Here is a 111,026-nt window from a genome sequence, read left to right on the forward strand (position 1 = left end):
CGCTGCGACGGCACCGACGACGCACACTGCCATGTGCTCGACGCACTGCACGCCCAAGCCGATGCACAAGCCGATACAGGGCTGGCAGCGGCGCTGCCGAAGCGGCATGTGTAAGACCTGTTCGGGCTCTAGGCATTTGGCTACCCGCGCTGTCACCCCCGAAACTTCCTGCAAGGTCACACCCGCCGAAAATCAAGGACACTCGTGCGTTAGTGCACGCAGCGCCTCCTCCATGACACCCCTCTCCCGCCGCCAACTCATTGGCCTCGTTCTGCTCACCCTGATGTGGGGGTTGAACTGGCCAGTGATGAAGCTCGCGCTGCGCGAGATCAGTCCGCTCTATTTTCGGGGGCTGACCATGGGAGTCGGCGCGCTGGTGCTGGCGGGGTATTTCGGGAGGCAAGGCATTCGCCTGCTCCCCAGGGGGCGTTCGGAATGGCGAACCGTAGTGGTGCTGGGGCTGCCCAACATCCTGGGCTGGCACGCGTTGTCCATTATCGGCGTCGCGCACCTGCCGGCCGGGCGCGCCGCCATCCTCGGTTTCACCATGCCCGTGTGGACGGTGCTGCTGGGCGTGCTGCTGTACCGCGACAAGCTGACCCCGCGCCTGGTGCTCGCCGTGGTGGCGGTGCTTACGGGCATTGCGCTTTTGCTCTGGAACGAGTGGGCCCACCTGGCGGGCCGACCGGTGGGTATTGCCTGGATGCAGGGGGCGGCGCTCTGCTGGGCGCTGGGCACAATCTGGATGCGCCGCGCGCACCTGACGCTGCCCGCAGAGACGCTGGTGGTGTGGATGATGGCTTTGTCGGCGGTGGTGATCGTGCTGCTCGCGGTGGCGCTGGAGCCGCCCCAGCACTGGCATTTCAGCACGTCGGTGTGGGTGAGTCTGGTATGGAGCGTGCTGATCAACTATGGCGCGGCGCAGGTGATCTGGTTTGCGCTGGCGCGGGAGCTGCCGGCGGCCACCAGCGCCATGAGCGTGATGGCCGTGCCCCTCATCGGCATCTTGAGCGCGCCACTCATCGTGGGCGAATGGCCCCATTGGCAGGACATGGCGGCCATGGTGTGCGTGGTGGTGGCGATTGGCGCCGTGTTGCTGCGGCGGCCGGAGCAAGCGACCAAAGAAAAAAGCCTAAGTGAATCGATCACTTAGGCTTTATCTTGGCGGAAACGGAGGGATTCGAACCCTCGATGAGGCTCTACACCCCATACTCCCTTAGCAGGGGAGCACCTTCGGCCACTCGGTCACGTTTCCAATCCCGCTATTATGCCCGAAGACAAGAGGCCTTCCAGCAAGCAGCGGGGTAGTGTCAGGCGGTTTCCTGGTCCAGGCCAAAGGCGGTGTGCAGGGCGCGCACGGCCAGTTCCAGGTACTTTTCGTCGATGACGACCGATGTCTTGATCTCGGACGTAGAAATCATCTGGATGTTGATGCCCTCTTCGCTCAACACGCGGAACATCTTGCTTGCCACGCCCACATGGCTGCGCATGCCGATGCCGACGATGCTGACCTTGCAGATGTTGGGGTCGCCGACCACTTCCTTGGCGCCAAGTTCAGGCAGCACGGTCTCGCGCAGCAGGTCTAGCGTGCGGGCAAAGTCGGACTGGCTCACCGTGAAGCTGAAGTCGGCCTTGCCGTCCTTGCTGATGTTCTGAATGATGACGTCCACCTCAATGTTGGCGTCGGCCACCGGGCCCAGGATGCGAAAGGCCATGCCGGGAGAGTCGGGCACGCCCAGCACCGAAACTTTGGCTTCGCCGCGGTTGAATGCGATGCCGGATACGACGGCTTGTTCCATTTTTTCGTCTTCCTCAAAAGTGATCAATGTGCCCGACTGCGCCTCTTCAGCCAAGTCGATGTCCCAGGGAGTAAAGCTCGAAAGCACCCGCATGGGCACTTTGTATTTGCCGGCAAACTCCACCGAGCGGATCTGCAGCACCTTGCTGCCCAGGCTGGCCATTTCAAGCATCTCTTCGAAGCTCACGGTGGTCAGGCGCCGGGCGGCGGGCACCACGCGCGGATCGGTGGTGTACACGCCATCGACATCGGTATAAATGAGGCATTCGTCAGCACCCATGGCGGCGGCAATGGCCACCGCTGAGGTGTCCGACCCACCGCGCCCGAGGGTGGTGATGTTGCCCAGTTCGTCAATACCCTGAAAGCCGGTGACGATGACCACACGGCCTGCGTCCAGGTCGGCGCGCACGCGCTGGTCGTCAATCGATTCGATGCGTGCCTTGGTATGGCTGCTGTCGGTGCGCACGGGTACTTGCCAGCCGGCGTAGCTGACCGAGGGCATGCCCTCGGCTTGCAGCGCAATGGCCAGCAAAGCGGAGGACGCCTGCTCGCCGGTGGCGGCCAGCATGTCGAGTTCGCGGTGGTACTCGGTCGTTGCGCGCGCCGGGGCGAGCTCGGCCGCCAAGCCCAGCAGGCGGTTGGTCTCGCCGCTCATGGCGCTGGGCACCACCACGATCTGGTGGCCAGCGCGCGCCCATTTGGTGACGCGCCGCGCCACGTTGCGAATGCGCTCGGGCGAGCCCATGGACGTGCCGCCGTATTTGTGAACTATCAAGGACATTGGGAAGTCGTTGCGACGGGAACCGGAATGTGCGGCGCAGATTGCAAGGCGTTTTGGGGGGCGCCGCCGGCTCTCTTGCTTAGGGGGCCAAAACCGGCGAATTGTACCAATCAAGCCGGTCGTTGCTGCGCCGCACAAAACCCAGGCCCACTTTGATCTCGATGCGGTGCCCGCGCGTGGTGCAGGCGGCAATCTGGCGCTGCAGTTCGGCAAGCTGCGCCGCACTGGGTGTGCAGCGGTGGCAGCTCGCCAGCCAATGGCGCAGCACATTGGCCTGGCGCGCGGTGCTGAGCTGCTGCAGCAAGCGAATCCGTGGCGGGGTGCCCACGGTGGCCAAGTCCTGCCGGGCGACTTCAAGCAGCAACTGCTGTGCCTGCGCGGCGTGCGCACTGCTGCGGGCGAACGTTTCGCGAAAGGCGGGAAAGCAGGCTTCGAGCGCGGGCAGAAGCTCAGCGCGAATGCGGTTGCGGGTAAAGCGCAGGTCGGTGTTGGTCGGATCTTCCACCCAGCCCTCGCCGCGCGCGCGCAGCCACTCACGCACCGCCCTGCCCGGCACGCCCAGCAAAGGGCGGTGCCAGGCGATGCCGGCGCGCTGCCACTGCGCCGGCATGGCGGCGAGGCCCGGAAGACCCGCACCGCGCGAGAGGGCCAATAGCAAGGTTTCGACCTGGTCGTCAGCGTGGTGCGCCAATGCTATTGAAGCAATAGCTGCACCCGCAATACCAGTAAGCGCTATAGCCTCAAAAGCCTTGTATCTTGCAATGCGCGCCGCGTCTTCCGGGCTTTGGCCAGACGCTGCGCCGGCGCTCACGCGTGCCACCTGCAGCGGCACCGCCAGGCGCTCACACAGCGCTTGGCAATGCGCAGCGAAGTCGTCTGCCGCGGCCTGCAGGCCGTGGTGCACGTGGAGGGCGCAGACCTCTCCGGGCCAGCGCTCGGCGCAAGCGATCAGCAGGGCCGTCGAATCTGCGCCGCCGCTCAGGCCCACCGCCAAGGGCAGTGCCGGCTGGAAGCTGGCAAGCGCTTGCGCAAAGGATGGCGGCATATCGCACCACAAGGACCACGCGGCATTGGTGCCGCGTCGCGCTCAGCGGCTGTCGGCCTTGGTGTCCGTAAAGCGCCCGTAGCTTTGCAAACGGGCGTAGCGCCGGTCGATCAGTTCTTTGACCTTGAGGTCGGCGAGCTGGCGGAAAGCGTCGCCCAGCGCACGTTTGAGGAAGGCGGACATCTGCTTGGGGTCGCGGTGTGCGCCGCCTACGGGCTCGTTGACGATCTTGTCCACCAGGCCCAGCGCCTTGAGCCGGTGCGCAGTGATGCCCAGCGCCTCGGCCGCATCCTGGGCCTTGTCGCTGGTCTTCCACAGGATGGAGGCGCAACCCTCGGGGCTGATGACGGAGTAGATGGCGTACTGCAGCATCAGCAACTGGTCACAGACGCTGAGCGCCAGCGCGCCGCCCGAGCCGCCCTCGCCGATGATGGTGGTGATGATGGGCACTTCGAGTTGTGCCATCTCGTAGATGTTGCGGCCAATGGCTTCCGACTGGCCACGCTCTTCGGCGTCGATGCCCGGGAACGCGCCCGGCGTATCGACAAAGGTGAACACTGGCAGACCGAATTTCTCCGCTGTTTTCATCAGGCGAAGTGCCTTGCGGTAGCCTTCAGGGCGCGTCATGCCGAAGTTGCGCAGCGCACGCTCTTTGGTGTCGCGCCCCTTCTGGTGGCCCAGCACCATGCAGGCATGGCCGTTGAAGCGCGCCAAGCCGCCCACAATGGATTTGTCGTCGGAAAAATGCCGGTCGCCGTGCATTTCGACGAAATCCGTGAAAAGGCTCTGCACATAATCGAGCGTGTAGGGTCGCTCGGGATGGCGGGCAATCTTGGTGATCTGCCACGGCGTCAGGTCGGAATAGATGTCCTTGGTGAGCTGCTGGCTTTTCTTGCTCAGTTGGTCGATTTCCTCCGAAATATCGACCGCGCTCTCGTTCTGCACGTAGCGCAGCTCTTCGATCTTGGATTCGAGCTCGGCAATGGGGTTTTCGAAATCCAGAAATGTCTTTTTCGCCATGTGTTGTTCCTTGCGCGCGGGGCGCGTGGCTGCGGGAAGCGGCTCAGTAAGCGACCGGCAGGGGGTCCAGCGAGCGCCAAATATACCAAGTGGCTACGCTGCACCAGGGCTTCCAGGCCTGTGCCACTTCGCGCGCATCGCTGCGGCTGACCGGGTCGCCCGAGAAGTAGTTGCGGCTGATGCCGTTGAGCAGGCCGACATCATCGAGCGGCAGCACGTTGGGGCGCATGAGGTGGAAGATGAGAAACATCTCGGCCGTCCAGCGGCCAATGCCGCGCACCGCCACCAGCTCGGCAATGATGGCCTCGTCGTCCATGGCCTGCCAGGCATCGACATGCAGCTTGTTGCCGTCGAAGTGCAGCGCCAAGTCTACGAGGTATTCCACCTTGCGCGCCGACAGGCCGGCAGCGCGCATGTCGTCGATTTTCAGGCGCAGTACGTCGGGCGGCGTGAGCGTGGGCGCCAGCAGCGCAAAGCGGTCCCACACGGTTTGCGCGGCCTTCACCGAAATCTGCTGGCCGACGATGCTGCGCGCCAGCGTGACGAAGGCATCGCCCCGCGTCTGCAGGCAGGTCTCGCCGAACTGCGGAATCAGGCGCTTCATCACCCGATCTTTTTTCATCAGATGCGTGCGCGCCTGGGACCAATACTCTGGCGTTGCCAGGTCGAGCGTTGCCGCAGTCGCTATTACTTTAGAAGCACTCACCGCTTGTCCTTATTGCGCTGCGTGCCATTTCTACTTATATTTTTTCTCATGAAGCGGCTTCCCAGGTGGTGCCGGTGGCGCTGTCCTTGAGGACGATGCCCTGGGCCAGCAAGGCCGCACGGATGCGGTCGGCCTCGGCGTAGTTTTTTTCGGCCTTGGCAGCGGCGCGCGCTGCGATCTGTTCCTGGATTTGTGGTTCAGACAAGGCGTTGCTTGCTGTGGGTTTCCCGGCAGCAAATACCGAGGCACCTTCAACTTGAACAATGCGCCCCTTCAAGAAGTCCGACGGCTTACCCTGCAGCAGCCCCAAGCAGCCGCCCAACGCCTTGAGCAGGCCGGCTGCCTGTGGCGAGCGGCTGCGATTCACGTCACCGGCCAGATCGAAGAGCACCGCGACAGCCTCGGGCGTACCGAAATCCTCGTCCATCGCTGCCTTGAAACGCGCAGCATGTGGATCTGCCCAGTCAATCCCGCCTCCATCTTCAGGCGGCACTGCATCGAGCGCTGTGTACAAACGCTTGAGCGCCTGGTGGGCGTCGTTCAAATGAACGTCGCTGTAGTTGAGCGCGCTGCGGTAGTGGCTGCGCACCAGGAAGAAGCGCAGGGTTTCGGGCCGGTAATCGTGCTTTTCCAGCACATCGCGGATGGTGAAGAAGTTGCCCAGGCTCTTGGACATCTTCTCGTTGTCCACGCGCACAAAACCGTTGTGGACCCAGAAGCGCGCCAGCGGCTTGCCGTGAGCCCCTTCGCTCTGCGCAATCTCGTTCTCGTGGTGCGGGAACTGCAGGTCGGCGCCGCCGCCGTGGATATCGAAGGTCTCGCCCAGCGTGGCGCAGCTCATGGCCGAGCATTCGATGTGCCAGCCGGGGCGCCCGGCGCCAAAGCGGCTGTCCCATTTCGCTTCAGGCGGCTCGTCCGCCTTGGCGGACTTCCAGAGCACGAAGTCGAGCGGATCGTTCTTGCCATCCTGAACCGCCACGCGTTCGCCTGCACGCAGCTCGTCCAGCGACTTGCCCGAGAGCTTGCCGTAGCCGGGGAACTTGCGCACTGCGTAGTTCACGTCGCCGCTCTCGGCCCGGTAGGCCAGGCCCTTGCCTTCGAGCGTACCGATGAGCGAGAGCATTTGCGGCACGTATTCGGTGGCGCGCGGCTCAATATCAGGCGGCTCAATGCCGAGCTTGGCGATGTCAGCATGCATGGCGCCGATCATCTCGTCGGTCAACGCGCGGATCGTGATGCCGCGATCCAGTGCGCGGCGGATGATCTTGTCGTCGATGTCGGTAATGTTGCGCACGTACGTGACGCGGTACCCGCTGGCGCGCAGCCAGCGCTGCACCACGTCAAACGCCATCATCATGCGGGCATGGCCGATGTGGCACAGGTCGTAGATGGTCATGCCGCAGACGTACATGCGCACATGGCCAGGCTCGATCGGGGAAAACTCTTCCAGGGCACGCGAGAGCGTGTTGTAGATGCGCAGACTCATGGAGATTAGGTTGGGGAAGACAGGGCGTGACGGGGGCGAAGCACGCAGGTGGACGGACCTGCTAGCGGGCAAGGCGCACGCCAGACCCGATCCGCGCATCACAAATGCCGTGCCGGCGCCTGCGTACCACACAGGCGCAAGGTTCCGCCATGACCACCCCCTCGGCTACAATTCGTCGCAGTATAAGCGCCCGTCCGGGCCTCGGCTGACCACCTCACGGACCTTCATGACATCCTCACGCCGCACCCTTTTCCCGCTCGTGCGCCTTGCGCGTCTCGTGGCTTTGTCGGCGCTGCTGTGCGCTGGCGCAGTCCATGCGGACGAATACTCCGATATCACGGCGCTGCTGAAAGCGGGCAAGGCGGCGGATGCGCTTGCCAAGGTCGACCAACGGCTTGCAAGCACGCCCAAAGATCCGCAATTGCGCTTCTTGCGCGGCGTGGCACAGGCAGATACGGGCAAGCAAAGCGACGCCATCGCCACCTTCACCCAGCTCACGCAGGACTACCCCGAACTGCCTGAGCCCTACAACAACCTGGCCGTGCTGTATGCCGGCCAGAACCAGCTCGACAAGGCGCGCACTGCCCTTGAAATGGCGATCCGCACCAACCCGAGCTACTCGACCGCGCACGAGAACCTGGGTGACATTTACGCCAAGCTCGCTGCCCAGGCCTACAACAAGGCCTTGCAGCTCGACGCCAACAGCAGCGCGGTCCTGACCCCGAAGCTGGCGCTGATTCGCAGCCTGTTCGCTGCGGGTCCAACGCCCGCCAACACGCGCACTTCGACCGTGGTGGCCGCTGCACCCACCCCTGCGCCTGCGCCAGTTGCGGCCAAGCCCGCACCGGTGCCAGCCCCCGTGGTCCCCGCTGCTCCGGCCCCAGAGCCCAAGGCACCCGCTGCCTCCCCGGCTCCGTCCGCAATACCCGTGACGCCGGTGGCCCGCCCCCCTGTCACCGAATCCGTAGAACCGCCTGCCGCGAAAGTGTCCGGCGCCGAAACCGCCGCAGAACAAGATGTGGAGGCCGCCGTAAAGGCCTGGGCGGCCGCCTGGTCGGCTCGCGACATGAAGAACTATTTGTCCTCCTACGGCAAGCAGTTTGATCCGCCGGGCAAGCAAAGCCGTGCGGCCTGGGAAAAAGAGCGTGAAGCGCGCATCGTGGGCAAGTCGCACATCCAGGTCACCATCAGCAAGCTCTCGGTCAACATCAAGGGCGACCGAGCCACCGCCCGCTTCCACCAAGCCTACAGCGCCGACACACTGAACGTGACCAGCCGCAAGACCCTTGAGCTGGCACGCAGCCAGGGCCGCTGGGTCATCGTGCGCGAATCCACTGGCGGCTGATGCGAGAGCGCGTTTTCCCGCGGTGCACTCGCTGCACCGCCGTCCTGCATTGAGCACGCCAGACGAGCGCCGACTGCGCGCTTGGCCAAGCGCTGGCGCTGCCTGGATGGCCACGGCGCTGCTCGTTGCCGGTGTGCTGACGGCACTGCCTGGCTGGGCGCGTGAGCCGCATCGCGCCGCGCCGAAAAAGGCCGTCCACGCCCAGCGAACAGCGGCCAAAACCACGCGGACTGCAGTCCACAGACGCGCACCCATGGCGGCCGCAGCACCTGTCGCGGCTATCCCAAAAGCGGCTGCTGCAGGCCTTGCCGATCCAGCCGAAACGCGGCTGATTCGCGTGTACCGGCTGACAGCCCAGGGCCGTGCCGACGAAGCCTTGGCTCAGGCACAGAGCCTGGCGCGTGATTTTCCAAACTTCCAACTCGCGCAACTGGCGCTGGGCGATCTGCTGGCCGCGCGCGCGCGCCCGCTGGCGCAGTTTGGCGATGTGGCGGCGCCCGCGCCCGAAGCAGCAACGGCCTTGGCCGAACTGCGCCAGGAATCACGCCAGCGCGTGGCCGCCGAGCGCCTGCGCCCAGCGGCTGGCGCCATCCCAGCAGCTTTTATCGAAATCTCTGAACACACGCGCCATGCCATCGCCGTGGATGCCTCGCGCTCGCGCCTGTATTTGTTTGAAAACGGCAAGCAAGGCCTGCGTCTGGTGGCCGATTACTACGCATCGGTGGGCAAGCTCGGCACCGAAAAGGAGTTCGAGGGCGATCAGCGCACACCGCTGGGCGTGTACTACATCACCAGCCGACTCGACGCCAAGCAGTTGGCCGACCTGTACGGCTCGGGCGCGCTGCCGCTGAACTACCCCAACGCACTGGACCAGCGCCGCGGCAAAACCGGCAGTGGCATCTGGCTGCACGGCACCCCCAGCGCCCAGTTTTCGCGCGCACCGCAAGCCACGGACGGCTGCGTGGCCATCGCCAACCCGGATCTGGAGCGCATCCTGAAAACCGTCGAGCCGCGTAGCACGCCGGTGGTGATCGCAAGGCAACTGCAATGGGTCACGCCACAGGGGGTTCTGGGCGAGCGCCAGGCATTCAACCAGGTGCTCGACGCTTGGAGCAAGGCCAAATCCGAAGGCGACCTACAGCGCCTGCTGGGCTTTTACACCTATGATTTTCAGGGGATGCGCAGCCAATCGATCACCGAATGGCGCGCCACGCTGCAGGAAGACCTCCAGGCGCTGCGCGGCCGTACCCTGGTACTCAAGGACAAATCAGCGCTGCACTGGCAAGACAGCAGCGAGACCATGGTGGTCACCTTTGCCGAAATCCCCGCAGGCGCCCGCAGCGGCCCGGTCAAGCGCCAGTACTGGCGCCGCCTAGGCCAGCGCTGGCAAATATTTTTTGAAGGAGTGATCGGATGATTTCTAGAAGAAATTTGGCTCTGGCGCTTAATGCGCTTGCGCTGACAGCTATGTTTTCCGTAGCGACACTGGCCTCTGCCGCAGAGGCCCCCAAGGTCAAGCTGACCACGTCCATGGGCGACATCGTGGTCCAACTCAGCCCCGACAAGGCGCCCAAGACGGTCGCCAACTTCCTGCAGTACGTACGCGAGAAGCATTACGACGGCACCATCTTCCACCGCGTGATCGACGGCTTCATGATCCAGGGGGGAGGCTTCACGCCCGACATGGTGCAAAAACCCATGCACGCCCCCATTCCCCTCGAAGCCTCGAATGGCCTCAAGAACGACAAATACACCATCGCCATGGCGCGCACCAGCGCGCCGGATTCAGCCACCGCGCAGTTCTTCATCAACGTGAACGACAACGCCATGCTCAACGCCCCCCAGCCCGACGGCCACGGCTATGCCGTGTTCGGCAAGGTCGTGGAAGGCCAAGAGGTGGTGGACAAAATCAAGGCCGTCGCCGTCAGCAACAAGGGACCGTACCAAAACGTCCCCAACACACCCGTCACCATCCATTCGGCCACCGTGGTCCAGTAAGAAAGCACTCCCATGAGCAACCCCCAAGTAGAACTCCACATTGCCGGCTACGGCGTCATCACCCTGGAGCTTGACCAGGACAAGGCGCCCAAATCGGTCGCCAACTTCCTCTCCTACGTGAACAAGGGCCACTACGACAACACCATATTCCACCGCGTCATCCCCGGCTTCATGGTCCAGGGCGGTGGTTTTGCGCCTGGCATGGCGCAGAAGGACACCGACGCGGCCATCGAGAACGAAGCGCAGAACGGCCTGAAAAACGACAACTACACAGTGGCCATGGCGCGCACCAGCGACCCACACTCTGCCAGCTCGCAGTTTTTCATCAACGTGGCCGACAACGGTTTTCTGAACCACACCGCGCCTTCCGCCCAAGGCTGGGGCTACGCGGTGTTTGGCAAAGTGGTGGGCGGCAAAGACGTGGTCGACAAGATCAAGGCCGTGAAAACCGGGCGCAAGGGCTTCCATGACGACGTGCCCAAGGAAGATGTCGTCATCGAAAAAGCGGTCGCCCTCTGATCCGATTCACGCAGCACGCACGTGAACACGGCCGTGCCCCAGGCAGTGGAGCTCATCGCTCCACCACACTGGCGCACGGTCGATTTTTTTTCCGACCTGCATTTGCAGGCCGCCGAACCTGCAACCCTCGCCTGCTTCGAGCGCTACCTGGCGGGCAGCCAGGCCGATGCGCTGTTCATCCTGGGCGATCTGTTCGAAGTCTGGGTGGGTGACGACGCTTGCGACGAAGCCGGCAGCTTCGAAGCGGCGCTGGCCGAGCGGCTCGCTGCTGCGGCGCAGCAACGCCCCGTGTACTTCATGCACGGCAACCGCGATTTTCTGGTCGGCACCTCTTTTTTCGAGCGCACCGGCGTCATCGGACTGGCCGACCCCGCTGTGCTCATCTTTGGCACGCAGCGCCTGCTGCTGAGCCATGGCGACCTGCTCTGCCTGGGCGATGTGGACTACCAGCGCTTTCGCCGCCTGGCACGCAGCAGCGCATGGCAGCAGGCTTTCCTGGCGCAGCCGCTCGCCGAGCGCCGCGCGCAGGCGCAGGCCATGCGCGCGCAGAGCGAGGCGCACAAGCAGGCCGGAGAAGCGTATGCCGACGTCGACGGCCCGGCCGCACTCGCCTGGCTGCAAGCCGCGGGTGCGCACACCCTGGTGCACGGCCACACGCACCGCCCGGCCGAGCATGTGCTGGCACCCGGCTATCGGCGCGTGGTGCTGAGCGACTGGGATGCCACCGCCCGTCCGCCGCGCGCCGATGTGCTGCGGTTGACAGCCCGAGGACTGGAACGCATCCGCATCGGCCCCATGTAGCGCGGATGCACCCTCTCTGGAACCGCCTGCGCAGCCGCCTGCGCGCCACGCTCGCCCCGGTCCCTGACATCTCTGCCGAGCTGTGGCTGCAGACCCTGGCCCGCTACCCCTTTCTTGCCGCGCTGCCGCTCGCGCAGCAGGCCAAGCTGCGCGCCCTGGCGGCGCAGTTTCTGGACGGCAAAGAATTTCACGGCGCGCACGGCCTGGAGGTGACCGACGCCATGGCCATCGACATTGCGGCGCAGGCCTGCCTGCCCCTGCTGCACTGGGGCGATCCGCATGAGGCGCTCGCCTGGTACGGCGACTTCGTCACCATCGTGGTGCACCCCGGCGAGGCCGTCGCGCGGCGCGAGAGCACGGACGCCGCGGGCGTGGTGCACCAATACACCGAAGTGCTGGCGGGCGAAGCGATGGAGCGCGGCCCGGTGATGCTCAGTTGGCGCCATGTGGCCGAAGCTGGTGCCAGCGCAAGCCATGGCAGCAACGTGGTGGTGCACGAATTCGTCCACAAGATCGACATGCAAAACGGCCACGCCAACGGCTGCCCGCCGCTGCCACGCGGCCTGCTGGGCACGCGTGGCCGGCGCGCGGCGCTGGCCGCCTGGCAGGCCATCTGGAAACCGGCCTACGCCGATTTCCGCGAAACGGTCATCAAGGCCGAGCGCTTCGGCACCGAGCGGCCCTGGCTCGATGCCTACGGCGCCACCGCGCCGGCAGAGTTCTTTGCCGTGGCCTGCGAGGCCTATTTCGTGAACCGCGAACGCTTTGCGCTGGAATTTCCGTCGCTCCTGCCGGCGCTGGACGGGTTCTTCAAACGCCCGACGTGATACCGGGCCTTGGCTGCCCACCTTCCGCCAGCAGGGTCAAGGCTTGGCCTTGGCCACCACCCCTGTCGCCACCAGCGCCCGCAGCGCCTTGAGCCGCGCCTTCAACCGGCGCTCGTTGACCAGCCCTACGCGCACCATGATCTTTTGCCCGCTCGACAAGGCCTGCAGTTGCGGGTCGGCAAACTCGTAGCGCACCCAGGGGCGGGTCGAACTCCATTCGCCCTTCACTTCGGTGAGTTGCACGCGTACCGGCTCTGCAGGCTCCGGCGCCGCAAGCAAATGGTCGATGACGGCCACCACCCGATCGTTGAAGTAGCGGCCCGGGTAGCCGAGCTCTTCGTAGGCCTGCTGGAACAGCGGGTACAGGCGGGCATACAGCGCCACGGCGCGCGGCAAGTCCACGCCCTCGATCCACTGCACCACCGCGCTGTAGCGGGCGGCGTTGTCAAGCGCGATGCGCGCGCCCTCCCCTTCACCCTGGACCGTGAAGCGCCCCGGCGCAGGCTGCACCGGCCACATGCCCGCCGGAGCATGCGCGCGCGCCAGGTTGTCCACCGTGGCGACGACGCGGCGCACCAGGCCGTCGACTTGCAGGAAGCTCGCCACCTGGCGCTGGCCCAGCAGTTCGGTGATGGCCTGCGCGACATAGTCATCGGCCCCCGCCAGGGCCGGCAGCGCGGCATCGGGCGGGGCCAGTGCCTCCACCAAATTTTGCGGACCCGAGGCCGGCGTGGCTGCGGGTGCCGCCACCGGTGCCGTGGTGGGCGGCGCCGCGCTGATGGCGGCGGGCGGCGGTGCGGGCTGCGCCCGGTTCTGCCACCACCACCAGCCACCTCCTGCCGCAAGCAGCACCAGCAGTGCGGCAACGACCAGACCCCACGGCGAACGCTCCTGGGGGGGATTCAAAGTGCTTCGTTCCTGACCGGGCATAGGGCACACTTCCTTTTCGCATAGCTTAGGGCAATGCCGAACAAGTCTCTTGGAAGGGTCACGCCGGTCGAAGTTCGCAAGCCGACCGCCGCCAAGATACCGCCATCCTGCAGCCCTAACCTTACCGCCTTCGCCACCGGTTGCGCACGCCGAAGACCCCGCGCAGCGCGCGCATAGCCGGTGGCGGCGATCACCGGGCCGTCGGTGGTGGCAAGCTGCTGCATCAGCCAGGGTACGCCGCGCACAGCCTCGCGCCCGGTTGGCCGCACAACAAAATTGTTCTATTCTGTTAGCATGATCCGCTTGTATTCGGGCGCACCTACGCCGAATATTGCAAACACATTGGCCCGCAAAGGAACCCGCATGAACTCACTCCCACGCACTTTGGCAGGGCTAACCTGCGCACTCGGACTGGCATGGAGCGCGGCCGCTGCGGCCGCGCCCGTGCAGGTGAACATCGGCATCGTCACCGCCCCGGCGTTCGTGCACACCCTGTCGGCGGAAAAGTTCAAGGAAGTGCTCGACAAGGCCTTGCCTGGCAAGTACGACGTGGTCATCCACAATTCCGGCGCACTGGGCAGCGAGACCCAGGTGCTGCAGCAACTGCAATTGGGTACCGTGCAGATGTGCGTGTGCACCACCGGCCCGGTCGAGGCCTTTGTGCCTGAGATCAAGGCCATCGAGATGCCGTTTCTTTTCAGCTCGTACGAGCAGACCGACAAGGTGCTCGACGGCCCCATCGGCCAGGATCTGCTCAAGCGCTTTGGCAAGGCCGGTCTGGTCGGCATGCACTTTGAAGACAACGGTTTCCGCAATCTCACCAATTCCAAGCACGCCATCCGCGAGCCCGCCGATGTCAAGGGCATGAAGATCCGCACCATGGAGTCACCGACGCACCTGGCGATCTGGCGCGACATCGGCGCCAACCCAACGCCCATGGCATGGCCGATCACGACCCAGTTGCAGCAGGGCGTGCTCGATGGACAAGAGAATCCGATCTCCGTCATTTCAGCGGCCAAGCTCAACGAAGTGGGGCAAAAGTACCTGACGCTGACCCGCCACGTGTATTCGGCGCTCGTCTTCGTCGGTAGCAAGCCCTTCTTCGACAAGCTGCCGCCCGCCGATCAGCAAGCCTTCATGACGGCAGCGGCGCAGGCCTCGGCGTTCGGCCGCAACCACGTGCGCAGCAACGAAGCCGCGCAACTCGCGGCGCTGGAGAAGGCGGGCGTGCAAGTCGTGACGAACCCGGATCTGGCAGCCTTCCGTGCCAAGACCGAGCCGGTCTACGCATCGCTCACCGGCGATACGAAAAAGATCGTCGAAGAGATCCGCAAGAGCGAAAAATAAAAATCCATTGACGGCTGGTCGGGGACCGCGGTGGCGACGCGCGGCCCCTGCTTCTGCCTTGCCGCGCCTGACCTCATCGATATGACCCTGCACCACCGTTTGCTGGCGTTCAGCGACCGCGTCAACGACCTGGTCGAGCAATTGCTTCTGGTCATAGGAGTGGCCTTTTCGCTGATCCTGTTTGTCCAGGTGCTGGCACGCTACCTGGACCACTCGCTGAGCTGGTCCGAAGAGATCGGGCGCTACCTGCTGGTCGCCACCACCTTCCTGGGCGCCACCGTCGCCTACAAGCGGGCGGACTTCATCGGCCTGGCCGGCTTCGGCGCCAGATTCGGCCGCCTGGTCGAGCGCATCATCGTGCGCGGGTTGCAGCTGCTGACGCTGGCGTGCTTCGGTTTCATCACCTGGTTCGGCGTGGGCTATACGCTCAAGGCCTGGGACCAGACCTCGAGCGCGGTGCAGATGCCCATGTCGCTGCCGATCGCCGTGCTGCCCTTGTCGGCGCTCATCTTCCTGCTGCACGTTCTCGTTGACCTGACCCGGCCTGTGGTCCCCGCAGCATGATCATCGTCCTGTTGTTCGCGCTGATGTTCGTGCTGATGGCACTGGGCTTGCCCATTGCGCTCGCCATCGGCCTGCCGGCCATTGGCCTGATCGTCTCGCCCGGCGTTTTCCCCGACACGGTCACCCTTTCCGCGCTGGGGCAGACGGTCGTGCAGCAGCTTTTCTCGGGGGTCGACTCGTTCGACTTGCTGGCCGTGCCGCTGTTCATGATTGCCGGCTCGATCATGGAGGTGGGCGGCATCTCGCGCCGCCTGATCGACTTCTGCGACAGCCTGGTCGGCTGGGCCCCAGGCGGGCTGGCGGCGGCAGCCATTGGCGCTTCGATGATCATCGCCGGCATCTCCGGCTCGGCCGCTGCCGACACGGCGGCGATCGGTGCGGTGGTGATCCCGACCATGATTCGCCAGGGCTATCCGCCCGCCTTCGCCGCTGCCGTGGTGGCGGCCGGTGGCGCCATCGGCATCATCATCCCGCCGTCGATCCCGATGATTTTGTTCGGCTTCATGACCAACATCTCGACCTCGCAACTGTTCGCCGGCGGCTTGCTGGTGGGCCTGCTGATGGGCCTGTCGTTCATGGCCGTGGCGATTTTCATTTCATGGCGCAGAGGCTATGGCGAGCGCGTAGCCTTCACCTGGAAGCGGGTGGCCAGCACAGGCCGTGCAGCCCTGTGGTCGATGGGTGCGCCGGTGATCGTTTTGGGCGGCATTCTGGGCGGCATCGTCACGGTGACCGAAGGCGCGGCGCTGGCCGTGTTCTACGCGCTGCTGGTCGGCACCGTCATCAACCGCGAACTGGCCTGGCGCGACCTGCCGCAGTTGATCGTGCGCTCACAGGTGGTGGCCGGCGGCATCTTGTTCATCATCGCGATGGCCAAGGTCTTTGGCTGGCTGTTGACCATGCAGCAGGGCGCGCAATTGCTCGACGTCTTCGTGAATTCGATGTCGCTGCCGCCGGTCGGCCTGCTGCTGCTGGTGCTGGGGCTGCTGCTGGTCGTCGGCTGCGTGATGGAGACCACCGCCGCGCTGCTGCTGGTGGTGCCGGTGCTGGCCCTGCTGACGCCGCAGATGCAGATCGACCCGGTGCAGTTCGGCGTGCTGGTGGTGACCAACCTTGCCATCGGCATGCTCACACCGCCGGTGGGTATCTGCCTGTTCGTGAGCTGCGGCATCGCCGACGTGACGCTGGGCCGGATCTCGCGGGCGGTGATGCCGCTGGTGGCCGTCGCCCTGCTGGACCTGCTGATCGCCGCACTGTGGTCGCCACTGACGATGTGGCTGCCAACCTTGTTGTACCGCTGACGCCGCCACTCACCCTTTTTTGATAGCAGCTTGCGCATACTGCGCAAGCGCTGGCGGCCAGTTTCGCTATGGGCTCGATGGCTACCGAGCCAAGCACCCCAAAGCAGCCCTCACGATGCTGGCCGCATCCACCCCAAAGTAGCTGCGAAGCGCAGCGCGGGTGTCGCTGCGGCCAAAGCCGTCTGTGCCCAGCGTGAGGTAGCGCCGCCCTGGTGGAACGATGCCGCGCACGCTCTCGGGCACCGCGCGCACGTAGTCGGTCGCAGCAATCACCGGGCCGCTGGTCGCGGCAAGTTGCTGGGTCAGCCAGGGTACGCCGGGTTCTGCTTCGCCTGCCAGAGCACGCCGCTCGCAGGCCTGGCCGTCGCGTGCCAGTTCGCTCCAGCTCGTGACGCTCAGCACCGTCACCTCGATGCCCTCAGCGGCCAGCAATTCGGCCGCCTTGACCACTTCGGTCAAGATCGCACCGGAGCCTAGCAGCGTTATTTCTTTAGATGAAATCGGCCTCTCGCGCTTATCTGATAAGCGCTTCCAGCTATTGAAGATGTAGCAACCACGCAGAACACCTTCGGCTGCGCCTTCGGGCAAATCCGGCTGGGCGTAGTTCTCGTTCATCAGCGTGACGTAGTAGAAAACATCGCGCTGCTCGGTCACCATCTCGCGCATGCCGGCGTCCACGATCACGGCCATCTCGCCCGCATACGCCGGGTCGTAGGCCTTGCAGTTGGGGATGGTGGCCGCCACCAGGTGGCTGGTCCCGTCCTGGTGCTGCAGGCCCTCGCCGCCCAGCGTGGTACGGCCCGAGGTGGCGCCCAGCAAGAAGCCGCGTGCGCGCTGGTCGGCAGCGGCCCAGATGGCGTCGCCCACGCGCTGGAAGCCAAACATCGAGTAGTAGATATAGAACGGCAGCATGGCCAGGCCGTGCACGCTGTAGCTCGTCGCCGCCGCCGTCCAACTGGCAATGGCGCCGGCTTCGCTGATGCCTTCTTCGAGGATTTGCCCGTCCAGCGCCTCGCGGTAGGCGAGTACCGAGCCGATGTCCTCGGGCGCATAGCGCTGGCCCACGCTGCTGTAGATGCCAATCTGTTTGAACAGGTTGGCCATGCCAAAGGTGCGCGCCTCGTCGGCCACGATGGGCACGATGCGCGGGCCGAGCGTTGCGTCTTTGAGCAGGCCCGTCAGCATGCGCACGAAGGCCATGGTGGTGCTCATCTCTTTGCCAGCAGCCTGCAGCGCGAACTGGGCGTAGCTGGCAATGGGCGGCACGGGCAGCGCCTCGCACGCGGTTTCGCGGCGCGGCAGGTAGCCGCCGAGCTGCTGGCGGTGGCTGCGCAGGTACTGCATCTCGGCACTGTCCTCGGCGGGCTTGTAGAAGGCCAGACTGGTGGCCTGTTCGTCACTCAAAGGCAGGTTGAAGCGGTTGCGAAACTCGATCAGATCCGCGCCGTCGAGCTTCTTCTGGCTGTGCGTGGTCATCTTGCCCTGGCCGGACGTGCCCATGCCGTAGCCCTTCTTGGTGTGGGCGAGGATGACGGTGGGCTGGCCCTTGTGTGCGCTGGCTGCGGCGTAGGCGGCGTGGATTTTTACCAGGTCGTGCCCGCCGCGCTTCAAGCGGTCGATCTGCTCGTCCGTCATGCCCTGGGCCAGCGCGGCCAGCTCGGGGTTCTGGCCAAAGAAGTTGTCGCGGTTGAAGCGCCCATCCTTGGCGGCAAAAGTCTGCATCTGGCCGTCCACCGTGCCCTCCAGCGCCCGCGCGAGGGCCCCGGTCAGGTCGCGGGCAAACAGGCCGTCCCAGTCGCTGCCCCAGACGAGTTTGATGACGTTCCAGCCGGCGCCGGCAAACAGGCGCTCCAGCTCGTCGATGATGCGGCCGTTGCCACGCACCGGGCCGTCGAGCCGCTGGAGGTTGCAGTTGACGACCCAGACCAGGTTGTCGAGGCCTTCGCGCGAAGCCAGCGTGAGCGCGCTGGTGCTCTCGGGCTCGTCCATCTCGCCGTCGCCAAACACGCCCCACACTTTCCGGCCGCCGCAATCGAGCAGGTTGCGGTGCGTGAGGTAGCGCATGAAGCGCGCGTGGTAGATGCTGCTGATCGGCCCTATGCCCATCGAGCCTGTGGGGAACTGCCAGAAATCGGGCATCAGCCAGGGGTGCGGGTAGCTCGACAGGCCGCGCGCGCCTGCGGCCGGTGCCGTCAGCTCCTGGCGAAAGTGCATCAGATCCTGCTCAGAGAGCTTGCCTTCGAGGAAGGCGCGCGCATACACCCCCGGCGCGCTGTGCGGCTGGAAGAACACCAGATCGCCCCGGTGCTGCCCTTCGCCCAGGCCTTCGCGGGCACGGAAGAAGTGGTTGAAGCCGCTCTCGAACAAATCTGCCGCGCTGGCGTAGCTGGCGATATGGCCGCCCAGTTCGCCATAGGCCTGGTTGGCGCGCACCACCATGGCGAGCGCGTTCCAGCGGATGATGGAGCCCAGCCGCTCTTCGATGGCCAGGTCGCCCGGGAACACGCCCTGCTCCGCCACACCCACCGTGTTCACGTACGGCGTGTTCCAACCCGGTTGCCAGCCTACGCGCTGCGAGCGCGCCAGGCGCGCGAGTTCTTGCAACATGTGGCGGGCGCGTTCTGGCCCCTGCGTGGCGACCAGGGCCAGAAAGGCCTCGCGCCACTCGGCGGTTTCTTCGGGGTCGGCATCAAGCGGGTCAGGGGCTTGCAGCATGGCGTGGGGCGTAAGGGCGTTCATGGCTTGGACTCTAGGCGGTTCACGGGAAAATGTGGTGCTGATTGCGCTGTAGCACGAAACATGAGCGGCACAATACGCTGCTAAAAGCTATTTTTGAAGCATATGAAGCTGGACACCGTCGATTTGCGCATCCTGCACGAGCTGCAAGCCGATGGCTCGCTCTCGAACGTGGAGCTGGCGCGGCGCGTGCACCTCTCGCCCTCGCCCTGTCTGGCGCGCGTCAAGGCGCTGGAGGCTGCTGGCGTCATCAGCCGCTACGTGGCGCTGGCCAATGCAGCGGCGCTGGGCCTGGGGCTCAACGTGTTCATCAGCATCAGCCTCAAGGCGCAGAACAAAGCGGCGCTGGCCGACTTCGAGCGCCGCATTGCCGAGCAGGACGAAGTCATGGAGTGCTACCTGATGACCGGCGACAGCGACTACCTGATCCGCGTCGCGGTGGCCGACATGGCGGCGCTGGAGCGCTTCATCCTGGAGCAGCTCTCGCCGATTCCAGGTATTGAAAAGATCCGCTCCAGCTTTGCCCTCAAGCAGGTTCGCTACAAGACGGCGCTGCCGCTGTCTGCGCTTTCGGCGCGCTCCTGAGCGCTTTCGCGTGGGCAAGGTCCAACGCCTGTCCGATGTCGTCCAGCAGGTCAGTCACATCCTCCAGCCCCACCGACATGCGCACCAGGCCTTCGGAGATGCCGTGTGCGGCGCGCTCCTCGGGCGTGTAAACGGAATGCGTCATGCTGGCCGGGTGCTGGGCCAGGGTCTCGGCATCGCCCAGGCTCACGGCGCGCGTGACGAGCTGCAGCGCGTCCATGAAGCACATGCCGGCCTCCAGGCCGCCTTGTAGTTCAAAAGCGATCATGCCGCCCATTTGCCGCATCTGCTGCTTGGCAAGCGCGTGCTGCGGGAAGCTGGGCAGACCGGGGTAATGCACCACAGCGGTGGCCGGGTGGGCGGCAATGAAGTCGGCCAGGGTCTGCGCGCTCTGGCAGTGGCGGTCCATGCGCAGCGCCAGGGTCTTGAGGCCGCGCATCACCAAGTGGGCGTCCTGCGCCGACATCACCGCACCGGTCATGTCTTTCAGGCCATAGAGGCGCACGCGCTGGGCCAGCTCGGCGTCGGCAAAGACGGCGGCGCCGGCCGTCAGGTCGCCGTGGCCGCCCAGGTATTTGGTCATGGAGTGCACGCTCACATCCGCGCCCAGCAGCAGCGGCTGCTGCAGGTAGGGTGTGCAGTAGGTGTTGTCCACCACCACTTTTGCACCACTCGCGTGGGCCAGCGCCGAGACGGCGGCGATGTTCACCAGGCGCATATTGGGGTTGGCGGGCGATTCGAGATAGACCACGCGCGTCTTGTCGCCGAGGGCCGCCGCGACATTGGCCGGGTTGGTCATGTCCACATGGCGCACGCTGACGCCAAAGCGCGCGAGCCCGTGGTTCAAGAACGAAAACGTGCAACCGTAGAGCGTCATGTCGGCCAGCACCTCGTCGCCCGGCTCCAGCATGGACCACAGCGTGGCCGTGATGGCGCCCATGCCAGAGCCAAACACCACCGCGCCCACGCCCTGCTCCAGGCTGGCCAACCGGCCTTCGAGCAGCGCCAGCGTGGGGTTGGCAATGCGGGTGTAGAAGTAGCCGTTTTCTTCGCCGGTAAAGCAGCGCCCGCCGTAGCCCACATCGGGAAAGGCAAAGGTGGCCGAGGTGTAGATGGGTGGCACCAGGGCGCCCTGGTGGTCGGCGGGGTTGTAGCCAAAGTGGATGGCGCGGGTGCTGAAGCCGCCGGTGTGCGTGTTGGCCTTGCCCATGGGGTGTCTCCTGAAATAGCGTGTTTGGTGACTGAATTCTTTGCCAAATCGCCGGGCAAAAATTCGCTATCTGGCCCACACAAAGACGCTACATTGGAAGTATTCACCTTTTTATATAGATTTAAAGGCAATTTATGCTTCACACTACCGCCACGCTGGACGCCGTGGACCGCAGCCTGCTCGACGCACTGCAAAAAGACGGCCGTGCCACCGTGGGCGAGCTGGCCGAGCGGGTTTCGCTCTCCACCTCACCCTGCTGGCGGCGCGTGCGGCAACTGGAGGAATCGGGTGTCATCAGCGGCTACCACGCGCACCTGGACCGCCACCGCGTGGGCTACGGCGTGTTGGGGTTTGTGCAACTGGGCCTGCACAACCACACGGCCGAGGTGACGGCGGCGTTCGAGCGCGAGGTGCTGGCGCTGCCGCAGGTGCTGTCGTGCCACAACCTCTCGGGCCGCTACGACTACCAGATCGAGCTGGTGGCGCCCGACCTGGAGATGTTTGCCGACTATGTGCGCACGCGCATTCGCAGCCTGCCCGGCGTGCGCGAAATATCCACCAGCTTTTCGCTCAAGGAAGTCAAGCGCACCGTGGCGCTGCCGGTGGGCGCGCTCTAAAACGCGTTCGGCGTCGTGCTCAAGGCTTCGAGCCAAGTCAGCGTGGCTGCCAGCTCGGAAGGGCGGATTTCGTGCTCGCTGGGGAATTCGCGGTAAGTCAAGGCCAGCGGCAACGGTGCCACATGGTGCGCAATGGCCTGGGCGTGCGCCAGCGGGATCACCCCGTCGTGCGTACCATGGCTGACCCACAGGGCCCGGCCATGGAATGCGTCGGCCGGGGCCAGTGCCGCCAGCGGTTGGTCCAACAGGCGCCCATGCCAGACGATGGCGGCACGCATCAGCGCGGGTTGCGTCAGCAGCAGGCCCAGCGCCATGGCGCCCCCCTGGCTAAAGCCCGCCACCACGGTGCGATCGGGTGGAATGCCCAACTGCTCCGAAGCGCCGGCCAAGGTCTGCGCCAACAGTGCGCGGCTGGCGGCCTCTTGCGCCTCATCAATGGTGCGCACACCGCCAGGCTCAATGGAATAGTCGAACCAGGCGAACGCACCCGGCCCCATGCGGTAGGGCGCTCGCAGGCTGAGCACGTAGTAGCGTTCGGGCAACTGCGCGCAGAGCGAATACAGGTCCTGCTCGTTGCTGCCTACCCCATGCAGCAAAACCAGCAGCCAGGGCTGCGGCACGCTGGGCAAGGCAGGTCGCTTCAAAAATGTGAGCGGTAAATCAAGCATGGATAAGCGCCAGTGGCAGTTTTAACCAAATATCTGCAGCATCCATAGCTCAAGCTTGCGGCTGCAGTTCGAATGCGTCCATCGCCAGCATGCTGTACATCACCTCGCGACTCAAGTAGTTGGCATGCAAATCTTTGCCGGCGGCACCCAGCGCAAAGAAGAGCGGCAGGAAATGGTCCTCCGTCGGGTGGGCGCGTGTGGCCTCTGGGGCTTGGCGGCGGTAGTCCAGCAGGGCGGCCATGTCGCCACGCGCCAGCGCCGCCTCGATCCAGCGGCTGAACGCGAGCACGTAGGGCGCCGGTTCGCGCGCGCCGCCAAAAAACTCACCCAGGTTGTGCGTCATGCTGCCCGAGCCGATGACGAGCACGCCCTGGCTGCGCAGGCTTTGCACGGCAGCGCCCAGCGCATAGACCTCGGCCGGGCCAGCGTGCTCTGGCAAAGCGATTTGCACCACGGGCACATCGGCCTGCGGAAACAGGTGCATGAGCGGCACCCAGGCGCCATGGTCGAACGGCCGCTTGGCATCGCCCTCGGCCTCGATGCCGGCCTGGTGCAGCAATGCAAGCACCTCGCCCGCCAGCGCGGGCGAACCAGGTGCCGGGTAGTGCAACTGGTACAACGCAGGCGGAAAACCGCCGAAATCGTGCCACGTGGTCGGTTGCGCACCGGTGCCGACGCGTACGCCCGGTGCCATCCAGTGCGGCGACATGATGAGCACGCCGCGCAGACCAGGGAACTGCGTGCGCAGCGCGGCGCCCCAGCGTGTCAGTGCCGGGCCGGTCTCGCCTGCATCCAGCGCAAACAGCGGCGCACCGTGGGACACAAACAGTGCGGGAATGTTGCTGCGGGACAGAGAAATGTCTTGGGAAGAAGTGGACATGGTGGGCTTTCAAAGCAGCCTCCCACTTTAGACCTCTGTTGCCGCCCGACAAGCCCCGCGCCAGCGGATACAGCGTTGCACAGGTGGTGCCAGTGCCGGCCGCCACGCCAGCCGATGGTGCATCAGTCGCGCACCGGGCCGCGCAGCGCTTTGGTGTCGCTGCGCTGGCTCTTGCCTTCCAGGCGGCGCATCTTGGAACCATAGCTGGGCCGCGTGGCGCGGCGGGCCTTGGGCGGCACGGCAATGCTGTTGACCAAGGCGTTCAGGCGCTCCAGCGCATCGGCGCGGTTTTGCAACTGGGTGCGAAACTGCTGCGCCTTGATGACCACCACGCCCTGGTCGGTAATGCGCGCATCGCGCAGCGAAAGCAGGCGCTCACGCACGTCTTCGGGCAGGGATGATGCATGAATGTCAAAGCGCAGATGCACAGCGCTCGACACCTTGTTCACATTCTGCCCGCCCGCCCCTTGCGCACGGATGGCGGTGATCTCCACCTCAGACTCGGGAACAGCGATCAGCGGCGCAGGGTCTGCCATGCAGCGATGGGCTCAGGTCGGCTCAGGCCTGCGCCTGCATGCGCGCCAGCGCGTCGATGGCCAGGGGATAGCCATCCACGCCCAGGCCGCACATCACGGCGCGCGCCACGGGCGAAATCGTCGAGTGGTGGCGAAAGGCTTCGCGCGCAAACACGTTGCTGATGTGCAGCTCGATGAGCGGCACGCCCGTGCCCTTGATGGCGTCGTGCAGCGCAATGCTGGTGTGGGTGTAGGCGCCGGCGTTCAGCACCACGCCGGCCAGTTCGCCCTGCTGGTGCAGACGCCCGGCCTCGTGCAGCCAGTCGAGCAGCGCGCCTTCGTGGTTGCTTTGGTGAAACCGCAGCGCGAAACCGGCCTTTTGGCAGGCCGCTGCGCACAGGGCCTCGACATCAGCAAGCGTGTGGTGCCCATAGACCGCCGGCTCGCGCGAACCGAGCAGGTTGAGGTTGGGGCCGTTGAGAACGAAAAGAGTGGACACAGAAGCGCTTTCAGACTGGGTGCGGCCGGCGCGGCTCAAGGCAAGCCGGCGCGCAAGCGGATGAAGCGCAAATTATGCGGCGCGCGCCGCCCCACCGAATGGCAGCGCACGGCAGCGCACGCGGCAGGCGACATCAGTCGCGATCGCGCCAGTGGCGGTGGCCATGGCCGCGGTAGTCGTCGTGGTCACGGTAGTAGCCACGGCCACGGTAGTAATACGGGGGCGGCGGCGAATACACCACCGGCGGGGCGTAGTACACCGGGCGCGGCGGGACATAGTACGTCGGGGGCGGTGCGTAATACACCGGGGCCGGGGCACTGTACCCATAGTAGCCATTGCTGGCCCCCACCACCACGCCTGGAACACCAATCCCTATCGACCAATTCACGTTGTCGCGCGCCTGCGCCACACCGGCCGAGGCCGCCAGCGCAACGCCAAAGCCCACAACGGCCAGCTTGCTGAAAACGGTCTTGAACATATGCATCTCCTGGTTAAACGGGTTGACCGCTTTGCCAACCCTTAGACGCTATAACGCGCCACATGCCTCAAAGGATGGCACAAATGCCCGTCTAAAGTGTGTCTGTGCGTACAACTGCTTGTTTCCATGCGTAAAACCGCACGAACGCGCCACCTAAAATGCCCGCTATGACCGCCACCGCCCCTGCCTTCACGCCCGCCGCCAATACTGCGGACGCCACCAAAACCAGCAATTTCCTGCGCCAGATTATCGAGAGCGATCTCGAAAAAGGCAGCTACGCCAGCCGCCGCTGGGCCGGCAGCCCCGGCGACGCCGCGCACCAGGCCGCAGGCGCGCCCGACCCAGCCAAAATCCGCACCCGCTTCCCGCCCGAGCCCAACGGCTACCTGCACGTGGGCCACGCCAAGAGCATCTGCATCAACTTCGGCTTGGCACGCGACTATGGCGGCGTGTGCCACCTGCGCTTTGACGACACCAACCCGGAAAAAGAAGACACCGAGTACGTCAACAGCATTGTCGAATCCGTGAAATGGCTGGGCTTTGACTGGAGCCAGCCGGGCAACGACAAACCGTACCAGGCCAGCGACTACTTCGACTTCATGTACCGCGCTGCCGAGTACTTGATCGAAGCCGGCTACGCCTATGTCGACGAACAAACGGCCGAGCAGATGCGCCTCAGCCGCGGCGACTTCGGCAAACCCGGCGTGGACAGCCCCTTTCGCAGCCGCACCCCCGCCGAGAACCTGACGCGCTTTCGTGAAATGCAGGGCGGCCAGCACGAAGACGGCAGCATGGTGCTGCGCGCCAAGATCGACATGGCCAGCGCCAACATCAACCTGCGCGACCCGGCCATCTACCGCATCCGCCGCGCCACGCACCACCACACGGGCGACAAATGGTGTATTTACCCCATGTACACCTTTGCGCACCCCATTGAGGACGCGCTGGAGCAGATCACCCACAGCCTGTGCACGCTCGAATTTGAAGACCAGCGCCCTTTCTACAACTGGCTGCTGGAGCGCTTGATCGAGGGGAAACTGCTCAGCGCCCCGCCCCCGCGCCAGTACGAGTTCGCCCGCTTGAACCTCACCTACGTCATCACCAGCAAACGCAAACTCGCGCAACTGGTGTACGACCACAAAGTCAACGGCTGGGACGACCCCCGCATGCCCACCATCGTCGGCCTGCGCCGCCGTGGCTACACGCCCGCCGCCATCCAGACCTTTGCCGAACGCATTGGCGTCACCAAGTCCGACAGCTGGATCGACTACAGCACCCTGGAAGGCTGCCTGCGCGAAGACCTGGAGCTCAAAGCTCACCGTGGCATGGCCGTGCTCAACCCGGTCAAGCTCGTGCTGACCAACTGGGACGACGTGATGGGCGCAGGCCACCTGGAGCCCTGCAGCCTGCCCGCTCTGCCACACGCGCCACATGGCGCGTCTTCTGGTGCAGCGCCCGAAGGTGTGGAAAGCCCCGTGCGCCACTTCACCATCGGCAAAGAAGTCTGGATCGAACGCGAAGACTTTGAAGAAGTGCCCCCCAAGGGCTACAAACGTTTGTTCCCCAGCAACAAGGTGCGCCTGAAGGGCGGCTACGTCATCGAATGCACCGGCTGCACCAAGGATGCCAACGGCCACATCACCGAAGTGCTGGCCACCGTGGTGCCCGGCACCAAGAGCGGCACCCCCGGCGCCGACAGTGTGAAGGTCAAAGCCGCCATCACTTGGGTGGGCGTGGCCGACGGTGTGGAGGCCGAAGTACGCATATACGACCGGCTGTTTCTGGATGCGCAGCCCGATGCGGGCGGCAAGGACTTCATCGAAAGCCTGAACCCGAACAGCCTGAAAGTGGTGACTGCCATCGTGGAGCCGTCATTGGCCAATGCGAAGCCGGACGACAAGTTTCAGTTTGAGCGGCATGGGTACTTTGTGGCGGACCGGGTGGATCATGTGCAGGGCAGCAAGCCGGTGTTTAACTTGGCGGTGGGGCTGAAAGATTCTTGGGGAAAATAATGAGCATTATTCATCTTAATCAAATAAAGAGACGAATTGAAACTGAAATTGCGCCTCACGTTGACATGTCAGATCAAAAACCTGGCAGCAAGACGTTTAATGACATGCTCCTCTCCAGAGGACTAGCCGCCTACTCCATTTATCACTTAGCTGGCTGCGAACCAAAAGACGCGGCAACATCCATCGTAGATGGCGGCGATGACAACGGTATCGATGCGGTTTATCTCGACGAGTCCGAGTCAAAATTATATCTTGTTCAATCAAAGTGGATTCATGACGGAAGAGGCGAGCCAGATAACTCCTCCGTAAAAAAATTTATCGCCGGCATCCATGATTTATTGAGCCTAAATTTCGACAGATTCAATAAGAAAATTATTGATCGCCAAGATGAAATATCCAATGCCCTAAGTAATGCCGGACTCCAGATTTTGGCAATCTTGGTTCACACAGGAAATTCAGAATTATCAAAACATTCCGAACGAGATTTCAAAGATCTCTTGTCGGAAGTGAATGACGCCAGTGAAATTCTTAGTTGGATGCCACTAAACCAAGGGCTGCTACACAAATCATTAACAGAAGATCTCAATAGCCCCATTTCTGCAGATATTGCAATTCGATATTGGGGCAAGGTCGAAGAACCACGATATGCAATTTATGGACAGGTAAGCGCCATTGACTTGGCAAAAATATGGCATGAACACAAAGATCGAGTGGTAGCAAAAAACCTGCGGGGCGCACTGGGAGATACAGATGTGAACACGGAGATTCGAGAGTCTCTTGAGAAGCGTCCTGAATTGTTCTGGTATTTCAATAACGGAGTAACCGCCACTGCGTCGGCAGTCGAAAAACTCGCAATTGGCGGCGGAAAACATGATCTGGGATATTTTCATTGCGAAGGAATGCATATTGTCAATGGCGCCCAAACGGTGAGCACGATTGGAAAATATTTGGAAAAAAATCCAACCGCCGATTTATCTGATTGCTTTGTTCAATTCAGAGTAGTTTCATTGCAAGACGGCGGTGAAGAGTTTGGCGATGAAGTTACAAAAACCAACAACCGCCAAAACAAGATAGAGTCACGCGATTTTGTATCGCAAGATCCAGAGCAAAAGCGAATCAGAAATGAACTACTTATTGATGATATTCACTATCAAATAATGCGATCAGATGATTTACCCCGAGGGGAAAACGTATTTGATTTACAAGACAGCACTACTGCGCTTGCATGTGCATCCGGAGAAATAGCGTTAGTCGTCACACTCAAGAGCCAAATAGGGAAGCTCTGGGAAGACATTACAAAGAGACCATACAAAGCGCTATTCAATCCATCAGTGTCCGGCCTCTATGTCTGGCGGTGCATTCAAACTCAACGGCTTATCGATGCTGCCATTGACAAGGAACGGCCACGATACAAAAAACCCCGCGAAGCCAAAATTCTTACATACGGAAACAGATTAATTGCCTCGATTGTTTTCGGCAAATTGCCTGTTGGAAAATTTAGCGACCCAGCTTTTGATTTCAGCAAAAACATTAGTACCGAAAAAATCGCGGAGTTAGCCAACTTTGCAATACCACTTACAGTAACTCATCTGGCAAGATTTTTCGGAAATGCGATGATCCCTACTTTTTTCAAGAATCAAACGAAGTGCCGTGGAGTTTACGATGCAGTATCTCGACAGCTAGATTAGCAAGACACAAGAACCCAGACTTGGATCGCTTTCATGATTTCAATGGAACAGCCATGACCACCACCGCCGAAGCCCTCAGCGCCCAAGCCGCCCAGTTGCCGCCCGCAGAGCGCATGGAAGTGGTAGAGCGCATCCTCGACAGCCTGGACCAGCCCGACGCTGCACTAGATGCGCTCTGGGCAACAGAGGCCAGCGACCGGCTCGCAGCCTACCGGCGCGGTGAGATCAAGGCGGTGGCCTTGTCCGATGTGATTGCCAAATACCAAGCTGCCGCCCAACGCACATGAGCATCCGGCTGCTGGAGCTAGCACAAACGGAGCTGGACGAAGCTATTGCCTGGTACGCAAAACAGGCGCCCGGGCTGGGCGATGCCTTTCTGATCGAGGCGCTCAAAACGCTGCGGCTTGTTGAGCAGTTTCCCCAGGCGTGGCACCCGCTGACCCCACAGGTTCGGCGCTGCCGGTTGCGGCGTTTTCCCTACAGTGTGGTCTACACCTAGGACGGCCCAGGCATTCTGGTGCTCGCCATAGCGCACCAGCACCGCAAGCCTGATTATTGGAAGAATCGGCGTGGTTGAGCGTGAGGCCACACCTCCACCTGAGAAACTCCTATATTGATAGCTGCTTGCGCTTATCCATCAAGCGCAAGAGGCAAATTTCGTTCAAAGAACTGCAGCATCACCAAGACCCATCCATGACGCCTCCGTTCACCCCCACCTTCACCCATGTGCCGCTTGGCCCGGTGGCAGGGCCATTGCAACTGGTGCCCGTCAACGCCGCCCTGGTGTCTGTGCACACCACCGATGGCGCACATGTGGGCTCGCTCAAGCTGGTCGGCGGGGTCTGGAAGTTCAAGGCCATGGGCCACGACGCTGCCGGGCGCATGGAGCCGGGCCATGCGCCGCTGACGGAGCAGCACAACATGGCGTTCGCCATGCCCGATGCAGCCGAGGTGAGCGCCCGGTTGCTGGGCGCCTTGGGAAGCCCCTGAGAGAAGAAAGCACCAAAGAAGCTGGCGGGCTTGGGCGGGCCGCCGCGCCGTGGGGGAAAAAAGCGATGGGCCTATTGCCCTGCGCGACGGTGCCGAATCCGCCGTGCATCGGCCCCGTGGCTGGGGTGTGTTTTAAAATGGCGCGTTAGCCGAAAGAACCGTCGTGGCCGCGTCCATGAAAGGCTTTCATACTTGAAACCCGATTGGGGTGAAGATGGACAAGCCTTTCATTTCCCTGTGCCCGGAGATCACGCGGGCCAACGCATTCACTTTGATGGACTGGCTCGAAGACGAGGGTGTCACGCAGTACCTGAGCGATTCGAGCAATGTCTCGCGGTTCATTGCGCAGGCCATCGGCCGCGTCCAGTTGCCGATCCTGACGCATCTCTTCAACCGGGGCGGCCGATTCTTCATGGCCTTCGACCGGCATGACGTTCCCGTCGGGTTCGTTCGTCTGGCCAAGAAGGGCACGGAATGCGAAATGGTCCTGGTCATCGGCAACCGCGACAACTGGGGCCGCAAGCTTGGCGCCAGCGCGATCCGCGAAGGCCTGAAGCTCGCCTTCTTCGACATGCGGGCCGAGAAGCTCATCGCCAAGATCCACCCGGACAACGCGCGCTCGCTCAAGGCGTTCCTGCGCAGCGGGTTCGTGCTGGAAAGCGAAACACCTGCGATGAAGTCCTTTGTCATGCACTCGGAGCGCTACCTCCGGCTCTTGCGCGAAAGCTCTGCGGCCGACACCACCGACATCTACATCACCGAATTCGACAAGACCCGGCTCAGGAGCCTGGTGGAGCAGGAACAGGGCTCGAGCATTTTTGAGCTCGAACATGAGATCGAGCGCGCCATCGTGGTCGACCCACGGCAGGTGGCCGAGGATGTCGTCACGATGAACTCCAAGGCCCTGCTGCAGGTGGACGATGCGGAGCTGGAAGTGGCCCTTGTGTACCCGGAAGAGGCCGACGACCGGGCCCGGAAGCTCTCGGTGTGCTCGGACATCGGCACGGCTATCCTGGGCTACAAGGAGGGCGATGCGTTCAACTGGCGGATTCACAATCGCACCTGCCACATTCGGATTGCCAAGGTGCTCTACCAGCCCGAAGCTGCGGGCCATTTCCACCTGTAGGTTCGTGCAGCGCTGCCACTGCCGTTGCTTCCGGCGGCGCTCGCAGGCAGTGCCTGGCCCGTCCCCGCGGCCATTTCGTCAAGGCAGTCACTATCTTTTTGAGAGCTGCTAGTGCTTACCAAATAAGCGCTAGCGGTCATTTTGGCACTTAGTCTTCCATGAGCAACCGCCCCACGCCCGCGGTGCACACGAACTCCACCGCCGCTTGCACGGCCGCCACCTGCGCCTCGATGCACTACGCTGACGAGGCGCTCGGGCTGTCGGGGTACACCTCCGTCGTGGTCGTGTAGTGCGCGCCGCTGATGCCCACGCACAGGCCCAGCTCCTCTAGCGCATAGCGGATCACGCCCGGCGCCACCACGAGCGAGCCGATGATTTCGTTCTTCTCGTCCGCAGGGGCGATGTGCGTCACGCAGCTCACGGCTCACGGCTCACGGCTCACGGCTCACGGCTCACGGCTCACGGCTCACGGCTTCAATGATGGCCTGCTGAAACGTGGGCTGGGGGTTTTCGGTGTCGTCCACCAGGTAGAAGCCGTCGGGGATGCTGCCGGGCTCGAACACCTTGTCGTCGCGCGCGGCCACGGCGGGGCGGTATTCGGATTCGTCGGTATCAGTGGTCTCGTGCAGGTTAATGTGGGCGGCGAACTGGCCCTGCGGCGGTGCAGGTGCATGAGGGCGGCTGACTCCTGCGCGGGAGAGCCATCGCGGAACGACCGGTTGGGGTCGATGGCGTCGAAGTTCCAGCGCTGAAACCGCTCGTACACCCAGGGGCTGACGCAGGGCACCACCAGCAGGTTGGCGCGGACTGCAAAGCGCTCGGCCTGCGTGTCCACAAACCGCAGCGCGCCGTGCACGCCACTCGTCTCATAGGCGTGCACCCCACCGGTGACGAGCACGCTGGGCAGGCCGGGTTGCCAGTGGCGGCTGCGCAGGGCCCGCAGGGGAAAGCGCTCTGCCGGGTGCTGTGCGTCGGCATAAATCACATCGCCGTACATCTCCACATCCAACCGGCCCCGCAGTGCCTCAATGGCCGTGAGCACGTCGTCGGCGTAGCTGCGCTGGCGCACCTGGCGTGCGCGCCACTGGTCGCGTTCTGCGGCGCCCCAGAGTTGGCCGGGCGTGCCGATGGAATAGTGGGCGGTCGATGGCATGGGTGCGTGGGATGGAGTGGCTGGTGAATGGGCAAACCCGCGACTGACGGGGTAGACAGGCCCGACGAGGCCAAAGGGCTTGTCGCAGGACGTTCTTAAAATGCCGCGATGCCCTCCCCCACCCGCTGGCCGCTCCAGCTTGTCGCCCCCTTTCTTTTGCTGGCCTGCGGTCTGGCAAGCGCCCAAAACGCTCCAAACGAGGCCTCTACGGGTGCTCCGGTGGTTCGCGAGCAGGCCGCTGTGCCACCGGGCGCAAGCGAAGCGGGTGCGGCGCCCGCACCCGCCATCGCACCCGCCATCGCACCAGGCACCGCACCGCCTGCACCCGCAGCAGTGCCATCAGCGCCAGCCCCTGCAGAGGCGCTGTCAGGCAACGCCCGGCGCATTTATGAGCTGTCGCGCGACAAGCTGGTGCAGATCCGCACGCTGCTGCGCAACTCCAACACCCAGGCGTCCACCGGCTCGGGCTTTTTTGTGTCGGCCGATGGGCTGATCGTCACCAACTTCCATGTGGCGAGCCAGCTCGCGCTGGAGCCCGAGCGCTACAGCGGCGTGTATGTCACGATTGATGGGCAGCAAGGCGCGGTAGAGCTGCTGGCGTTTGACGTTCAGCACGACCTGGCCGTGCTGCGCGCCAAGACCCGTACCGCACCCGCGCCGGTGCTGAGTTTTCGGCCTGCGGCCGACGCCATGGCCCAGGGCGAGCGCATTTATTCACTGGGCAACCCGCTGGACATCGGTTTTGCCGTGACCGAGGGCACCTACAACGGGCTGGTGCGGCGCAGCTTTTACCCGCGCATCTTCTTTGGCGGCACGCTCAACCCCGGCATGAGCGGCGGGCCGGCGGTGGACGATGCGGGGCGGGTGCTGGGCGTCAACGTGGCCAAGCGACTCGATGGCGAGCAGGTGAGCTTTCTGATACCCGCCGAGTTCGCCCAGGCGCTGGTGCAGCGCGCCGCCCACGCCCAGCCCATCGCCCAACCGGCCTACGCCGAGGTGACGCGGCAGTTGCTGGTGCACCAGCAACTGCTGACCGAGCGCTTCTTGCAAACGCCGTTCAAGGAGCAGCGCCACGGCAGTTACCTGGTGCCGGTGCCAGACGACGCGCTTGCGCGCTGCTGGGGCTCGGGGCGCGACCCGGACTTTCATGCGCTGAACCTGGAGCGCACCAAGTGCCAGGTCGATAGCGACGTGGTCGCGGGCGACTTCAGCACGGGCATGGTGCGGCTGAGCTACGAAGCCTACGACGCGCCAACCCTGGGCGCCGCGCGTTTCGCCCGCACCTATTCGCAGAGCTTTGGCAACGAGCCCTTCCTCAAGCGCGGCAACGGCCGCCAGACCGCTGTCGAGTGCACCGAGCGCTATGTCGACCAGGGCAGCCTGCCGCTGCGGGCGGTGATCTGCATGTCGGCCTACCGCAAGCTGCGCGGCCTCTACGACATGACCGTGTTGGTCGCGACCGTCAACCAAGCGACGCAAGGCGTGCTGGGCCGCCTGGACGTGCGCGGTGTCGCTTTCGACAACAACCTCAAGCTGGCAGACCACTACCTGCAGGCGTTTCGCTGGGAGGCAGCGCCATGACGCAGCTACTCGCGCTCATTGAAGCCTTTGACCGCCACGGCACCCTGCTGGCGCGCGCGCCCGTCACGCGCTGGCCCTTCACCGTGGGCCGAAGCCTCGACTGCGACCTGGTGCTGGACGATCCGCACATTGCGCCCGTGCACCTGCGCGCCGATCGCCCGATGGAAGCCCCGCGCCTGGTGAGTATTCAGGTGGGCCAGACCGTGAACGGTGCCACGCTGAGGGGCAAGCGCTATGGCAGCGGCAAGTGGTTTGACTGGCCCGGCGGCGTACCGCTGGAAATCGGCCGCACCCGCCTTGCGCTGCGTCTGGCCGACGCACCGGTTGCCGCCGAGCAAGCCTTGCCCCCATCCTCGCGGCACAACGTGGCTGCCACGGTGCTCCTGGTGGCGCTAACCGTGGCCGCAGCCCTTGGCTCGTCGTGGCTGGAGGCCAGCGACGTTTCGAAATACCTCCAATCGCTGCCCGGCTTGCTGCTCACCTTGGTGGTGGTGCTGGGCGCCTGGTGTGGCCTGTGGGCGATTGCCAACAAGGTGTTCGACCACCGTTTGCAGTTCTGGCGCCACGTGCGCATCGCCTGCACGATGGTCTTGGCGGTCGAGGCGGTGGATGGGGCGGCCAGTCTGGCGGCGTTTGCCTTCTCGTGGGAGGCGCTTTCGCGCTTCGACTACCTGCTGACATCGCTGGTCCTGGCGGCTGGTATCTATGCGCACCTGGCCGCCGTACTGCCGCGCCGCCGTGCCGGCCTGGCGTGGGCCGTGGGCGCAATGGTGCTGCTGGCCGTGCCGGCGTGGCTCGGGACGCAGTGGCTGGACCGCATGCGCCTGTCGAACGAGCTCTACATGAGCAGCCTTTTCCCGCCAAGTCTGCGGGTTGCGCCGGCTGTCCCTATTCCGCAGTTTCTGCAGGAAACCCAGGCGCTGCGCGGCCGGCTGGACCGCCGTCTGCTCAGCGATGGCCATGCGGACGACGACAAATAGCAGCGCCGTAGGCGGTTCGCCCCGCCCCCTCTTGCTGAAAGGCTTAATGGCGGGGCGCCACACCCATTATTTGCCGGCAGGCTGGCGGTTGATGCGGCGCGTGGGTTGCACGGCGCGCGGCCCGTCGCCGCAAGCCAAGCGAACCGCCTGCTGTTAAAAATTCAAAATTGGTAGCTGCTTGCGCTTGCTGCGTAAGCGCTAGAGGCCGATTTGACCTAATAAATGCGCGGACGATTACACTGCGCCGCATGCCCCGCCGCCGCCGCGCCCACCACCATGTCTATGTGGTCGAACTGCACCCGGACGTGTTGCTGGAGACCAGGTTCCGCAAGAGCAACCCAGGCTATATCGACGGCAAACCTTGTGTTTACGTGGGCATGACGGGCCTGGACCCGGACGTGCGCTTCGACAAGCACAAGGCCGGCATTCAGGCCAACCGCTACGTCACGCGGTACGGCCTGCGCCTGCTGCCGGACTTGTACGAAGGCTTCAACCCCATGGGCTACGAGGACGCCGTGGACAAGGAGATCGAGGTGGGGATCGACTTGCGCTCTGCGGGGTTTGGGGTGTGGCAGGCGTGAGGGCTGGGAAGGCCGTTGCGCTTTCGGCTTGCCAGCGCCGCGCCCAAGGTTCCGGGATAGGGGTCAGAGCACGCGTTTCGCTGCGCGAAATCGTGATCCGACCCCCATGCCTGCGCTGCTCGTCTGACGCCAGCGCGCTCAATCGCCACCGTTATCGAGCGGCGACTCGCACTGCGTCTGCCCTTCACTCTTGGCGCCAGGACCGGTTTTTTCCGGCATGCGCGCACCGATGTGCGGCTGCGCCCGCTGGCGCGCCAAATCCACCTGTCTTTGCCGCTCGGCCAGGCCCGCCAACGCTTGCGCGCTGCGCGTGCCGTGGCAGTAAGGGCAACTGATGCCGCGCTCGAACAGCGGCGAGGCGATCTCGTCGGGCCCGAGCGGCCAACGGCATGAGCGGCACAGCTCATGGTGGCCGGACGCAAGGCCGTGGCTAACGGAGACTCGCTCGTCGAAGACAAAACAATCGCCGTGCCAACGGCTGTGCTCGGCCGGAACAGTTTCGAGGTATTTGAGGATGCCGCCTTCAAGGTGGTACACCTCATCGAAGCCCTGCGTGCGCAGGTAGGCGGTTGATTTTTCGCAGCGAATGCCGCCAGTGCAAAACATGGCCACGCGGGGCTTTTGACCGCCAGTGCCAGCGAGCGCACCGCCGGGCTGGGCCTCGCGCTCGACCCAACCGGGCAGTTCGGAGAAGGTTTTGGTCAGCGGGTCAATGGCGCCTTCGAAGCTGCCAATCTTCACTTCGTAGTCGTTGCGCACATCGATCAGCACCACGTCGGGCTGTTCGATCAGCGCGTTCCAGTCGGCGGGTTTGACGTAGGTGCCGGCGTTTTGCGCGGGGTTGAGCCCTGGCACGCCCAGCGTGACGATTTCGCGCTTCGGCCGCACCTTCATCCGGTAAAAAGGCAGAACCTCGGCGGTGGCTTCCTTGTGTTGCAGGCCCGCCAGCCGAGGGTCGGCGCGCAGCCAGGCCAGCACCGCGTGCACCCCCTCAGGCGAGCCGGCAATGGTGCCGTTGATACCTTCTTCTGCCAGCAGCAAGGTGCCTTTGACGCCGTGCGTATCGCAGCAGGCCTGCAGCGGCGCGACCAGTGCGGCGTAGTCGGGCAGATCGACGAATTGGTAGAGGGCGGCGGTGAGGTAGTGGGGCATGGCACGGAAATCATAGCGAGGGCATCTGGCGGCCACCGCGCTGCCCGGCCTGCGGGCCAAGCGTGCGCGCAGTGGAGTGGCTCAGCGCCCACACATCCAATACGCGTGAAAGCACCGGCGCTTCGGGTTCAAACAATAGCGGCCGAATCGTCCTCTAGGGAGCCTCTGCACGAATCGCGTGGCAAGTGGGCGCTGCGGATCGGGATGAGCTGCAAGGCGCAAATCGCAGCGATAGCCGTAGCTATGCGAGGATTTGCAACGCTGCAGATCGCCCGAGGCCGCAGATGCACACGGCGCGACGATTCGTGCAGAGGCTCCCTAGCGCTTGTACATCAAGCGCTAGCCCGACGACTGCCGAAACGCCATCACCGCCTGGTTGCGCAGGGTGCGCAGCATGGCCAGCTCTTTTTCATCGACCACCAGGCTGCCCAGCTCTGCCTTGTCGGCATAGATCATGCCGAACGCACGCCCCTTGAGCAGCAACGGCAGGATCAGAAAAGTGGGGGCGTCGACCGCCTTGCGGTACCAATCGGGCAGGCGCTCGGCGATGCGGGGTGCGCTGGCATCGCTGATGAGGGTGTCCGCCCCCTTGGCACAGATGGTGGCAAACAGGTCGGGCTTGTCACCCTCGACCGCCATCGGCACGCGAAACTGCTTGACGGCGCCCTCCACGCCCATGCCCAGCCCAAAGCGGCCCGTCAGGGTATCGTTTTTGGCGTCGCGCATGCAGAACACGATGCGGTGGAAGTCCAGCGCGCGGAACATGGTCTCCAGAATCATGCGCAGCACGTCGCTGAGCTTGAACTCTTCCACCATCGCATTGGTGATGTCCTGAATACCGGCGGCCAGGATTTCCGAGACTTGCTCGTTGCCTTGCGGGTCCGCCTCCGGCGAGGCGGGCAGTTTCTGGGTGGCCTGTAGCTCGGTCGCGGCAAGGGCATCCTGCCCCCCGGTGGACGTTGCCGGCACTGGCACTGGTGCGTCGCCGGCTCCCTGGAGCAACTGCGCCGCGCGGGAATTGGCGCGCACGGTAATGGCCATGGCCTGCGCCAACTCAACGAGCTTCTTGCGCGCCGTAGCCGTGGCAGCCTGCATAGCGTCCAGGCTCAGCCCCAGGGTTTTCTCGTAGGTCTTGGCGGCCTGGGTGAGACGTGCGTCGACGTCTCGTGGATCGGTGTGCAGCATGGCATCGGCCATGTCGTTGGCGGCGCGTGCGCTCCAGCGCAAACGTTCCAGCGCGTCGGCTGGAACCCGGCCGGGTGGCTCGCCGGGCGGCCGCACGATGCAGCGCTGGATGCTCTCGGGCAGGCCCCAGGCCTTGGCAATCCCCAGACCGAGCGCCTCGTAGGTAATGCCCAGCACACGGGTGGAGGCGACATCCTCATCGACGGGCTCGCGCGACGCGGTGACCAGCTTGCGGACATTGGCTGCCTCTTCCGGGAAGTAGAACTGCGCCAGCATGCGTCCAAGGTTCTGAAACAAAGCACCAATGAAGGCCTCTTCGCCTTCTTTGGTAGAGCGACCCATTTCGCCCGCGACCGACCCGGCCATCAGGGCACGCAGGAATTCCTCCTTGAGCAGATGCGCGTTGGATTTGTCCTGCATGTGCTCAAGCAGCACCAGGCTGAGCGCCATGTTGCGAATGTTGTTCAGGCCCACCAGGCTCACCGCGCGCGAGACCGTGCCGATGCTGGTGCCGCGTGCATAGTGCGCGCTGTTGACCAGGCGCAGCAGCTTGTTGGTCAGCGCCACATCTTTCAGGATTTCGTTGGTAACGCTGCTGACGCTTTCCTTGTCGGAAGACGCCATGCTTTGAATCTTGCCAATCGACTCGGACAGCGCCGGGAAATCGCTCTTGCTGCGCATGCGGCGCAGCAGAAATTCGAGGGTGCTGTTCTGCGTGGCGGAGCTGGGCGCTTGCGCCTCATCCGTGTGTGCGCCGGACCACTTGCGCAAGGCATCGAGAAATGCCTGTGCGCCTGCGTAGCGCTGCTGGGGATCAAAGGCCGTGGCGCGCAGCACGATGGCCCGCAGGGCATCGTCCAGCCCTTCGAGCAGCCCTGCGGGCAGCTGCAGTGGCTCGCGGGCAGCACGCTGCAGGGCTTTCATGGCATCCGTCCCGGTTCTGATGGGCTTGCCCCACAGCACTTCGGCCAGCAGGAGCCCGGCGCCATACACGTCCATCAACGGGGAAATGGCTTCGCCCCGAATCGCTTCGGGCGCCATGTAGCCGGGGCTTCCGGCCGCATCCTGCCCCTTGGCGCCTGCCTGCGCGCGGCCCATGCGGGCGGCAATGCCGAAATCCATGACTCTGGCCCGCCCATTGGTATCGAGCAGCACGTTGGAGGGCTTGAGATCGCGGTGCACCACGCCACCGGCGTGCGCTACCACCAGGGCACTGAGCACGTCCTGCAAGATGGGTACCGCCGCGTTAGCGGGGATTGCGCCTTGCCCTGCCAGGCGCTGGGCCAAGGTCTGCCCTGCCACGTATTCAAACACCAGATAGGGCTGGTGCTCGTGCACATCGGCTTCAAACACCGGCACGATGTTGGCGTGCGTCAGGCGGCTGACGCTGCGCGCTTCCTGCAGCCATTGCTGGACGGCGGATGCCTCCTGCGGGGGCACCGGTTTCATCTGCTTGATGGCGACCTCGCGCTCCAGGCGCGGGTCAAATGCCAGCCAGACCTGTGCCTGTGCCCCCTGCCCCAACATTCGCTTGAGTTCAAAACGACCGATGTGGGTTTTCATGGGAGTTGCGGCTGACCAAATATCTCTGTGAAGTATGGCATGTGCTGCGCCTCTCGCGCCCCTGCCGAAACCCTGAAAGCACTGCCGCGCCGTGGCCGGCGAACGAAGCGAATGCCGTCAGCTTCTGCCTGAAACCGCCTCGATAGATATGCGCCACTGCTCGCGCAGCGCCGTCTTTAGCACCTTGCCGTAGTTGTTCTTGGGCAGCGCCTGCACGACGCGGTAGTGCTTGGGCCGCTTGAAGCGCGCCATCTGCGCCAGGCAGTGCTGGTCGAGCGTTTCGGTGGTGGTCGCGGCGCCAGACTGCAACACCACGAAAGCGACGACCACTTCGCCCCAGGCCGGGTCCGGCGCGCCCACTACGGCCACTTCTGCCACGCCGGGGGCGGTGAGCAGGACTTCTTCCACCTCGCGCGGGTAGATGTTGGAGCCGCCGCTGATGATGAGGTCTTTGCTGCGGTCTTTGAGCGTAAGAAAGCCCTCGGCATCCAGACAGCCGACATCGCCGGTAAACAGCCAGCCACCGCGCAAGGCCGCCGCCGTGGCCTCGGGATTGCGCCAGTAGCCGGCCATGACACTGTCGCCCCGCACCAGCACCTCACCGACCTCGCCCAGCGGCAGCTCAGCGCCGTGTTCGTCGGCCACGCACAACTGCACCGGTGTCTGGGCGACGCCCACCGAAGCGAGACGCACCAGGTAGCGCGGATGCGCGGCGTCCGCCAGTTGCGCACGCGAGAGCGCGGTGGCAACCATGGGCGTTTCGCCCTGGCCATAGATCTGTACAAAGCGGGGCCCCATGACCTGGAGCGCACGCTGAATGTCCGCCACGTACATGGGCGCACCACCGTAGACAATGGTCTTGAAGGCGCGGGCGCAGGCCTCTTGGTCCAGTCCCGCCTGCTGCGCGTGGTCCACCAGGCGATTGACGATGGTGGGAGCAGCAAAGGTGGAGAGGCCGCCCAGTTCCCAGCCCAGCGCAAACAGCTCGGCCGGGTCCACCCCGCCGGACTGGGGCACCACGTGGCGCGCACCCGCCATCAAATGCGGGATGGCATACAGCCCGGCGCCGTGCGACATGGGCGCGGCGTAAACGATGGCGTCCTGCGCGGCCACCGGGTCCACGTCGATGAAGTACGTCAGCCCCATGGTCATGAGGTTGCGGTGCGTGAGCATCACGCCCTTGGGCCGGCCGGTGGTGCCGCTGGTGTAGAACAGCCAGGCGACGTCGTCCGGGGCACGCTCGGCGGTGGGCACGGCCCACGGGTCATCCACCGGCGCCAGCAAGGCGTCGGCCTCGGGCGACTCCACGTCGATTTGCCGCTCCAGCCCGGCCAGCGCCCCGGGCGCCACGTCGCCGGTCACAAAACCCCAGCGCGCCTGGGCGTTGTCCACGATCCATTCGGTTTCACGCGGGTGCAGCTTGGCGTTGACCGGTACCACCACCAGGCCGGCCCACCAGGCGGCGCACAGCACCTCCAGGTAGCGCGGGTGGTTGCGCATGAAGAGCAGCACCCGGTCGCCGGGCACCAGACCCGCGGTGCGCATGCGTCCGGCCAGCGCGGCACTGCGCGCGGCCCATTCGCCGTAGCTCGCCCAGGGCTTGCGGCCTTCGAAGATGGCGGGGCGATCGGGGGACAGGCGGGCGTGGCGCTGCAACAGGTGAATGAGGCTCATGCCAGCATTTTCCATGCTCCCCGCAGACAGCGTGCAGACCCGCCCAGATAATGCAGCCCATGGACCTGGCGCATTCCCTCTTTCCTCTGGGCTGGCAGCACTACCTGCTCGGCGGCGTACTCATTGGCACCGGCGTGGCGCTGTTGTTTGTGCTCACCGGCCTGGTGGGCGGCATGAGCACGGTGTTCTCATCCACCTGGTCGTTCGTGGTCCAGCGGCCATACTTTCAGCAAGCCAGATTCACCGATTCGCGCGGTTGGCGGTTGGTCTTTGCGCTGGGACTGGTGCTCGGCGCCTTGCTGTGGTGGCTGGTCCTTGCCCATGGCGCACCGCAAACCACGGGCCTGCCGGCATGGCGTTTGCTGCTCGGGGGTGTCCTGGTGGGCTACGGCGCGCGGCTGGGCAATGGCTGTACCTCGGGCCATGGCATTTGCGGGCTGGGCTCGCTGCAGTGGCCCTCGCTTCTGGCCGTGCTGACCTTCATGGCCACGGCCTTCCTCACCGCCAATTTGGCCGCAAGGTGGCTGGCATGAGCGCGCAACGCATGAACCTGCCGCGCTTTGTCACCGTGCTGGTGGCCGGCGCGCTGTTTGGCTTTGGCCTGGCCGTCTCTACCATGGTTCGGCCCGAAGTGGTACTGGGTTTCCTGCGCTTTCAGGATTTCGGGCTGATGCTCGTGATGGGCGGCGCCATGGGGGTCACGCTGGTCGCCTACCAGTTGGCGCCGCGCATGCTCTCGCGCCCACTGATCGGAGAGCGCTTTCACCACCACGCCAGCGTGTGGAACCGCGACACCGTGCGCGGTGCTGCCCTGTTCGGCATCGGCTGGGGCCTGTGCGGCGTCTGCCCCGGCCCGGCCATTGCGGGTCTGGGCACTGGCAACTGGACGCTCTTGTGGGCACTGGCCGGCATTGCCCTCGGCGCACTGGCCCAGGGCCTGCGCGCCAGGCACCAATAAATTGGTAAATTGGGGTCAGACCCCAGTTTTCTGCACTACAGCCACCGGCGCACCTGGCTGCGGTAGGCGGTGTAGGCGGCGCCGAAGCGCTCGGTGAGCACGCGCTCCTCCGGCAAGATCTGAAAACGTGTGATGTAGGCCGCAAACGCTGGCGGCCCGAGCAAGGCCCAGGGTGCGGCCAGGTACAGCGCCAGGCCCAGCAGGATGAACACCAGTCCGAGGTACATGGGGTTGCGCGTGATGCGGTAGATGCCTGTCGTCACGACATGCGTGCTGGTGTGCGGCGCCATGGGGTTGACGGTCGTTTTTGCCCGCCTGAAGGCGACCAGGCCCGCCAGGTCACAGCCGACGCCCACTGCAGCAAGGACCAGAGCGCCGCCTACGCGTACACCTGCCGGCAGCGCCAGTACAGGCCCGAGCCCGAGCGACGCAGACACCATGGCTGCAGCCGTAATGGCAGCGACCAGTGGCGGAGGAATTTTGAGTTCGAGGGCAGACATGAGCGGCACAACATTCAAAGGGTGGTACCCACCATGATGCAAGCTGTTCATCGGGCACACAAAGGGTATAAGGCACTTTAGCGCACTGCTCCAAGCCCGACGCGCCGGGTATGCTCCTCGTGCCGAAACCCGCACCATCCCACCATGAAAAAACTCCACGTCACCATCGAACTCGAAATGTCCGTTCCCGACGATTGGGAACTGGCCGACACCTCCGAGGGCACGCCCGTGCTCAAGCTGCCCGATGGCACCTACCTCGATCTGACCATCGAACCCCTGTTTGCCGCCAACCCGGAAGACACCTGGGCCAGCGCCGACGATGACGAAGTACTGAACGATTTGCTGGACATGGTGGACAGCGAGCTCGTGCGCTATGAATTCGTGACGCACTGAAGCACATAGCTTAGCCAGCCAGCGCCCGCGTGCGCACACTGGTAGGCTTGCCAACCATGCCTGCACTGCGCTACACCCCCGATTCATCCCCCACGCTTGGTATGCCGTCCCGTCGCTGGGCACTGGCCGGTGCGCTCGCGGTGGCGACTTGGCCGGCACTGCGGCCTGCCTGGGCAGCCCCCGCCAATCGCACTGACGGCCCGCTGCCGCGCACGCTGCAGGTGCCCGGCGGCGTGGCGCGCCTGGCGCTCGGTCCGGCGGCTGCACGCCCACGCGCCTTCACGGCTGCCACGGACGGTGCCAGCGAGGTGCCTTTGCTGGTGCTGGGGGACCCCAGGGGCTGGACGGCAGTGCTGGGCATTGCCCTCTTGGCCAGTACCGGCGCGGCGCAGATCCGCGTGGAGGACGCAGGCGGCAGCAGCCGGACCATTGCCTACACCATCGCGCCCAAGCAGTACCGCGAGCAGCGGCTGACGGTGGCACCGCGCACGGTGGATTTGTCACCCGAGGACGAAGCCCGCTGGGAACGCGAGCGCGCGCACCAGGCCGGTGTGATGGCCACGTTCAGCACGCCGCTGCCGCGCAGCCTGGCCTTGCAAGTGCCGGTGCCGGGCCGGCGCTCCAGCTCATTTGGGCTGCGCCGGGTGTTCAATGGCCAGGCGCGCAATCCGCACAGCGGCATGGACATCGCTGCCGCTACCGGAACGCCGGTGCTAGCGCCGCTCCCGGCACGCGTCATCGACACGGGCAACTACTTTTTCAACGGCAACACCGTGTGGCTGGACCATGGAGGCGGCCTGCTCACCATGGACTGCCACCTGAGCGCCATCGACGTGCAAGTGGGAGACACCGTGGACGCAGGTCAGCGTGTGGGCGCTGTCGGCGCCACCGGCCGCGTGACGGGGCCACACCTGCATTGGGGCGTGATGCTCAACCGCTGCATGGTGGACCCTGCGCTGTTTCTGCCAGCTTGACGCGGGCATCAGAGAAACATCGCCAGGCGATCCCGGTCCAGCTCGCTCAGGGTTTTCTGCCCCAGTGCCATCAGGGTCTTGGTGGCTTCTGGCGTGGCAACGTCAATCCCCAGGCCTGCCTGCGCCGGCCAGTGCGCGTCGATGCGCAGGTAGCGCTCTTCCAACAGGTCTTCCATGACTGCCTCCACATGCTGCTGCTGCACCGAGATCAGGGTCAGGATCAAACGCCCCTCGCTTAGCCAACCGACAGCTCCGGCGTCGGCCTCCACATTGTCGGCGGGCTGGTAGCCCATGGTGGCGGTGCCTACGGCGAGCATGCGCACCTTGGCCTGCTTGGCGCCCATGAAGTGCTGCGCCTCGTGCAGCGCCACCTGATCTGGCGCCACGGCAAAAAGCCCGCCATCGGCGTACAAGCGCTCTCCCACCTTGACGCACGGAAAATACGCCGGCGCAGCGCAGGTGGCGAGTGTCACGTCTACCGCGGACAGTGCCTCGTCGCCCAGAGAGCCCTGGGTATGGGGCGTCTTGAACACCTTGGTGACACTGCGGCTGACGTCCACCGCCGGAACCACCACGGCGTGTTGGGCGTCGCCCATGGTGCGGTCGCCAAAATGTTTCGCCAGTTCGCGCCGCAGGGCTTCTCCGGTGTACTTGGGGCCAAGCACCGAACGCGTCATGTCCAGCAAGCGCGTGACCGTGCCACCGGGCAGGCGGCGTGAGGAAAACACCTCTTCACCACGCTCGACAAAGAGCCGCACGATCTGCGCCATCGGCACTTCGAAGGCCAAGGCCATCGCCAGCAGGCCGCCAACGGAAGTGCCGGCAATCAGGTCAAAACGCCGGCCCAGCGGTTCCCCCACCCGGGCTTCCAGGTCAGCAAGAACCACGGCGGTATACAGGCCCAGATACCCTCCCCCGCTGAGCGATAGGATGCGAAATTCGTTGGGGCTGGTCATGCTGGGCATTGCGGGCGGGGCACAAAAAAGAACAGCGCTTGCTTCGCCCGGACAAAGTCTTGGGCACTGCTGCGTCTGGCAGGGTCAGGTCCGCGTGGAATTTCGACCTGAAACTACCTCAGGGCCGCCCTCACGCGCAAACATCCAGTCGGTCACGGCCTGCTCAGGCATGGGGCGGGCGAAATGGTAACCCTGCGCTTCATGGCAGTGGTAGAGGCCCAGGATGCGCGCGACCTCCTCACTCTCGACACCTTCGGCAATGACGCGCAGTTTCAGGCTGCGCGCCATGCTGATAATGGCGCGCACGATGGCAGCGTCTTCCGGATCGCTGACGATGTCGCGCACGAAGGATTGGTCGATCTTGAGCTTGTCCACCGAAAAACGGCGCAGGTAGGCCAGGCTCGAATACCCGGTGCCGAAGTCATCGATCGACAGGCACACCCCCAGCGCCTTGAGGCGGCGCACCGTCTCCAGGTTGTGGTCGGCGTCGTCGAGCAGCAGCGATTCGGTCAGTTCCAGCTCCAGCCGGCCGGGGTCCAGGCCCGATTCCTCCAGCGCCTGCGTGACGCTGGCCAGCAGGTCGCCGCGCTTGAACTGCACGACCGAGAGGTTGACTGCCATGGTCAACTCGGGCAGGCCCGCCTGCTGCCAGCGCATGGCCTGCGCGCAGGCTTCGCGCAGCACCCACTCACCAATTGGCACGATCTGGCCGCTGTCTTCGGCCGCCGGGATGAAACGGCCGGGCGGAATCAGCTCGCCGTCGCTGCGCTGCCAACGCAGCAAAGCTTCAAAACCCACCACCACCCCGCTCGCCAGGTCGATCTGCGGTTGGTAATGCAGCACAAATTCCCGCTGGTCCAGCGCCCAGTGCAGGGCCGAGCGCATCTTGAGGTTTTCCAGCGCCTGGACATTCATCTCACCGGTGTAGAACACGTAGGTGTTGCGTCCGGCGTCCTTGGCGCGGTACATCGCCGTGTCGGCACGTTGCAGCAGGGTATCGAAGTCGGCCCCATCGTCGGGCCAGAGTGCAATGCCCATGGAGAGCGTCGCCGCCAGCTCGTGGCCTTCAATATGAAAAGGTCGGGCGAGCGCTTCGATCACCTTGTCGGCAATGCGCCCGACCGATTCCACGTCCTGCACGTCGGTAAGCGCAATCAGGAACTCATCGCCGCCCTGGCGGCTGATGGTGTCGGTGTCGCGCAAGGTGGTGGTGAGCCGCTCGGCCACCTGCTGCAGCAGCAGGTCTCCCACCGGGTGGCCCAAGGTGTCGTTGATGGTCTTGAAATGGTCCAGGTCCAGGTACATCAGTGCCAGCTTGCTGCCACTGCGTTCGGACCATGCCTTGGCCAGGTCAAACCTGTCGCGAAACAACACGCGGTTGGGCAAATGGGTGAGCGGGTCGTGGTGCGCCAGAAATTCAATGCGGGCGGCATTTTCCTTGCGTTCGGTAATGTCCTGCACAAAGACAACCACGTGCTGCTCTTCGTCGACCTCAATGAGTTCCGCCGACAGGCTGACCTGCCGGTGCTCGCCACTCTTGCAGACCCATACGGCCTCGAACTCCAAGGTGGAGCCTTTGCGCCGCAATTCCTCGCGCCAAGCCTCGCGCACCCCCAGATCGGCCCACAAACCCACCTCCAAGATGGTGCGCCCCACCAGCTCGGCAGGCGACCAGCCGAACCAGGTGGTGTAGCGATCGTTCACTTCCACGAACATGCCATCGCGTACGCGTGAAATGGAGGCGGCCAGCGGGCTGGCGCGGAAAGCCACCTTGAAGCGCATCTCGCTCTCGCGCAGGCTGGTGATGTCCTGGAGTGCTCCGCCCAATGAGAGCGGCTGACCTTCGCCGTCGCGCTGCACGCTGCCGCTGGCAAAGCCAACGCTGAGGCTGCCGTCGACACGGCGAAAGCGAAACTCGATTTCGTAGGCGGCGTCACCCGCCAGCGCATCGTCCACGGCCTTGCGCACCCGCGACCGGTCCGCAGGCTCGACATGGCTGAGAAAACCCTCGAAACTTGGTTTCACTTGGCCCGGCGCATAGCCAAAGCAGGCAAAGGTTTCGTCGCTCCAGTGCAACTCCTGGCTGACGATGTTCCATTCCCAGTGCCCCACGCGTGCAATGCGGGCTGCTTCGCGCATGCCGCGCCGGGCTTCCTGCATCTCGGTGATGTCATGGAACAGCTCCAGCTTGCTGATGCTGCCGTCCGCATTCTTCAGCGGAATGTCAAAAAGATCGTAGGTGCGCCCCTTGGGAGACACCCATTGCCATTGCACCATCTTGCCGGCGAGCACCTCGGGGTTCTTGCACCAAGTGCATGGCGAGGCATTCTGGTGAAAATAATCGTGGCACTTGCGCCCCATCACGTCGCCAAATTCGCGCTGCAGCGCTGGGTTGATGTATTCGATCTCGTACTCGGCATTGACGATGTACACCCCGTCGGGCAATGCCTCCAGAATATCGAGCAGGCGCTGGCGCTCGGCGGCGAGCTTTTCTGCAAGCGACTCGATGTGCTTGATCTTGCTGATTTCGGTCCAGGTCAGGACCACTCCATCGCCCTGGCGGTCGGCGTTGAAAATGGGCAGCATGCGCTCGAACACCCAGCGCCCGTCGGGCAGCATGGCTTCGCGCTCTACGCGCTGTTCGCCGCTGGCGCAGCGGCGCAGATCGTCCAGGAATGCCTCCTGCGCACCCAGGCGGTAGCGGATATCCCCCACCGAGCGGCCGATGTCACTGGCCCGCAGCGCCAGGAAGTCGTTCACGCCGGGACTGAAGCGCCGTACGCACAGGTTCATGTCAAGGAAGACGGTGCCAATCTCGGTGCTGTCAAGCAGGTGGTCGTAATCGCGGTTGAGGGCATCGAGTTCGTCGTTGCGCTTCTCCAGTTCCGTATTGAGTGCGTACAAGTCCTCGTTCACGGATTTGAGCTCTTCATTGGTGCTCTGCAGCTCCTCGTTGGACGCCGTGAGTTCCTCGTTGCCCAGGTCCAGGCGCTCGTGGCTGGCTTGCAGTTCCAGCACCATCTCGTGCAGGCGCTCGCGCGTCGCGTCCAGCTCGGCTGCCAGCCCTTCAGGCGTTTGCGCGGACTCCAAAGGCGGCATGGACGGAATCGCCGGAACCGCCTGGGCATTGACCGTGTGGGCGTCAAAATTGCGGTGCAGCACCGCCGGTTGTTTGCGAAACAGCTTGTGCGTGCGGTCCACGACCGAAAACGCGCTGGACTCAAACGCGCCGACGTTCTCGCTGGCACCCAGCAGCAGAAGACCCTGTTGCTTGAGCGCGAAATGCAACTGCGACAAAGCCCGGAACTGCGCCTCGGGCTTGAGGTAAATCAGCAAATTGCGGCACAGCGCCAGATCAATGTTGGTGAATGGTGGATCTGAGAGCAGGTTGTGGCGGGCAAACACCAGGTGGCGGCGCAGGCTGGTATCAGCGCGCAGGCTGCCTGCAGAGTCGGCCTGCAGGAAGCGGCGCTGCAAGTCCTCCGGCACCGAGGCGAGGGCGTCGGCGGCGTAGCGCCCGCGCGAGGCCTGTGCCAGAACTTCTGGCGCCAGATCGGTGGCGAAGACCTTCACATTGCCATGAAACCCCAGGCGCCCTGCGGCGTCGAGGGCCAGCATGGCGATCGAATACGCCTCTTCGCCGCTGGCGCAGCCGGCACACCAGATGCGCAGATCCTCGCCCGGGTTGCGCCCGCGCAGCAAATCCGGCAGCACTGCGCTGGCCAGTTGCTCGAACACCTCGGGGTCGCGGAAAAACTCGGTGACGTTCACCAGCAGCTCGGCGCTGAGCACTTCGCGCTCAGCAGCCTGCTGGTGCAGGAGATCGAGATAGTCACTGGGGTTTTCAACGCCCAGCCGGACCATGCGCTGGCGCACCCGGCGGGTCAGCGTAGTCGTCTTGTAGCCGGCAAAATCGATCCCGCAGAGCCGCCGCAGCAGATCGAGCATCTCGCCCAACTGGGGCAAAGACTCTTCTACCGCCTCGGTCCACTGTCCAGAATCTTCGGGCTGAGGCTCAGGCACGTCCATCCGGCCATTATGGCGGGCCTGGGGCCCAGCTTTCCAGGCCTGCGGACCATGGAAACCCTATTTCGCCTCGGCAGCGGGTTCATCCACGGGATCATCCCGCAGGTAGCCTTTGACGATGTCAAAGAAACTGTCGTAGAACTTTTCCGAATTGATGGTCTGGCTCCCCACTTTCACCAGGGACTCGCTGCCCGCCATGAACGGCAGCGAGAGCGAGCCAAGGGCCGGCACGCCAAGGCTGGCAGAGTTGTTGGCCTTCTTGACGGTATAGCTGTCCTGCAGCGCCGTCACGAAGCCCAGTGAGACACTGCCCTGGCCGCCATCGGGCACGCAGACCACGCGGATGGTCATCTGCATATGCGACTCGGCGTCCGGCTGGAAGCTCTTGCTGCCTTCGACCAGATCGGGCCTGGCGACATTGACGAAATAGCCCTGGCTGAGCAAGGCACGCCGCCCAGCCTCGCAGGTGCGCGCTGGCGTGGCATCGAACAGGCGCGAATGCATGTTGCCCGAACCAAAGCGCTCCTGCGTGGCAGCGCTGTGCCCCGGAGAGCCACAACCGGCCAGCAAGACCGCGCACAGGAGAGCCGCTAGCGCGGCACGCAATTGAACAAAGAAAGCCATGTCAAACCGCAAAAAACGCTTCAAAGAATAGCAACAAACCTAGATCCAATAAGCGCTGATGGCATTTTTAATCCATATTCTTCGTAAGCACTTGTGCACGCAGCATCGTGCGCAGCGCATCCGCCACCAGCACACCGACAGCCGCGAACACCAGGCCATACAGCAGCCACTGCCCCGGCGCCAGGCGCTCGCCCAGCCACCATGCGACCAACGCCAGCAGCACAGGTTCCACGTAAGTCAGCAAGCCAAACAGCCCCATGGGCAACAGGCCGCTGGCAGCCATGTAGAGCGCCAGCGCCACCGCGCTGAGCACGCCGACCAGCAACACCAGCGCGGCCAGGGCGCCATCGCCCGCCACCGTGGGCACGGTGGACGGCGCACGCAACACGAACCACGCCGCCACGGGCAGGGCCAGGGCCATGTCCACCCAGTGGCCGCCGAGCTGCTCGGTGCGCAGGCGCCGGCGCAGGGCGAAGTACAGCGGGTAGCCCAGCGCCACCAGCCAGGTCTCCCAGGACACACCGCCGGCCCGCAGCAGTTCCGCCCCCACGCCAGCGCTTGCCAGCACCGTCGCCAGCTTGTGCGGGCCCGAGAGGCGCTCGCGGTACAGCACCCGGCCGACCAGCACCATCACCAGCGGCAGCAGAAAGTAGCCCAGTGACACCGGCAGCGCGCGGCCGGCCATGGGCGCCCACATGAACAGCCACAGCTGCACACCGACCATGGCGGCGCTCAGCAGCAGCGCCACGCCCAGCAGGGGCCGGGCGCGCACCCGCGCTGCAATGGCGCGCACCTGGCACCATTCGCCGCGCCAGAGCAGCAGCACGGTGGTGAACGGCAGTGTCGCGATCATGCGCCAGCCAAAAATCTGCTCGCCCGTCAGAGGTTTCAGAGACGGCGATATCCAGTAGATGACACCAAACAGCACCGACGCCAGCACCGACGCCATGACACCCTTCAGCATGGTGCGCCTCTACCGGCCAGCGCTTGCCCTGCCAGCCTGGCCATCACAGCCCGGCCGCGTCGAAGCGCCCACCCAGCAGCTCGGGCAGGCGTGCAGCGCTGGTCTTGAAACCGCAAGCCTGCGCGTGCCCACCGCCGCCCATGCTTTGCGCCAGCGGGATGCAGTCGTAGCCCCGCTGCGAGCGCAGCCCCACCTTGACCACGCCGCCCTTGCCCGCCGTCCACATCAAGGCAAACGTGCCCGAGCGGCGCGAGAGCAGCTCGCCCACCAGGCTGTGGAACACGCCGGGCGCGTTCACCATCAAGCCCGCCTCGCCGTTGAACACCAGCGGCTCGGCGCCTTCGGCAATGTCGGCGGCCAACTTGCTGAATTTCTCGTCCATGGCCTGGCCGCGCGCCATGAACTGCGCACTCTGCTGCGGCGTGAACGCGGCCAACTCGCTCCAGCGCGCCAGCTCCTGCGGTTCCATGTCGAGGGCGGCGAGGTAGGCCGGGCTTTCGGGGAACTGCCAGTTCCACAGGTCGCGGTCTTCGACGTAGCGCACCAGGTCGGGCACGGGCGCCTCAGGCAAAAAGAACTCCCAGGCCAGGCGCGCGCCGGATTTGGCCATGTCGAAGTGCACCACGCCGCAGCGGCAGGCAAAACCGTCCAGCGCGTCGGCGGCGCTCTTGTGGTGGTCGAGCAGCACCAGCCGCGCGGCGCGCTCGTCGATGGCGCGCAGAAGCTCGGCCGGGAAGGAAAAATCGAGGATGTAGACCGCGCGGCCGTCGATTGCCGGCAGGTCGGCGAGGGTTTTCACCTCGCCATGGTCCAGCCCGCGCAGTTCGACCTGGCCGCCATAGAAGCGCCAGGCAGCAAGCGCCGCGGCAAAGCCGTCGGGGCAGTTGCGGCCGTGGTAGAGCACCAGAGGCGCAGGGTCGTCGTGGCGCGGCGCCACCAGAAGTTGCAAAGGGAGTATCGTTTTCATGACCCTTCGATTGTCGCCCGCCACCTGAAATACAGGGCAGGGAACCTTGCCGCGCCAGGACGGATCAAGCCCATTTCTGCCCCTTTTCGCTACCTCGCACCCGCCCATGTTCCAGAGCTTCAAGGATTTTCTCGCCGACATTACCGGCTCCGCTGCAGCGCCCACTCCCGAGGAGCGCGCGCAGCGGGTGCAGTTGGCAACGGCGGTTCTACTGGTGGAAGTGGTGCGTGCCGATGGCAGCATGGATGCCAAGGAGCGCGCGGTCGCGCTCGCCGCACTGCACCAACGCTTTGACCTCACGCCCCAGGCGCTGGACGAACTGCTGACACATGCCCAGGACAGCTCGCAAACCGCCTACGACTACCAGCAGTTCACCGGCCGCATCAACGACGCCTTCAGCCACGACGACAAGGTGCGCCTGGTCGAGGCGCTGTGGCAGGTGGCCTATGCCGACGCGCATGTCGATGCCAACGAGAACCACACCATCAGCAAGATCGCCGGGCTGCTGTACGTGACGCACGGCGAATACATCGCCGCCAAGATGCGCGCCAAGGCGGCAGCGCATATCGAGTAGCGAATATCTAAAACAATAGCTGCAGACGCTTCATGCGTAGGCGCTGCCGGCCATTTTGATTGATTTTTTGCACTGGGTCAGGTATCGGCAAACGCTGGCGGCCAGCAGCACCTCAGAACGCAGCCACGGATTTGAAGCCTACCCGCGCGGGACAGGCCATACCTCGGCGCCTGCGCTACATTGCGTGCACCCCAAAACGCCATCGAAGGCTCGTGCCCTGGCACTTCTGGCGCTGGCACGCACGCCCACGGTCCCATCTTCTTGATGTCTCAGCCCATCCACGGCCACGGCAACCTGCGCGGCGTGCTCGCCATGCTGGCCGCCGTCGGCTGCTTTTCGCTGATGGACGCGCTGCTGAAAACCCTGGCAGGCCATTACCCGCCCATGCAGGTAGCCGCGCTGCGCGGGCTTGCCGCCTTGCCGCTCGTGCTGGCGTACGTTCTCTGGCAGCGCCAAGCGCATACCCTGCTGCAAGCCCGTTGGCGGCTGCACCTGCTGCGCGGCATGCTGGTGGTGGTGATGCTGGCACTGTTCACATACGGGCTGCAGAGCCTGGGGTTGGCCGAGGCCTACACGCTGTTTTTCATTGCCCCGCTGCTGATCACGGCACTTTCTGCCCCGGTGCTGGGCGAGCGCGTGCGGGCCAGCCACTGGCTGGCCATTGGCCTGGGCTTGCTCGGCGTGCTGGTAGCGCTTCGGCCCGAGCAGAGCGCGATGCTGACACTGGGCGGCCTCGCGGTGCTGGCGGCAGCGGCCTGCTACGCTGTATCCGCGGTGGCCGGCCGTGTGCTGACGCGCACCGATTCCAGCGCCACCATCGTCTTCTGGACCACCACCATGCTGGCCATCGGCGCCGGCATCCTGGCGTTGCCTGGCTGGGTGGCCGTGTCAAGGGAGCACTGGCCTCTGGTCGCGGGCCTTGCCGTGACCGGTTTCCTCGGACAGACCGCCATTACCGAGGCCTTCCGCCATGGCCAGGCCGCCGTGATTGCGCCTTTTGAATACACGGCGCTCGCCTGGGGCGTAGGACTCGACTGGCTGCTGTGGCAGGCACTGCCCGACGGCGCCACGCTGCTGGGCGGCGCGATCATCATCGGCAGCGGCATCTACCTGGTGCACGGCGAGCAGCGGCGCGCGCCGACATGACCGAAGGCGACAGGGTGCGCAGCCTTTTGCGCGCTCGTCCCACAAGGCCTGCGGGCCGGACGGCTTCCAATATGCTGTTACGGAGGATCTGTTCATGACCCAGCAAGCCACTATTTGCGGCGACGTCACCTACACGCCCGGCGACGGTGCGCCCATTGCCATTCCACGCGGCCCGGTAGAAGTCGAGCACAGCGAAGACAGCGCCACGCTATCGTGGACGGCGGACAACAACGCGGCAGGCTCTGCCGCCATACCGCGTACCGAGTTCGAACGCTATGTGAGTGAAGGCAAAATTGCGCTCGGTGACAAACCCACCTGAATGGCTATCAGTTTTGATAGCTGCTTACGCAATCCACATAAGCGCTAGAGGCCAATTTGACTGATATTTTTCTGCCCAGCGCGCAAGACGTTCTCAGCTTCTGGTTCGGCGAGCTCACGGCAGAGCAGCACTTTGCCAAAGACGCGGCACTGGACGCGCGCATCGCTGAACGATTTGGCACGCTGCTGCGGGCGGCCGAGCGCTGCGAACTCGCCGCCTGGCGCGCCACGGCAGGCGGGCGGCTGGCGGAAATCATCGTGCTCGACCAATTCTCGCGCAACATCTACCGCGGCCAGGCCAGCGCCTTTGCCAACGATGCCCTGGCGCTCGCGCTGGCGCAGGAGCTGGTGGCAGGGGCGCACGACCGCCAGTTGCCCGTGGAGCAGCGCGCTTTTGCCTACCTCCCCTTCATGCACAGCGAATCGCTCGCGCTCCACGCCCAGGCACTGGTGCTGTTCGACCAGCCCGGGCTGGAGAACAACCTGCGCTTCGAGCGGGCGCACCTGGAAATCCTGCAACGCTTTGGCCGCTACCCGCACCGCAACGCGGTGCTGGGCCGCACGTCTACGGCGCAGGAACTGGCGTTCCTGGCGCAGCCGGGGTCGTCGTTCTGACCGCGTGACGCAAGCCCTCAGGCGGCCAGCGGGCGGGTGAGGTAAACCCCCTCGCGCCCAACGACAGGCTCGCGGGTCGGCATGAACACCGTGCAGTGGTCACACGGCGCACGAATCTCGCGCGCGCCATCGGTGGCGATGAGCTCGCCGCTGGCAAAGGTCTCGAACCCCACCAGCGGGCGCACGAAGGCAAAGCTGGCCGTCTCCACCAGGCAGACATCGAGCAGCTCAAAGCGCCGGGCTGGGGCCAGTGCGAGGGGCGGCTCAGGCGGTGCTACCAATCCGAAATGGGCCAGAAACCCGAGCGTGACCGCAATCGCCGTGTCACCCGAGGCCTTGCGAAAGTGCTGGCCGCATTCCGCCACCAGGCCCACGCCCTTCCCGCCCACTTGGCCGTGGCGGCCATGCTCGATCAGCGGCACGCCAGTGCCCAGGCCCCTGGGCATCACCAGATGCACCGCCGGGATGCCAATGGCGAGCGCAGCGCGCGCGTTGCGCTCGAAAGCGGGGTAGACCCAGAAGGGCTCGACGTCCTGGCTCGTCGAATGCAGGTCAAGAATGTGGTCGGCAGCCGCCACCACCGGACGCAATGCGCGTGCGCGCACCAGCTCCGGGCTCAGGGCGCTGCCATCCAGATCGGCCGCCGACCACACGCGGTTGAGGTTGTGCACGAGCTGGCGGCTCTCAAACGGCCGCGCCGGGTCAAAGCTTTCGTAGGCCGCCACGTTGGCAAAGCTCACCGTGAGCGCGCCAATGCGCGGGCGCACGCCCGACTCCAGCAGGTGCAGCGCGGCCACCATGCCGCAGAACTCGTTGCCGTGGGTCAACGCGTTGATGAGCACCTGCGGGCCAGGCTCGCCAGAGTCAAACCGGTGCACATAGTCAACGCCGGTATTGCCGACACGCCACGCAGAGAGGTCACGCGGCAGGAGTTCAAACGGCATGGCAGCTCGCTTCATGGACCAAAACCTTCATGTGTGCGATCAGCGGCGCCCGTCCGACGAACGGTTGCGCGGAAAACCGGAATTTTGCGGGATTTCATTGCGGATTTTCGCAGACCCCTACGTCCCTATTCCATGTCGCGTGAACAAATGTGAATCAAATCAACTACTTGCAAATTCGGCTCTCCCTGGCACGAAGGCTGCTCTATGGAGCAGGCAACCCAACCCAAAGGAGACTACGCATGAAGCACATCACCCGCACCCATCTGATTCTCGGCTGCATGGCCCTGGCGTCCAGCCTGGCGGCGCACGCCCAGGACACCGTCCGGCTTGGCAATCTGAAGTTTGCCCATTACGGGGCCGTCTCGTACATCAAGGAAATCGCGCCAAGTTGCGGCATCAAAGTGGAGGAACACGTGTTTGCCAAGGGCCCCGACATCATGCAGGCCATCATGGCAGGCGAACTCGATGTGGGTGCGGCGGCCTCTGAATCGGCGATTTCGGCGCGTGCCAACGGCGCGCCGATCTACGTGGTGGCCGGCTTTGCCAAGGGCGGCGCACGCCTCGTGGCGCGGCCCGACTCGGGCATCAAATCGGTGAAGGACCTCAAGGGCAAAAAGGTCGGCGTCACCCGCGGCGGCATTCATGAAATCCTGCTCGCCGCCGAACTGGCGAAGAACGGCCTGACGATGTCGGAGCAGCCGGGCAAGGACGTGCAGATCATTTACCTGGCCTTTGCCGACCTCAACCAGGCGCTCCTGGGCAAGAACCTGGACGCCATCATGCAAAGCGAGCCGCAGTCGTCGCAGGCGATCAACAAGGGCTACGGCGTGGAAGTGATCAAACCTTACGACACGCCCATCGGCGAACCGGTGCGCACGCTCGTGATGACCGAGAAGTTCTACAAAGAGCAGCGCCCGCTTGCGGAGAAATTCATGCAGTGCTTCGTCAAGGCGACCGCGACCTTCATCCGCGAACCCGCTACGGCAGGAAAGTACGTGCGCGAGACCATCTTCAAGAACCAGATCACGCCGGAAGATTTCGTCAATGCCATCGCCAACTCGCCCTATTCCTACGACGTTGGCCCGGCGCATATCCAGACCACCACGGACCTGATGCAGAAATACGGTGTCGGCAAAATGGCCAAGCCGCCACGCGCCATGGACTGGGTCAAAACCGATTTGCTGGAACAGGCCAAAGCGAGCCTGCACATCCAGTAAAGGGCGCGCCATGTTGCAAATCAAATGGCGCGAGGTGGGCACCGGCCTCGTGGTGCCGGTGGCCATTGTGGCCCTCTGGCAGGCGGTGGCCGCGATGGGCTGGGTGAACCCGCAAATCCTGCCGTCCCCCCTGGCCGTGGTACGCAAATGGGTCGAATACCTGCTGCCCCTGGAACCGTACAAGGGCAGCGGCAATTGGCTGGCCTGGGCCGTGTCGGGCGAACTGCCGTACGACGCCGTGTGCAGCATGTACCGCGTGGTCATGGGTTTCCTGGCCGGTGCCGTCCTGGCGCTGCCCATAGGCCTGGCCATGGGTGCCAGTGAGCGCGTGTACCGGTGGCTGAACCCGCTGGTGCAGGTGGTGCGGCCCATCCCGCCGATTGCCTACATCCCGCTGTCGATTCTGTGGTTTGGCCTGGGCAACCCGCCCGCCGTGTTCCTGATTGCACTAGGCGCCTTCTTCCCGGTGCTGATGAACACGGTCGCAGGCGTGCGCCATGTCGATGGCATCTACCTGCGCGCCGCGAGAAACCTGGGGGCCAGCCAGCGCACCATTTTTCTGCGCGTGATGCTGCCGGCTGCCGTCCCTTACGTACTGACCGGGGTGCGCATCGGCATCGGCACCGCCTTCATCGTGGTGATCGTGTCGGAAATGATTGCCGTCAACAACGGACTGGGGTTTCGCATTCTCGAAGCACGCGAATATTTCTGGTCCGACAAGATCATCGCCGGAATGATCAGCATTGGCCTGCTCGGGCTGGCCATCGACATTGGCATGAACCGGTTGAACAACCATTTGCTGCGGTGGCACCGCGGCCTGGAGAACTGACATGGGTACTGCGCAAATCAAGGTCTGCGGTGTCAACAAATCCTTCAAGGCCGACCAGAAGGAAGTGGTGGCGCTGAAGGACATCAACCTCGATATTTCGGCCGGCGAGTTTGTCTGCCTGCTGGGGCCGTCGGGCTGCGGCAAATCGACACTGCTCAACGCCGTCGCCGGTTTTTCTCCGCCCACCAGCGGAACCATCACCACGGACGGCAAGCGCGTGACGGGCCCCGGGCCAGACCGCGGCATGGTGTTCCAGGAGTACGCGCTGTTTCCCTGGATGACGGTCGAGCAGAACATTGCGTTCGGCCTGGAAATCGGTGGCATGGAGCCCGCGCAGCGGCGCCAGCGTGTCAGCTCTCTGCTGGAAAAACTCGGCCTGAGCGATTTTCGCAACCGCTTTCCCAAGGATCTGTCCGGCGGCATGCGCCAGCGGGTGGCGATTGCGCGGGTGCTCGCGCTCGATTCGCCCATCATGCTGATGGATGAGCCGTTCGGCGCGCTGGACGCGCTGACGCGCCGCAACCTGCAAGACGAACTGCTGCGCATCTGGGCCGAGTTGAAGAAGACCATCCTCTTCGTCACCCACAGCATCGAGGAAGCCATCTACCTGGCCGACCGCATCGTCGTCATGACGTACCGGCCCGGCACCGTCAAACGCGACATGCGCATCGAACTGACCAGACCGCGCGATCCGGCATCGCCGGAATTCAACCAGTTGAAGCGCGAGCTGGGCCAGTTGGTGATGGAAGAGCAGCAGCGCCATCACAATGACGAACTGCGGCTGGCGGCGATCGATTGAGGCTCTTTCCCTGAACCTTGTCGTCGCTGGAGCGCGCGCACCCAAGCCGAAACCACTGCCATGCCGCACGACCCCGCCGCGCAGGAACACACGCCCGCTGTGGCGGGGCATCGCCCGCGCCTGCGGCGGCGCATCGGGTGGGCGCTGCTGGCCGTGGCCTTGGCCGTGGCGCTGATCTCTCTGGTCTACCGCGTCGCTGCCCACAAGGCGGCGAACGATATCCATGCCGCAGCCGACCGGCAGTTGCAGATCATTGCCCTCGACCTCGAGTCAATGCTGGAGAAATTCGAAACCCTGCCCTTTGCCATTGCCTTCCACCCGGATGTCGTGCAGGCACTGGCGCAACCCGATGACGCGGCCCTGATCCACCGCCTCAACCTGACGCTGCAAGCGATTCAGGAGCATGCCAAAGCCAGCGCGATCTACCTGATGGACCGGGATGGCAACACCCTGGCGTCGAGCAACTGGAACGAAGCCCTGAGTTTCGTCGGCAGAAACTTCGGCTTTCGCCCCTATTTCCGTGACGCCCTGGCAGGCGGCGCCGGACGCTTTTATGGCATTGGCAACGCCACCAGCGAACCCGGCTATTTCATAGCCCAGCCGGTGTACCCGCTGGGCGCACCGGCCGGCGCGGCGCCGGTAGGCGTCATCGCGGTCAAGATCAGTCTGGCGGAGTTCGAGCTCGCCTGGGCCAGCAGCGAAGAGCCGCTGGCACTGGCGGACCGCAACGGCGTCGTCTTTCTCAGCAATCGCAGCCCGTGGAAGTACCACAGCATGCAGGTGCTGGGCGGCGAAGCCCAGGTCCACCTGGCCCATACGCAGCAATACGCCCGCCAGGTGATTGGCGCCATCTCGGCCCTGCCGCAAGACGAGCAAATCGGCTTTGGCGGGTATGTCAGCAAGCCGGTGGGCCGCCTGGGCTGGTCCTTGATGCTGTTCCCCTCCCCCGCAAGGGTTGCGCGCTCGGCACTGCTTTCGGCACTGGCGGCGGCCTTGGTGCTGGCGGTGGCGATCGTCTCGCTCTGGGCCATGCACCAGCGGCGCCGGCGGCTGGAAGAGCGGCATGAGTCGCGCAAGGCCTTGCAGCACGCGGCGCAAGAGCTGGAGCGCCAGATCACACTGCGCACCGGGGAGCTGCTGCAAACCAACCACAACCTCGAAGCCCGCTACGCCAAGCTTCAGGAGACCGAACGCCTGCTGCGCAGCACGCAAACCGAGCTGGTGCAGGCTGGCAAGCTGGCCACGCTGGGCCAGATGGCGGCCGGCGTCACGCACGAGCTGAACCAACCCCTGACAGCGATCCGCGCCTTTGCCGACAACGCCGTGGTGTTCCTGCAGCGCAACCAGGCGGAACAGGCCGGTGCGAATCTGGCGCACATCAGTGCTGCGGCTGCACGCATGGGCGCCATCATTGGCCAGCTCAAGGGCTTCGCGCGCAAGAGCCATGGCAGCGTTGCCAGCGTGGACCTGGCGCAGGCGATTGAAGCGTCCGCCATGCTGCTCCAGGGTGATTTCCGGCGCCAGCAGACCCAGCTTGCGATCGACGCACGCGAGCAGGTGCAGGTGACAGGCGACGCACTGCGCATCGAGCAAGTCCTGATCAACCTGCTGAGAAACGCGCTGGATGCCGTGGAAGATGCGCCGCTGCGGCGCGTCGACGTGGTGCTGCGCCGTGAAGCGCAGGAAGCCGTGGTGAACGTGCGCGACTCCGGCCCTGGTATTGCCATAGATGCGGCGCAGCACCTGTTCGAGCCCTTCTTCACCACCAAGGCCTCCGGCAAGGGGCTGGGGCTGGGGCTGGCCATTTCCTCGTCCATCGTTCAGGCGATGGGCGGGCAACTGCATGCGCAGAACCTGGAGGGCGGCGGCGCGGAGTTCACGCTGCGACTGCCGCTGCGTGACAATGACAAACCCCCCAGCCCAGGAGCGACCGTTGACAGTCCCTAACGACCACGCCCCGGTAAGCGCGTGCCAGGCCGTGCTGGTGGAAGACGAGCAGGCGGTGCGCCTGGCGATTGCCCAGACGCTCGAACTGGGAGGCTTCACCGTGCACCCCTGTGCCACGGCCAGGCAGGCCCAGCCCTGGCTGCATGCCGGATTCGCCGGCGTAGTCGTCACCGACGTCCGGCTGCCAGAGCAATCCGGCCTCGAACTGCTGGACCAGATCGTCGCCATCGATCCAGATTTGCCGGTCATTGCCATCACCGGCCATGGCGACGTCAGCATGGCGGTGGATGCGATGCGGCGCGGCGCTTACGATTTCATTGAAAAGCCCTTCGCTGCCGAACGCCTGGTGGAGGCCGTCAGCCGGGCGCAGGAAAAGCGCCGCCTCATCATGGAAAACCGCCTGCTCAAGGCGGTGTGGCTGAAACAGCCAGATCTTCCCCCGCTGCTCGGCCAGTCTGCCGCCATACAGCGGGTGCGCACCATGATCGGGTCGGTCGGCCCGAGCCCGGCCGATGTGCTGATCAATGGACAGACCGGAACCGGCAAGGAGGTGGTCGCGCGCCAGTTGCACGCCGCCAGCGGCCGCAAGGGGCCGTTTGTCGCCATCAACTGCGGGGCGTTGCCGGAATCGGTTTTTGAGAGCGAAATCTTCGGCCACGAAGCCGGCGCTTTCACCAGCGCGCAGAAACGCCGTATTGGCAAGCTCGAATACGCCAACGGCGGCACGGTGTTTCTGGACGAGATCGAAAGCATGCCGATGGCCCTGCAGGTCAAGCTGCTGCGCGTGCTGCAGGAGCGGCGGCTGGAGCGGCTGGGCGGCAACGACCCGGTCAGCATCGATTGCCGCATCGTCGCCGCGAGCAAGGCCGATCTGCTGCAGATGAGTGCGCAAGGCGCTTTTCGCGAAGACCTGTACTACCGCATCGGTGTGGTCAGTCTGCATTTGCCCAGTCTGGCCGAGCGCCGTGAGGACATCCCCCTGCTGCTGGCACATTTTGTCCAGGGCGCTGCCGTGCGCTACCAGATGCCGGCGCCCCAGTGGACAACGCAGCAAATGGCCACCTGGCAAGCGCGCGACTGGCCCGGCAACGTTCGCGAGCTGCGCAATTTTGCCGACCGTCTGGTGCTCAAAGTGGTGGAAGGCGACCTCAGCGCCCGGCCTTCAGACGCATGGGGCGCGGGTGGCCCACACACGCTCTCCGAGCAAGTGGACGCCTACGAGCGCTCGCTGATCGCGCAAGCGCTGGCAGCACACGACAGCAACGTGGCCGCAGTGGCAGAGCACCTTGGCCTGCCCAAAAAAACGCTGTACGACAAGCTCAAGAAGCACCAGTTGAACACGGGCCGAATGCGGCCCTGAACCGAGGCCCTGCCAACCTGCGCTGTGCGGGAAGGCCCCCCAAGCCTCAGTGCCGCACCAGCTCCACCCGCCGGTTTTTTGCCCGGCCGGCGGCGGTGTTGTTGTCGGCCACAGGTGCCAGCGGACCTACGCCATGCGCAGTCAAGCGACTGTGGTCGATCTCGAAGTCGTGTTCCAGCGTATCGACCACCGCTTGCGCGCGCTGGCGCGAGAGTTCGAGGTTGTCTTCCAGGTTGCCCGTGCCATCGGTATGCCCCACCACATAGAGGCGCACAGCCGGGTTGGCCTTGAGGTAGGTGGCCACACGGGCCAGCACAGCGTGCGTCGTCTCGTCCATCACCGCACTGCCCGAGCCAAAACCTGCACCTGCAAGCAGCACACGCCCGCTACTGGCCAGGCTGCGGATCAGGGCATCGTCTTGCGCCGCCGGGGTGTGCGCCGCCGGCTCCTGCAGCACGCGCGCCTCCACGATGTCGATGGCGATATAAGCCCCTTTGCGGGCCTTGGACGCCGCATCCCCTTGTAGCCAGTCGATCGCCACCAGGCGGACCGTCGTGTTGTCCTTCTGGAACGTGCCGGTGCGCAGGCTGGCCGTGCGCGCCGACGAGAACACCTGGCACGAACGGTTGTTCGGCAATGCGTCGCGCTTGCCATTGGCAAAGCTGGCCAGAAAATTGACCCACTTGCCGGCGCCCGCGCCGCTGTCCTTGGTGGAATCGTAGAGCGCCTTGAACCCTTGGGCCGTAAGCGCCCGTGCCTGGTAGTCGTAGAGTTGCGCAGAAGTGGTCTTGCCTGCCGCCTCGTACCACAGGCGCGTGACGCGGCCATCGAGGGTCAGCGGCGCTTCGGCGTAGCGGCGCCGGCCTGTGTCCAGGTCAAAGCCGGTGTAACTGGTGCTCTGAAAATCGATGCTGCCATGGTGCAGTTGCGCATACCCCACCAGCGTGGCACCGGGATACCGCTGAATCAGCGGGTGGTCTTGCCCCCCCGCCACATCCTGCGCCACGGCGCTGGCGACCCCACCCAGCGCGAGTGCCAGCCACAGCACCCAGCGCACCCAAAAACCTGCTCGCATGCACCAGTCCTCTCAAAACACCAGACACGAATCATAGAGGTGCCACGCGACCACAAGGTTCGCGCTCAAACTCACCCTTCTCGCTCACTCACCCATTGCTTGGGTTTTCCGGCCCTTTCGGGCCGCCTTTTTCGCTTCGCGCGCTGCGTCTTCGAGTGCACCTGCCGCACGCCAGCCCTCGAATTCTTCGGGCGTCTCCAGCGTGATGCGTCCAAGTACCGCGCTGCGAAAGTCGGTGAGCACGATTTCTGCCGCCTTTTGCAGATTGACACGTCCGCCGGCCATGACCGCGCCGCGCTTTCTTCCGATCGCAGCCAGCAAGTCTTCGTCCAGCATGTCCGCCAGCGCCGCCTCCGCGAGGCCCAATCGGTAGCGCGCTTCGAGCAGCGCCGCGTAGTGCGCCTGCAGACGGCGCAGCAGTTCCAGGGCGACAAGCTCCTCATCGTAGGCGTTGCGCCCCACGGCGCCGCTTGCCGCCAGGTGGTAGCCGCTCTCGGGCGCGGTGATACGCGGCCAGAGCATGCCCGGCGTGTCCCAGAGGTAGAAATCGTCCGCCAGGGTGATGCGCTGCTCCAGCTTGGTGATGCCGGCTTCGTCGCCCGTCTTGGCTTGGCGCTTGTTCGAGAGCGTGTTGATGAGCGTCGATTTGCCCACGTTGGGCACACCGCAAATAAGCACCCGCATGGGTTTGGCCATGCCACCCCGGTTCGGCGCCAGCAGATGGCAGGCATCGATCAGCCGGCGCGCCGGCGCGCTCTCGGACGCATCCAGCCCCATGGCACGCGTGCCCTGCTGGGCGTTGTACCAGTTCACCCATTCGGGCGTGCGCAGCGGGTCGGCCACGTCCTGCTTGTTGAGCACCTTGAGCGTCGGCTTGTGCCCGGTGAGCTCGGCCAGCAAGGGATTCGCGCTCGATCCCGGCAGGCGTGCGTCAAGCACCTCGATGACCACATCAATGTCCTTGATGCGCTCGGCAATCGCCTTCTTTGTCAGGTGCATGTGCCCTGGAAACCACTGAATCGCCATCCGTCTGCCTCACCCTCGTGTTTGTTTGCAGGGCGCACTCACGCGCGCACCATCCAGAATCCCCAAGCCAACCCCAGGCCGTACACCAGCGCTGCCACGATCCCCAGTACCAGCGCCGGGCGCAAGCGGCCCGGCTGGCCCGCATGGCGCCGCAGCAGCACGCCAGCGGCCAGCGACAAGGGCGCCGCTGCCAGCGCCGCGAGCGTGGGCAGCGGCAGCACCAGTGCCGCCACCATGGCCACCACCCAAGCCTGCGCCGCGAGCGCCACGGCCAGATACAGCCAGGCCGCACGCGCCAGGCCCAGGCGCACCGCCAGCGTGCGCTTGCCCACGCGGGCGTCCGCCACCGCATCGGGACAGGCGTTGGCCAGCAGCACGTTGCCTATCATCAAACCATAGCCCAGCGCCGCCACCGCCGGGATGACGAAGAAACGGCCGCGCTGCACATAGTCAGCGCCCACCACCACCAGCGCCCAGGCCAGCGCAACCGCGATTTCCCCCAGTCCACGCGACATCAGCGCCAAGGGCGGCGCCGAATACGCCCAAGCCAGCAGCAGACCAGCAAGCCCAATGAGCAGCAGCCCCCCGCCGCTTTGGAACGCCAGCAGCAGCCCACCCAGCGCCACGATCATGCCGAGCCCGAGCGAAACCTGGCGCATGTCCTGCGCCGTGACCACGCCGCCCTGCACCAGGCGCGAGCCGCCAGTGAAGGGGTACAGCCCGGCGGTGTTGGCGGCATCCGCACCGCTCACGGCGTCGGCAAAATCGTTGTGCATGTTGGCGCTGGCGTGCGCCAGCAGCGCCAGCGCCAACGTGGCCACGGCGCGTGGCCAGGAAAAGCCGCAGCCGCAGGCTGCGGCAGACGCCATACCCACGGCGCAGCCCACCGCCGTGACAACGAGAAAACCGGGCCGCGCCATGCGCAGCCAGAGCCTCCAGGAGGCGGGGGAAAGGGGAACGGGCGAATTCACAGAGGTAGCAGAGCCCATTGAACAGGCAGGCGGCAAGCTTACGTCACGGGAGCCCATGCCCCCACGCTCCCGCAAGCCGCAAGCCCAATTGACCCGAATTGTCGCGTGGGACCGCGCCAGCGGTTAGGCTTGCACCCCATGGATTACGACATTCTCATCAGTGGCGCCGGCCCTGCCGGTCTGTGTCTGGCGCGCTCGCTCTCGGGCTGTGGGCTCTCCATTGGCGTGGTCGAGCCACAGCCGCTCGCCGCCTTGGAAACCCCCGCCTACGACGGGCGCGAGATTGCGCTCACCCAGCGCTCGGCGCAGCAAATGCGCGCGCTGGGCCTGTGGGAACGCATCGAGGGCTACGAGCCCACCGCCTTCTCGGCGCTGCGCGACGCCCAGGTGCTCGACGGCCATTCGCGCTACGCCATGCGCATCGACCACGGCCTCTCGCGCCACGACGAGCTCGGCTGGCTGGTGTCCAACCACCTGATCCGTCGGGCCGCATTCGCCGAAATGCGCGCGGCGCAAGAGCAGCATGGCGATATCACCCTGCTGGCCGGCGAGAGTGTGGCCAAGGCGCACACCGACGAACAGGCGGCCCACGCCACGCTCGCCAGCGGCAAGGAACTCACGGCACGCCTGCTGGTAGCGGCCGACAGCCGGTTCTCTGGCACGCGCCGGGCCATGGGCATCAGCGCCGACATGCACGACTATGGCCGCTCCATGCTGCTGTGCACCATGACGCACGAAGCACCGCACCACCATGTCGCCTGGGAATGGTTCGGCTACGGACAGACGCTCGCCCTGCTGCCCATGAACGACGCGCCAGAGACCGGCGCACACCGCTCCTGCGTGGTGTTGACGCTGCCACACCACCAGCTCGACGGCCTGGAAAACCTCCCCGCGCCCGAGTTTGGCGTTGCGCTGACGGCCCGCTTCTCGCAGCGGCTGGGCCGCATGGAACTGGCCAGCACGCGCCATTTGTACCCGCTGGTCGGCGTGCGGCCGCACCGCCTGGTGGCGCAGCGCTTTGCCTGCGTGGGCGACGCGGCGGTGGGCATGCACCCGGTGACGGCGCACGGCTTCAACTTCGGCTTGCTGGGCATTGCGACGTTGTCCGACGCCATCCGCTCGGCCCAGCTCAATGCGGGCGACATCGCCGCGCGCCGCCTGCTGGCCGACTACGAACGCGCCCACCGCCGCGCAACCCTGCCGCTGTACCTGGCCACCAACCTGGTCGCGCGCCTCTACACCGACGACGCCGGGCCGGCCCGCCTGCTGCGCGGCGCTGCGCTGCGGCTGGCGCAGAACTTTCCGCCGTTCAAGCGGATGGTGGCGGCATCGCTGTCGGGCAGCCACTGAGATACCAAAACAATAGCTGCTAGCGCTTACCAGATAAGCGCTAGAGGCCTATTTCATGCAAAACTTTAACCGCCCATGCGCTGTTGGGCGTGCTGCCAAAATCCGGGGTTGTGGTTGTGGTTGCGCCAACGCTACGCCCTGCGTTCCGGCAGCGGGGTCTGAGCACGAGTTTCGCGGCGCGAAATCGTGGTCCGACCCCACTGCCTGCGCTGCGTGCCCAGCGACAACTGTTCACGGCCAAGGAAGCCTGAGACAACTGGCCCGGTCACGCGGTTCGCTCTTTCGCTACGAAAGTCTGAGACAGGAGGCCCCCAGCCGGTCGCGAGCAGTCACGGTGGCAATGTGTGAGGCAGCGAGGATGGCCGCTTCAGGCTGGTTGCAGCCGCTGAGATTTGGCAAGCCTGTGACTGCTGCCGCCGATATCAGACTTTGACCTGCTATCTGGCCAGACGTCCGCTGTTCGCCTCAAACCAGAAACTGGCTGGATCGCAGTGCGCCAGACAATCTGAACGATAGCTCTCGTAAGCTGCGAATTGGTGCTGCCTACCCGTTGCTGTCGTGCCAGCTTCCACCGGCAATGCTTGCTGTGCAGCGAACTCTGCCGGTCAGTGCCAGCGGAGTGGTCAACCTTATCCGGCACAGGTGGTCAGTTCAGGCGGTATCAACACTCGGGCGACAGGGCCGGACGTGCCGCATCATCGACCGTCGTCGGCGACGTCCTTGAGAAGCGCTTGCGCTTTGCGGCTGGCCCATTTCCCCAGATCTAGGTGGACCTTGTTCGTTCGTAGGAATTTCTTCAACGCTGGCGGAGACTTCTTCTTATAGACGGCAAGCCTGCTTTGGATGGCGCTCACGTTGAATTCGTTTGCTACGAGCAGTGCTTCAATTTCCCTAGCAATTCGAGCCTGTGTCGCGTCACTCGCCGTGACTTCGATTCGAGTGTCTTCCAGAGGCACGCCGATGGCAGCCTGGAAGGTGCTTACCCAGTCTGTGGAACCGGTGCGGTCGTATTCAAGGAATGCATCGAAGCAGACACGCTCGAACTCCCGCAAGTTGCCGGGCCAGTCATAGGCCTCAAGCACACCAAACGCTTTACGGTCGATAGAGGGAAGGATGCTTGCGACAAGCCGTGTCTTAAGATCGTCCTCTGCGATGGCGAGGCGCCCCGCTTGGAACTCGATTGCAGGAGCGCTTCGCCATCTATGCAGCCGCAACAAGCGAATGAGCAGGTCGCCTTCAGTGCCCGCGCGCAAACGCTGCGCAAGGGGCTTCAGCTCCATCCTCGCGCGGATGCGATAGGCCAAGTCCTTGCGCAACCGGCCCTTCGCTAGCAGCGAGGCCTCGGATTCGTTGGTTGCCATGATGACCCGGACGCGAAAGCGCTTGCGTTCCTTGCCTTGGGCGGCGATTGGTTCCACTTCGACCGTGTCGGACACAGGGCTGAGCAGGTCCAGCAATTGCACCTGGAAGTCCATTGGTGCCGCCTGGATTTCATCGAGAAATAGGGTGCCACCGTTGGCTAGCTCGAACCATCCTTTTTGATCCGTCTTGGCGTCGGTGAAGGAGCCCTTGAGATAGCCGCGCAGGCGCGCCTCCAGCAGACTGGGCGAGACCGCAGCGATGTTCACGGATTTGAAGTCCCCCGACCGCCCTGTTTGCGCTCGCAACTTCTCGTGCAGCGCACGAGCCAGTTCGCTCTTTCCGGCGCCCGTCTCACCAATGAGCAACCGGGGACCTTCCTTGGGGGAGTGATCGTTGGGCGTGACGGACGTCAGCTGGGACATTACCTGACGCATCAGTTCGTCGAAGGCTTGGTCCGAAGTATCGACAGCATCATCAGAAACGCAGGAGCGAAGGCGGATGAACGATACGGAGTTGTCTTCAAGCAGGCGAGGCCTCTCCGCCAGTTCTCTGGCGATCTTGGCGGCAGGCAGTGTTTCGGAGGTGGACGTCTGCAAGAAGCCGATAACCGAACGGCGGGCTACGATTTCGCCCGCGAGCCTTATCAGCGGCGCCAACTCCTTGATCGAATCTAACTCAGGTTGATCAACCAACTGGGCGGGCTCCATGGTGAGCAACTGGTTCACCAGCTCAGGCCAAGTCTTGCCTGGAAGCTTCTCAGGTCTTCCTTGCAGCGCGCGCAGGCGTCCAATGACAGACTGATTCGTCTGCTGAACCAGCCGCCACTCTTCCCCGCGTGCCTGGTCGATCCAGCCCGATATGAGCGCCTCATCCGCCGACATCACGGCCGCGTGCACCCAGACCCCGTCGCGGCGCCGGGCTGGCGCATCCCGCATTCCCACGACGATGAAACGCTGCGACAGAATATTCATGTTTTCATTGATGAAGCAAATTTCAATTTCAATGATAAGACGAAATTAAATATATGGATTAAATCCCAAGTCATTGATTCATATAGAAGTCGTACACTGGAATGGCCCTGGCACAGTTCATGCGGAGTAGTTGGCGTGCATGTCGATGGTCGGCATGCCGCAACCCAGGAGATATATCTATGCAATCCAGTCTGTCCATCAACCGCGCCATTGACATCAACAAGCTGTTGGCATTCCTACGCGCAGGTGCGCCGGCTACCTTCCAGGTGAAGGAGGAATTGAGGGATCTAGTGATCAATGCCCTGAAGGAGTTCGCGCGCAGCCACCGCATCACGGTACGCTACGTGGAACCGGGCCGAGAGACGCTCATCATCTGCTCGGCGGCCGGCTTGATGGCAGGTGCTGGTGCGGGAGCGGCGCTCGCAGGTATCGCGGGTGCGCTGGCCGGTGCCGGCTTAGGTCTCGCCGTTGGCTACGCTTGCGCCCACGTGAGCGTGAGCATCAGCCCTCTTGCCCACGGCCAGCTTGGCTTCACCGTCGATACCCTCCGTGCTTGAACCGCTTCCAGGACACTGTCATGACCACCCAGAAAAAACTGTCGCTCGTCGACGTAATCCATCGCACTGCGAACCATGCCGTCGAGGACGTCCTGCCGCTGCTGAAGTACCTCGACTTCAAGCCCGAGGCCAGCGACCTTACCTCGCGCTCTGCAGCACAGCAGATCGCCGACCACCTGCGCCGCATGGGCAGCAATGACATCGCGAGTCTTTTCCGAGGCGGCGATGGCGTGTCCTACGCGGAAGTGGTTTGCGACGTGGGCGAGAAGCTAAAGGCCAAGGACATATCGTCGTCGAACACGGTGGAGCGCAACGAAGAGCTAGTCATCGAAAAGGTCTTCGCCGACACGCTCGACTCGATGACTGCTGAGGAAAAGCGCGTCCTGTTCCGCTCAATGAACCTCGACGTCAAGGACGTGCCGTACGCCGCGAGTGCCGCCGTGCTGATGCCCATCCTGCTGCGTCAACTCGGTGGCTTCGCTACATACAGGTTCGCAGTTATCACCGCGAATATGGTGTCGCGAGCCTTGTTGGGAAGCGGCCTGAGCTTTGCCACGAATGCCGTCATCACCCGGTCCATCGGTACGCTGCTAGGCCCTATTGGTTGGATCGCCTCAGGCGCTTGGCTGGCGGTTGACCTCGCCGGACCGGCGTTCCGAAAGACGGTGCCAGCCGTCCTTTACACGGCAACACTGCGCCTCGCGCTGGCCAACCGGCTGAGCATCGGCGTCGTTGGAGACGGCTCGACCGGCAAGGACACGCTGATCGAGAAGGTTTTCGGCATACCGACCAATGCGGATCCCGTCGCCGGCTCCACCTCTGAGGCGATGCGCTATGCACTAGGCGGCGGTGGCGACGCCTTCGTCACCAACTATCCCGGTTTCAACGACTATCGGGCTAGGGTGAATGCCTCGACCGACGATGCGCTCCACCATACAGATGTCTTCCTGCTTGTCATGGATGCCACTCGCGGCGTTTCAGGCACAGACGTTGCGCTGTGCGAGAAGGTTCGGGCGTTCGGCAAGCCCGTACTTGTGTGCCTGAACAAGTGGGACCTCATCCGTACCGAGAAGGACGGCATTTCCCTGATGGATGCCGCGCGTAAGCGCTTGAAGATTGAGCGTATTCAAGGTCCCGACGTGCCCGCCCAGGAAGCGGAACTTGTGCTCTGCGCGCTGGACCCGCTGCCGGCCCTCGGTATCGAGTCGCTAGGAGCCAGCGAGGTCCGCGAATGGGTCAAGGCGAAATTGCAGACGGCAGGCAAGAACGAGAGCCTCTTGGACGAGTTTTGACGAGGCGCCGGGGGTGCGCAACGCGCGGCGGCTCAAGCCCATTGTTGCCCGATCGGCAGCGCCGCCCAACCCGGCTTAGGGTTCATCACCCAGTAGGACTTGTTCCCTGTGTCAGTCTTTACTCGCAGCAGATCCGAACGGCGAAGTCAAGGGCTGATGGTGCGCCCGGCGGTAATGGTCTAGAGCGTCCACGCGACGAGCCGCAAAACAGCGCTTATGAACGACCGCTTGGTGCCAGTCACCGTGAGTATGCCGAGCGGTGGCCACCGGCAGCACTCGCTGCATAGCGAACGTTCCGGTCTGTCCCCATGCCTCAGGCTTTAATACGCTGTCTCGGACATTAATGGCAAGGAACAATAGTCCAAGGGTGCCCATGGGGCATTGCTACGCGTTCGCTGCCCGCAGGCCCTGCTCCACCGTCGGGTAGGCCAGCCGCAGACCCAGTTCGCACGCCATGCGCGTGGTGTCGAGACGGCGCGATTCGCTCATGAAGCTCATCTGCATCGCACCCAACTGCTCGGCCATCTCGCTGCGCGCGATGCGCGGCGGGCGCGGCAGGCCGTACAGGTCGGCGGCCAGGTCGAAGTAGTCGCCCATGGGCAACTGGCTTTCGTCGCTCAGGTTGTAGATGCGCTGCGGCGCGCCGCGCCACAGGGCCGCCAGGCAGGCGCGCGCCAGGTCGTCGGCGTGGATATGGTTGGTGACCACGTCGTCCTGCGCCCGCAGTACCGGCGTGCCCCGGCGCAGGCGCGCCTCCGGCGTGCCGCCCGCGCGGTCTGGTGCGTAAATACCCGGCACGCGCAGCACGCTGGCACGCACCCCGGCGCGCCCAAAGCGGCGCACGCTTTGCTCGGCGTGCACGCGGCGCCGGGCGCGGGCGGTCGCCGGCGCCACGGCGCGCGTCTCGGCCACCCAGGCGCCGCCGCAGTCGCCGTACACGCCACTGGTCGAGGCGTACACCAAAGTTTTGGGCAGTGTGCGCAGGCGCAAGGCGGCGAGCAGTGCTGCCGTACGCGGGTCGGTGGCACCGGATTGCGGCGGCGGAGCCAGGTGCAGCACATGCGTGGCCACGCCCGCGAGGCGGCGCAGCGTGGCGGGGGCATCGAGGTTGCCCAGCAGCGGCTCGGCGCCCAGTGCGCGCAGCTCGGCCACGCGCTCGGCGCTCGATGTCAGCGCCAGCACGCGCAGGCGCGGGGGGTTGTCGCCTTGCGAGAGCGCACGCAGCACGCGCACGCCCACGTCGCCGCAGCCGACGATGAGCAGCCTGGGGCGGCGAAAGCGCGCGGGCAGCGCGCCGGAGGGGTTTTGGTTTGAGGGCAAAATCGAACGGCTCTTTGCAGAACCTTGAGGATACCCAAAGCATGACCAGCGCCGCGCCCGCAGCACCACCCTTTCAGATTTCCGTGCTGCCGAGTGGCCGCGCCTTTGCCGCCGAAGCGAACGAACCCATGCTGACGGCCGCCATCCGTGCCGGTGTTGGCCTGCCTTACGGCTGCAAGGACGGCGCCTGCGGCTCCTGCAAGTGCAAGAAAATATCGGGCACCGTGGTGCACGGCGAGCACCAGGAAAAAGCCCTGAGCGCGGCGGAAGAAGCCGCCGGCTTCGTGCTCACCTGCTGCAGCGTGGCGCACAGCGACGTGGTGCTCGAATCGCGCCAGGTGACCGACGAAGGCGCTTTCCCCATCCGCAAGCTCCCGGTGCGCATTGCCGCGCTGGAGCAGCTCTCGCACGACGTGATGCGCCTGCGCCTGCAACTGCCAGCGACCGAAGCCTTCCGCTACCACGCCGGCCAATATGTCGAATTCATTCTGCAAGGCGGTGTGCGGCGTTCGTACTCGATCGCCAACGCGCCGCACACGCAGGAAGCCGTGGGCGGCGTGGAACTGCACCTGCGCCACATGCCCGGCGGAAAATTCACCGACCATGTGTTTGCCGGCATGAAAGAGCGCGACATCCTGCGCATCGAAGGGCCGTATGGCAGCTTCTACTTGCGTGAAGATTCCGACAAACCCATCGTCCTGCTCGCCTCGGGCACCGGCTTTGCGCCCGTCAAGGCGCTGATCGAGCAATTGCAAAAGAGCGGCAGCACCCGGCCCGTGGCGCTGTACTGGGGCGGGCGACGCCCGCGCGACCTGTACATGGACGCCTGGGTGCAAGAGCGTCTGGCCGAGCTGCCGCAACTGCGCTACATCCCGGTCGTCTCCGATGCCCTGCCGGAAGACGGCTGGAGCGGCCGCACCGGCTTTGTGCACCAGGCCGTGCTCGACGACTTTGCCGACCTCTCGGGCCACCAGGTGTATGCCTGCGGCGCGCCCATCGTCGTGGACAGCGCGCGCGACGCCTATTGCGGCCAGCGGGGCCTGCCAGCGGAAGAGTATTTCGCTGACGCGTTCACTTCGGAGGCCGACAAGCACGGCGCTTGAAAACGGCCCCTGCCGTCCCGGCGGTGGGAGCGGACAGCGTGCGCAGGGCATTTTTTGCACAATAGCGCCATGAAACTCCGCACTCTCCTCCTTGCCAGCGCTGCCGCAGCCGCGCTGTTTGCCACCGGCGCGCAGGCGCAAGACGCGTCGCACCCGATTCGCCTCATCGTCCCCTACGGCCCCGGCGGCCCGGTGGACGTCACGGCACGGGTACTGGCCGAAGGCGTCAAAGATGCCCTTGGTACGGTGATCGTCGAGAACAAGCCCGGCGCAGGCGGCAACATCGGCGCCGACATCGTCGCCAAGGCCGCGCCCGACGGCAACACCATCGGCATCGCCGCCACCGCCACGCATGCCGTGAACCCCTGGCTGTTCAAACGCATGCCCTACAACGCCGCCAAGGATTTCGCTGGCATTACCCAGATGGTGCGCATCCCCAACGTGCTCGTGGTGAATGCCAACATCGCCAAGCAGCGCCATATCGCCACCCTGGCCGACCTGATTGCCTACGCCCGTGCCAACCCCGGCAAACTCAACTATGGCAGCGGCGGCAACGGCAGTGCCGGCCACCTGGCGGGTGAAATGTTCAAGCAGCAGGCGGGCATCTTTGGCGTGCACATCCCCTACAACGGCGGCAAACCGGCGCAGCTTGCCCTGCTCTCGGGCCAGGTCGATTTCAACTTTGACAACCTCGCCACCGCGGCACCCAACATCCAAAGCGGCAAGCTCCTGGCATTGGCCGTGACGAGCGCCCAGGCAAGCCCTGCCCTGCCCGGTGTGCCACCCGTGGCCGACACGTTCAAAGGTTTTGAAATCGACACCTGGTGGGGCCTGGTGGCGCCCGCGGGCACACCCAAGCCTGTCCTCGACAAGCTGAACAAGGCGTTTGTCGCCGCGCTGAACGCGCCAGAAACCAAGACCCGCTTTGGCCATTTGCTGGCCGAACCTGTGCCAACCACGCCCGAGCGGTTCGACAGCTTCATGGCGGCCGAGCGCGCCAAGTACAAGACGCTGGTGAAGGCGTCGGGCGCCACGGTGGATTGACCAACAGCCGCTCCATTTTTTAGATCAAAACGGCTGCTAGCGCTTATTGGACAAGCGCTAGCAGCTATTTTTTTGGAAGCATCAGGCGCGCGCCAGCGCCTGCGCGACCTGATCCAGCCGGTCCTGCCCCCAAAACAGCTCATCGCCCACGAAAAAGCTCGGCACACCGAAGACCCCGCGCGCGATCGCATGGCTGGTGTTGTCCTTCAGCCGGTCTTTCACCGCTTGCTGGCCGATCTGGGCCATGGCCTCTGCCGCATCGAACCCCGCCGCCGTGAGCACGGCCGCCACCTCGGCCGGGTCGCCCATATTGCGCGGCTCGCCAAACATGGCGTGGTACATCGCCTGCATATAGCGCTGGAAGGGCTCGTCGCCCTGCATCTGCATGGCGACGGCGCCGCGCATCAACGCCAGCGTGTGGATGGGGAACGCCGGGTTGCTGGCGATCTGCAGGCCCCAGGCCTGCGCCCAGCGCGCCAGGTCAATGTCCAGATAGCGCGCCTTGGCCGGCACCTCCGCCGGGCTGGCATTGCCCGTGGCCTGAAAGATACCGCCCAGCAGCACCGGCGTATAGACGGTGCGGGCGCCCTGCGCTGCTGCCACCTTGGGCAACTGGTGCCAAGCCAGGTAGCTGTAGGGGCTGCCCAGGTCGAACAGGAATTCAACGGTTTTGGTCATGGGGGTCCTTGGGTGAGATCGGGGCAGCGGGCTACCAGCGCTCCATCCACGGGCGCAGGTCGAGTTCGTGGGTCCAGGCGTCGCGCGGCTGGGCGTGCAAATGCCAGTAGTTGTCGGCAATGTGCTCGGGGTTGAGGATGCCGTCCTGGTCCTTCAGCGCATAGCGCTCGGGGAAGCTCTCGCGGATGAAATCGGTGTCGATGGCGCCGTCGACCACCACATGCGCCACATGGATGTTCTTCGGCCCCAGCTCGCGCGCCATGCTCTGCGCCAGCGCGCGCAGCGCATGCTTGGCGCCGGCGAAAGCGGCAAAGTTGGCCGAGCCGCGCAGCCCCGCCGTGGCGCCCGTGAACAAAATCGTGCCGCGCCCGCGCGCCACCATGCGCCGCGCCACCTCGCGCCCGGCGAGGAAGCCGCCGAAGCAGGCCATCTCCCAAATCTTGAAGTATTTGCGCGCTGTTTCGTCCAGGATGCTGCACGGCACGTTGGCACCGATGTTGAACACCATCACCTCGATCGGGCCGACTTCGCGCTCGATGGTGTCCACCAGCGCCACCACCTCGTCCTCCTTGCGCGCATCGGAGGCAAAGCCACGCGCCTGGCCACCCAAGCGGGTAATCTCATCGACCAACGGCACCAACTTGTCGGCGCTGCGGCGGGTAACACAGGCCACCAGGCCTTCGCGCGCAAAGCGCTTGGCGATGGCGCCACCCGTGGCGTCGCCCGCGCCCACGATGAGGGCTGCGGGGCGCAGCGGCAGTTGAGTCTCTGTGTTCATAGTGGCCTAGGTTTAAGATAACGGTCGTTATCGTAACGATCGTTATGCCACACTGCAAGCGTTTTTAAGGCACCCCCATGCGCTACCCCACCACCCACAAACAAGACACCCGCGCCCGCCTGCTCAAGACCACGGGCGCGTTGGCCAAGCGCCAGGGCTTTGCCGGCACCGGCGTCGACAGCCTGATGGCCGCCGCCGGCCTGACCTCGGGGGCGTTCTATTCGCACTTTCGCTCCAAGAGCGAACTGCTCGAAGCCATCGTGCACAACGAATTGCAGCGCTCGGGCAAGCTGTTCCACGGCAAATCGCGCAAGCAGTTGCTGCGCATCGTCGAGGGGTATCTCAGCCCCGCCCACATCGAGCAACCAGAGACGGGTTGCGCCATCCCCGCGCTGGCGGGCGAGGTCGCGCGCGCCAACGACGCGACCCGGCTGGCGTTTGAGCAGGGCGTGGTAACCCTCAAGGACAGCATGGCGACCGCGACGGGCCGCGAGGCCGAGGCTTGGTCGGTGGTGGCGCAGTTGGTGGGGGCTGTGGCACTGGCGCGGGCGATGCCGTCGGCGGAGGTGCGGGAGGCGTTGCTGGAGGGAGTGTTGGGGAGTGTGCGGGAGCAGCTTGGGGCAGCAGATCTTTCTGGTGAAGCAACATGACAATCCGACGGGTGTCTTAGCTTGCTGGCTACCTTGGACGCCGTGTAGCAAGACGCGGGATAGAGGTGGGCATGGGCACTCGCGCTGTGCTTGGCCCGTAAAGTCAATGGCGCTGGCTGGTTGCGTCTGACCGTGAAACCTTGGCGAAGGCACGCCGTCAAAAGGACGGAATTGAGTGCATCTGACGCAGCGCCCACCATTCCGGGATCGGGGTCTGAGCACGCTTTTCGCTGGGCGAAATCGTGATCCGACCCCAATGCCTGCGCCGTCCAGGCTCCCACCCTTGGCAAGGGCCGGCTGCCAAAAATGCGGGCACACCCGCCGTGCACCCGCCCGTGCAGCGAAGCATAAAAATACACAGTGAAATTGGCCTCTATCGCTTATGGGATAAGCGCCTACAGCTATATATTTCGAACTAATTTCAAACGAGGATATTGCCCCAATCGGCCCCGCCCCACCGCTCGATGGCCTGCCCCGCTACCCCCGCCAGCCACTCCGGCGCCACCCGCTCCGGCGCGAGTTCCGCCAGGGGCAGCAGCACGAAGGCGCGTTCGTGCAGGCGCGGGTGCGGCAAGGTGAGCCCGGCGCTCTCCAGGCTCACATCGCCGTAGAACAGGATGTCCAGGTCCAGCGTGCGCGGCGCGTTGCGGTAGGGGCGCTCGCGGCCCGCTGCCTGCTCCAGCGTTTGCAGGGCTTCCAGCAAGGCCTGGGGCGTGAGGAAGGTGCTGACTTCCGCGACGGCGTTCAAGTAGTCCGGCCCACCCGCATCCACCGGCGCACTGCGGTAGAGCGAGGACACGCGCAGCACGCGCGTACCGGGCAAAGCGCCAAGGCCTGTAAGGGCGCTGCGCAGCGCGGCGGCGCGCTCACCGAGATTGGCGCCAAGGCCAATCCAGGCGGTGGTTTGCACTGTCACGGCAAGCCGAAGTCATTCGTCGCCGTGGGGCGCCGCGTCGCTGTGCGATTGGCCCGCCGGCGCTTCCCCGCCACCACCCGTGGGCTTGCGGCGGCGGCGGCGGCGCTTCTTGGGCGCGCCGGTTTCGGCGCCTTCCGCGCGCTCGGCCAATTCTGGCAAGACATCGCCGCTGCCAGCCGGAGCGGCCGCCGCTTCGCGCGGCACGCGCCGTGCTGCGGGCGCTGCGGAACGGGTACGGGGCTTTTGCTCTTCCCGTGCCTGCTCCATGAGATCTTCACGGCGGAATTCGTCGGCGGTGCTGTACTCCTGCCACCAGCTGGCCAGGGCTTCATCCACCTCGCCGATGTCGGCGCGCAGGCGCATGAAGTCGAAGCCGGCGCGAAAGCGCAGTTGCGCCACCATGCTTTCGGGCACGCGGCCGGTGCGCTTTTCGAAGCGCGGCTGCATGACCCAGATTTCGCGCATGTCGGCGGCGAGCTTGCCGCGGCCGGAGACATCGCCGATGCGGCGCTCGAACACGCCATCAATAGCATCCTGCAAGGCCGGTAGCGCGTGTTCGCCCTTGGCCAGGTGCCGCTCCCAGCCCGATTTGACGTCCTGCCACAGCACGCAGGCCAGCAGAAAGCTGGGCGCCACGGGTTTGCCTTCCTTGACGCGGCGGTCGGTGTCGGTCAGGGCCGCCAGGACGAAGGGCGTATCGGCGCGCTCGACCACCACGTCCAGCAGCGGGTAGATGCCCTTGGCCAGGCCCAGCTTCTTGAGCTGCTCGATGGTGGCGATGGCATGCCCCGTCTGCAGGAGCTTGAGCATTTCATCGAACATGCGGCTTTGCGGCACGTCGGCAAGCAGTTGCTGCGATTGCACCAACGGCGCAGCGGTCTTGGGTTCGAGCGTGAAGCCCAAGGCGGCCAGCTTGGCCACGAAACGCACGGCACGGATGATGCGCACCGGGTCTTCGCGGTAGCGCGTGGCCGGGTCGCCGATCATGCGCAGCGTTTTCTTCTTGGCGTCCTCGATGCCGTGGTGGTAGTCGACCACGATCTGGCTTTCGGGGTCGTAGTACATCGCGTTCAGGGTGAAGTCGCGCCGTGTGGCGTCTTCGTCCTGCGGGCCCCAGACGTTGTCGCGCAGCACGCGGCCCGTCGAATCCACCGCGTGCTGCATGCCCGCCAGGGCGGCGCGCGAGGTTTTCTCATTGCCGGCGACCTGCTCGGCCGCCGCGTTGTCGAGGTAGGCGCGGAAGGTGGAGACCTCAATCACCTCGTTCTCGCGCCCGCGCCCGTGCACCACATGCACGATGCGAAAGCGGCGTCCGATGATGAAGGCGCGGCGGAACAGGCCTTTGACCTGTTCGGGCGTGGCGTTGGTGGCGACGTCGAAATCCTTGGGTTTGAGACCCAACAACATATCGCGCACCGCGCCGCCGACGATGTAGGCCTCGAAACCGGCCTGCTGCAGCGTGCGCACCACGTCGATGGCGCGGCGGTCCACGCGCGCCGGGTCGATGCCGTGCACCGAGGCGGGCACCTCGACGCGCTTGCCGTAGGGGTGTGCCGGGCGCTTGCGCGCGCCGGAGCCGGCCTTGGAGAGCAGCTTGTCGATGAAATTCTTGATCATGGTTTTAGGGGACTTTTCAGCCCTGGGGAAACAGGTCCAGGATGCGCCAGCCGCGCTGCGCCGCAAGGGCGCGCAGGCGCGCGTCGGGGTTGGTGGCGATGGGTACGTTCACGCGCTCGAGCAGCGGCAGGTCGTTGGTGGAATCGCTGTAGAAGGTGCTGTGCACCGCGTCCCACGAGAGGTCCCGCGCCGCCAGCCATTGTTCCATGCGCCGCACCTTGCCCTCTCGCATCGAGGGAACGCCGCGAATCTCGCCGGTGAACCAGCCACCCGCATCGCGTTCGAGCTCTACGGCCAGCAGGTGCGGCACGCCGAGCAACTGGGCAATCGGGCGGGTGACGAATTCATTGGTCGCGGTAATGATGATGGGCGTGTCGCCGGCGTCCCGGTGGGCACGAATCAGGTCGAGCGCTGCCGGACGAATCGCCGGCTGCACGACTTCGCGCAGGAACTGCGCATGCGCCTCGGCGGCCGCCTCGGCCCCGCGCAGGCGCAGCGCTTCGGTGGCAAAGCGCACGTAATCGTGCACGTCGAGCGTGCCGGCCTGGTAGTGGGCGTAAAACTCGGCGTTGCGGCGGCCGAACTCTGCCGGGTCGGTCCAGCCGATGCGCTGGGTGAATTCGCCCCACTCGTAATCCGAGTCGATGGGCAGCAGCGTGTGGTCGAGGTCGAACAGGGCCAACCGGGGTTTCTCGGATGCAATGGCAGACACGGGTGCAGTCATTTATTCAGAATCCAGCATGTCCTTGAGCAGCGGCACCGTGATGGCGCGCTGCTTGCGCAAGGCGTGGCGGTCAAGGCGGTCGAGCAGTTGCATCAGGCTGCCCAAGTCGCGCGAAAAGCGGCTGAGCATGAAATCCATGACCTCATCGCTCAGAAACAGCCCGCGCGCATCGGCATGCTGGCGCAGCACCGAGCGGCGCTCGGTCTCGCCCAGCAGTTGCAACTGAAACACATGGCCCCAGGCCAGGCGCGTGCGCAGGTCGTCGCGCAGTGGCAGGTCGGCAGGCGGCACGCTGCCAGCGGCCAGCACCCAGCGCGGCGCGCCGGTGGCGGGGCTCAGCGCGTTGACGAACCAATTGAATGCGGCCGCCTGCTGGCCCGTGCTGTAGAGCTGCACATCGTCGAGCAGCACGGCGTGCCAGCGCTCGTCAAAGGCGGGCGGGTGATCGGTCGTGGCATCGCACCAGCCACACAGCACACCCTGCTCGCGCAGCGCCTCGCGCACCGCACGCAGCAAATGGGTCTTGCCGGTGCCGGCCTCGCCCCACAGGTAGGTGGGCACGGGCGAGCGCGCACTGCCGCCCTCGACGGCCATGCGCAGATGCTGCAAGGCTGCGGCATTCGGCCCGCCAAAAAAGCTGCCCAGCGTGGGCAGCGGCGCCAAACCAATGTCAAGCGCCAGTTGCTTCATGCAGAGCAGCCGCTGCACACGGCACGCCGCTGGCCGCGCCGGGACGGCGCCCAGGCGAGAACAGAAGGAGTGAAGCGAGAGAGGCTGGATTTCACAAAAAAGGAGGTTGAAGCTCGCTGCGGCGTCTTGCGGCGGCGCATCTGCGCATCTGCGCGCCTGCGTGGGCGCCAAGGGCCCAAGGTGACCGTGTGTGCCGTGACCGTGCGTGCCGCAAAAACCTGCATTTTAATGTGCCCGCGCACTGCGCAAGCCTGCAGTCTGGCCGATGGCGGGCGCGCACCTAAGCCCCGGAGTTGCCCGTCGCCTAAAATCCGCCCCATTGCGCGCCCCGCGCGCCCCTCTTTGCAGCCACCAGCCCTTTCCCATGAGTTCCTCCACCCCTTCCAACACCAGCTCGCCCATTTCCTACAAGGACGCGGGGGTGGACATCGTCGCCGGCGACGCGCTGGTGGACCGCATCAAGCCGCTGGCCAAGAAAACCATGCGGGACGGCGTGCTCGCCGGTATCGGCGGCTTCGGCGCCCTGTTCGAGGTGCCCAAGCGCTACCAGGAGCCGGTGCTGGTCTCGGGCACCGACGGCGTGGGCACCAAGCTCAAGCTGGCGTTTGAATGGAACATGCACGACACCGTGGGCATCGACCTGGTGGCCATGAGCGTCAACGACGTGCTGGTGCAAGGCGCCGAGCCCTTGTTCTTCCTCGACTACTTCGCCTGCGGCAAGCTGGATGTGGACACCGCCGCCGCCGTGGTGGGCGGCATTGCCCGCGGCTGCGAACTCTCGGGCTGCGCGCTGATTGGCGGCGAGACCGCCGAAATGCCCGGCATGTACCCCGCCGGCGAGTACGACCTGGCCGGTTTTGCCGTCGGCGCGGTCGAAAAATCGAAAATCCTCACCGGCGCCAGCGTGCAGGCCGGCGACGTGGTGCTGGGTCTGGCATCCAGCGGCGTGCATTCGAACGGCTTCAGCCTGGTGCGCAAATGCATTGCGCGCGCTGAAAGCACAGGCAAAGTGCCCACCACCCTCGACGGCAAGCCGTTTCGCGCCGCGCTGATGGAGCCCACGCGCCTGTACGTCAAATCCGTGCTGGCGGCCCTCGCCGCGCACCCGGTCGCGGACGGCGGCAGCCGCGGCATCAAGGCGCTGGCGCACATCACCGGCGGCGGCTTGCTGGAGAACATTCCCCGCGTGCTGCCGGACGACCTGGCCGCGCACCTTAAGCCAGGCAGTTGGCCGCAAACCGAGCTGTTTGCCTGGCTGCAGGCCACGGCGGCCATTTCCGACGAGGAAATGAACCGCACCTTCAACAACGGCATCGGGATGGTGCTGGTCGTCGCGCCGCAAGACGCGCAGGCCGTCACCAGCTTGCTGGCCAGCGCCGGCGAGGCGGTGCACCGCCTGGGCCAGATTGCGCCGCGCGGCGACGGCGCGGCTGTCGTCGTGGCGTGAGCAAGACCCCACCCGCTTCGCCGGCGCCGCTGCGCCACCCGTTGCGCGTGCCAGGGCAGGTGCCGCTGCCGCGCGGCGTGGCGCTGGCCAGCTACCTGTTGGTGGCTGGCGGCTTGCTGCTCGTCATGCGGCACGGGCTGTTGCCAGGGCTGCTGTGCCTGTGCCTGGCGTTCATTGCCACGCGGGCGCTCACGCGCTGGCTGGTGCCGCTGTGGCCCGGTGCTGCCGCCTCGCCAGCACCTGCGCGCGGCGCCCAGATCGTGGCGGCAACGCTCGTCGTGCTGCTGCCTGTGGGGCTGCTGGCGTTTGCCGTGACGCATTCGCGCGGCTATGTGGTCGAAGCGCCGCTGCAGTACCGGGAATTGCTCGACTACATGGCGCGCACCGTGCTGGAGCTGCGCGTCAAGCTCCCGCCCGACATGGCGGCCCACCTGCCCGACGGCGCCGACGCCATCCAGCGCACCATTGCCAGCTACCTGGCGGCCAAGGCCGGCGCGCTCGCCATGGCGGGGCGCGCCTGGCTGGGCGGCCTGCTCTATGCCTACGTGGGGCTGCTGATCGGCGCGCTTGCCGCCGTGCGCACCGTCGCCCCCAGAAGCGGCCCACTGGCGCTGGCACTGGCCAAGCGCTTGCGGGTGTTTGCCGAGGCGTTCCGCCAGATCGTCGCGGCGCAGATCTGGATTGCCGCCTTCAACACCACGCTTACCGCCATTTTTCTGCTGTTCCTGATGCCGCTGTGGGGCGAGCGCCTGCCCTACACGCCGGCACTGATCACCCTGACCTTCGTGGCCGGGCTGGTGCCCATCGTCGGCAACCTGCTGTGCAACAGCGTCATCACCATCGTGGCCCTCTCCGTCTCGCCCCAGGCTGCCGCCGCCTGCCTGGCGTTTCTGGTGCTGATCCACAAGGCCGAATATGTAATCAACGCCCGTGTGGTCGGCCAACGCACGCAGATCGGCGTCTGGGAGCTGCTCACGGTGATGTTCGTTGCCGAAGCCGTCTTCGGCCCGGCAGGTCTGGTGGCGGCGCCGCTGTTTTATGCCTACCTGAAGAAAGAGCTGGCGGCGGCGGCTCTGGTGTAGCCGCCCCTTCGGACTGCGTAGAAAATAGTCTGAAATTGATCGGAAAATGTCCGGGTAGACAATAGCGCCCAGGGGCTAGCGCAGGCACCATAAGCGCTGCAATCTTCACCAGCCCAAGGACATTGTCATGAAAACCTGTCTCATTGTGATCGACGTGCAAGAGTCGTTTCGCCACCGTCCCTATTTCACGGACGCCGATATGCCGGCCTACCTGCAGGCACAGAACGCACTGATTGCGGGCGCTGGCGCGCTGGGCCTGCCCATCGTGCGCGTGCTGCACAGCGACGGCCCGCCGAGCGCCGACAACCCGTTCGCGCAAGCCTCCGGCCTGGTGCGCCCGCTCGATGGGCTGGCCGACTTCACCGCCGCCGCCAGCTTCACCAAGTCGCGCCACAGCGCGCTGGTGGGCACGGGCCTGGACGTGTGGCTGACGCAAAACGGCATCGGCCGCCTGATCGTCAGCGGCATTCGCACCGAGCAGTGCTGCGAGACCACCACGCGCCACGCCAGCGATCTGGGCTGGCAGGTCGATTTCGTGCCCGACGCCACGCTCACCTGGGACATGGTTCAGCCCGATGGCCAGCCGCTCACGGCCCGCGACATCAAGGCGCGCACGGCGACCGTGCTCACCGGGCGCTTTGCACGCATCTGCACAGTGGACGAAGCCCTCTCCCAAGCCCGTACGCACGCCCTGCCATGAAGCCCCCGGCCCCGGCGCCTGTTCACGTCTGGTTTGCCCTGCTGCCCGGCAGCCTGGCTCTGGACTGGGCCGGGCCGGCCGAGGCCTTGCGCTCGGCCAATGCGCAATTGGTGGCCGCCGGCCAAGCCGAGCGCTTCGTGCTGCACTTTGCCGCCCCCTCGCCAGTGGTGGCCAGTTCGGTCGGTGTGCAGCTCGCCGGGCTTGTGCCCTTGCCGGGCGAACTGCCGGCGCCCTCGTGGGTCATCGTCGTCGGGATGGCGGGCGGCGACCTCGATGTCTCTGGCGACGACGCGCAGCAGTTGCTGCACTGGCTGCGCGGCCTGCGCTTGCGCCAGGGCCAGCTCGAACTGCTCACCGTCTGCGCCGGCGCCGTGCTGGCGGCGCACGCCGGGCTGCTCGCCGGGCGCCGCGCCACCACGCACCACCAGCACCTGGAGGAACTCGCCCGAACCGAACCGCGCTGCGACGTGGTCGCCAACCGGGTGTTCGTGGCCGATGGCGCGCTCTACAGCAGCGCTGGCGTCAGTACGGGCATGGACCTGGTGCTGCACCGCATCGCCCAGATCTGCGGCCCGGCCGTCGCGGCGCAGGTGGCGCAAACGCTGGTACTGGCACTGCGGCGCGGGCCGGACGACCCGCAGATTTCACCCTTCATGGCCAACCGCAACCATTTGCACGCCGGCGTGCACCGGGTGCAGGACGCGGTGTGCGCCGCGCCGCAGGCCACCTGGAGCGTGCCGGCGATGGCGGACATCGCCCACACCTCGCCGCGCCACCTCACGCGCCTGTTCCTTGAACACGCCGAGATTGCCCCGCTGGCCTGGCTGCGCCGCATCCGGCTGGCACGGGCGGAGGCGCTTTTGCACGCCGGCCAGAACGTCACACAAGCCGCCGAAGGCGCCGGGTTTGCGTCAGACACCCAATTGCGCCGCGCCTGGCGCCAGTTCGGCCGACCGGGGTCGCCGGCACATCCGCCGGCCAGCTCGGCCGCATGATCCAGAGATTTCTATAATTTTGATAGCTAGATAGGCTTACGGGTATTGCGGTAAAGGCCAATTTATCTGCTATTTGTCAACGAACTGGCGCGCCATGAAGGCCCAGATCAACGCCGTGGCATCCGGCCCGCTGGGGTCGCTGTAGGCGGCGCTCGCGGTGCCGCCGCTCCAGGCATGGCCGAGGCCCTCGATCTCGCGCAGCACCACTTGCACTTTGCCGCGTGCACGCCACTCGGTCACGCGCATGGCGCGCCGGGCACCGCGCTGCTGCACGCGCACGGGACCTGGCTGCGCGCCCAGTGCGTGTGCCCACCAGGCGGCGGTGCGGCGCGCGCTCTGCAGCGCCACCACGCCGTCGGCATCACCGTGCAAAAGCAGCAGCGGCGGCGGCGCGATGGCGGCAGATCCGGCGTCGGCAGCGGCCAACCCCTGCGGCTCGCGCTCACCCCGCATCGCCGCCAACGCCGTGGCGGTGGACTCTGCGCTGCCCGGCGGCGCACCGGAATGCATCGCCACCGCACAAAAGCGCTGCGGCGCCAGCAGTGCCATCTGCCCCGCCATGCTGGCGCCCGCCGAGAGCCCGGCAACGCCAATGCGCGCCGGATGCACCGGGTAGCGCTGCGCCACCTGGTCGATAGCGGCAAGCAGCGTCGCCGCCTCGGCGTCCGCCCGGCCATTGCGGCGTGCGAACCAGTTCCAGCAGCCCTGGACGTTCGCCATCCGTTCCTGCTCGGGGTAGAGCACCAGAAAGCGCTCGCGCGCCGCGCGCTGGTTCATGCGCGTGCTGGCGGCAAAGCCGTGGGCCGTTTGCCCGCAGCCGTGCAGCATCACCAGCAGCGGAAGGCGCGTGCGGCTGGTACGGCTGACACCCGGCGGCACGTAAAGCTGGTAGCGCCGCGCGCCCGCCGGGCCGGGCGCGATGCCGGCCAGCCACTGGCCCAGCGCTGGTTTTGTGCTGATCGCGCGGACGGTTTTGCGCGCTGGCTGGCGCGCTCGAAGCGCCAGCGGCCCGGCAAGCGCCGACACGCGCTTGGGGCGACGCTTGGTTTTTGCCGCAGGCAGCGTTTGCAGGGCGCGCGCCATCGCGCGCAGGTTGCGCTGGTAGGCGCGCGTGAACGCTCCCAGCAAGGGCATCTTGGGGCGACGGGCCATCAATCTCCAGACAAAGCCATGGTGGCGGTGGGTGGGTGGACGGGGTCAGCCGGCCATCTCGGCGCGAGCAGGTGGCGAATGGGGCTACCGTATGGCGCGGCGCAGCGTCTGCAGCCGGTCGGCCAGAATTTCAGTGTTGTCGTCGCCGCGCACATGGTGCAGATAGGTTTCCAGGTCTGCCACCGCCAAGGCTGCATGGCCGCACTCAGCATGCGCCAGGCCCCGGTCGCGCACCTCGTCCCAGGCGGCGGGCAGCAGCAGCACCAGCCGCTCCTGCACCGCCAGCAGGCGCTGCCAGTCGCTGCCCGCGCGGTGCACTTCCTTCAGGTTGCGCAGCATGCGCGCGATGATCTCGCGCGGCTGGGCTGCCTGCAGGTACAGGCCCAGGGGGGGTTCGGCGCCGTCGGGCAGGCCGCCGGGCTGAAACGGCGCCAGGCGCTCCAGCAGCTCCTCGCGCGAGAGCGATTCGCCGGTGAACGGGTCGATCAGCACCTGCCCGCGTGGCAGCAGCGCCTTGACCATGAAGTGGCCGGGAAAGGCCACGCCGCGCACGTGCAGGCCCAGGCTCTGTGCCAACTCCAGCCAGAGCACGGCCAGGCTGATGGGAATGCCCCGGCGCGTACGCAGCACGCTGTTGAGGTAGCTGTTCTCGGCGTCGTAGTAGTCGTTGACGTTGCCAGCAAAGCGCAGGTCGACAAAGAACAACTGGTTCAGCGCACGCAGGCGCTCCAGGGCCGGTGCATCGCGCGCCACGGTGCGCGCCAGCCGCGCCGCCAGTTGATCGACTTCGTCCAGCAGGGCCTGGACATCCAGCCCGGGGTACGCGTCCATGGCAAGGCTGGCGGCTGTCTCCAACAGGGGAAACTGCGCATCGCTTTGCACCAGCGAGGCGAAGTATTCCAACGGGGTGGGAAGTTCAAGGCTCAGGGGCATGCCGACATCCTAGCGGTTGGCCGCCAACGCTGCACGCAGGTCAGTGCCGCACAAGCGCGCCCACCCGCAGCCCGGCGAGCCACAGCACGCCGAAGTACAGCAGCGCTGCCGCCGCCATACAGGCAGCGAGCAGCGCCGCGCGTACGCCGTGCGCATCGCCCATGGCAATCCAGGAAAAGTGCGTGCTGAACCACGACAGCAGCGCCCCAAGCAGCAGGCTGGCCGCAAGCACCTGCGCACCCAGAAGCCGCCAGCCAGGTTCCGGCCGAAAGCTGCCGCGCCGCAGCAGACCCAGCAGCAGCCACCCCGCATTGACCAGTGCACCCAGACCAATCGACAGCGCCAGGCCCGCGTGCGCCATGCGCGGCACCAGCACCACATTGAGCAACTGGGTAATGACCAACACGGCAATGCCGATCTTCACCGGTGTGCGCACGTCCTGGCTGGCGTAGTAGCCGGGCGCCAGCACCTTGATCGCCACCAGCCCCAGCAGGCCGGCGCCGTAGCCTGAGAGCGCCACGGCAATCTGCACCACGTCGTCGGCTTTCAGTGCGCCGTGGTGGAACAAGGTGGCGACCAGCGGGGTGGCAAAGGTGAGCAGTGCCACGGCGCTGGGCACGGCCAGCAGCACGACGATGCGCAGGCCCCAGTCGAGCATGGACGAATAGCGCGCCGTATCGCCCGCAGCGCGCGCGGCGGTGAGCTGCGGCGTCAGCACCACGCCCAGCGCCACGCCCAGCAGCGCGGTGGGAAACTCCATCAAGCGGTCGGCATAGAACAGCCAGGTGACGCTGCCCGGCGCCAGGTACGAGGCAATCTGCGTATTGATGAGCAGCGAAAGCTGTGCCACGCCAACACCCAGGAGAATGGGGGCCATCAATTGCAGCACCCGGCGCACGCCGGGGTCGCGCGCCGCGTCGCGCAGCTGCGCCCAGTGCATGCCAATGCGCGGCAGCAGATCGAGCCGCAGCAACGCCGGTATTTGCACGCCCAACTGCAACGCCCCGCCCAGCACCACACCACCGGCCATCGCATAGATGGGCTCGATGCCCCAGCGGCGAAACAATGGTGCGCCGAACCAGGCGGCGCCGATCATGGCGATATTGAGCAGCACCGGCGAGACGGCCGGCACGGCAAAGTGCTTCCAGGTGTTCAGAATGCCGGCCGACAGCGCCACCAGCGACATGAAGCCGATGTAGGGAAACATCCAGCGCGTCATGACCACCGCAGCGGCGTACCCCTCGGGGCTCTGGCGCAGGCCGCTGGCCAGCGCCCACACCAGCAGCGGCGCCCCGAACACACCGAGCATGCAGGTGACCAACAGCGCCCAGAACAGCACCGTGGCGACGCTGGCAATCAGCACACGGGTGGTCGCATCGCCCTGCTGCGCGCGCGTCGTCGCCAGCACCGGCACAAACGCCTGGCTGAAAGCGCCTTCGGCAAACAATCGCCGGAACAGGTTGGGGATGCGAAAGGCGACATTGAACGCGTCGGTCAGCGCATTGGCGCCGAAAATGGACGCCATGAGTAGGTCACGCACCAAGCCCGTGACGCGGGACGCCAGGGTGAGCAACGAAACGGTGGAGGCGGATTTGAGCAGAGACACAGGCTGCGAAGTGTATGCGCTGGCTCTGGCTGGAGCGTGGAAACAGCTGGTAAAACGCCCGCAGGCTATAATGGCGGGCTTCGCTGGCAACATCCTCAGACCCTAGGAATATTTACCATGGCATCCACCAAGCCCAAGAAAAAGAACCCGCGCCTCGCGTCGGGCCGCAAACGCGTCCGTCAAGGCACCAAACTCAACGCAGCCAACACCTCGCTGCGCTCCAAATACCGCACGGCGGTCAAGAACGTTGAAAAAGCCGTTCTCGCCGGCGACAAGGTCAAGGCCACCGAACTCTTCGGCAAGATGCAAGCTGTGGTCGACACCATTGCCGACAAGGGCATCTTCCACAAGAACAAGGCCGCTCGCGACAAGAGCCGCCTGTCCACCAAGGTGAAAGCCTTGGCACTCGCCGCCTGATCCACTTCAGGCAAACAGCCCGGGTGGCCCAGCCGCCCGCCGTTTGACACGGGTGCGCTGCCAGCAAAGCAAAAAAGCCGTCGCAAGACGGCTTTTTTGTTGGGTGAAACCCAAGCGCGCGACGCGCGCCTTTGCTGGCACCCTGCTGCTTTGGGGACAGACCTGACGCGGCGAGAGCCGTGGCAGCTCTGTCCTCGACATTTCAATGGTGCAGCGCGCCTTTGCTGGCACCCCGCTGCTTTGGGGGCAGGCCTGGCACAAGCCGTGGCAGCTCTGCCTTCTGCCTCTCAAGGGATGCTCAACGCTTCTTCTCCACCGGCATATCCGGCAGCAAACACGCCTCTGCCACCTGCAACTCGTTGTCGCGCGCGAAGTGCATGACGAAATCCCAGGCCATGGGCTCGTAATCGCGCAGCTTCTCGTTCACCACCACGCATTTGATGCCATTGATGACCTTGGGAATACACCAGGGCGAATAGCTCAAGTGGCTTCCAGGCTGTACGCCACCTGGCCGAAAACTGCTCATCACGCCAGCCAGGCGCTCGGCCCAATCGCTCGGACGGAAAGTCTTGCCAGCGGACGTGATGCCCTGGATGAAAACTTCTTTGGAGGACGGTATGGCCATCGGCAGGAGAGTGGTTCAATCGGCAGCAAAATACTTGCTGCGCCGCAGCAGGAATTCTAACTCTTATATAAGAGCTGGCCTACCTTTTTCAGGCACGCGCTGGCCATCAGCCCAAAACATGGCATTACTGTGATGCGCAATCGTCAACAGGTCAGCGCCGCATCCGCCCTAGAATTGCCTCTCGATTTTGCGCGCCACCCTGGCGCCATGCCTGCCCTGGAGAACCCCGCATGACTGCATTGATTGAGGCTGCCTCACCCCACGTGATGAACACCTATGGCCGCGTGCCGATCGCGCTGGAGCGCGGCCAGGGCTGCCGCGTGTGGGACGTGAACGGTAAGGAATACCTCGACGCCTTGGCCGGCATTGCCGTCAACACGCTGGGCCACAACCATCCGCAACTCGTGCCGGCGCTGTGCGACCAGATCGGCAAGCTGATCCACACCTCCAACTATTACCACATCCCTGGCCAGGAGCAGCTGGCCGCCAAGCTGGTGCAGCTCTCGGGCATGAGCAAGGTGTTTTTCTGCAATTCAGGGCTGGAGGCCAACGAGGCCGCGCTCAAGATTGCCCGCAAGTACGGGGTAGACCGAGGCATCGCCAAGCCGCAGATCGTCGTGTACGAGAAGGCCTTCCATGGCCGCTCGATTGCCACCATGTCGGCCACCGGCAACCCGAAGATCCACAGCGGCTTCGGCCCACTGGTCGAGGGCTTCATCCGCGTGCCAATCAACGATATCGCCGCCATCAAGGCCGCTACCGAAGGCAACCCGAATGTCGTCGCCGTGTTCTTCGAGACGATTCAGGGCGAAGGCGGCGTACACCCCATGCGCGTGGAATATCTGCAGCAGTTGCGCCAGTTGTGCGATGAGCGCGAGTGGCTGATGATGATCGACGAAGTGCAGTGCGGCATGGGCCGCACCGGCAAGTGGTTTGCCCACCAATGGGCCGGTATCGTGCCCGACGTGATGCCGCTGGCCAAAGGCCTGGGCTCGGGCGTGCCCATCGGCGCCGTGGTCACCGGCCCGAAGGCGGCCGACGTGCTGCAACCGGGCAACCATGGCACCACCTTTGGTGGCAACCCGCTGGCCATGCGCGCGGGCAACGAGACCATTCGCATCATGGAAGAAGACGGCCTGTTGGCCAACGCAGCCGGTGTGGGTGCCCACCTGATGGCTGCGCTGCAGCGCGAGCTGGGGAGCTTGCCGGGTGTGAAGGAGATTCGCGGCCAGGGCCTGATGATCGGCGTCGAGCTGGCCAAGCCCTGTGGCGCATTGGTAGCGCGCGCCGCCGAGGCCGGGCTGCTGATCAGCGTGACGGCGGAGAAGGTGATCCGCATCGTGCCAGCGCTTATCCTCACCCCCGACGAAGCCGACGAAATCGCCACCCGGCTTGCCCCGCTGGTGCAAGCCCTGCTGGCCGAATGAAGCGCACTGCGCCTGATGCCATGAAACACTATCTCCAATTCAACGACCTGGACGCCAACGAGTACGCGTACCTCTTCGAGCGCGCCGCGCTGATCAAGAAGAAATTCAAGTCCTACGAAAAACACCACCCGCTGGTGGACCGCACGCTGGCCATGATTTTCGAAAAGGCCAGCACGCGCACCCGTGTGAGCTTCGAAGCCGGCATGTACCAGATGGGTGGCAGCGTCGTGCACCTGACCACCGGCGACAGCCAGCTCGGCCGCGCCGAGCCCATTGAGGACAGTGCCAAGGTCATCAGCCGCATGGTCGACCTGGTGATGATCCGCACCTTTGAGCAGACCAAGATCGAGCGCTTTGCCGAACATTCGCGTGTACCCGTCATCAACGGCCTGACCAACGAGTTTCACCCCTGCCAGATCCTGGCCGACATCTTCACCTTTCTTGAGCACCGCGGCACGAATTCGGAAGGCAAGCCCGACCTGGCTTGCCTGGCCGGCAAGACGGTGGCCTGGGTAGGCGACGGCAACAACATGGCCAACACCTGGCTGCAGGCCGCCGAGCTGCTGGGCTTCAAAGTCCATGTCAGCACTCCACGTGGCTATGAAGTCGATGAGAAATTGGCCGTTGGCGCAGGTGGAGCAAGCGCTGACAGCTATCAATTTTTTAGCAACCCATTGGATGCTTGCCGGGGCGTCGACTTGGTCACCACCGATGTCTGGACCAGCATGGGCTACGAGGCCGAGAACGAAACCCGCAGAAAAGCCTTTGCCGACTGGTGCGTGGACGAAGACATGATGGCCGCCGCCCGCCCCGACGCCCTGTTCATGCACTGCCTGCCCGCCCACCGCGGCGAGGAAGTCACCGCCGAAGTCATAGACGGCCCCCAATCCGTCGTCTGGGACGAGGCAGAAAACAGGATGCACGTGCAGAAGGCACTCATGGAGTACCTTCTGCTCGGTCGGATTGCATGAAATGCAAGCCGATGGCGCGCCAGCGCCAGCAGCCTGTTTCGGCGCAGGCTCCTATCCGCGCAGCGGATGTGAAGCAGCCGCAGGCTGTGTGCCGACGCCCAAATCGCCCCGTCCGGAAATTAATTGGAATCTGACCCCAATTCTTTGCACCCTTGCCTGAGCTGCGGTGCCTGCTGCGCTGGCTTTCGGGTGGACTTCGCCGTGCAGGAGCGCAGCGACCAGGGCGGCTGCGTGCCCGAGGGGCTGACGGTGGAGGTCACCAGCACCATCAGCCGCATGCGTGGCACCGACCACGCGCTGCCCCGCTGTGCTGCGCTGACAGGCGTGGTGGGAAAGCACGCCGCCTGCGGCATTTACGAATGGCGGCCGTCGCCCTGCCGGGAATTTGCCGCCGGCTCCGAGGCCTGCGAGCGCGCGCGGCTGCGGCGCGGCCTGGCGCCCTATCCCTGGTGACCCGTGCGGGCGCCTGTGCCCGCGCCAGCTCAGTCGAGCGTCAGAATGGTGCAACCTGTGGTCTTGCGCGCTTCCAGATCGCGGTGCGCCTGTTGCACTTCACGCAGCGGGTAGCGCTGGTCGATGTGGATCTTGACCTGACCGCTTTCCACCACGGCAAACAGATCGTCGGCCATGGCCTGCGTGGCCTCGCGCGTGGCCATGTGCACGAACAGGGTCTGGCGCGTGACATACAGGCCGCCACGCGCGCCCAGCGACGCGGGCGCGAACGGCGGCACCGGGCCGGAGGCATTGCCGAAGCTTGCCATCAGGCCAAAGGGGCGCAGGCAGTCGAGCGACTTTTCCCAGGTGTCTTTGCCCACCGAGTCGTACACCACCTTGACGCCCTTGCCACCGGTGATCTCTTTCACGCGCGCGGCGAAGTCCTCGGTGCGGTAGTTGATGGCGTGCGCCGCACCATTGGCAAGCGCCAGCTGGCACTTGGCGTCGGACCCGGCCGTGGCAATCAGCTCCAGACCGAGCGCACGGGCCCACTGGCAGGCAATCAGGCCAACCCCCCCCGCAGCGGCGTGGAACAGCACAGCGTCGCCACGGTGCAGGCCTTCGACCGGCAACGTCTTCTTGAGCAGGTACTGCGCCGTCATGCCCTTGAGCATCATCGCGGCACCGGTCTCGAAGCTGATCGCATCGGGCAGGCGACAGACGCAGCGCGCCGGCATCACGCGCTCGGTGCTGTAGCTGCCCGGCGGGTTGCTGGCATAGGCGACGCGGTCGCCCACGCGCAGGTGCGCCACGCCCTCCCCCACGGCCTCAACAACACCTGAGGCTTCCATGCCCAGCGTGAGTGGCATGGCGCTGGGGTACAGACCGGTGCGCTGGTAGACGTCGATGAAGTTCAGGCCGATGGCGCGGTGGCTGATGCGCACTTCGCCCGGCCCAGGGTCGCCCACCTGAATGTCGACCAACTGCATTTCTTCCGGACCGCCGTTCTGGCGAATCTGTATGGCAAGGCTCATGGTATCTCCTGAAGGGTGCTCAAAACCCTTGATCGTGCCATGTTTGCACGCGCACTGCAGGCGGCCGCTACAGTGTCGGCATGCAAGAAAAACTCAGCGCCCGCACCGCCATACTCCTGGGCCTTGCGCCGCTGCTGTGGGCAGGCAACGCCGTTGTGGGCCGCGTGGTGCACGACATGGTGCCGCCTCTGACCCTTAACTTTCTGCGCTGGCTGCTGGCCTTCATCATCCTGCTGCCGCTGGCACACGGTGTGCTGCGGCGTGGCAGCGGCCTTTGGCCGCACTGGCGGCGCTACGCCTTGCTGGGCCTGCTGGGCATCGGGCTCTACAACGCGTTGCAATACCAGGCGCTGCAGACCTCCATGCCGATCAACGTCACCTTGGTGGGCTCCAGCATGCCGGTGTGGATGCTTGCCGTAGGGGCGCTGTTTTTTGGCGCGCGCGTTACATCACAGCAGTTGCTGGGTGCTGCGTTCTCGATGGCGGGCGTCCTCACGGTGCTCAGTCGAGGGCAGTGGAGTGAGTTGCTCGCGCTGCGGCTGGTACCGGGCGACTTGTACATGCTGCTGGCAACCATTGCCTGGGCGTTCTACAGCTGGCTGCTGGTGAAAACCAGCGAACCCACCCGATTGCGTGGCGACTGGGCGGCGTTCCTGATGGCGCAGTTGGTCTTCGGGCTGGGCTGGTCCGGCCTGCTGGCCGGCAGCGAGTGGGCCAGCGGCCGCACCGCCATCGATTGGGGCTGGCCGCTGGCGGCGGCGCTGGTCTTTATCGCGGTGGGCCCCGCTGTGGTGGCCTACCGCTGCTGGGGCATCGGGGTGCAACGCGCCGGACCGGCGGTAGCGGGTTTTTTTTCCAACCTCACACCGCTATTTGCCGCACTGCTCTCGGCCGCATTTCTCGGCCAGGCGCCCCATGCCTACCATGCCGCAGCCTTTGCGCTGATTGTGGGCGGCATCCTGGTGTCTTCGCGCCGCTGAGCACTGCTGAATTTTGCTTAAGGCGATGCTGAATAAGTCACCGCGATGACGCGCGCCGTGCATCGGGATGGGATGCCAGGCGCAAACCGCAGCCATAGCCGCAGCTATGGCGAGGATTTGCAACGCCGCAGACCGCCCGAGGCACGGATGCGGGGCGCGTGAGGGACTTGCTCAGCATTGCCTTAAGGCGGCGGCAGCAAGGCCAGCAAATCAGTGATCGGCATGGGCTGGCCCAGCAAATAGCCCTGGTAAAAGCTGCAGCCATAGTGGCGCAGCAAGGCGCGTTGCTCTTCGGTCTCAACCCCCTCCGCAATCACCTCAAGCTCCAGGTTGTGGGCCATGCCGATGATGGTTTGCACGATCACTTCGTCGGTCGGACGCGTTCCCAGGTTGCGCACAAACGACTGGTCGATTTTGAGCTGGTGCAGCGGCAGACGCGTGAGGTAGGCGAGCGATGAATAGCCCGTACCAAAGTCATCCACCGAGAACCGGATGCCACGGGTACGCAGTTGGAGCATGCGGGCAACGGTTTCCTCCACGTTGTCCAGCACCAGCGATTCCGTGAGTTCCAGTGTCAGCAGATGGGCGCGGGCACCCAGGCGAGCCACCTCGCTGAGCACCTGATCGACAAACCCTGCATGGCGGAACTGGCGGGCGCTCACATTGACCGACAGTTGCAGCTTTTCGCAGCGTGGGTCTTGCTGCCACTGGGCCAACTGCACACAGGCCGTGCGCAGCACCCAGTTGCCGATCAACACGATGAGATCGCTTTCTTCAGCAGCCGCAATAAAGGCGGCGGGCGGCACCAGTCCACGCTCTGGGTGTTGCCAGCGCAGCAGTGCCTCGGCGCCCACCATGCTGCCATCGTACGCAAACTGAGGCTGGTAATAAAGCAGGAACTCGGCATTGCGCAGCGCCGATTTCAGGTCGGTTTCCAATTGCGCCCGGTTGCTGATCGCCGTTTGCATTTGCGGGTCGAAAAAGCACAGCCCATTGCCATGGCGTGCCTTGACCTGGTACATCGCGATATCCGCCTGGCGCAGAAGTTCGGCTGCCGCCTGGGGCACCTGACCAAACAGCGTGGCGCCCAGGCTGGCAGTGATCTGGTGTGCATGCTCCCCCAACGCATAAGGCTGCTCAAGACTGCACAACAGCTTTTCAGACACACGCTGGGCCTGGGCAGCGGCCTCCACCGCAGCACCAGAGAGGTCATTGAGCATGATCACGAATTCGTCTCCGCCCAGGCGCGCGACGGTATCTGCGCCCCGCACGCCATCGCGCAGCCGACGCGCCACCTGCTGCAGCAAGGCATCACCCATGTCATGCCCCAGCGTATCGTTAATGGTCTTGAACTGGTCCAGGTCCAGAAACAGCAGCGCACCGAGTTGACTGGAGCGCTGCGCACGCTCGGTCGCCTGGCCCAAACGGTCCAGCAGCAGGCGGCGGTTGGGAAGCCCGGTCAGTGGATCGTAGAACGCAAGCGTCTCGATTTCGGCCTGCGCACGCAGCACGTCGGTCACGTCGCTGTAGGTGATCACCATGCCGCCGTCGGGCGTGCGGTGCTCCATGATTTGGAGCGTCCTGCCATTGGGCAAGACCTGCTCATGCGGCCCAACCGAGTTCTTTTGTGCCGCCAGGCGTTTGTCTATCCAGGCGCTGCGTTCGGCTTCGCTCGCCTGCGGCAGGTGGTGCGATACGGTCGCCTCAAGCACCTTGCGGAACGGCAGTTGCGGCGCCATGACACCGGCAATCCAGGGAAATATTTCGTCGAAGCGCTGATTCCAATGCACCACCCGGTGCTCGCTGTCGAGCAACACGAAGCCGCTGGTCATGGCTTCGAGTGCCTGGTCGAGCTGCACTTTCGACTCTGCAAGCGCGTGGCGTGCCTGGCCAATGCGGTGCAGGTGCGCGGTAAACATATAGGCGGCAGCCAGGCACATCAGCGCAAATACGGCACTGACGACCGCCACGGCCTGGGCGTCATCACGCCAGGATTCCAACGCAGCACGCTCGGACAGGCTGGCGGATATCCACAGGTCGTCGTAGATCAGCGAGCGCGCCACCACCCGGCCCGGGGCACCGGTCAGCCGTGTCGGCATGTCCCAGGTCGGCGGCGCGGCGGGCACTTGCCGCAATGGCGCCAGCGCAGGCGCAGCAGCACCGCTGGCGGGCAGGGTGAACATACGCCTGCCGTCTCCCATTTCAAGAACGACCTCCAGACCCGGAATCTGCGCGTCCTGCGCCAGCACCGAGGCCAGCATGGCAACGGGCACTTCGGCGACGGCCACTAACCGCTCGCCGCTGCGCGTATGCAGATGGCGTGCCAGGAATATGACGTCCTCCGAACTGGCGAAACTGCGGACCGGGCCGCTGAGCACCACCACAGCCACGGCCGGCGCCAGCGCCTGTTGCACAAAACCCTCGGGCAGTTGCAACTGCACCCTTGCCCCACGTGGATCGGAGGAGGCCAGCACCTGCCCCTTGGCATCGAGCACGGCCAACAGCCGCACGCTCAGATTGGGCCGCGTGGTGCGCGCCAGCATGGCGCTGGCGGCCTCGGGGGGCACGCCATTGGTGGTAGCGTCGTCCAAGCCAAGCACCTCACCCACACTGGCGAGCAAGATGTCGACGCCCAAAAATGCCCGATTGAGTGCCGCCTGGGCACCAGAGACGTAGCGGACCAGCTCGTGATCGGCTACTTCAAGCGCCGTGTTGCGGGTGGAGAGAATCTGCGCCGCCGCGACCAACAAGATCGCGCTGGCAAAAAAAACCACCACCGCCCAGACGGCCGACTGCGCACGTGCGGGCAGCGCCGGCTTCATGGCGAGTGCGCCGCCAGACCGGATACCCGACCAATGGTTTGGGACCAGACCTGCGCGCACTGCGGGCCACAGCGTTGCAGCCAACGGGGCAACACGGCACTGGTGAAGATTTCCCGGCTGCGCACGGTATCGGCCGCGCTTGCGGGCACGATGCGCATCTTGCCCGGCCGGCCGACCACACAACCGGGTTTGCCACTGTTGCAGACCAGCCCCTGGGCGGTATCACGCTCGGATTCGGCCCAGACCGCCGCTTCAAGTTTCGGCAATTCCCTGCGCAGCAAGTCCTGCAAATCCATCGGCAAGGCCTGCCAGGCTGCCTGGTTGGCGCCAAAAATAGCCATGCCCCAATTCAGCGGCAAGGCATACAAATGGGTTGTCAATTCCGGTAGTCCGATGGTATTGCCCGACAGGGTGCCGGTGATCGCACAATCGAGCGCCCCGGCTTCAAAACGCGGCACAAGCTGCGCAAAGGCCGTGTGCACCGGCTCGGCCCCCAGGGCTTCGACAAAATCTGCCTGTCCTACCGACGATACCCGCACGCGCCAGCCTTTCAAGTCGCTCAGACTGGCAATCGGTTTCTTGCAAAACAGCATTTGCGCCGGATAGACGTAGATGGCAAGGGCTTCTATCCCCTGCTCTTCGCGCAGCGCGCGCTCCAGATACGGCCGAAACGCGGCAAGATGGGTCCGCAGCGTTGGCATGTCCGGATTCAAACCCACCAGATCAGGGGCCGCGTACTGCGGAAACGTGCCAACGAGAGAGCTCATGAGCACGGTGCCAAACGGCACCACGCCCAGCTGCAAGAACCGCAGCATGTCGGCGCCCGGAAGGCCAGCGCGGTCAAACGGCACGATGTTGGCGCGGTACTTGCCCGCGCTCAAGCGCTCAAGCTCGCGCGACCAGAAGGGTTCTTCGAGTTTGGTGTACTGACTGGTGCCAGCCAACCCGCCCACCACACGCAGCGTCATCACAGGCCGGGTGGCAGTGGCGGCCGCGGCCTGCTGGGCCGATGCCCCCCGCGCCCACAGCAAGCCCTGGCACAGCACCAGCAGCAAGCAGAGTATTCGCAGAGGGCGCATGGGATGGGACAAGAGGCTCTCCACTTGCATTTCAAAGACATCGAAGGTGCACATTGGGCTCCAGCATCGGGCCATTCTGCACCACTGGCGGCTCCTGTCCAGACAGGTGGACGGTGGTTTTTTTCAGAACGCCCCGGGGTACGCGCCCCCATCCACCAGCACGTTTTGTCCGGTCAGATAGCCCGCATGCACGCTGCACAGGAAGGCACAGATAGCGCCGAACTCGTCTGCCTGGCCAAAGCGCCCTGCGGGAATGCTGGCGCGCTGTGCCTGGCGCACCTCCTCTGTTGTTTTGCCGCTGCGCGCGGCGGCGCCGGCAAAGGTGGCGGCCAGCCGGTCGGTATCGAACTTGCCCGGCAGCAGGTTGTTGATGGTGACGCCATGCGCCGCCAGCGGGCTGCGCGCCACACCGGCCACAAAGCCCGTGAGCCCGCTGCGTGCGCCATTGGACAGGCCCAGAATATCAATGGGCGCCTTCACGGCGCTCGACGTGATGTTGACGATGCGGCCAAAGCCGCGCTCGGCCATGCCATCCACGGCAGCGCGGATCAGCGCGATGGGGGCCAGCATGTTCGCGTCCAGGGCGGCGATCCAGGCGTCCCGGTCCCAATCGCGGAAATCACCCGGCGGCGGGCCGCCCGCATTGGTGACGACGATATCGAAATCCTTCCCCGGCCCGCCGGGGACCGAGAGCGCAGCCTCGCGGCCTGCCTCGGTGGTGATGTCCGCAGCCACCGTCAGCACCGAAATATTCGAGGGTTTTTGGCCTCCACCGCTTATACCGTCTCGATATTCAGCTTTCAATTCAATAGCAACCTGTTGCAAGGTGGGCGCCCCCCTTGCATTGATCACCAGGTTGACGCCTTCGCGTGCCAGTGCCCGCGCGCAGCCCAGACCAAGACCCTTGCTCGCGCCACACACCAAGGCCCATTTGCCGGCAATACCCAAATCCATAACAATCCCCTCGCTCCACCATCCGTGGCGCCAACGCATGATAAGGGGACTGTTTGATGAAACCCGGACCGATCTCGCGCGCCCTGCTGGCGGCAGCCATTGCGGGCGCTGCACTGGCCTTGCCAGCCCACGCCCAGCAGGACGCCTCCGTGATCCAGCGCGCCACCGAGCTGCGCGACGCACCCGGCACCACCGGCGCCAGCCTGGGCGCATTGGCGGCTGACAGCCCGGTGGAGCGCACCGGTGAACGCAAGGGCTCATGGATCAAGGTGCGCACGCCGCAGGGCACTGTCGGCTGGGTGCCCATGTTTGACGTGGGCACGCGCGCCAGCGCGGCGCCCGCATCCGGCAATGCCGCGACCAACGGCTTGCGCAGCCTGGGCAGTCTGTTTGGCGGCAACACGGGCACGACCACGGCCACCTCCACCGCGGGCATCCGGGGGCTGGATGCCGAGGACATTGCCAATGCGCAGCCCAATCCTGCCGCCGTCACTCAGGCAGAGCAGCAGCGCGTGAATGCAGAACAGGCCAGGCGTTTCGCCGGTGCCGCCTCACTGCAGGCGCACCAGGTCGCGGCATTGCCTGAGCCCGCGCCTCCCGCCTCCACATCGGCGCCTGCTGGCCGCATCAGCCCGATGAACGAAAACATCAGTCCCAACTGAAGGGGGTGCCATGCACACGATTCAAATTCCACGTGCCGCGCTCCAGCCCATGATCCGGGCGGCGATCGCCTGCGCCGCCCTGGCGCTGATGCCTGCCCTGGTCCAGGCGCAGGATGTGATGAACCTGCTCAACTCGCTGGGCAGCCGGGCGGGAAGCGCATCGCCAGGCAACCTGCTGGGTACTTTGACGGGCAACAACGCTGCCCCTGCCGCCAGCCAGGGCGACGACCTGATGGGCCTGCTCAGCCGCTCGGTGGAGACCATCGACGAGCCGCATGAAATCGACATCGGCCGCCAGCTCGCCGCGGTGCTGCTGGGCAGCAAGCCGCTCTACCCCGATGAGCGGCTGCAGCGCTATGTCAACCGACTGGGCCGCTGGATCAGCCTGCAGTCCGAGCGCCCCAACCTGCCCTGGACCTTCGTGGTGCTGGACGACACCGGCTACAACGCCTTTGCGGCGCCGGGCGGCTATGTGTTCGTCACCAAGGGGCTGATCGACCGCTGCGCCGACGAATCCGAGCTCGCCGGCATCCTGGCCCATGAAATCACCCACGTCACCCAACGCCACCATTTGCAGGCCATGCGCAAGACAGCGCAATCGGGCATGCTGACGCAACTCGTGGCCTCGCAGATTCACACCAATGGCGTGGGCAATCTGGTGGCGTCGCAAATCCTGGCGCTCGGGCGCAACCTGTATGCGCGCGGCCTGGACCAAAGCGACGAGTTCGAAGCCGACCGCCGCGGCGTGGCCCTGGCCGCGCGCAGCGGTTTCGACCCCTACGGCCTTCCCGCTGCACTGCAGGTGCTGCGCGCCGCAGCGCCAGGCAACCCCCAGTTCACGTTGGCGCTGGCGACACACCCGCCAGCCGAGCAGCGCTTGGACCAGCTCCAGCAGGCCATGGGCAACCGGCTCGATGGCCTGAGCGGCGCCGCGCCGGTCACCATTGCGCAGCGCCTGCAAGGGGGCGCCAGCGCCGCGCCGGCAGTGGCCGCTGCCGTGGCTCCGGCAACCGACGCCAAGCCGGCCAAACGGCACAAGAAGAAATAGCGGCTCAGCTTGCGGGCGCGCGCGAGGCACGCGAGAACACGAAAATGCCGCAGATCACCAGCACCGTCCCCAGCGCCACGCCAGCGGTGAACGGCTCGCCCAGCAGCCACACGCCCATGAGGATGGTCGCCATCGGTCCCACCATGCCGGTCTGCGCGGCGGCACTGGCGCCTATGCGCTCGATGGCCATCATCACCATCAGCACCGGCACCGCCGTGCACAGCGTGGCATTGAGCACCGAGAGCCACACCACCTGCGGCGCCACCAGCGCCGCACTCAGGGGGCGCAGCACCACGAACTGCAGCAGGCACAGCAAGCAGGCCACCGTCGTCGCCAGGCCCACCAGCCGCAGCGACCCCAGGCGCTTGACCAGCTCGCCGCTGTAGACCAGGTACACCGCGTAGCTGACCGCGCTGCCCAGCACCAGGAGCGCGCCCCACGCCGTTCCCGTGCCCTGGTGCACCGCCTCCTGGCCAAACACCAGCACCACGCCGCTGTAGCTCACCGCCATGCCGAGCAACTGGCCTGCGCGCACACCGCGCCCATACAGCACCCGCCCCATCAGCAGCACCACGGTCGGGTTGAGGTACAGAATCAAGCGCTCCAGACTGGCGGTGATGTACGCAAGGCCAGCGAAATCGAGAAAACTCGCCAGGTAGTAGCCCGAGAACCCCAGGCCCAGCACGCCCAGCCAGTCGCTGCGGGTCAGCGCGGCCTTGCCGCGGCTCGCCCACCAGGCCATGGTGGCAAACAGCGGCAGCGCGAACAGCATGCGGTACATGATGAGCGTGACCGCGTCCACGCCGTAGCGGTAGGCCAGCTTGACGATGATGGCCTTGCCGCTAAAGGCAACCGCACCGAACAGCGCAAGGGTCAGCCCAATTGCTCTGTCTTTGGTAGCTGCTTGCGCAGATGGGATAAGCGCTTCGGGCATATTTTGCTTAAATTTTCAAGCGCTCGACAAACGCGGCCGGAACGCGCGCCACCGCGCGGCTTTGCTTGTCCACAAACACCACCCCAATCTTGCCGCGGGCCACTTCGCGCTGGCTGCTGCGCTCGGTCATGCAGAACACCAGGTCGAAGCCGTACTTGTTGAAGTCGGTCGGCAGCATTTGCACGCGCAGCGTCTCGCCGTGAAAGCCCTCGGATTTGTACTGCGCGACGATGTCGCCGACCACGATGGACAAGCCTTCCACACCGGCCTCCCGATAACCGAGCGACTGGAAAAAGCGCACGCGCGCCTCGGAGACCAGCGTGAGCAGTTGCGCGTTGTCCAGGTGGCCACCCTGGTTGACGTGGCTGATGTAGATCTGCATCTCGGTCTCGAAACTGAAATGCGCGGGAAGCTCGAAAACAATGCGTGGCATGGGAAGGAAATCAGTGGTTGGCGTGGAACATGCGCTGGTGCATGCGCCGCAGCGACCACCAGACCGAGAGGGCGACCACAGGGATCGCCAGCGCCGCCGTGATTTCGGGAGACAGCGGCCAGCCGATCTTTTCCCCGCCCTTGGCCAGGTAGCTCACCAAGCCGACGATGTAGTAGGTGATGGCCGCCACCGACAGGCCTTCGACCGTGGCCTGCAGGCGCAGTTGCAGGTCCTGGCGCTGGTTCATGCTCGCCAGCAGTGCCTGGCTGCTTTGCTGCTGCTCGATTTCCACCCGCGTGCGCAGCAGGTTGCTGATGCGCGAGACACGGCGCGAGAGTGCCTCCTGCCGGCGCGCGGCCCAATCGCAGGTAGCGCGCGCGGGCGAGAGGCGCCGGTCCATGAACTCGGCAATCGTCTGCATGCCGGCCAGACGCGACTCCCCAATGTCGGCAATGCGCCGGTCCACCAGCTCGAAATACGCGCTGCTGGCAGAAAAGCGCGAATGCGTGGCGGCAAACTGGCTCTCGACCTGGCCTGCCAGGCGGGTGAGGCGGTCGAGCAGGCCGGCCTCGGCGCTGCTGTCGGCGCTGCGAATGGCGTCGGCCAGCGCCGCCAGTTCGCTCTCGGCGCTGGCCAGCTCGCGGGCGGCATCGCGCGCTGCCGGCAGGCCCAGCAGGGCGGCCATGCGGTAGGTTTCAATCTCCAGCAGGCGCTGCACCAATCGGCCAACGCGGCGCGGCGTCATGCCGCCCACCAGCAGCACCATGCGCGAGCTGCCGTCGGCGTGGATGGCAAAGTCGGTGTACACCTCGCCGTGCCCACCCGCCACGGTGGAGGCGACCAGCGTGTCTTCGTGCAGCACCTGGCCGACCAGGCTGGCGTCGCTGGCGAACTCGCGCGTCTGCAGCGCCCACAGGTTCATGCTGCACAGGCACTGGCCGGGAAGGCCGGCAAGCCAATCGCGCGGCACGGCGGCCCCAGCGCCCAGCGGCTCACGCTCGCCAAAGCCCTGCATCTGCAGCGGCACGGTGAAGGTCCAGGCGACGAACTCGGTATGCAGTTCCCATCGGATCCGAAACGCACCCAGGTCGAGCCGCAAGTGGGTGGTGTGCGCGTCGGGCTGGGGTGCGTGGTGGTCGCGCAGGAGCGCGGCCAGGTGCACGCGGCTGGCTTCACGGCCTGCTTCATCCGCCAGCATGACGATGTGCAGGCAGGCCACCGGTGCCGTGATGGGCTCGGGTGGGCGGGCATGGATTTCGTTGTGCAACTGCGCGCGCAGCGGGTGCTGCGCGGGGCCGGCGGCCTCGGGCTTGCGAAGGGGAGCATTCATCGTTCAGGTCGCCAGGGTGGTTGGGTTCAATTTTTCGAGCTGCCTGCATATGCCGCGGCGTGCGCATGGGCACGCGCGCCGTGCGCTGCATGTTCCAGATGCTCGGCCAGCAAAGCGCGGGTGACGCCATTGGTCCAGCCAAAGCCGTCCTGCAAGGGGTATTCTCCGCCGCCGCCACCATGCGCCTCGCCGCACGGCAGCTCGCGCAGGGCGTACTTTTCCACCAGCTTGCCCTCGGCCTCGTAAACCTCGGCGACGGTGGTGAGCCAGCGGTGGGCGATGTCCTGCGCCAATGCGCCGTGTCCGTATGCGCTCAAACCGCGTATGCCCATCCATTGCAGCGGCGCCCAGCCGTTGGGGCGGTCCCATTGCTGGTCGCTGGCGCATTCCGTGGTCGCCAGCCCGCCTGGGGCCAGCAGGCGGGCGCGCACCGTGTTCGCCATGGCGTCGGCCTGTGCTTGCTCGGCCAGGCCGACGAACAGCGGCGTCAGGCTGGCGGCGGTGAGACAGCTTCGGCGCTCGCCCTTGCGCCAGTCGTAGTCGAAGAAAGCGCCCTGCCCGGCATCCCAGCACAGCGAGAGCACCGCTTCGCGCCGCGCCTTTGCAAGCGCGGCATAGGACTCGCCCGCTGCCGCATCGCCCGCGCCATGGGACAGCACCGACAGCGTGGTTTCCAGTTTGTAGAGGAAAGCATTGAGGTCCACCGGCAGGATATCGGTGGTGCAGATAGCCGCCAATGTGGCGGCCGAAGCTGCGCGCACGTGGGTGCTTGAATGGTCCTGCGGTCCGAGCACAGCCTCTTCGGTCAGCCAGCGGCTGCTGAAGTCCCAGCCCGATTCGGCCGCGGCGCGCAAATTGCGGTAAACGTCCTGCGGCTCGCGCTGACCGGCGTGCGCAGTGGCCACGTCTTCCAGCCAGGACTCTTCGCGCGGCGTATCGCGATCGTCCCAATAGCGGTTGAGTAGCACGCCGCCGGGCAGCCGCACCACGCGGCGCGCGGCCTGGCCATGGGCCAGTTCGTGCGCGCCGGCCATCCAGTACGCGTGCTCCTGCTGCAACTGGCCAATATGGTCCGCCGGGCTGGCCACGCCGTACTGGCCGGCGAGCTCCAGCATCAGCGCAAACACCGGCGGCTGCGAGCGACTCAGGTAGTAGCTGCGCGTGCCGTTGGGCACAAACCCATAGGTGTCGATCAGGTAGGAAAAATTCGCCACCATGTCGCCCAGCAGCTCGCTGCGTCCGCTGGCGGCCAGGCCGACCATGGTGAAGTAGGAATCCCAGTAATAAAGCTCGCCAAAGCGCCCGCCTGGGACAACGTAGGGCTGCGGCAACTGCAAGGCCGAAGACCGCGCGGCGTGCTTGCGTGGGTGGCGGGTGAGCACGCTCCACAGCGCGTCGATATGCCCACACAGACTTTGGCCCGGCACCGATGCGTACTCGGACTTGGCAAGCTTGCTGATTTTGAAATACCGGTGCACGAAGGCGGCAAGGTCGAAATCGGGCTTGCGGTGCTGGGCGCGGTAGGCCTCGAGGATGGCTGCCGGATCGGCGCGCGGCGCGCAATCGACAAAGGTTTTGCTGTCGCCAAACACACCGCCGCTTTGCACGGCAACAAACAGCTCCTGGTAGCGGTCGGCGGGCGAGAGCCGGTCAGGGGCCGGCGCCTTCGCTGCCTGGCGTTGGCGCTGGTTGCGCGAGGGCGCCTTGTGGAGGGTCTTGGCCTTCATGGCAGGGTGGTGACACGCTCTGGCCTGCCCTGCAGCCGCATCATTTGAGCTCCAGCGGCGGGGTGGCGGAGAGCACTTCCTCCAGCGTGGTCAGGCCCTCGGCCACGCGCAGCGCACCAGCAAGGCGCAACGGGCGCATGCCATCGTTGACGGCCTGGCGGCGCAGGGCGGAAATCGATGGCTCCTTGTTCAGTTCGTGCTTGAACTTGTCGGTCACGCTGAGCAGTTCGTACAGGCCCATGCGCCCCCTGAAACCCGTCATGCGGCAATCCACACAGCCCACCGGCTTGAACGGCCGGTAGTCGCCCGAGAGCTTCCAGGGCTTGACGGCTTCGGCCAGGGCCTCCTGCGAGGCGGCTTCGTCGGGCTGCTTGCACTGCTTGCACAGCGTGCGCACCAGGCGCTGCGCCAGCACACCCAGCAGCGTGGCGTGGATCAGGTAGCTGGGAACCCCCAGTTCCATCAAGCGCGTGATGGCGCTGGGCGCATCGTTCGTGTGCAGGGTGGAGAACACCAGGTGCCCGGTGAGCGCCGCCTGCACCGCCATGTCGGCCGTGGGCAGGTCGCGGATTTCACCCACCATGATGATGTCCGGGTCCTGGCGCATCAGGGCGCGCACACCTTCCGAGAAACTGAAATCGAGCTGTGGCTGCACCTGTGTCTGGTTGAAGCTGGGTTCGATCATTTCGATCGGGTCTTCCACCGTGCTGACGTTGACCGCCTCCGTGGCCACGCGCTTGAGCGTGGAATACAGCGTGGTCGTCTTGCCCGAACCCGTGGGCCCCGTCACCAGAATCACACCGTGCGGGCGCTTGATGAGCTCTTCCCAGCGTTTGGCGTCGTGGGGCGTAAAGCCCAGGGCGTCGAGGTCTTTCACCGCCGTATCGGGGTCGAAGATGCGCATCACCATCTTCTCGCCAAAGGCAGTGGGCAGCGTCGCCAGGCGCATTTCGACTTCGTCGCCGCGCTGGTTGCGCGTCTTGATGCGGCCATCCTGCGGGCGGCGCTTTTCCACCACGTCCATGCGCCCGAGCAGCTTGACGCGTGCGACCATGGCGCTCATGACCCCCAGCGGCATCTGGTAGACCGGGTGCAGCACGCCGTCGATACGAAAGCGGATCACGCCCTGCTCGCGCCGGGGTTCGAGGTGGATGTCGCTGGCGCGCTGGTCAAAGGCGTACTGCCAGAGCCAGTCGACCACCTTGACCACGCCCTGGTCGTTGGCGTCGAGCTGCTTGTTGCTTTTGCCCAGTTCGACCAGTTGCTCGAAGTTGCTGGTGGCAGACTGCCCGCCCGACTTTTGCGCGGCCCGCACCGACTTGGCCAGGGCAAAAAACTCGACCGTATAGCGCTGGATATCCAGCGGATTGGTCAGCACGCGGCGCACCGGGCGGCGCGCCTGGCGCTCGACTTCGCCCACCCAGTCGGTAATGAAGGGTTCGGCCGTGGCCACGACCACTTCCTTGAGGGTCACCTGCACCGGCAGCACCTTGTGCCGCTCGGCGTAGCTGGCGCTCATGGTGTCGGCCACCTTGCCCACGTCCACCTTGAGCGGATCAATGCGCAGGTAGTCGAGCCCCACGCGCTGGGCCAGGTACTGCGTGAGCATTTCGATATCGAGCGGCTTGCCGTCGCTGGCACGCGACATGGCCACGCTGTCGAGGCGCACCAGCGGGTGCTGGCTGCTCTCGGCCTGCGAACACCGCGCAATGGTGCGCGCGGCCTCCTCTTCGCTGATCACGCCATCGGCGCGCAGCCACTCGACAATGCGCCGCCACTGCAGCGGGCCGGCGGGGCGGTCCGCCTTGGCGGCGTGCGTGGGAGTGTGGGTGGCAGCGTGCGTAGCGGCGTGCGTAGAGGTCATGGCCGTATTTTGCGGCAGGTCAGGCGGTGGTTCGTTACAGCCGCACCGGCCGCAGCCCGCGCACCCAACGCGCCGTCGGCAGGCCCCAGCGCTGCTGTACGTCGGCGCAGCGCTCGGCCTGCTCGCCGCGCTTGAAGCGCGTGGGCGTGCGCTGGGCCAGCACCACGGTGTTGCCCTCGCGCGTGGGCTTGAACGCCCAGAGCGCATCTTCGCCAAAAGCCAAAGCCATCTTCTCCAGGCTCTGCACAAAACTCGATCCGCGGCCAAACAGGTTGACGGTCATGCTGCCATCCTCGGTCAGCAGCGCGCGGCAGTCGGCGTAGAAGGCTTCGCTGTCGAGCACAGGGGCCGCAGCGTTGTCGTCGTACAAATCGACGGCCAGCCCATCCACCGTGCCCTGCCACATTGGGTTTTTGATCTCCTCGCCCGCATCGGCCAGCACCACGCGCAGCTTGGGGCCGTCAGGTGGCAGCTTGAACCAGGCGCGGCACACGGCCAGCACCTGCGGATTGAGCTCGATGGCGGTGGTGCACAGGCGCAATTTCTTGTGGCAAAACTTGGTGATGGCCCCGGCCCCCAGGCCAAGCTGCATGGCGTGGCGCTCGCGCACGCTGGCCGGGTCAATGAACAGCAGCCAGGCCATCATGCGCTGGATGTATTCGAGTTCCAGGTCGAAGGGCGCGGCCATGCGCATGGAGCCCTGAATCCAGGGCGTCCCCAGGTGCAGGTGGCGCACATCGCCATCGTCGGAGACGCTGACTTCGGGCAGTGGGGAAGGGGCGGCGGAGCGGGATCGGGTGGAAACCATCAGGCAAAAATAGTAGATCAGATCAGGCCGTGGGCGGCAAACACGCTGGCCCAGGCCGCGCATTTGCGCTCAAAGCTCCAGGCGGCGTGGGCCGGACTGGTGGAAGGAAGGCGGTAGCTGGCCATTGTCGGCTTCTCGCGGCCCAGCCCGGCAAGCGCCGATTGCACTACCGCCGCATGCCGCGCACTCTCGCCACCATTGTGGGCGATGGCGGCCAGGCGCGGGCACAGCGCCGCAAGGCGGGAGAAATCGTTGCGCTGGCCGTGGCGGATCGCCGCGTCCAGGCTGCCGCTGCGTTCGCAGGCGGCGTACACATCCCACAGGCCCAGGCCCCGCGCCAGCAGCCAGGCGCAGCGCCCGGCGTAGTCGTGCGCGCCGGGCTGCGGGTGCTGCGGCCACAGCGCGGCCAACAGGGGCCAGAACTGGTTGCGCGGGTGGGCGTAGTACTGCTGGGACTGCAACGAGGCGACGCTGGGAAAGCTGCCCAGCACCAGCAGCACGGTGCCTGGCCCGACGACCGGCGCCAGGCCGGTGTGCAGCTGAGGCATGGGGCTTGGCGTATTTTTTGCTACTCTATTAATAGCTGCTAACGCTTTACTCATAAGCGCTATAGGCCATTTTTCATTAAATTTTCCAGCTTAGGCAAGGCCGCTTGCGCATTGCGGCAAGTTTGCTCGGCCAGCGCCTGGGCTGTCTCGCCGCGAAGCTGGGCCAGCAATTGGGCAATGCGCGGCAGCTCGCCCGGCTCGTTGCGCGCCTGGGGCGCGCCAGCGTCGCGCTCGGCGGCGCTGCGGTAGAGCCAGTGCGGCGGAATATCGGGCGCGTCGGTCTCCATCACGATGGCTTCGGGCGGCAGCGCCTGGGCCAGTCGGCGCACCTGCAGCGCACGGTCAAACGTGAGCGTGCCGCCAAAACCGAGCTTGAATCCCATGCCAACCAAGCGTCGGGCCTGCTGTGCGCTCCCATTGAAGGCATGGGCAATGCCACCCGGCACCGGCACCTCACGCAGCGCCTTGAGCACGCGGTCCACCGAGCGGCGCACATGCAGCAGCACGGGCAAATCAAAGCGCCGTGCCAGGCGCAGTTGCGCGCGCAGCAGGGCCTCCTGGTGGTCGGCATCGAGTTCGGGCACGAAGTAGTCGAGCCCGATTTCGCCCACTGCCACCAGCGCCGGGTCGCGCTGACCCGCGTCCAGCACGCATTCGAGCGCCTGCAGATCGGCCTCGCCCGCACCGGGCGAGCACAGCGGGTGGATCCCCAGCGCGTAGCTGTCGCCGTAGCGATGCGCCAGACCCCGTACCGCTTCGAAGTTGTGCACGTCCACCGCCGGAATCACGATGTGGCCGACACCGCGCTCGCGGGCACGCTGGCGCACAGCATCGACGTCATGCGCGAACTCACGCGCGTCCAGGTGGCAGTGGGTGTCGATCCAGAGGGGCATCGCAAACATCATGCCGCAAGTGCCTGCAGCAGCTCCCTGGGCATGCTGCTTTGGCGTACTCTCCGAGCGCATGTACCCTGTGTACACCCGATCACCATGTTTCACAGCCTTCTACTTTCCCTTGGGCGAGCGCTGGCACGCTATCTGTCGCAGCCGCACACCAGCATCCAGACCGGCATGCCCACGGACCGCGCAGCGCTCGCACAACAACTGCAACCGGGCGACGTGCTGCTCATAGAAGGCAACAGCCGTGTCTCCACCGTCATCAAGTACTTCACACAGTCCACCTGGTCGCATGCGGCATTCTTTGTCGGCCCGCAACTCGGCGGGTTCAACGCGCTCGGTGAGCCGTATCTGCTCATCGAGGCGGACATGCTTGACGGTGTCTGCAAACGCCCTTTGTCGCATTACTACACCTACCCGACGCGTATCTGCCGTCCCATCGGCCTGAGTGCTACCGACCTGCAGCAAGTGCTGATGGAAATCACCAGCAAGCTGGGGGCGCAGTACGACCTACGGAATGTCTTCGACCTGGCACGCTACTTTTTGCCGGCCCTGCCAGTGCACGGGCTTTGGCGCCGGCGCCTGCTGGCCCTGGGCAGTGGCGACCCAACGCGTGCCATTTGTTCTTCGCTGATTGCCGAGGCGTTTCAAAGCGTTGGCTACCCCTTGCTGCCCACCATCACCGTGGATCGCCAGGAAGACCCGGAACGCCACCACGCGGTGACCGAGACCATTTTCCATATCCACGACCGCCGGCTGTTTGCGCCTCGCGATTTCGATGTCTCACCCTATTTCGAGATTGTCAAACCCACACTGACCGAGGATTTTGATTTCCACCAGATCCATTGGGGGTAGCCACCAGCACGATTGAAGGAGTGTTGGGAGGCCAGGCAGCCCATTTTTCTGCTGCCCCGAGTTGGGTGAACGGATATCCTGGCCTGCGCGCTTTGGCTCACCACGGAAAAATGAGCGCTGCACCCTCAAGCGCCTTCCCCACCGTCCCCGCCTCTACGGGCCGAAGGATTCAATCCGAAGCGTCCTGAAGCCGTCCCGCCACCAGCCGCAGCACCCGGTCGCAGCGCGCCGCCAGGGTTTCGTCGTGCGTCACCAGGACAAAGGCCGTGCCCTGCTCGCGCGCCAGTTGCAGCATGTGCTGGAACACGCCCTCGGCGGTGCTGCGGTCGAGGTTGCCGGTGGGCTCGTCGGCCAGCACGCAGGCGGGGCGCGTGACCAAGGCACGCGCAATCGCCACGCGCTGTCGCTCGCCGCCCGAGAGCTCGGCCGGGCGGTGCTGCACGCGCTCGCTCAGCCCTACCTGGGCCAGCATCTGCGCGGCCTGGCGCGTGCATTCCTCGTACGGCAGGCGGCGAATACGCAGCGGCATGGCGACGTTGTCGAGCGCACTGAACTCGGGCAGCAAATGGTGGAACTGGTAGACGAAGCCCAGGTGCTGGTTGCGCAAAGCGCCCTGCTCGGCGGCAGAGCGCCGCGCCAGGTCCTGCCCTAGGAGCTGCACATTGCCGGACGTGGGCGCATCGAGCGCACCCATCAGGTGCAAGAGCGTGCTCTTGCCCGAGCCCGAGGCGCCCACGATCGCCAGCGTTTCGCCGGCGTACACATCAAGGTCCACACCTTGCAGCACGGTCACGTCCAGGCGCCCTTCGGTGAAGCGCTTGGTCAGGCCACGGGCTTGCAAGACAACATCATTTTTCAAGCCTTTTTTGCCTCCAGCGCTTGCCCCATATGCGTCAACAGCTATATTATTCATAGCGCAATGCCTCTGCAGGGTTGACGCGGCTGGCACGCCAGCTCGGGTACAGCGTGGCGACAAAGGCCAGCACCAGCGAGATCAGCGCGATCGGCACGATGTCGCTCTGCTGCGGGTCGCTCGGCATCTTGCTGATGAGGTAGATGTCCTTGGGCAAAAAGCTCGCGTGCAGCAGGTGCTCGATGGCCGGCACGATCACGTCGATGTTGAAGGCGATCCCCAGGCCCAGCAGCAGGCCGGCCAAGGTGCCGATCACGCCCACCATGGCGCCCTGCACGACAAAAATTCCCATGATGCTGCGCGGGCTCGCGCCGAGCGTGCGCAGGATGGCGATGTCCGCGCGCTTGTCCTGCACCGTCATCACCAGGGTGGAGACGAGGTTGAACGCCGCCACCGCGACGATGAGCGTGAGGATGATGAACATCATGCGTTTTTCGACCTGCACCGCCGCGAACCAGGTGCGGTTCTGCTGAGTCCAGTCGCGAATCAGGAGGTTGCCGCTGAGCGTGCCGGCCAGTTGCTGCGCCACATCGCGCGCCTGGTGCAGGTCGGTGAGGCGCAGGCGCACGCCGGTCGGGCCCTCCAGCCGGAAGATGCGCTCGGCATCCTCGATGTGCAGCAGCACCAGCGTCGAGTCGTACTCGTAGTGGCCCGAGTTGAAAGTGCCCGCCACGGTCACCTGTTTGAGGCGCGGCACCACGCCCGCTGGCGTCACCTGGCCGGACGGCACGATCAGCGTGACCAGATCGCCCACTTCCACGCCCAAGTCGCGCGCCAGCTCGACGCCCAGCACCACCTTGAACGAGCCCGGCGTCAGCTTCGCGATCGCCGCCGCGTTGGTGCTGGCAAGGTCCGTCACCTCGGCTTCGTGCGCCGGGTCGATGCCGCGCACCAGGGCGCCCTTCATGTCTTCGCCACGCGCCAGCAGCGCCTGGGAAGACACAAAGGGTGCCGCGCCAATCACCTGCGGATTGCGCCGCGCCTCCTGCATGGTGAGCTGGGGGTCGGCCATGGCCGCGCCGCCCGGGGCGAAGATTTCGATGTGCGAGACCACGCTGAGCATGCGGTCGCGCACCTCTTTCTGAAAGCCGTTCATCACCGAGAGCACGATGATCAGCGCCGCCACCCCGAGCGCAATGCCCAGCATGGACACACCCGAGATGAAGGAGATGAAGCCGTTGCGGCGCGTGGCACGGCCAGCACGCGTATAGCGCCAGCCGAGCGCCAGTTCGTAGAGCGTGCTATGCACTTTTACATACCCGCGAAAGCCGGGAAAAGGTCCGGCAACAAGACGCAGGACACGCCGCGGTATGGACACCGCAAGTGGCCTGCAACGCAGTGGCAGGGCCTTTTCCCGGCTTTCCCGAAGGGTTGGGCAGCCAGGCCAGCGCCCGCAGCGTTGCGCCGTTTGGCAAGGCGCGGGCCTTGCCTGCGCGTCGCGTCTTGCGCTCACTGGCCTGGCTGCCCAACGCGGGTATGTAAAAGTGCATAGCACGCTCTCGGATTTGCATGAGTGCGCGATTGTGCCCCGGCGCACAATTGCGGGCATGTCGGACACAACCCATTTGCTGCTGCCCTGGGCAGCCACCAGCTCACCGGGCAGCGCCCAGGCCTGGCAAGGCCTGGCGCTGCCGCAGCTCGAACGCCTGATCAGGCAACTCACCCCACTGGCTGCCGATGTGCAGGACGAAGAGTGCTTCTCGCCCCCGCACGAGCGCGCGCTCGGCCGCACGCTGGGCCTGGGCGACGCGGACGGGCGCATTGCCTTCGCCG

108 protein-coding genes and 1 tRNA gene (2 of these 109 running past the window's edge) are annotated in these 111,026 nt (G+C 65.1%); 54 read left to right on the plus strand and 55 right to left on the minus strand.

All coding sequences use genetic code 11. The features are described 5' to 3' along the window. Positions 1-114: the 3' portion of a Cd(II)/Pb(II)-responsive transcriptional regulator gene (locus D3F03_RS04645; protein ID WP_119108574.1), read on the plus strand. The gene continues 354 nt to the left of window position 1, outside the view; the window shows 114 of its 468 coding nt (coding positions 355-468); its start codon lies beyond the left edge, outside the window; it ends in the stop codon at positions 112-114. Positions 115-232: 118 nt separating this feature from the next. Then, positions 233-1,153 (plus strand): DMT family transporter, encoded by a 921-nt coding sequence (locus D3F03_RS04650; protein ID WP_119108136.1) that lies wholly within the window; start codon positions 233-235, stop codon positions 1,151-1,153. Positions 1,154-1,162: 9 nt separating this feature from the next. Here the strand turns inward: D3F03_RS04650 and D3F03_RS04655 are convergent. The 6 genes from D3F03_RS04655 to cysS form a co-directional block, all read right to left on the minus strand. After that, positions 1,163-1,255: transfer RNA gene (locus D3F03_RS04655), tRNA-Ser, on the minus strand. 55 nt (positions 1,256-1,310) lie between these two features. Next, positions 1,311-2,579: an aspartate kinase gene (locus D3F03_RS04660; RefSeq protein ID WP_119108137.1), complete on the minus strand. Its 1,269-nt coding sequence runs from the start codon at positions 2,577-2,579 to the stop codon at positions 1,311-1,313. A gap of 79 nt (positions 2,580-2,658) precedes the next feature. Further along, positions 2,659-3,624: a tRNA lysidine(34) synthetase TilS gene (gene tilS / locus D3F03_RS04665; RefSeq protein ID WP_119108138.1), complete on the minus strand. Its 966-nt coding sequence runs from the start codon at positions 3,622-3,624 to the stop codon at positions 2,659-2,661. Between the two features lie 42 nt (positions 3,625-3,666). Further along, entirely contained in the window at positions 3,667-4,644 is a 978-nt protein-coding gene (locus D3F03_RS04670; RefSeq protein WP_119108139.1) for an acetyl-CoA carboxylase carboxyltransferase subunit alpha, read from the minus strand. Positions 4,645-4,687: 43 nt separating this feature from the next. Then, entirely contained in the window at positions 4,688-5,350 is a 663-nt protein-coding gene (locus D3F03_RS04675; protein WP_245960492.1) for a DNA-3-methyladenine glycosylase family protein, read from the minus strand. Positions 5,351-5,396: 46 nt separating this feature from the next. After that, entirely contained in the window at positions 5,397-6,836 is a 1,440-nt protein-coding gene (gene cysS / locus D3F03_RS04680) for a cysteine--tRNA ligase (protein WP_119108141.1), read from the minus strand. A gap of 226 nt (positions 6,837-7,062) precedes the next feature. Between cysS and D3F03_RS04685 the strand changes: the two genes are divergently transcribed. From D3F03_RS04685 to D3F03_RS04710, 6 genes are read left to right on the plus strand one after another with little or no spacing between them, the layout of a single operon-like run. Further along, positions 7,063-8,181 carry a L,D-transpeptidase Cds6 family protein gene (locus D3F03_RS04685; protein ID WP_119108142.1) on the plus strand — a complete coding sequence of 373 codons (1,119 nt, stop codon included), beginning with the start codon at positions 7,063-7,065 and terminating at the stop codon, positions 8,179-8,181. A 49-nt stretch (positions 8,182-8,230) separates the two neighbouring features. Further along, a complete protein-coding gene (locus tag D3F03_RS04690; RefSeq protein WP_245960493.1) occupies positions 8,231-9,598 on the plus strand; it encodes a L,D-transpeptidase family protein in 1,368 nt (455 codons plus the stop codon). Further along, positions 9,595-10,179: a peptidylprolyl isomerase gene (locus tag D3F03_RS04695; RefSeq protein ID WP_119108143.1), complete on the plus strand. Its 585-nt coding sequence runs from the start codon at positions 9,595-9,597 to the stop codon at positions 10,177-10,179. The genes D3F03_RS04690 and D3F03_RS04695 overlap by 4 nt, the downstream gene beginning before the upstream one ends. Before the next feature lie 12 nt (positions 10,180-10,191). Beyond that, the gene (locus tag D3F03_RS04700) at positions 10,192-10,698 is read left to right on the plus strand and encodes a peptidylprolyl isomerase (protein ID WP_119108144.1); all 507 of its coding nucleotides are present in this window, start codon (positions 10,192-10,194) and stop codon (positions 10,696-10,698) included. Between the two features lie 21 nt (positions 10,699-10,719). Beyond that, positions 10,720-11,499 carry a UDP-2,3-diacylglucosamine diphosphatase gene (locus tag D3F03_RS04705; RefSeq protein ID WP_119108145.1) on the plus strand — a complete coding sequence of 260 codons (780 nt, stop codon included), beginning with the start codon at positions 10,720-10,722 and terminating at the stop codon, positions 11,497-11,499. A 5-nt stretch (positions 11,500-11,504) separates the two neighbouring features. Then, complete coding sequence (locus D3F03_RS04710) at positions 11,505-12,326, plus strand: M90 family metallopeptidase (RefSeq protein ID WP_119108146.1); 822 nt, start codon at positions 11,505-11,507, stop codon at positions 12,324-12,326. A 36-nt stretch (positions 12,327-12,362) separates the two neighbouring features. On the opposite strand, the gene D3F03_RS04715 is transcribed toward D3F03_RS04710, so the two are convergent. Beyond that, complete coding sequence (locus D3F03_RS04715) at positions 12,363-13,256, minus strand: DUF3014 domain-containing protein (RefSeq protein ID WP_119108147.1); 894 nt, start codon at positions 13,254-13,256, stop codon at positions 12,363-12,365. Between the two features lie 363 nt (positions 13,257-13,619). Between D3F03_RS04715 and dctP the strand changes: the two genes are divergently transcribed. The 3 genes from dctP (at position 13,620) to D3F03_RS04730 (ending at position 16,468) form a co-directional block, all read left to right on the plus strand. Beyond that, entirely contained in the window at positions 13,620-14,603 is a 984-nt protein-coding gene (gene dctP / locus D3F03_RS04720; protein WP_158606130.1) for a TRAP transporter substrate-binding protein DctP, read from the plus strand. An 81-nt stretch (positions 14,604-14,684) separates the two neighbouring features. Beyond that, a complete protein-coding gene (locus D3F03_RS04725) occupies positions 14,685-15,167 on the plus strand; it encodes a TRAP transporter small permease (protein ID WP_147414699.1) in 483 nt (160 codons plus the stop codon). Beyond that, positions 15,164-16,468 (plus strand): TRAP transporter large permease, encoded by a 1,305-nt coding sequence (locus tag D3F03_RS04730; protein WP_119108150.1) that lies wholly within the window; start codon positions 15,164-15,166, stop codon positions 16,466-16,468. The genes D3F03_RS04725 and D3F03_RS04730 overlap by 4 nt, the downstream gene beginning before the upstream one ends. Positions 16,469-16,549: 81 nt before the next feature. Here D3F03_RS04730 and mdeB read toward each other — a convergent pair whose 3' ends face one another. Beyond that, on the minus strand, positions 16,550-19,207 hold the full coding sequence (mdeB, locus tag D3F03_RS04735) for an alpha-ketoglutarate dehydrogenase (protein ID WP_199665404.1): 2,658 nt from the start codon (positions 19,205-19,207) through the stop codon (positions 16,550-16,552). Between the two features lie 102 nt (positions 19,208-19,309). Here mdeB and D3F03_RS04740 point away from each other — a divergent pair, with 102 nt between their 5' ends. Further along, the gene (locus D3F03_RS04740; protein WP_119108151.1) at positions 19,310-19,789 is read left to right on the plus strand and encodes an Lrp/AsnC family transcriptional regulator; all 480 of its coding nucleotides are present in this window, start codon (positions 19,310-19,312) and stop codon (positions 19,787-19,789) included. On the opposite strand, the gene D3F03_RS04745 is transcribed toward D3F03_RS04740, so the two are convergent. Next, positions 19,731-20,999, minus strand: coding sequence for a methionine gamma-lyase (locus tag D3F03_RS04745; protein ID WP_119108152.1), 1,269 nt, complete (start codon positions 20,997-20,999; stop codon positions 19,731-19,733). The genes D3F03_RS04740 and D3F03_RS04745 overlap by 59 nt on opposite strands. A gap of 134 nt (positions 21,000-21,133) precedes the next feature. On the opposite strand from D3F03_RS04745, the gene D3F03_RS04750 reads away from it, so the two are divergent. After that, a complete protein-coding gene (locus tag D3F03_RS04750) occupies positions 21,134-21,616 on the plus strand; it encodes an Lrp/AsnC family transcriptional regulator (RefSeq protein WP_119108153.1) in 483 nt (160 codons plus the stop codon). Here D3F03_RS04750 and D3F03_RS04755 read toward each other — a convergent pair. The 5 genes from D3F03_RS04755 to D3F03_RS04775 form a co-directional block, all read right to left on the minus strand. Beyond that, complete coding sequence (locus D3F03_RS04755; protein ID WP_119108154.1) at positions 21,613-22,284, minus strand: alpha/beta hydrolase; 672 nt, start codon at positions 22,282-22,284, stop codon at positions 21,613-21,615. The two genes, D3F03_RS04750 and D3F03_RS04755, sit on opposite strands and share 4 nt — an antisense overlap. 49 nt (positions 22,285-22,333) lie before the next feature. After that, entirely contained in the window at positions 22,334-23,164 is an 831-nt protein-coding gene (locus tag D3F03_RS04760; protein WP_119108155.1) for a dioxygenase family protein, read from the minus strand. A 122-nt stretch (positions 23,165-23,286) separates the two neighbouring features. Continuing rightward, on the minus strand, positions 23,287-23,700 hold the full coding sequence (arfB, locus tag D3F03_RS04765; protein WP_119108156.1) for an alternative ribosome rescue aminoacyl-tRNA hydrolase ArfB: 414 nt from the start codon (positions 23,698-23,700) through the stop codon (positions 23,287-23,289). A gap of 22 nt (positions 23,701-23,722) precedes the next feature. Continuing rightward, positions 23,723-24,178: a type II 3-dehydroquinate dehydratase gene (aroQ, locus tag D3F03_RS04770; RefSeq protein WP_119108577.1), complete on the minus strand. Its 456-nt coding sequence runs from the start codon at positions 24,176-24,178 to the stop codon at positions 23,723-23,725. A 133-nt stretch (positions 24,179-24,311) separates the two neighbouring features. Next, a complete protein-coding gene (locus tag D3F03_RS04775) occupies positions 24,312-24,662 on the minus strand; it encodes a hypothetical protein (RefSeq protein ID WP_119108157.1) in 351 nt (116 codons plus the stop codon). 161 nt (positions 24,663-24,823) lie between these two features. Here D3F03_RS04775 and D3F03_RS04780 point away from each other — a divergent pair, with 161 nt between their 5' ends. The 6 genes from D3F03_RS04780 (at position 24,824) to D3F03_RS04805 (ending at position 30,472) form a co-directional block, all read left to right on the plus strand. Continuing rightward, positions 24,824-26,668, plus strand: a complete 1,845-nt coding sequence (locus D3F03_RS04780) for a glutamine--tRNA ligase/YqeY domain fusion protein (RefSeq protein ID WP_119108578.1) — start codon at positions 24,824-24,826, stop codon at positions 26,666-26,668. Further along, entirely contained in the window at positions 26,668-28,356 is a 1,689-nt protein-coding gene (locus D3F03_RS04785; RefSeq protein ID WP_119108158.1) for an AIPR family protein, read from the plus strand. Before D3F03_RS04780 ends, D3F03_RS04785 begins: the two co-directional genes overlap by 1 nt. A 53-nt stretch (positions 28,357-28,409) precedes the next feature. Next, on the plus strand, positions 28,410-28,643 hold the full coding sequence (locus D3F03_RS04790; RefSeq protein ID WP_119108159.1) for an addiction module protein: 234 nt from the start codon (positions 28,410-28,412) through the stop codon (positions 28,641-28,643). Further along, the gene (locus tag D3F03_RS04795; RefSeq protein ID WP_199665405.1) at positions 28,640-28,855 is read left to right on the plus strand and encodes a type II toxin-antitoxin system RelE/ParE family toxin; all 216 of its coding nucleotides are present in this window, start codon (positions 28,640-28,642) and stop codon (positions 28,853-28,855) included. Before D3F03_RS04790 ends, D3F03_RS04795 begins: the two co-directional genes overlap by 4 nt. A gap of 194 nt (positions 28,856-29,049) precedes the next feature. Continuing rightward, positions 29,050-29,346 (plus strand): hypothetical protein, encoded by a 297-nt coding sequence (locus tag D3F03_RS04800; protein WP_119108579.1) that lies wholly within the window; start codon positions 29,050-29,052, stop codon positions 29,344-29,346. 214 nt (positions 29,347-29,560) lie between these two features. Further along, positions 29,561-30,472, plus strand: a complete 912-nt coding sequence (locus D3F03_RS04805; RefSeq protein ID WP_119108160.1) for a bifunctional GNAT family N-acetyltransferase/nucleoside diphosphate kinase regulator — start codon at positions 29,561-29,563, stop codon at positions 30,470-30,472. A 235-nt stretch (positions 30,473-30,707) separates the two neighbouring features. Here D3F03_RS04805 and D3F03_RS17385 read toward each other — a convergent pair whose 3' ends face one another. Beyond that, positions 30,708-30,893, minus strand: a complete 186-nt coding sequence (locus D3F03_RS17385) for a hypothetical protein (RefSeq protein WP_245960494.1) — start codon at positions 30,891-30,893, stop codon at positions 30,708-30,710. 45 nt (positions 30,894-30,938) lie between these two features. Further along, the gene (locus D3F03_RS04810; protein ID WP_245960495.1) at positions 30,939-31,625 is read right to left on the minus strand and encodes a M14 family metallopeptidase; all 687 of its coding nucleotides are present in this window, start codon (positions 31,623-31,625) and stop codon (positions 30,939-30,941) included. A gap of 108 nt (positions 31,626-31,733) precedes the next feature. Here D3F03_RS04810 and D3F03_RS04815 point away from each other — a divergent pair, with 108 nt between their 5' ends. The 3 genes from D3F03_RS04815 to D3F03_RS04825 all read left to right on the plus strand — a co-directional run bounded on the left by D3F03_RS04815 (position 31,734) and on the right by D3F03_RS04825 (position 34,767). Beyond that, positions 31,734-33,206, plus strand: a complete 1,473-nt coding sequence (locus D3F03_RS04815) for a S1 family peptidase (protein ID WP_119108161.1) — start codon at positions 31,734-31,736, stop codon at positions 33,204-33,206. Beyond that, positions 33,203-34,186 carry an FHA domain-containing protein gene (locus D3F03_RS04820; protein ID WP_119108162.1) on the plus strand — a complete coding sequence of 328 codons (984 nt, stop codon included), beginning with the start codon at positions 33,203-33,205 and terminating at the stop codon, positions 34,184-34,186. The genes D3F03_RS04815 and D3F03_RS04820 overlap by 4 nt, the downstream gene beginning before the upstream one ends. A 248-nt stretch (positions 34,187-34,434) precedes the next feature. Then, positions 34,435-34,767: a hypothetical protein gene (locus tag D3F03_RS04825; RefSeq protein ID WP_119108163.1), complete on the plus strand. Its 333-nt coding sequence runs from the start codon at positions 34,435-34,437 to the stop codon at positions 34,765-34,767. Positions 34,768-34,905: 138 nt separating this feature from the next. Here D3F03_RS04825 and trhO read toward each other — a convergent pair whose 3' ends face one another. The 3 genes from trhO to D3F03_RS04840 all read right to left on the minus strand — a co-directional run bounded on the left by trhO (position 34,906) and on the right by D3F03_RS04840 (position 40,341). Then, on the minus strand, positions 34,906-35,919 hold the full coding sequence (gene trhO / locus D3F03_RS04830; RefSeq protein WP_119108164.1) for an oxygen-dependent tRNA uridine(34) hydroxylase TrhO: 1,014 nt from the start codon (positions 35,917-35,919) through the stop codon (positions 34,906-34,908). Between the two features lie 339 nt (positions 35,920-36,258). Further along, positions 36,259-38,667 (minus strand): serine/threonine protein kinase, encoded by a 2,409-nt coding sequence (locus D3F03_RS04835; protein ID WP_119108165.1) that lies wholly within the window; start codon positions 38,665-38,667, stop codon positions 36,259-36,261. Between the two features lie 117 nt (positions 38,668-38,784). Further along, positions 38,785-40,341 (minus strand): class I adenylate-forming enzyme family protein, encoded by a 1,557-nt coding sequence (locus D3F03_RS04840; RefSeq protein WP_119108580.1) that lies wholly within the window; start codon positions 40,339-40,341, stop codon positions 38,785-38,787. Between the two features lie 59 nt (positions 40,342-40,400). Here D3F03_RS04840 and D3F03_RS04845 point away from each other — a divergent pair, with 59 nt between their 5' ends. Next, positions 40,401-40,874, plus strand: coding sequence for a YeeE/YedE family protein (locus tag D3F03_RS04845; RefSeq protein ID WP_119108581.1), 474 nt, complete (start codon positions 40,401-40,403; stop codon positions 40,872-40,874). Continuing rightward, a complete protein-coding gene (locus D3F03_RS04850; protein ID WP_119108166.1) occupies positions 40,871-41,299 on the plus strand; it encodes a DUF6691 family protein in 429 nt (142 codons plus the stop codon). Before D3F03_RS04845 ends, D3F03_RS04850 begins: the two co-directional genes overlap by 4 nt. A gap of 35 nt (positions 41,300-41,334) precedes the next feature. Here D3F03_RS04850 and D3F03_RS04855 read toward each other — a convergent pair whose 3' ends face one another. Beyond that, on the minus strand, positions 41,335-41,799 hold the full coding sequence (locus tag D3F03_RS04855; protein ID WP_119108167.1) for a methyltransferase family protein: 465 nt from the start codon (positions 41,797-41,799) through the stop codon (positions 41,335-41,337). 144 nt (positions 41,800-41,943) lie between these two features. Here D3F03_RS04855 and D3F03_RS04860 point away from each other — a divergent pair, with 144 nt between their 5' ends. Both D3F03_RS04860 and D3F03_RS04865 read left to right on the plus strand, forming a co-directional pair. After that, positions 41,944-42,192, plus strand: coding sequence for a hypothetical protein (locus tag D3F03_RS04860; RefSeq protein WP_119108168.1), 249 nt, complete (start codon positions 41,944-41,946; stop codon positions 42,190-42,192). Positions 42,193-42,248: 56 nt separating this feature from the next. Next, on the plus strand, positions 42,249-43,166 hold the full coding sequence (locus D3F03_RS04865) for a peptidoglycan DD-metalloendopeptidase family protein (protein ID WP_245960496.1): 918 nt from the start codon (positions 42,249-42,251) through the stop codon (positions 43,164-43,166). Positions 43,167-43,174: 8 nt separating this feature from the next. Here the strand turns inward: D3F03_RS04865 and D3F03_RS04870 are convergent, their stop codons facing one another. The 5 genes from D3F03_RS04870 to D3F03_RS04890 all read right to left on the minus strand — a co-directional run bounded on the left by D3F03_RS04870 (position 43,175) and on the right by D3F03_RS04890 (position 50,703). Further along, positions 43,175-44,122, minus strand: coding sequence for a CBASS cGAMP-activated phospholipase (locus tag D3F03_RS04870; protein WP_158606131.1), 948 nt, complete (start codon positions 44,120-44,122; stop codon positions 43,175-43,177). A gap of 84 nt (positions 44,123-44,206) precedes the next feature. Beyond that, positions 44,207-48,151, minus strand: a complete 3,945-nt coding sequence (locus tag D3F03_RS04875) for an EAL domain-containing protein (protein ID WP_119108171.1) — start codon at positions 48,149-48,151, stop codon at positions 44,207-44,209. A 57-nt stretch (positions 48,152-48,208) separates the two neighbouring features. Beyond that, a complete protein-coding gene (locus tag D3F03_RS04880) occupies positions 48,209-48,772 on the minus strand; it encodes a DUF2242 domain-containing protein (protein WP_119108582.1) in 564 nt (187 codons plus the stop codon). A gap of 67 nt (positions 48,773-48,839) precedes the next feature. Then, positions 48,840-49,736, minus strand: a complete 897-nt coding sequence (gene rarD, locus D3F03_RS04885; protein ID WP_119108172.1) for an EamA family transporter RarD — start codon at positions 49,734-49,736, stop codon at positions 48,840-48,842. Positions 49,737-49,779: 43 nt separating this feature from the next. Further along, positions 49,780-50,703: a DHH family phosphoesterase gene (locus tag D3F03_RS04890; RefSeq protein ID WP_119108173.1), complete on the minus strand. Its 924-nt coding sequence runs from the start codon at positions 50,701-50,703 to the stop codon at positions 49,780-49,782. Positions 50,704-50,809: 106 nt separating this feature from the next. Here D3F03_RS04890 and D3F03_RS04895 point away from each other — a divergent pair, with 106 nt between their 5' ends. From D3F03_RS04895 to D3F03_RS04910, 4 genes are all read left to right on the plus strand, one after another. Continuing rightward, positions 50,810-51,277 carry a tellurite resistance TerB family protein gene (locus D3F03_RS04895; RefSeq protein ID WP_119108174.1) on the plus strand — a complete coding sequence of 156 codons (468 nt, stop codon included), beginning with the start codon at positions 50,810-50,812 and terminating at the stop codon, positions 51,275-51,277. Positions 51,278-51,541: 264 nt separating this feature from the next. Continuing rightward, complete coding sequence (locus D3F03_RS04900) at positions 51,542-52,423, plus strand: DMT family transporter (RefSeq protein ID WP_119108175.1); 882 nt, start codon at positions 51,542-51,544, stop codon at positions 52,421-52,423. Positions 52,424-52,517: 94 nt separating this feature from the next. Beyond that, on the plus strand, positions 52,518-52,742 hold the full coding sequence (locus D3F03_RS04905) for a hypothetical protein (RefSeq protein ID WP_119108176.1): 225 nt from the start codon (positions 52,518-52,520) through the stop codon (positions 52,740-52,742). Positions 52,743-52,798: 56 nt separating this feature from the next. Next, positions 52,799-53,356: a DUF924 family protein gene (locus D3F03_RS04910; protein ID WP_245960497.1), complete on the plus strand. Its 558-nt coding sequence runs from the start codon at positions 52,799-52,801 to the stop codon at positions 53,354-53,356. A 17-nt stretch (positions 53,357-53,373) separates the two neighbouring features. Here D3F03_RS04910 and D3F03_RS04915 read toward each other — a convergent pair whose 3' ends face one another. After that, entirely contained in the window at positions 53,374-54,315 is a 942-nt protein-coding gene (locus tag D3F03_RS04915; protein ID WP_119108177.1) for a M14 family metallopeptidase, read from the minus strand. Between the two features lie 224 nt (positions 54,316-54,539). Between D3F03_RS04915 and D3F03_RS04920 the strand changes: the two genes are divergently transcribed. The 5 genes from D3F03_RS04920 to D3F03_RS04940 are packed head-to-tail and all read left to right on the plus strand — an operon-like array spanning position 54,540 to position 60,452. Next, positions 54,540-55,517 carry an ABC transporter substrate-binding protein gene (locus tag D3F03_RS04920; RefSeq protein WP_119108178.1) on the plus strand — a complete coding sequence of 326 codons (978 nt, stop codon included), beginning with the start codon at positions 54,540-54,542 and terminating at the stop codon, positions 55,515-55,517. A gap of 10 nt (positions 55,518-55,527) precedes the next feature. Beyond that, positions 55,528-56,346, plus strand: a complete 819-nt coding sequence (locus tag D3F03_RS04925) for an ABC transporter permease (protein ID WP_119108179.1) — start codon at positions 55,528-55,530, stop codon at positions 56,344-56,346. A gap of 1 nt (position 56,347) precedes the next feature. Continuing rightward, positions 56,348-57,145 (plus strand): ABC transporter ATP-binding protein, encoded by a 798-nt coding sequence (locus D3F03_RS04930; protein ID WP_119108180.1) that lies wholly within the window; start codon positions 56,348-56,350, stop codon positions 57,143-57,145. Positions 57,146-57,205: 60 nt separating this feature from the next. Beyond that, complete coding sequence (locus tag D3F03_RS04935; protein ID WP_119108181.1) at positions 57,206-59,092, plus strand: sensor histidine kinase; 1,887 nt, start codon at positions 57,206-57,208, stop codon at positions 59,090-59,092. Next, positions 59,079-60,452 carry a sigma-54-dependent transcriptional regulator gene (locus D3F03_RS04940; protein ID WP_245960499.1) on the plus strand — a complete coding sequence of 458 codons (1,374 nt, stop codon included), beginning with the start codon at positions 59,079-59,081 and terminating at the stop codon, positions 60,450-60,452. Before D3F03_RS04935 ends, D3F03_RS04940 begins: the two co-directional genes overlap by 14 nt. A gap of 46 nt (positions 60,453-60,498) precedes the next feature. Here D3F03_RS04940 and D3F03_RS04945 read toward each other — a convergent pair whose 3' ends face one another. From D3F03_RS04945 to D3F03_RS04955, 3 genes are all read right to left on the minus strand, one after another. Next, positions 60,499-61,527, minus strand: a complete 1,029-nt coding sequence (locus D3F03_RS04945; RefSeq protein ID WP_119108183.1) for an OmpA family protein — start codon at positions 61,525-61,527, stop codon at positions 60,499-60,501. 84 nt (positions 61,528-61,611) lie between these two features. Beyond that, positions 61,612-62,553 carry a ribosome biogenesis GTPase YlqF gene (ylqF, locus tag D3F03_RS04950; RefSeq protein ID WP_119108184.1) on the minus strand — a complete coding sequence of 314 codons (942 nt, stop codon included), beginning with the start codon at positions 62,551-62,553 and terminating at the stop codon, positions 61,612-61,614. A 38-nt stretch (positions 62,554-62,591) separates the two neighbouring features. Next, complete coding sequence (locus tag D3F03_RS04955; protein WP_245960500.1) at positions 62,592-63,524, minus strand: prenyltransferase; 933 nt, start codon at positions 63,522-63,524, stop codon at positions 62,592-62,594. A gap of 138 nt (positions 63,525-63,662) precedes the next feature. Between D3F03_RS04955 and ubiM the strand changes: the two genes are divergently transcribed. Next, a complete protein-coding gene (gene ubiM / locus D3F03_RS04960; RefSeq protein ID WP_119108186.1) occupies positions 63,663-64,874 on the plus strand; it encodes a 5-demethoxyubiquinol-8 5-hydroxylase UbiM in 1,212 nt (403 codons plus the stop codon). A gap of 695 nt (positions 64,875-65,569) precedes the next feature. Here the strand turns inward: ubiM and D3F03_RS04965 are convergent. Then, positions 65,570-67,207 (minus strand): sigma 54-interacting transcriptional regulator, encoded by a 1,638-nt coding sequence (locus tag D3F03_RS04965; RefSeq protein ID WP_119108187.1) that lies wholly within the window; start codon positions 67,205-67,207, stop codon positions 65,570-65,572. A gap of 179 nt (positions 67,208-67,386) precedes the next feature. On the opposite strand from D3F03_RS04965, the gene D3F03_RS04970 reads away from it, so the two are divergent. Together D3F03_RS04970 and D3F03_RS04975 are read left to right on the plus strand one after the other, a co-directional pair. Beyond that, on the plus strand, positions 67,387-67,764 hold the full coding sequence (locus D3F03_RS04970) for a hypothetical protein (RefSeq protein ID WP_119108188.1): 378 nt from the start codon (positions 67,387-67,389) through the stop codon (positions 67,762-67,764). Between the two features lie 20 nt (positions 67,765-67,784). Next, entirely contained in the window at positions 67,785-69,056 is a 1,272-nt protein-coding gene (locus D3F03_RS04975; RefSeq protein WP_147414700.1) for a GTPase, read from the plus strand. A 384-nt stretch (positions 69,057-69,440) separates the two neighbouring features. On the opposite strand, the gene D3F03_RS04980 is transcribed toward D3F03_RS04975, so the two are convergent. Next, positions 69,441-70,376, minus strand: a complete 936-nt coding sequence (locus tag D3F03_RS04980) for an NAD-dependent epimerase/dehydratase family protein (RefSeq protein ID WP_119108190.1) — start codon at positions 70,374-70,376, stop codon at positions 69,441-69,443. A gap of 41 nt (positions 70,377-70,417) precedes the next feature. On the opposite strand from D3F03_RS04980, the gene D3F03_RS04985 reads away from it, so the two are divergent. Further along, positions 70,418-71,479, plus strand: coding sequence for a CDP-6-deoxy-delta-3,4-glucoseen reductase (locus tag D3F03_RS04985; RefSeq protein WP_119108191.1), 1,062 nt, complete (start codon positions 70,418-70,420; stop codon positions 71,477-71,479). Between the two features lie 69 nt (positions 71,480-71,548). Continuing rightward, a complete protein-coding gene (locus tag D3F03_RS04990) occupies positions 71,549-72,523 on the plus strand; it encodes a Bug family tripartite tricarboxylate transporter substrate binding protein (protein ID WP_119108192.1) in 975 nt (324 codons plus the stop codon). An 81-nt stretch (positions 72,524-72,604) separates the two neighbouring features. On the opposite strand, the gene D3F03_RS04995 is transcribed toward D3F03_RS04990, so the two are convergent. After that, positions 72,605-73,201: a 2-hydroxychromene-2-carboxylate isomerase gene (locus D3F03_RS04995; protein ID WP_119108193.1), complete on the minus strand. Its 597-nt coding sequence runs from the start codon at positions 73,199-73,201 to the stop codon at positions 72,605-72,607. Between the two features lie 31 nt (positions 73,202-73,232). Then, positions 73,233-73,979, minus strand: coding sequence for an SDR family oxidoreductase (locus D3F03_RS05000; RefSeq protein WP_119108194.1), 747 nt, complete (start codon positions 73,977-73,979; stop codon positions 73,233-73,235). Positions 73,980-74,056: 77 nt separating this feature from the next. Between D3F03_RS05000 and D3F03_RS05005 the strand changes: the two genes are divergently transcribed. After that, positions 74,057-74,629, plus strand: a complete 573-nt coding sequence (locus D3F03_RS05005) for a TetR/AcrR family transcriptional regulator (protein WP_119108195.1) — start codon at positions 74,057-74,059, stop codon at positions 74,627-74,629. 421 nt (positions 74,630-75,050) lie between these two features. Here the strand turns inward: D3F03_RS05005 and folK are convergent, their stop codons facing one another. From folK to hda, 4 genes are read right to left on the minus strand one after another with little or no spacing between them, the layout of a single operon-like run. Next, positions 75,051-75,545, minus strand: a complete 495-nt coding sequence (gene folK / locus D3F03_RS05010) for a 2-amino-4-hydroxy-6-hydroxymethyldihydropteridine diphosphokinase (RefSeq protein WP_425453071.1) — start codon at positions 75,543-75,545, stop codon at positions 75,051-75,053. A 12-nt stretch (positions 75,546-75,557) separates the two neighbouring features. Further along, the gene (gene pcnB, locus D3F03_RS05015) at positions 75,558-77,162 is read right to left on the minus strand and encodes a polynucleotide adenylyltransferase PcnB (RefSeq protein ID WP_119108196.1); all 1,605 of its coding nucleotides are present in this window, start codon (positions 77,160-77,162) and stop codon (positions 75,558-75,560) included. Positions 77,163-77,178: 16 nt separating this feature from the next. Further along, positions 77,179-77,886: an HAD family hydrolase gene (locus D3F03_RS05020; RefSeq protein WP_119108197.1), complete on the minus strand. Its 708-nt coding sequence runs from the start codon at positions 77,884-77,886 to the stop codon at positions 77,179-77,181. Continuing rightward, positions 77,887-78,576: a DnaA regulatory inactivator Hda gene (gene hda, locus D3F03_RS05025; RefSeq protein WP_119108198.1), complete on the minus strand. Its 690-nt coding sequence runs from the start codon at positions 78,574-78,576 to the stop codon at positions 77,887-77,889. It abuts the gene before it with no gap. A gap of 364 nt (positions 78,577-78,940) precedes the next feature. Between hda and purM the strand changes: the two genes are divergently transcribed. The 4 genes from purM (at position 78,941) to D3F03_RS05045 (ending at position 82,800) form a co-directional block, all read left to right on the plus strand. Continuing rightward, positions 78,941-80,023, plus strand: coding sequence for a phosphoribosylformylglycinamidine cyclo-ligase (gene purM / locus D3F03_RS05030; RefSeq protein WP_119108199.1), 1,083 nt, complete (start codon positions 78,941-78,943; stop codon positions 80,021-80,023). Further along, on the plus strand, positions 80,020-81,105 hold the full coding sequence (locus D3F03_RS05035; protein WP_425453072.1) for an AI-2E family transporter: 1,086 nt from the start codon (positions 80,020-80,022) through the stop codon (positions 81,103-81,105). Before purM ends, D3F03_RS05035 begins: the two co-directional genes overlap by 4 nt. Positions 81,106-81,232: 127 nt before the next feature. Further along, a complete protein-coding gene (locus tag D3F03_RS05040; RefSeq protein ID WP_119108200.1) occupies positions 81,233-81,805 on the plus strand; it encodes a cysteine hydrolase family protein in 573 nt (190 codons plus the stop codon). Continuing rightward, on the plus strand, positions 81,802-82,800 hold the full coding sequence (locus tag D3F03_RS05045; RefSeq protein ID WP_119108201.1) for a GlxA family transcriptional regulator: 999 nt from the start codon (positions 81,802-81,804) through the stop codon (positions 82,798-82,800). Before D3F03_RS05040 ends, D3F03_RS05045 begins: the two co-directional genes overlap by 4 nt. A 69-nt stretch (positions 82,801-82,869) precedes the next feature. On the opposite strand, the gene D3F03_RS05050 is transcribed toward D3F03_RS05045, so the two are convergent. The 3 genes from D3F03_RS05050 to murJ all read right to left on the minus strand — a co-directional run bounded on the left by D3F03_RS05050 (position 82,870) and on the right by murJ (position 86,491). Beyond that, positions 82,870-83,952, minus strand: a complete 1,083-nt coding sequence (locus D3F03_RS05050; RefSeq protein WP_119108202.1) for an extracellular catalytic domain type 1 short-chain-length polyhydroxyalkanoate depolymerase — start codon at positions 83,950-83,952, stop codon at positions 82,870-82,872. An 84-nt stretch (positions 83,953-84,036) separates the two neighbouring features. Next, entirely contained in the window at positions 84,037-84,885 is an 849-nt protein-coding gene (locus D3F03_RS05055) for a SirB1 family protein (RefSeq protein ID WP_119108203.1), read from the minus strand. A gap of 40 nt (positions 84,886-84,925) precedes the next feature. Then, entirely contained in the window at positions 84,926-86,491 is a 1,566-nt protein-coding gene (gene murJ / locus D3F03_RS05060; RefSeq protein WP_119108204.1) for a murein biosynthesis integral membrane protein MurJ, read from the minus strand. A gap of 117 nt (positions 86,492-86,608) precedes the next feature. On the opposite strand from murJ, the gene rpsT reads away from it, so the two are divergent. Then, positions 86,609-86,908: a 30S ribosomal protein S20 gene (rpsT, locus tag D3F03_RS05065; protein ID WP_119108205.1), complete on the plus strand. Its 300-nt coding sequence runs from the start codon at positions 86,609-86,611 to the stop codon at positions 86,906-86,908. Between the two features lie 298 nt (positions 86,909-87,206). Here rpsT and D3F03_RS05070 read toward each other — a convergent pair whose 3' ends face one another. Next, positions 87,207-87,533 carry a DUF3579 domain-containing protein gene (locus D3F03_RS05070; protein WP_119108206.1) on the minus strand — a complete coding sequence of 109 codons (327 nt, stop codon included), beginning with the start codon at positions 87,531-87,533 and terminating at the stop codon, positions 87,207-87,209. Between the two features lie 230 nt (positions 87,534-87,763). On the opposite strand from D3F03_RS05070, the gene D3F03_RS05075 reads away from it, so the two are divergent. The 3 genes from D3F03_RS05075 to D3F03_RS05085 all read left to right on the plus strand — a co-directional run bounded on the left by D3F03_RS05075 (position 87,764) and on the right by D3F03_RS05085 (position 90,384). After that, complete coding sequence (locus D3F03_RS05075) at positions 87,764-88,960, plus strand: aspartate aminotransferase family protein (protein ID WP_119108207.1); 1,197 nt, start codon at positions 87,764-87,766, stop codon at positions 88,958-88,960. Positions 88,961-88,980: 20 nt separating this feature from the next. Then, positions 88,981-89,931: an ornithine carbamoyltransferase gene (argF, locus tag D3F03_RS05080; protein WP_199665407.1), complete on the plus strand. Its 951-nt coding sequence runs from the start codon at positions 88,981-88,983 to the stop codon at positions 89,929-89,931. Between the two features lie 123 nt (positions 89,932-90,054). Next, positions 90,055-90,384 (plus strand): YkgJ family cysteine cluster protein, encoded by a 330-nt coding sequence (locus D3F03_RS05085; protein ID WP_119108209.1) that lies wholly within the window; start codon positions 90,055-90,057, stop codon positions 90,382-90,384. A 29-nt stretch (positions 90,385-90,413) separates the two neighbouring features. On the opposite strand, the gene D3F03_RS05090 is transcribed toward D3F03_RS05085, so the two are convergent. Next, positions 90,414-91,400 carry a quinone oxidoreductase family protein gene (locus D3F03_RS05090; RefSeq protein WP_119108210.1) on the minus strand — a complete coding sequence of 329 codons (987 nt, stop codon included), beginning with the start codon at positions 91,398-91,400 and terminating at the stop codon, positions 90,414-90,416. Positions 91,401-91,480: 80 nt separating this feature from the next. On the opposite strand from D3F03_RS05090, the gene D3F03_RS05095 reads away from it, so the two are divergent. Further along, positions 91,481-92,380, plus strand: coding sequence for a DMT family transporter (locus D3F03_RS05095; protein ID WP_119108211.1), 900 nt, complete (start codon positions 91,481-91,483; stop codon positions 92,378-92,380). 182 nt (positions 92,381-92,562) lie between these two features. Here D3F03_RS05095 and D3F03_RS05100 read toward each other — a convergent pair whose 3' ends face one another. From D3F03_RS05100 to D3F03_RS05110, 3 genes are all read right to left on the minus strand, one after another. After that, positions 92,563-95,202 (minus strand): bifunctional diguanylate cyclase/phosphodiesterase, encoded by a 2,640-nt coding sequence (locus D3F03_RS05100; protein ID WP_119108212.1) that lies wholly within the window; start codon positions 95,200-95,202, stop codon positions 92,563-92,565. Further along, positions 95,199-96,281, minus strand: a complete 1,083-nt coding sequence (locus tag D3F03_RS05105) for a TRAP transporter substrate-binding protein (protein WP_119108586.1) — start codon at positions 96,279-96,281, stop codon at positions 95,199-95,201. Before D3F03_RS05105 ends, D3F03_RS05100 begins: the two co-directional genes overlap by 4 nt. Before the next feature lie 123 nt (positions 96,282-96,404). Beyond that, entirely contained in the window at positions 96,405-97,235 is an 831-nt protein-coding gene (locus D3F03_RS05110) for an SDR family oxidoreductase (protein WP_119108213.1), read from the minus strand. A 56-nt stretch (positions 97,236-97,291) separates the two neighbouring features. Here D3F03_RS05110 and D3F03_RS05115 point away from each other — a divergent pair, with 56 nt between their 5' ends. Further along, the gene (locus D3F03_RS05115; RefSeq protein WP_119108214.1) at positions 97,292-97,897 is read left to right on the plus strand and encodes an SH3 domain-containing protein; all 606 of its coding nucleotides are present in this window, start codon (positions 97,292-97,294) and stop codon (positions 97,895-97,897) included. A gap of 10 nt (positions 97,898-97,907) precedes the next feature. After that, positions 97,908-98,945, plus strand: a complete 1,038-nt coding sequence (locus D3F03_RS05120) for a M48 family metalloprotease (RefSeq protein WP_119108215.1) — start codon at positions 97,908-97,910, stop codon at positions 98,943-98,945. A gap of 4 nt (positions 98,946-98,949) precedes the next feature. Here D3F03_RS05120 and D3F03_RS05125 read toward each other — a convergent pair whose 3' ends face one another. The 8 genes from D3F03_RS05125 to D3F03_RS05160 are packed head-to-tail and all read right to left on the minus strand — an operon-like array spanning position 98,950 to position 107,482. Next, positions 98,950-99,879: a DMT family transporter gene (locus tag D3F03_RS05125; RefSeq protein WP_119108216.1), complete on the minus strand. Its 930-nt coding sequence runs from the start codon at positions 99,877-99,879 to the stop codon at positions 98,950-98,952. A 7-nt stretch (positions 99,880-99,886) separates the two neighbouring features. Further along, a complete protein-coding gene (locus tag D3F03_RS05130; protein ID WP_119108217.1) occupies positions 99,887-100,312 on the minus strand; it encodes an acyl-CoA thioesterase in 426 nt (141 codons plus the stop codon). 10 nt (positions 100,313-100,322) lie between these two features. Next, entirely contained in the window at positions 100,323-101,642 is a 1,320-nt protein-coding gene (locus tag D3F03_RS05135) for a DUF3422 family protein (RefSeq protein WP_119108218.1), read from the minus strand. 26 nt (positions 101,643-101,668) lie between these two features. Next, positions 101,669-103,369: an alpha,alpha-trehalase TreF gene (treF, locus tag D3F03_RS05140; RefSeq protein ID WP_119108219.1), complete on the minus strand. Its 1,701-nt coding sequence runs from the start codon at positions 103,367-103,369 to the stop codon at positions 101,669-101,671. A 40-nt stretch (positions 103,370-103,409) separates the two neighbouring features. Next, positions 103,410-105,233, minus strand: a complete 1,824-nt coding sequence (tfpB, locus tag D3F03_RS05145) for a type IV pilus assembly ATPase TfpB (RefSeq protein WP_119108220.1) — start codon at positions 105,231-105,233, stop codon at positions 103,410-103,412. Positions 105,234-105,267: 34 nt separating this feature from the next. Beyond that, the gene (locus D3F03_RS05150) at positions 105,268-106,041 is read right to left on the minus strand and encodes a class I SAM-dependent methyltransferase (protein ID WP_119108587.1); all 774 of its coding nucleotides are present in this window, start codon (positions 106,039-106,041) and stop codon (positions 105,268-105,270) included. A gap of 17 nt (positions 106,042-106,058) precedes the next feature. Next, positions 106,059-106,589: a DNA-deoxyinosine glycosylase gene (locus tag D3F03_RS05155; protein WP_119108221.1), complete on the minus strand. Its 531-nt coding sequence runs from the start codon at positions 106,587-106,589 to the stop codon at positions 106,059-106,061. A gap of 59 nt (positions 106,590-106,648) precedes the next feature. Further along, positions 106,649-107,482 (minus strand): TatD family hydrolase, encoded by an 834-nt coding sequence (locus D3F03_RS05160; RefSeq protein ID WP_119108588.1) that lies wholly within the window; start codon positions 107,480-107,482, stop codon positions 106,649-106,651. 96 nt (positions 107,483-107,578) lie between these two features. On the opposite strand from D3F03_RS05160, the gene D3F03_RS05165 reads away from it, so the two are divergent. After that, positions 107,579-108,340 carry a lipo-like protein gene (locus D3F03_RS05165; protein WP_119108222.1) on the plus strand — a complete coding sequence of 254 codons (762 nt, stop codon included), beginning with the start codon at positions 107,579-107,581 and terminating at the stop codon, positions 108,338-108,340. A gap of 169 nt (positions 108,341-108,509) precedes the next feature. Here D3F03_RS05165 and lolD read toward each other — a convergent pair whose 3' ends face one another. Continuing rightward, a complete protein-coding gene (gene lolD / locus D3F03_RS05170) occupies positions 108,510-109,253 on the minus strand; it encodes a lipoprotein-releasing ABC transporter ATP-binding protein LolD (RefSeq protein ID WP_119108223.1) in 744 nt (247 codons plus the stop codon). Then, entirely contained in the window at positions 109,246-110,502 is a 1,257-nt protein-coding gene (locus D3F03_RS05175) for a lipoprotein-releasing ABC transporter permease subunit (protein WP_119108224.1), read from the minus strand. Before D3F03_RS05175 ends, lolD begins: the two co-directional genes overlap by 8 nt. Positions 110,503-110,800: 298 nt before the next feature. Between D3F03_RS05175 and D3F03_RS05180 the strand changes: the two genes are divergently transcribed. Further along, positions 110,801-111,026, plus strand: partial view of a phosphoglycerate mutase gene (locus D3F03_RS05180; protein WP_119108225.1) — the beginning only. The gene runs 731 nt beyond the window's last position; the window shows 226 of its 957 coding nt (coding positions 1-226); the start codon lies at positions 110,801-110,803; its stop codon lies off the right edge, out of view.

It is taken from the genome of Simplicispira hankyongi (genome assembly GCF_003570885.1).
Taxonomy (GTDB): domain Bacteria; phylum Pseudomonadota; class Gammaproteobacteria; order Burkholderiales; family Burkholderiaceae_C; genus Simplicispira; species Simplicispira hankyongi.

Coding starts and splice junctions, on each gene's coding strand:
- D3F03_RS04650 (WP_119108136.1), top strand. CDS start 233: ATGACACCCCTCTCCCGCCGCCAACTCATTGGCCTCGTTCTGCTCACC.
- D3F03_RS04660 (WP_119108137.1), bottom strand. CDS start 2,579: ATGTCCTTGATAGTTCACAAATACGGCGGCACGTCCATGGGCTCGCCC.
- tilS (WP_119108138.1), bottom strand. CDS start 3,624: ATGCCGCCATCCTTTGCGCAAGCGCTTGCCAGCTTCCAGCCGGCACTG.
- D3F03_RS04670 (WP_119108139.1), bottom strand. CDS start 4,644: ATGGCGAAAAAGACATTTCTGGATTTCGAAAACCCCATTGCCGAGCTC.
- cysS (WP_119108141.1), bottom strand. CDS start 6,836: ATGAGTCTGCGCATCTACAACACGCTCTCGCGTGCCCTGGAAGAGTTT.
- D3F03_RS04685 (WP_119108142.1), top strand. CDS start 7,063: ATGACATCCTCACGCCGCACCCTTTTCCCGCTCGTGCGCCTTGCGCGT.
- D3F03_RS04695 (WP_119108143.1), top strand. CDS start 9,595: ATGATTTCTAGAAGAAATTTGGCTCTGGCGCTTAATGCGCTTGCGCTG.
- D3F03_RS04700 (WP_119108144.1), top strand. CDS start 10,192: ATGAGCAACCCCCAAGTAGAACTCCACATTGCCGGCTACGGCGTCATC.
- D3F03_RS04710 (WP_119108146.1), top strand. CDS start 11,505: ATGCACCCTCTCTGGAACCGCCTGCGCAGCCGCCTGCGCGCCACGCTC.
- D3F03_RS04715 (WP_119108147.1), bottom strand. CDS start 13,256: ATGCCCGGTCAGGAACGAAGCACTTTGAATCCCCCCCAGGAGCGTTCG.
- dctP (WP_158606130.1), top strand. CDS start 13,620: ATGAACTCACTCCCACGCACTTTGGCAGGGCTAACCTGCGCACTCGGA.
- D3F03_RS04725 (WP_147414699.1), top strand. CDS start 14,685: ATGACCCTGCACCACCGTTTGCTGGCGTTCAGCGACCGCGTCAACGAC.
- D3F03_RS04730 (WP_119108150.1), top strand. CDS start 15,164: ATGATCATCGTCCTGTTGTTCGCGCTGATGTTCGTGCTGATGGCACTG.
- mdeB (WP_199665404.1), bottom strand. CDS start 19,207: ATGAACGCCCTTACGCCCCACGCCATGCTGCAAGCCCCTGACCCGCTT.
- D3F03_RS04740 (WP_119108151.1), top strand. CDS start 19,310: ATGAAGCTGGACACCGTCGATTTGCGCATCCTGCACGAGCTGCAAGCC.
- D3F03_RS04745 (WP_119108152.1), bottom strand. CDS start 20,999: ATGGGCAAGGCCAACACGCACACCGGCGGCTTCAGCACCCGCGCCATC.
- D3F03_RS04750 (WP_119108153.1), top strand. CDS start 21,134: ATGCTTCACACTACCGCCACGCTGGACGCCGTGGACCGCAGCCTGCTC.
- D3F03_RS04755 (WP_119108154.1), bottom strand. CDS start 22,284: ATGCTTGATTTACCGCTCACATTTTTGAAGCGACCTGCCTTGCCCAGC.
- D3F03_RS04760 (WP_119108155.1), bottom strand. CDS start 23,164: ATGTCCACTTCTTCCCAAGACATTTCTCTGTCCCGCAGCAACATTCCC.
- arfB (WP_119108156.1), bottom strand. CDS start 23,700: ATGGCAGACCCTGCGCCGCTGATCGCTGTTCCCGAGTCTGAGGTGGAG.
- D3F03_RS04775 (WP_119108157.1), bottom strand. CDS start 24,662: ATGCATATGTTCAAGACCGTTTTCAGCAAGCTGGCCGTTGTGGGCTTT.
- D3F03_RS04780 (WP_119108578.1), top strand. CDS start 24,824: ATGACCGCCACCGCCCCTGCCTTCACGCCCGCCGCCAATACTGCGGAC.
- D3F03_RS04785 (WP_119108158.1), top strand. CDS start 26,668: ATGAGCATTATTCATCTTAATCAAATAAAGAGACGAATTGAAACTGAA.
- D3F03_RS04790 (WP_119108159.1), top strand. CDS start 28,410: ATGACCACCACCGCCGAAGCCCTCAGCGCCCAAGCCGCCCAGTTGCCG.
- D3F03_RS04795 (WP_199665405.1), top strand. CDS start 28,640: ATGAGCATCCGGCTGCTGGAGCTAGCACAAACGGAGCTGGACGAAGCT.
- D3F03_RS04800 (WP_119108579.1), top strand. CDS start 29,050: ATGACGCCTCCGTTCACCCCCACCTTCACCCATGTGCCGCTTGGCCCG.
- D3F03_RS04805 (WP_119108160.1), top strand. CDS start 29,561: ATGGACAAGCCTTTCATTTCCCTGTGCCCGGAGATCACGCGGGCCAAC.
- D3F03_RS04810 (WP_245960495.1), bottom strand. CDS start 31,625: ATGCCATCGACCGCCCACTATTCCATCGGCACGCCCGGCCAACTCTGG.
- D3F03_RS04815 (WP_119108161.1), top strand. CDS start 31,734: ATGCCCTCCCCCACCCGCTGGCCGCTCCAGCTTGTCGCCCCCTTTCTT.
- D3F03_RS04820 (WP_119108162.1), top strand. CDS start 33,203: ATGACGCAGCTACTCGCGCTCATTGAAGCCTTTGACCGCCACGGCACC.
- D3F03_RS04825 (WP_119108163.1), top strand. CDS start 34,435: ATGCCCCGCCGCCGCCGCGCCCACCACCATGTCTATGTGGTCGAACTG.
- trhO (WP_119108164.1), bottom strand. CDS start 35,919: ATGCCCCACTACCTCACCGCCGCCCTCTACCAATTCGTCGATCTGCCC.
- D3F03_RS04835 (WP_119108165.1), bottom strand. CDS start 38,667: ATGAAAACCCACATCGGTCGTTTTGAACTCAAGCGAATGTTGGGGCAG.
- D3F03_RS04840 (WP_119108580.1), bottom strand. CDS start 40,341: ATGAGCCTCATTCACCTGTTGCAGCGCCACGCCCGCCTGTCCCCCGAT.
- D3F03_RS04845 (WP_119108581.1), top strand. CDS start 40,401: ATGGACCTGGCGCATTCCCTCTTTCCTCTGGGCTGGCAGCACTACCTG.
- D3F03_RS04850 (WP_119108166.1), top strand. CDS start 40,871: ATGAGCGCGCAACGCATGAACCTGCCGCGCTTTGTCACCGTGCTGGTG.
- D3F03_RS04855 (WP_119108167.1), bottom strand. CDS start 41,799: ATGTCTGCCCTCGAACTCAAAATTCCTCCGCCACTGGTCGCTGCCATT.
- D3F03_RS04860 (WP_119108168.1), top strand. CDS start 41,944: ATGAAAAAACTCCACGTCACCATCGAACTCGAAATGTCCGTTCCCGAC.
- D3F03_RS04865 (WP_245960496.1), top strand. CDS start 42,249: ATGCCTGCACTGCGCTACACCCCCGATTCATCCCCCACGCTTGGTATG.
- D3F03_RS04870 (WP_158606131.1), bottom strand. CDS start 44,122: ATGACCAGCCCCAACGAATTTCGCATCCTATCGCTCAGCGGGGGAGGG.
- D3F03_RS04875 (WP_119108171.1), bottom strand. CDS start 48,151: ATGGACGTGCCTGAGCCTCAGCCCGAAGATTCTGGACAGTGGACCGAG.
- D3F03_RS04880 (WP_119108582.1), bottom strand. CDS start 48,772: ATGGCTTTCTTTGTTCAATTGCGTGCCGCGCTAGCGGCTCTCCTGTGC.
- rarD (WP_119108172.1), bottom strand. CDS start 49,736: ATGCTGAAGGGTGTCATGGCGTCGGTGCTGGCGTCGGTGCTGTTTGGT.
- D3F03_RS04890 (WP_119108173.1), bottom strand. CDS start 50,703: ATGAAAACGATACTCCCTTTGCAACTTCTGGTGGCGCCGCGCCACGAC.
- D3F03_RS04895 (WP_119108174.1), top strand. CDS start 50,810: ATGTTCCAGAGCTTCAAGGATTTTCTCGCCGACATTACCGGCTCCGCT.
- D3F03_RS04900 (WP_119108175.1), top strand. CDS start 51,542: ATGTCTCAGCCCATCCACGGCCACGGCAACCTGCGCGGCGTGCTCGCC.
- D3F03_RS04905 (WP_119108176.1), top strand. CDS start 52,518: ATGACCCAGCAAGCCACTATTTGCGGCGACGTCACCTACACGCCCGGC.
- D3F03_RS04915 (WP_119108177.1), bottom strand. CDS start 54,315: ATGAAGCGAGCTGCCATGCCGTTTGAACTCCTGCCGCGTGACCTCTCT.
- D3F03_RS04920 (WP_119108178.1), top strand. CDS start 54,540: ATGAAGCACATCACCCGCACCCATCTGATTCTCGGCTGCATGGCCCTG.
- D3F03_RS04925 (WP_119108179.1), top strand. CDS start 55,528: ATGTTGCAAATCAAATGGCGCGAGGTGGGCACCGGCCTCGTGGTGCCG.
- D3F03_RS04930 (WP_119108180.1), top strand. CDS start 56,348: ATGGGTACTGCGCAAATCAAGGTCTGCGGTGTCAACAAATCCTTCAAG.
- D3F03_RS04935 (WP_119108181.1), top strand. CDS start 57,206: ATGCCGCACGACCCCGCCGCGCAGGAACACACGCCCGCTGTGGCGGGG.
- D3F03_RS04945 (WP_119108183.1), bottom strand. CDS start 61,527: ATGCGAGCAGGTTTTTGGGTGCGCTGGGTGCTGTGGCTGGCACTCGCG.
- ylqF (WP_119108184.1), bottom strand. CDS start 62,553: ATGGCGATTCAGTGGTTTCCAGGGCACATGCACCTGACAAAGAAGGCG.
- ubiM (WP_119108186.1), top strand. CDS start 63,663: ATGGATTACGACATTCTCATCAGTGGCGCCGGCCCTGCCGGTCTGTGT.
- D3F03_RS04965 (WP_119108187.1), bottom strand. CDS start 67,207: ATGAATATTCTGTCGCAGCGTTTCATCGTCGTGGGAATGCGGGATGCG.
- D3F03_RS04970 (WP_119108188.1), top strand. CDS start 67,387: ATGCAATCCAGTCTGTCCATCAACCGCGCCATTGACATCAACAAGCTG.
- D3F03_RS04975 (WP_147414700.1), top strand. CDS start 67,785: ATGACCACCCAGAAAAAACTGTCGCTCGTCGACGTAATCCATCGCACT.
- D3F03_RS04985 (WP_119108191.1), top strand. CDS start 70,418: ATGACCAGCGCCGCGCCCGCAGCACCACCCTTTCAGATTTCCGTGCTG.
- D3F03_RS04990 (WP_119108192.1), top strand. CDS start 71,549: ATGAAACTCCGCACTCTCCTCCTTGCCAGCGCTGCCGCAGCCGCGCTG.
- D3F03_RS04995 (WP_119108193.1), bottom strand. CDS start 73,201: ATGACCAAAACCGTTGAATTCCTGTTCGACCTGGGCAGCCCCTACAGC.
- D3F03_RS05000 (WP_119108194.1), bottom strand. CDS start 73,979: ATGAACACAGAGACTCAACTGCCGCTGCGCCCCGCAGCCCTCATCGTG.
- D3F03_RS05005 (WP_119108195.1), top strand. CDS start 74,057: ATGCGCTACCCCACCACCCACAAACAAGACACCCGCGCCCGCCTGCTC.
- pcnB (WP_119108196.1), bottom strand. CDS start 77,162: ATGATCAAGAATTTCATCGACAAGCTGCTCTCCAAGGCCGGCTCCGGC.
- D3F03_RS05020 (WP_119108197.1), bottom strand. CDS start 77,886: ATGACTGCACCCGTGTCTGCCATTGCATCCGAGAAACCCCGGTTGGCC.
- hda (WP_119108198.1), bottom strand. CDS start 78,576: ATGAAGCAACTGGCGCTTGACATTGGTTTGGCGCCGCTGCCCACGCTG.
- purM (WP_119108199.1), top strand. CDS start 78,941: ATGAGTTCCTCCACCCCTTCCAACACCAGCTCGCCCATTTCCTACAAG.
- D3F03_RS05040 (WP_119108200.1), top strand. CDS start 81,233: ATGAAAACCTGTCTCATTGTGATCGACGTGCAAGAGTCGTTTCGCCAC.
- D3F03_RS05045 (WP_119108201.1), top strand. CDS start 81,802: ATGAAGCCCCCGGCCCCGGCGCCTGTTCACGTCTGGTTTGCCCTGCTG.
- D3F03_RS05050 (WP_119108202.1), bottom strand. CDS start 83,952: ATGGCCCGTCGCCCCAAGATGCCCTTGCTGGGAGCGTTCACGCGCGCC.
- D3F03_RS05055 (WP_119108203.1), bottom strand. CDS start 84,885: ATGCCCCTGAGCCTTGAACTTCCCACCCCGTTGGAATACTTCGCCTCG.
- rpsT (WP_119108205.1), top strand. CDS start 86,609: ATGGCATCCACCAAGCCCAAGAAAAAGAACCCGCGCCTCGCGTCGGGC.
- D3F03_RS05070 (WP_119108206.1), bottom strand. CDS start 87,533: ATGGCCATACCGTCCTCCAAAGAAGTTTTCATCCAGGGCATCACGTCC.
- D3F03_RS05075 (WP_119108207.1), top strand. CDS start 87,764: ATGACTGCATTGATTGAGGCTGCCTCACCCCACGTGATGAACACCTAT.
- argF (WP_199665407.1), top strand. CDS start 88,981: ATGAAACACTATCTCCAATTCAACGACCTGGACGCCAACGAGTACGCG.
- D3F03_RS05090 (WP_119108210.1), bottom strand. CDS start 91,400: ATGAGCCTTGCCATACAGATTCGCCAGAACGGCGGTCCGGAAGAAATG.
- D3F03_RS05095 (WP_119108211.1), top strand. CDS start 91,481: ATGCAAGAAAAACTCAGCGCCCGCACCGCCATACTCCTGGGCCTTGCG.
- D3F03_RS05100 (WP_119108212.1), bottom strand. CDS start 95,202: ATGAAGCCGGCGCTGCCCGCACGTGCGCAGTCGGCCGTCTGGGCGGTG.
- D3F03_RS05105 (WP_119108586.1), bottom strand. CDS start 96,281: ATGCGCCCTCTGCGAATACTCTGCTTGCTGCTGGTGCTGTGCCAGGGC.
- D3F03_RS05110 (WP_119108213.1), bottom strand. CDS start 97,235: ATGGATTTGGGTATTGCCGGCAAATGGGCCTTGGTGTGTGGCGCGAGC.
- D3F03_RS05115 (WP_119108214.1), top strand. CDS start 97,292: ATGAAACCCGGACCGATCTCGCGCGCCCTGCTGGCGGCAGCCATTGCG.
- D3F03_RS05120 (WP_119108215.1), top strand. CDS start 97,908: ATGCACACGATTCAAATTCCACGTGCCGCGCTCCAGCCCATGATCCGG.
- D3F03_RS05125 (WP_119108216.1), bottom strand. CDS start 99,879: ATGCCCGAAGCGCTTATCCCATCTGCGCAAGCAGCTACCAAAGACAGA.
- D3F03_RS05130 (WP_119108217.1), bottom strand. CDS start 100,312: ATGCCACGCATTGTTTTCGAGCTTCCCGCGCATTTCAGTTTCGAGACC.
- D3F03_RS05135 (WP_119108218.1), bottom strand. CDS start 101,642: ATGAATGCTCCCCTTCGCAAGCCCGAGGCCGCCGGCCCCGCGCAGCAC.
- treF (WP_119108219.1), bottom strand. CDS start 103,369: ATGAAGGCCAAGACCCTCCACAAGGCGCCCTCGCGCAACCAGCGCCAA.
- tfpB (WP_119108220.1), bottom strand. CDS start 105,233: ATGACCTCTACGCACGCCGCTACGCACGCTGCCACCCACACTCCCACG.
- D3F03_RS05150 (WP_119108587.1), bottom strand. CDS start 106,041: ATGGTTTCCACCCGATCCCGCTCCGCCGCCCCTTCCCCACTGCCCGAA.
- D3F03_RS05155 (WP_119108221.1), bottom strand. CDS start 106,589: ATGCCTCAGCTGCACACCGGCCTGGCGCCGGTCGTCGGGCCAGGCACC.
- D3F03_RS05160 (WP_119108588.1), bottom strand. CDS start 107,482: ATGCCCCTCTGGATCGACACCCACTGCCACCTGGACGCGCGTGAGTTC.
- D3F03_RS05165 (WP_119108222.1), top strand. CDS start 107,579: ATGTTTCACAGCCTTCTACTTTCCCTTGGGCGAGCGCTGGCACGCTAT.
- lolD (WP_119108223.1), bottom strand. CDS start 109,253: ATGAATAATATAGCTGTTGACGCATATGGGGCAAGCGCTGGAGGCAAA.